Here is a 109,904-nt window from a genome sequence, read left to right as displayed (position 1 = left end):
GCCCTTAGCGGCCGGGCGGGCCGGTTCATTTCTTTTGCGTGGCCAAAAGAAACGAACCAAAGAAAAGGCCACCCGCGCTTTGCGCCCCTCCGGGGTGCCCTCAGTCGGTCGGGAGCCTAGGGTCTCCCTCCACTTCCTCGGCGCCTGCGTAACGGGGGGAAAAACTGTTGGGTGCAAAGAACGTGGATCAGCAAACGAGTTTGAGGTTTGCTCAGAGCAACCCCCTGCGGTGCTATTTGTCCGCAGGCACTGGCACGCGTCACTCTTCTCCTTCAAGGAGAGGGGCCGGGGGTGAGGATGGGCTACCGGGTCCCCTTCAGAAGCGCCGAGAGGAAGACAAGCGGGCGGGAATTCGGCGAGGACTGTCTGAGCGAGCGCAGCGAGCGAGTTCCGCAGCCACCGCTCGATTGTCTGGAGCGAGGGCACCCCGGCTTGCCGGGGTGCGGATGCAGGTGACCGCCAAAGCTTAGCGGCTTGCCGCTTAGCGACGCGCCATGCAGAGCGAAGCGTCGCTCGGCCTTTTCTTTGGTTCGTTTCTTTTGGCGAAGCAAAAGAAATGAACCGGCCCGCACGGCCGCTAAGGGCATCAATCAACCCGCGCCGCAAGGCGCTAACAATCGCCTTTGCAGTTGCGTTTGCAGTCGCAACCGCAGCAACCGCGGCCCCCAGCAACACTCCACGCGCACCAACGCCGGCCCTTTCGACAGGGCCGTCGCCAAACAGCGGTGCAGTGCGCATGGACAGATTCATGGTCTCTACCGTTCTCAAAAAAGGCCGCGCCCGAGCGCATAGGCGTTCATGCGGTTCAATGCTGCGGCAACGCAAAATGAAACAGATGGGCCTGGCCGCTATCGGCCAGGATGCCGCTCACCGCCAGCCGCCACGGATGCAGCGCGTCGTGCGGCACGGGCTCCACGTTCACCACCACATCGCTCAGACGCGGCTCGTACTCGGCAATCAATTGCGCCAGTCGCACGCCATAGCGCTCCAACTGGCTGCGGCTGTTCAACGCCAGATCGGCCACATGCTCGATGCCGAAATCCAGCAACCCCACCCGATCGCCCGTCACCCAGGCGCGGGTGGATACCAGCCGCCCGATCTGCGCCGCCACGGCGGCGGCGGGATCGAAGGGCTCGGTGTAGCCGCCGGGCAAAACCGGCTCGCCGACCAGACGCTCGAAAAGGAATCTCATGGCGGAACTCCGTTCCTGGTGAGGCGTGAGGAGTGAGGGGTAAAACCAACGGCGGAAAAGCAGGGGTTGCGTTGCCGTTACCCCTCCCCCCCTCACTCCTCACCAGCCTTTTTCGCTAGTCCGTGAACTGACCAATCGGGCGGTTGCGCGCGATACTCCAGCCGGCCGACAGATTGCCGGCGGTGGTGGTATCGGCCTTCTGCACCGTGTAGGTCCACAGAATCTCGGTGAACGACAGCTTGAACTGCTCGGTGGGCATGTCGTCCGGGTGCGACTGGAACTGGATCTCGCTGATGATCGCGTCACGCAATGCGATGGTCAGGATGTTCGCCGTCTTGTCGCCCGAGTTGCGCGCGATGTAGAGCTTGGTCGGCTGGTCCTTGCCCTTGCCCAGTGGCTGGGCGCGCAGGCAGTACTCGAAGAACTTCACCGAGGTCTTGTCCACGTATTTCACGCAGGTGAATTCGGTGATGATCGGCCGGCCGGAAGTCCGCGCGGAGTTGCTGACATCGGTGGTGATCTGCTGCTTCATGCCCTGGTGGATCGACACCAGTTCCAGGCACTTGCCCAGGTCCAGCACTTCGTCGCGCCACTCGTTGTCGATCAGGCTGCCGCCGTTGTCCCAACTGTTGTCGCCGCCGAAGATGTCGGAGTCGCCCGGTTGTAAAAGAATCAGGTCCATGTCGGTTCCTTCCCTGGATTACTTCGGCAGATTCGCCACCAGGCGAATCGACGTGGTCAGCTCTTCGAGCTGGAAATGGGGCTTGAGGAAGACCGTGGCGCGGTAGGCGCCCGGTTCGCCCGGCACCTCGGTCACGACAACGCTGGCCTGGCGCAGCGGGTAGCTGGCCTTCACCTCCTGCGTGGCGTTGTCGTCCAGCAGCACGTATTGCGCGATCCAGGTATTGAGGAACGACTCGACGTTGCCACGGGTGAGGAAGGTGCCGATCTTGTCGCGCATGATCACCTTGATGTAATGCGCGAACCGGCTGGCGGCGAGGATGTACGGCAGCATCGCCGAGATGCGCGCGTTGGCGTTGGCATCGTCGGTGATGTACTTCTTCGGCAGGTTGGTGGTCTGTCCGCCGAAGAACGCCGCCTTGCCCGCGCCCTTGCAATGGCACAGCGCGATGAAGCCCAGGTCGTTCAGCTCCTTTTCGCGGCGGTCGGTGATCGAGACCTCGGTCGGGCAGAACAGCTCGCGCGTGCCGGCGTCGGTGTCGAACACGTATTGCGGCAGCCCTTCCACCAGGCCGCCACCTTCCACGCCACGAATCGCCGCGGTCCAGCTATACAGCGCGAAGGCGTTGGTGATGCGCTCGGCCAGCACGTAGGCGGCGTTGCCCCACAGGAACTTGCGGTTGTCCTGCGCGGCCACGTCCTCGGCGAAGTTGATGCCTTCGGCCGGCAGCGTCTTTTCGCCATAGGGCAGGCGCAGCAGCACGTGCGGCAGCACCAGCGAGACATAGCGCGAATCTTCGAGCTGGCGGAATTCGCGCCATTCGCCCAGGTCGGCGCCTTCGAAGATCTTGGCCAGATCGCGCGGCTTGGCCAGCTTGTCGTAGCCATCCAGGCCGAACAGGCGCGGGTCGGCGGCGGCCAGGAACGGCGCGTGCGCGGCGGCGGCCACTTCGGTGATCTTGCGCAGGAAGCGGATATCCTCGCCCGCGCCGCCGAATTCGTAGCCCCCCAGCAGCAGGCTGTAGGGCGCGCCACCGTAGGTGCCGTATTCGGCTTCGTAGATCAGCTTGAAGATGGTGCTCTGGTCGAATTCGACCGCCTTTTCCATGTCCTTCAGCAGTTCCTGCCGCGTGGCGTTGAACACGCGCAGCTTGAGCATGGTGCCGGTTTCGGTGCGCGAGACCAGATAGAACATGCCGCGCCAGGTGGCTTCGATGGTCTGGAAATTCTCGGCATGCATGATTGCCGACAACTGGCGGGACAACGCGGCGTCGATCTCGCCCACGCGGGCATCGATCAGCGCGGTGGCGCCCCGGGTGACCTGGAAGTCCGGATCGGCCTTGAGCTTGTCGTTCAGTGGCGCCACCACTTCGGCGACGAAGCGGCCGACCAGGATCTGGGCGGCTTCCTTCTCTTCCGGCGTGGATTGATCGTTGACCCAGCGGCCCAGCAGCTTGGCATCCACTTCGGCGGTGGGGTCGAGCGACGGCGTCACCGCCGCGGCCTTCCACTTATCCGCGCCATCGGCCGGCACGTAGGTGGCCACCAGCTTGTCGCGCAGCGCGCCACCGGTGGCGGGCACGGTCACGGCATCCAGCAGCGCGGCCAGCACGTCGTCGGTTTCGGAGCGCGCCTGCACCATGCGGATTTCGGTGCGCGCCACGTAGCGCTCGTTCAGCAGCGGTACGGCGGTGACGATGTTCAGCGGCTCGAAATCGTCGAGCGTCTTGAACACGATGGCGCCGGACAACTTGCCGGGCGGATCGGACAGCACGTCGTCCACGCCCGACAGTTTGACGCGCGGCGCCGCCGTCTTGAGCACGTCGTTGAAGTTGTCACGGTCGATATCGACCATGGTGCGTTCCTTCAACGGCGGGAAGTTCTCCGGATCCTCGCGGTCGGCGGAGAGGTCGGCGAACACCCCCACGATGAAGGGCAGCTCACGTTTCTCGATCGCCCCCCCGGTCTCCACGTCGTAGGTGATGCGCACCCGCGGCGGCCGTATCCGCAGCAGGCGCTTCTGAATGCTTTCGGTCATCTTGAACCTCGCTGTATCAGCAAAAGAAGTTGCTTGGAGCCCCCCGCCCCGCGTGGCACGGGCCGGCTCCCCGTCGCGGCGATCTCGACGGTGCGCGCCCCCGGCCGCCGATCCGTGGATCGAACGGCCCGCACACCAGGGCCCCGCGCCGGCGACGACCGTGGCGCGGCCAGCGTTCAGCCACGTTTTGGTCCTCCCCGGCCCCTGGACTGGGCATCGCACCAGTCGAGCGCCGGGATCGTCCGCCCGGGGAGTGGTTAACAAGAGGCGTGCCAGGCTGGGTATTTTTTACAACTCATTGATTTTCAAGATTTTTCTCATAGAGAACCCCGCCAATGCGGGAGCATTTCCACCCATGGCGCCCCCATGCGACAGCGGCGTGCGGCCAGGCGCCGCGCGGCCCGTGGGCCAGCTGGGGCAATTTCCACCTACCGGGACAGAAAGCACCCGCCGGGGTGCGGCAAGGTGATGCATGCGAGGTGACGCCATGGCGTCGGTGGCGCCTTATCCGCCGCCAGTGCCGTGCGAGCAGCGAACCACCGCCCCGATCTGGTGCATGCCAGGTCGGGGTGGTCTTTTTTCCGGCCCACCGTTTTTGAAGAGTTATCCCATAGGCAACCGCCCGTCCCTGCGGAGAATTTCATTCAGATACCCGGCCATGCGCGCGCTGCCGGGGCATAGCGACCGGCTTGTCCGGTCTGGCATCCACCGGGCCATGGCCCATGTGGAGAGATCGAGATGAAAATCACCACCCTGTTGATTCCGCTGGCACTGGCTGGCGTGCTGGTGCATTGCGGTAGCGGCGTCAGCCGCACCCAGGCATCGGCGCCGGCATTGCCCACCATCCGCCCCATCGGCCAGGCGACCACGCCCATCACCCCTTTCCCCACGCCCCCCGCCGGCTGGCTGCTGCATGGCGGCGCGCAGGGCAGTGCGCTATTCGGCACCGTGGCCGGCGATTTCGTCAGCGAAGGCAGCGACGCCTGCCCGGTGTTGCCGGTGGCGCTGGATATCCGCCCCACCGACGGCGTGCTGCTGGGTATGAGCGCCGACCGCCGCCTGTTGGCCATCGCACCGGCGCAGGGCCGTTGCGAACCGCTACCGCTGGGTGAGGTGGGCGAGGCGCTGGCGCGGCTGGCATTGCCGGTGCGCGGCTTCGCGGTGAACGACGATGGCTTGTTCGCGGTGCTGCTGGCCGATGGACAGCAAGGTCGGCTGGTGACCTTCAAGCCGGGCGATCGGGCATTGCGCTCCGATCTGACGCTGTGGGCACAGACGCCGGGGCAGGCGGAGCGCCACGCCGTGGCGTTCGGCATCGATTTCAAGACCAGCGACAGCCGCCAGTTGGTGGTGCTGTCGCGCCGCGACGCGCGCGAGACCGCGCACGTGATCACTTATCGCGCCGACGGCAGCTTTGCCTATAGCGCGCCCGCAAGTGCGCTCAAGCATGGCGGCGGCGTGCACGACGGCGACATCGCCATTGTCGGCAACGCGCTGTACCTGCGTACCGGCCACCACGGCGCGGTACCCGGCACCATCGAGGAATACGACCTGGATAGCTTCACCTGGCGCGACTATCGCGGTGGCACCGGCGCACTGCCGCTGGCCGACCGCCATGTCACCGGCCCGGCGCTGGCGGTGCGATTTCCCTGAAGCCCATCCCCACCAAAGGTATGGCCACCGCGTTAAAGCCCTCCGAAATGGCCACTTTGTTGCCATGCATCAACCAGCACCCGGATGCCAGGGGAATGATGAAAGCAGATATCCCATCACGACATCCCGTCGCCGGTGTCCGTGCCGACCCAGCCTGATTCGATGGAGCGCCGACCTCTCATGAAACGCCACCACCGCTTTACTCCCACCCTGCTCAGCCTGGCGCTGTTTGCCGCGCTTGGCCTGGCCTCCTGCGGGGGCGACGGCGACAGCCCGCAACCGCCGCCGCCGACCACCACGCCAACCAGCGGCCCCACGACCACGCCGACGCAGGAACCGACGCCCACGTCGGCACCGACACCGACGCAGGAACCGACGCCCACCACAGCCCCAACGCCGACGCAGGAACCGACGCCCACCTCAGCCCCAACGCCGACGCAGGAACCGACACCCACCTCAGCCCCCACGCCGACGACGGTACCGACGCCCACGCCGACGCCTTCCCATCCCGCGCCCGCCAATGTCTGGGTCAGCTACAGCGCCGAGCCGGGCCGGGGCACGCAGATGTACAACGTCGAGACCGGCGTCTGGATGGGCGAGGGCCTGGACAATTGCCCCGACAAGCCGGTGGCCATGGATGTCCGCCCCGCCGACGGCATGCTGATGGGCATGAGCCTCAACCGCAGGCTGATGATCATCGACACCGTGAGCGGCCTGTGCCAGAACATCCCGCTGGGCCCGTTGGAAACGGCCATGAATAGTCAGGATGTGCGCGGCTTCGCGGTGAATGCCGCCGGCGTCCATGCGGTGCTGCTGGATGACGGCGGCTACGGCCGGCTGGTGACCTTCAAGCTGAGCAGTACCGGGCTGGAAACCGACCTCACGCTCTGGACCACGAGCGTCACCGCGGTGGATAACACATCCATCGCCTATGCCATCGACTTCAAGACCGGCGATGGCGCCAGCACCCCGCAGATCGAGAACAACAAGCTGATCATTCTCACGCGGGCGAGCACGGGGCAGCCGCTGGATCGCTCCCATGTGCTGATCTTCGATAGCGACGGCAGGAAGACCGCCGAGGAGCGCGGCTGGTACGTGTCCGGCGCGGGGGCGTTGCCGCACACCGGGGACATCGTGGTCCAGTACCTGCACGACCCGCAGTCTGGCACCAACGGCGATCAGATCTACACCCGTGGCGGCTGGACATCGAACGCCCCCGGACGCATCCAGCAGTACGCCTACACCCCGACGGGGGGCATGCTGTTCTACACCGGCAGCTACACGTATCCGGGTGGCCTGATCCATTTCGGCACCGATCTTTACCTGCAAGGCACCGAATCCCTGACCGGCGCGCTGGCACTGCGTCACCAGGCGCCATGAACCCGCATCCTCCGCGCGCCGCATCGGCCATCCGCGGCAACCCGCTTGCCGCATCGGCGCCAGCGCTAGTCCACCCGTCGCGGCCTTGCCGGCGGGTGGCGGGTGGCACGGCCCGCGCCGGCGGCTGGCCCCCCGTTTGGTTACGCCGCGCCCGAGGCCGGCTTTTGCGCAGCATCAAACACCCCACCCCGGCCGGATCTGACCATGACCTTGTCCTGAATCGCGCTTTCGTGCCGGTATCACAAATCCCCCAGATCGCATTCAAACCTGACTGAAGGAACTGCAAAATGAAACTCGACCCTCGCGTAAAACCCACCCTGATCGCACTGGCACTGGTGGGAGCGCTGGGCGTGGCCGCCTGCGGTGGCGGTGGCGGAGACGATTCGTCGAAGCCGACCCCCACGCCGACCACCGCGCCCACCCCAACCACCGCACCGACCCCGACGCCAACCACTGCGCCGACCCCGACGCCCACGCCCAATCCGGCACCGCGCAAGATGTGGATCGGCTACAGCGCCGAGCCCGGCAAGGGCACTCAGATGTATGACGTGCTGACCGGTGCCTGGACCAGCCAGGGCGCCGACAACTGCACCGACAAGCCGGTGACGATGGATGTCCGCCCTGGCGACAACGTGCTGCTGGGCATGAGCGCCGACCGCAAACTGATGCTGATCGACACCGTGACCGGCGCCTGCGACCAGATTCCGCTCGGCCCGCTGGAAACGGCCATGAACGGCCAGCCGGTGGTCGGTATGGCGGTGAATTCGTTCGGCGTATATGCGGTGCTGCTGGATGATGGCGCCCACGGCCGGATCGTGACCTTCAAGCTGGGCGACACGGCCCTGGCGTCCGACACCACGCTGTGGTCCGGGGTGACCGTGCCGCCGCTGGACCCCACGGCCACCGCCTACGGTATCGACTTCAAGATGCTGGACTACAACAGCACCGCCGATGTCGAGAACACCAAGCTGGTCATCGCCGCCCACACTGCCGGTCCCGAGATGTCGCACGTGCTGACCTACGACGACACCGGCGCTCTGACTGGCGGCATCGTGGGTACCATGCAGAGCGGCACGGCGATCAACCCGCATGCGGGCGACATCGTGGTCAACGCCCTGCCGGCCGGAGCGGGTGACCGCCTCTACGCCCGCACCGCCTGGACCGCCAGCACGCCGGGCACCATGGAAACCTTCAACTACGTGTCCAGCATGGTCAACTTCAAGCTCGATCCGTACTATTTCAACGGCGTAACCACCGGCGGCATCGATAAGTTTCTGCTGCTGCAAGGCAGCGAGAATCTCACCGCCGCGCTGGCCGCGCGTAGCTGAGTACCATCGCTGTAACGAAAAGGGCGCCTCGGGGCGCCCTTTTTGTTTGTGGCAAACCGGCGTGGCCAGGTGCGGCTACAGCCCCGCCTCCACCAGCATCTCGCGGGTGAGCAGGAACACGAAGCCGTCGCCGCCCGAGGTATCCAGCCATACGAACGGCAACTGCGGGTAGGCGGCTTCCAGCACGTCGCGGTTGTGGCCGATCTCCACCACCAGCACTCCCAGCGGATTCAGGAACTGGCTGGCCTGCGCCAGGATGCGCCGGGTGACGTCCAGGCCATCCTCGCCGCTGCCCAGCGCCAGTTCGGGCTCGTGCAGGTATTCCTGCGGCAGTTCCTCCACCGAGTGGGCATCCACATAGGGCGGGTTGGAGACGATCAGGTCGTAGGTCTCGCCGGCCAGCGGATCGAACAGATCGCCATCGATCAAGTCGATGCGTTCGCCCAGGTTGTAGTCGGCCACATTGATCTCGGCCACGTCGAGCGCATCGCTGCTGAGGTCCACCGCGTCGATCTCGGCGTCGGGGAAGGCATCGGCCAGCAGGATGGCGAGACAACCGGAGCCGGTGCACAGGTCCAGCGCGCGATGCACCAGCTCCGGCTCTTCGATCCACGGTTGCAGTGCCTCGTCGCGCAGCAGTTCGGCGATGAACGAGCGCGGTACGATCACCCGCTCGTCCACGTAGAAGCGGTAGTCGCCGAGGAAGGCCTCGCCGGTGATGTAGGCCACCGGCACGCGCTGCTCGGCCCTGCGCTGGATGGCGCCGACCACGCTATCGAGTTCGGGCGGCAGCAATACGGCGTCCAGGTACGGTTCGAGCTGGTCCAGCGGCAGGTGCAGCGTGGCCAGCACCAGGTAGGCGGCCTCGTCGAAGGCATTGTCGGTGCCGTGGCCGAAGGCAAGGTCGGCGGCATTGAAGCGGGATACGGCAAAGCGCAGGCAATCGCGCACGGTGGTCAGGCGGGTGCGGGCAAGATCGTACATGGTGGGGCCTCCGGTCGTGCGCGGCCCGGGTTGTCCGGCCGCAGTCACCCTGGGTGGGTGTAAAAATACGCGCAGTTTAGCCCAAGGCGTGCCGCCCGGTATGCAGCGCGCCCGCGTTGGTGTTACATTTCCTGCTTTTCTTCAAATACTTGGCGATTTCTTACGACGTTTGCGCCGTGAGCATCGTGGATAAGGGTCAATCAGGCATGACGTTTGCAACGCTGGGGCTGGCGCCCGAGGTACTCAAGGCGGTAGCGGAAGAGGGGTACGAGCATCCCACCCCCATCCAGGCACAGGCGATTCCGCATGTGCTCTCCGGGCGGGATCTGCTGGGTGCGGCGCAGACCGGCACCGGCAAGACGGCGGCGTTCGTGCTGCCCATCCTCACTCGCCTGGCGCCCCACGCCAATACCAGTGTTTCCCCCGCCCGCCATCCGCTGCGCGCGCTGATCCTCACCCCCACCCGCGAACTGGCCGACCAGGTATTCGAAAGCGCCAGGTCCTACGGCAAGCATCTGCCGCTGCGCAGCCACGTGGTGTTCGGCGGCGTGGACATCAACGGCCAGATTCCGCAATTGCGCGGCGGCGTCGAGGTGCTGGTGGCCACACCCGGCCGCCTGCTCGACCACGTGCAGCAGAAGACGGTGAATCTCTCGCAGGTGGAAATCCTGGTGCTGGACGAAGCCGACCGCATGCTGGACATGGGCTTCATCCTGGATATCAAGAAGATCATTTCGCTGCTGACCAACCGCAAGCAGACGCTGTTGTTCTCCGCTACCTTCTCGCCGGAGATCAAGAAGCTGTCCGGCGAATTCCTGAAAGACCCGGCGCTGGTGGAAGTGGCCCGGCAGAACGCCACCAACGATAACGTCGAGCAGATTCTGCATCCGTGCGAAACGTTCCGTAAGCGTGCGCTGCTGGCGCACCTGATCCGCACGCACGACATGGGCCAGGTGATCGTGTTCAACCGTACCAAGCAGGGTGCCGACCAGGTGGCGCGCGACCTGAAGCGCGACGGTTTCGACTGCGAGGCCATCCACGGCGACCGCGACCAGCGCTCGCGCCTGGAAGTGATGGCCCGTTTCAAGGAAGGCCAGTTGAAGATTCTGGTCGCCACCGATGTGGCGGCGCGTGGGCTGGACATCAGCGAACTGCCGTTCGTAGTGAACTTCGAGCTGCCCAACAGCGCCGAGGACTACGTGCACCGCATCGGCCGCACCGGCCGCGCCGGCGCCAAGGGCGTTGCGATCTCGCTGGTCGATCCGGGCGAGGACAAGGCGCTGGCCGGCATCCAGAAGCTGATCAAGAAAGAACTGCCGCTGACGCCGGTGCCGGGCTATTCGCCGGGCACCACCCGCGCGCCGGAGCCGCGCCGCGAAGAGGCGCCGCGCCGTAGCGGCGAACGCAACGGCGAACGTCGCTCGGGCGAACGCACCGAGCGTAACGAACGGGGCGGCGATACCTATCGCGGCCGCGAGCGCCCCGCCGCCCGCGCCACCCACGCCGCGCTGGAGCCGAATATCCCCAGCCTGCCGCCGTTGCGCGACAAGCCGCTGTCGCAGATTCCGGCACTGTTCCTGCCCCCGCGCGCGCCGCTCCAGGCCGCCCCCGCCGCCGAGCAGCCGCAGGAATAATCCGTTGTCCCCGGCAACACCCGAATTCGCCCCGCACTGGCAAGCCCGCCTGCGGGGCGGTTTTCCATTGCTGGACGCGATGCAGGTCGCCGTGGTGGGCAACGCGGCCCGGTGGGCGCTGCACGCGCCCTTCGCGCCCAATCGCAACGATCACGGCACGGCCTTCGGCGGGGCGATCTCCATGCTAGGGCGTGTCGTCACCTGTTTCGCGGCAGCGTTCGGTGCAGTCCGGGATGCCGCGCCAGGAGCTGGACGCGCGGCGGTATGGATACCGCAAGCGGCCTGCGACACCGCGCGGCGCCCGAAATGCGCCGAACCCGCAGGGCTGGGCCGAAAAAACACCATCCACTGCGTTGCGCTCCTTGCCAATAACCGGTTATTGGCTGCGTCGCGCGCCTGATGGCTGGTGTTTTTTCGACCCAGCGCTGCCGCGAAACATGTGACGACACGCCCTGGCCACCATCGCCGGCTGGATGGCGGTATTGCTGGCGGCCGGCGACGGCTGCGATGCGGTGATCCAGTCCGGCGAGACCGAGTTCCTGTTGCCGATCCACGACGATTTCCAGGCGCACGTGCTGCCGCCGCCACCGGACGAGCTGGCACGGCTGCAACGCGCGCTGGCGCGCGGCCGGCCCGGGCGGCTGGTGCTGCAAGTGGAGGTGCGGGATGGAGAGGATCGGCTGGCGGCGCGCTTCACCGGCCGGTACGTGGCGCAGCGCGATTGAAAACCCGCCAGTGGCCGATCGATCGACCGGCCACGGCGGGGGTGTCCATCAGGCGTTCAGCGATGCCATGTCGATCACGAAGCGGTACTTCACGTCGCTCTTGAGCATCCGTTCGTATGCCGCGTTGATCTCCTGCATCTTGATGATCTCGATATCCGAGGTGATGCCGTGCTGGCCGCAGAAATCCAGCATTTCCTGGGTTTCGGCGATCCCGCCGATCAAGGAGCCGGCGACGGACTTGCGCCCCATGATCAGCGGGACGGAGTTGACGAAGGGGTCCAGCGGGCCGAGGTAGCCCACCAGCACCAGCGTGCCGCTGATCGAGAGCGTGGGCAGGTAGGGATTCAGGTCATGGACATACGGTACGGTGTCGATGATCAGATCGAACTGCCCGGCCACGCTTTCCATCTGTACCGCGTCGGTGGACAGCACCACGTGATGCGCGCCCAGGCGGATGGCATCCGCTTCCTTGCCCGGCGAGCGGGTGAACAGCGTCACTTCGGCGCCCAGTGCATTGGCCAGTTTCAGCGCCATGTGCCCCAGCCCACCCAGGCCGACCACCGCCACCTTGCTGCCCTTGCCCGCCTTCCAGTGGCGCAGTGGCGACCAGGTGGTGATGCCGGCGCACAGCAGCGGCGCCGCGCCCGCCGGGTCCAGGCCGTCGGGCAGCTTCAGCACGAACTGTTCGGAGACGACGATCCGTTCGGAATAGCCGCCATAGGTGGGCCGGTGGTCGTGGCGGTCCCGCGCGTTGTAGGTCAGCGTGGGGAACTGGGCACAGTACTGCTCCAGGCCCTGCCGGCATGGATCGCATTGGCGGCATGAATCCACCATGCAGCCCACGCCGACGTGATCGCCGGCCTTGAAGCGGCTGACCTGGGCGCCAACGCTGGCCACGCGCCCGATGACCTCGTGGCCCGGTACCACCGGGTAGACGGAATCGCCCCAGTCGTTGCGGGCGGTATGCAGGTCGGAATGGCATACGCCGCAGTAGAGGATCTCGATCACCACATCGTCGGCGCGCGCATCGCGGCGCTCGAAGCGGAATGGCGCCAGGGCATCCTTGGCGGATTGGGCGGCATAGCCCCGTACATTCATGGTCATCGTCTGGCCTCGCATTGAGAAAAGTAGTGAACCCAATGTAGGTGGCAATTCGGCGGAGGTGGTCGCTATTTGGACGGTGCGGGCGGCAAACCCGGTGAATGCGCCGTTGCGTGGCCGGCGGTGCGCTCGGGGCCGGCGCGCGATACCGCAACCGGTGCAAAAAAAACGGGGGCCGAGGCCCCCGCAGGATGAAACCGCCGTCGCGCGGAAGGGAGAAGATCCCGCCGACCGCGATATGCGCCGGGCACGTTACGCACAACGCGCCCATCGACAGGCCGCGCCGGCGATCTCGCCACCGCCGGCACGGGTGCGATGCGTCAGTCTCTCCGCACATTCGGGCCCGGCTTTCCCGGGCCTCGACACGCCTGTCGCATCGCCCGCACAGCTTCCGATGCGCCGCGCGCCAAGACAATCGGCCCCGCACCGTCATTTCATGAATGGCGCCATAAAACTCTTTAAATACAAACCCCTAACCGCATCGTTCCCTGCCCGCTGTTTCACGAACAACGTCACCGCCGCGCCGGGGCAAATGCCGAATGGCGCCCACGGGCCGCCCGGCGTCGGTACACCGCAACCGTCAGGGTTTTTGACTGTGCTGTTCGGTGCGCCACTTCATTACAATGCCCCGATAAATCGGCATCGCACGATGCCCTTTGCCATGCCTTCGGGCGGCGGCGAAGCACACATAAAAGGGTCGGGATGGAGCGCATGGGATATCGGCGATGGCTGGCCATCGCGACTTTGGGCTGGCTGCTCGCCGGGCCGGCATTGGCAACGGCGCCGGTGGTGGCCGGCTATTTCGCCTCCTGGGCCACTTATCATCGGCCCGCGCCGTTCGAGCGCATCGCCTTCGGCCGGCTCACCCACCTGATCTATGCCCACGCGGCCCCCACCGCCGACGGCGGCGTGGTGGCCGCCGATTTCGTGGCCGACCTGAATCACGCCTATCCCGCCGAGAACGGTTTGCCGGCGGCGCGCGGCAACTACGCGCGGCTGCGCCAGGTGCGCGCTCAGTATCCGGGCCTGCACACGCTGATCTCGATCGGCGGCTGGGATCGCTCGAAGGATTTCCCCACCATCGCCGCCGATCCGGTGCTGCGCTTGCGCTTTGCCGAGCAGGTGCTGGCCTTCATGGCGCAGCATGGTTTCGACGGTGCGGTGATCGACTGGCGCTACCCGGTGGTCGGCGGCGCGCCGGACCTGCACGCGGGGCCGGAGGACGCCGCCCATCTGCTGGCGCTGCTGCAAACGCTGCGCGCCGCCTTCGACGCGCAACGGCCCGCGCGGCACTACACGCTGGCCTTCACGCTGGGCGGCAAGCAGGAGCAATCGCAGGCGCTGGACCTGCCGGCGCTGGCCGCGCTGGCCGATTTCGCCGTGGTGCTGGCCTACGACTACACCGGTACCTGGCACCGCACCACCGGGCACAATGCGCCGCTGCGCGGGCCGGATGGCGGCGTGGCGACCATCATCGCCGCGCTGGCGGCGCGGGGCGTGCCGGGCGACAGGCTGGTGCTGGGCATCGACAACCAGGGCAATGCGTGGACCGGCGTACCGCCGGCGAATCACGGGCTGGGCCAGCCTTCCAGCGGCGCGCTGCTCGGCAGTTGGGACGACGAGAACAGCGGCGCCACCGGCCTGCTCGATCACGATGAGGTGCAGACGCTGGCGCTCGATCCAGCCTACGCACGGCACTGGGACGATACGGCACGGGCCGACAGCCTGTATCACGCGGGCAAGCGCCTGTTCGTCACCTACGAAAGCCCGCGCGCGCTACGGGAAAAGCTGGCGCTGGCCGATGGCCACGGTTATCGCGGCGTGGCGCTGTGGGAGCTTTCCGGCGAGGTGGCCGGCGAGGCCAGCCTGCTGCGGCAGCTCCACCAGCACTACTACCCGGTGGCCGGGCGCTGGCAGAGCCTGCTCGACGCCTGGCGCGTGCGGCCCGCCTGGGCCGATCCGCTGGCCGGCGCGGTGGGTGCGCTGCTGCTGGCACTGTTGGTCACACTGGGCTGGCGCCACTGGCGCGAACATCGGCGACAGGCACTGGTGGTCCGGCGGCAAGCGGGGCAGGTCTGGTTGCTGCTGCCGCTGCTGCGCACCTTGCGCGATGCCGCCCTGGTGGAACAGGTGGACCCGCTGCGCTCGCCCGGCTGGGTGGCGTTGCGCGAGCAGAGCGCCCGCCTGGAAGCCCATCTGGCCGTCGTCGCCCCGTTGCTGCCCCGCGCGCCCGGCCCGGTGATCGATGTAACGCCGCAGTGCGATCCCCTCCCCGGGCAGGTCGCCTGTCCGGCCGACGAGCCGCCCTCGCCCGCCCCGGCCGTGACCGAAGCGCCCACGCTGGCCGGCCGGCTGGCCGAGCTGAATACGCTGCTGGCGGCGCTGGGCGAGCACAAGAGCGCGGAGCGCATGCTGGAGGTGATGATGCAGTTTCTCGCCGGACGGTCGGAAGTGGCCGGTGTGGCGCTGATGCAGGACGGCGCGCCGGTGCGACAGGCCGGCGACGCGCCGTGCGACGCCGAGGGCGTGCTGGCCCCGGGCGTGCACTTCAGCGATGACCGTCGCCGTGCCTGGCTGAATGCCGACGATGGTTCCGACTACCAGTTGACGCTGGCCTTCCATGCGCCGGCCGATGCCGAGGACGAAGCGCTGCTCTGTCATCTGGCGCAGCAGATCACCCTGGTGCGCCAGCACCTGACCGAACTGACCCGCCAGCCGCATGTGCTATCCGAGTTGTACGAGATCGCGTCGCGTCGCGACAAGCTGCTGTTCATCCGCGCCGACAAGGGCTACAGCGGCATCCACACCGCCGATGGCGGCATGCCGCTGTATGTGACGCTGCGCCTGCGCGCGATCCGGCTGTATTTCACCGAGGAGGTGCTGTTGCAGGTGCATCGCTCCTATCTGGTGAACCCGCGCCGCGTGGTACGCGCCAACCATGTCGGCAAAGGCCAGTACGAGTTGCTGGTGGGGCGCACCGCCGTACCGGTGCGCCGCCAGTACCTTGCGCGCCTGCGCGAGCTGTACCCGCAGTGGTTCGCGGCCGGCGGCAATTAGTCCGATGCTTGGCCCGATGCATGAAAATGCAATCTGTTCGTCATCTGCGCGCCACGCTGGCGTAAACCGTGCTCCCGATAATCGCTCCGCCCAAACAGACGGCCCGGCACCGCCCCCCGCGTTGCCCGGGCCGCGTCATGTCAACCCAGGAGCGAACCATGAGTGCATTCGACCACGACGATATCCCGTCGAACCTGTCCAGCAACGAACACTTCGACGACGTGGTGCAGCGCGTCGTGTCCCGCCGCAATATGCTCAAGGGTGGCCTCGGCCTGTCCGCGGCGATGTTCCTCGGCGGATCGCTTGCCGCCTGTAACAGCGACAGTGGCAGCAGCGCCACGCCGACCCCCACACCCACGCCGGGTGTCACTCCGACGCCCATGCCGACCACGCCCAAGCTGGGTTTCACCGCCGTCCCCGCCGGATCGGGCAACAGCATCGTGGTGCCGCAGGGTTATCGCTACCAGGTGATCGCGCCCTGGGGCAGCCCGCTGTTCGGCAATTCGCCGGCCTGGAAGGGCGATAGCTCCGAAACCGGCGCCGACCAGGCGCTGCAAGTGGGCGACAACCACGACGGCATGCATTTCTTCCCGCTGACCGGCGCCGACGGCAAGGAACTGAGCGACGAAGGCCTGCTGGTGATGAACCACGAGTACTGCAACTACGAGTACTTCTACAAGCCCGAGGCCGGTCAGACCTATCCCAATGCCTGGACGCTGGACAAGGTGCGCAAGGCACAGCACGCGCACGGCGTATCGGTGATCCATGTGAAGCGGGTCAGCGGTGAATGGCAGGTGCAGGTGGGTTCCGCCCACAACCGCCGCATCCACGGCAATACGCCGATGCTGCTGACCGGCCCCGCCGCCGGCCACGCCCTGCTCCAGACCAGCGCCGACCCCACCGGCACCGTCGCGCTGGGCACCCTGAACAACTGCGGCAACGGCTGGACGCTGTGGGGCACTTACCTCACCTGCGAAGAAAACTTCAACAGCTACTTCGGTACCACCAGCGCCACCGATACCCGCAGCGCGCTGATGAAGCGCTATGGCCTGTCGGCCAAAGGCACCAGCTATCGCTGGGAGGAACTGGACAAGCGCTTCGACTACGCGCAGGAAGCCAACGAATCGAACCGCTTCGGCTGGATCGTCGAGATCGATCCGTGGGATGTCAGCTCCACGCCGAAGAAGCGCACCGCGCTGGGCCGCGTCAAGCACGAGAACTGCGCGATGACGCTGTCCGCCGACCGCCATGTGGTGGTCTACATGGGCGATGACCAGGCCAACGATTACGTCTACAAGTTTGTCAGCGCCGGCCAGTACGACGCCGCCAATCCGCAGGCCAACCGCAACCTGCTCGACAGCGGCAAGCTGTACGTGGCGCGCTTCGATGCCGGCGCCGTCGCCGGCGACATGATGGGCGTGGGCCAGTGGCTCCTGCTGGACAAGACCGCCAATGCCACGCTGGCCGCCGACGCCAGCTTCGCCGACCAGGCCGAGGTGCTGATCAAGACCCGCCTCGCCGCCGACGCGGTGGGCGCCACCAAGATGGACCGCCCGGAATGGGTGACCGTGCACCCCACCACTGGCGAGGTCTACCTGACGCTGACCAACAACAGCAGCCGCACCGTGACCGACGATGCCAACCCGCGCGTCAGCAACGCCTTCGGCCAGATCATCCGCTGGCGCGAAACCGGCGGCGATGCCGCCGCGCTGGCCTTCGAGTGGGATTTGTTCGTGCTGGCCGGCAACCCGGTCGCCTACCCGGATCGCACCGACCTGCGCTCCGGCTCGGCCAACGTCACCGCCGACAACACCTTCAACAGCCCGGATGGCCTGGCGTTCGCACCCAATGGCCTGCTGTGGATCGAAACCGACGGCAGCAACAGCAACACCGGCATCAACCAGGGCCAGGGCAACAACCAGATGCTGGTGGCCGATCCGGTGAGCAAGGAAATCCGCCGCTTCCTGGTGGGCCCGGATGGCTGCGAGATCACCGGCATCACTTTCACGCCGGACGTGAAGACGGTGTTCATTAACGTGCAGCACCCTGGCGAAGTCAGCGGCCCGAACGCACCGGTGCCCCCGGCCGGCCAGACGGTCAACGATGTGCTGCTGGCCAACCCCACCGCCTTCAGCAAGTGGCCCGAAGCCGCGCCCGGCATCACCGGCCCGATGGGCCGCCCGCGCTCGGCCACGGTGGTGATCTGGAAGGAGGATGGCGGGGTGCTGGGGGTGTAAGCCCCGGTGCCGCTGTTCGTCCAGCCGCAATGAAAAAGCCGGGCTGCGCGCCCGGCTTTTTCCATTGGGTTGCTAGGGTGAATCGACCTTCAAACATGGGATGCGTTGGTCCGTGGGCCGGATGGCTGCGCGAAGCGCGGCGCCGCAGAAAGCCTTCCTCTCTGCAAGCCGTGCGACAAAGCAGACACCGGCCCACGGACCAACCCGCAGGGAAGGACGAAGGCCGGGCGCATGGCTGCGTTGTGCCTTGCCCTGCATCCGGCCTTCCTCCTTCGCACCCACGTTTGAAGGTCGATTCACCCTAGGGCGTGTCGTCACCTGTTTCACGACAGCGTTCGGTGCAGTTCGGGATGCCGCGCGAGGCGCTGGACGCGCGGCGGTATGGATACCGCAAGCGGTCTGCGACACCGCGCGGCGCCCGAAATGCGCCGAACCTGCGGGGCTGGGCCGAAAAAACACCCTCCACTGCGTTGCACTCCTTGCCAATAACCGGTTATTGGCTGCGTCGTGCGCCTGGTGGCTGGCGCTTTTTCGGCCCAGCGCTGCCGCGAAACAGGTGACGACACGCGCTATTTGCTTTCTTCCCACGGTGGCCGCAGGCCGCGCGCCACCCAGTGGGCTTCCAGCCGTTGCCACACGGCCTCTTTTTCTTCGTCGGTGAGAAACACCCAGTTGGCCACTTCGAAGAAAGTGCGGCCGCAGCCCATGCAGATTTCGTCGCCCAGGGCGGTGGAGCAGATGGCGACGCAAGGGGAATCGGGGCGGTTGGGATGGGGCATCTGGGCAGCGACCGATGACAAAAACGGCCAGCCACTATCGCGCCCCGCTCGCCTCACTGTCAACGCGGGTTTGGACGTGGCGAGCCGCCGCGCGCGGCGGCGGCTCGTTCGCTTGCGGGATCACGCGGGCATGCCCCGCTCCGGGCCGCCCTTCCCGGCACCGGCCTGGCCGGCATCGCGGGCCGCACGCTGGGCAGCGATAAGGCGCTTCACAAGAAATCGATTTTAAATCAATCACCTGAACTCGAACCCGGTGCGCCGTGGCGCGTTGCCGCACGCTTCATCCGCATGTCACACAAACGTCGCGCGAGCGTCATATTGCAACGGCATGATGCCGGGCATGAATCGTCGAGTACCCCATCATGTCCGATACGCCGCTTAGGTTCCGCAGTATCTGGATTTCCGACATCCACCTGGGTACCGCGGGGTGCCAGGCGGGTTACCTGCTCGATTTCCTCAAGCACGTCGAGGCCGATCACCTGTATCTGGTGGGCGACATCATCGACGGCTGGGCGCTGAAGCGCTCGTGGTTCTGGAACCAGAGCCACAACGATGTGATCCAGAAGGTGCTGCGCAAGGCGCGCAAGGGCACGCAGGTGACCTACATCCCCGGCAATCACGACGAGGGCGCGCGCCAGTTCCTGGGGCTGATGTTCGGCGATATCCGCATTGCCGACGAGGTGATCCACACCACGGCCGATGGCCGCCGCTTTCTGGTGCTGCACGGCGACAAGTTCGACGGCGTGGTGCAGTGCGCCCGCTGGCTGGCCATCGTCGGTGACCGGCTCTATGGCATCACGCTGCGGCTCAATCACTGGTTCAACCGCGCCCGCGCCCGTCTGGGTCTGGGCTACTGGTCGTTGTCGCAATACCTGAAGCACAAGGTGAAGACGGCGGTGAACTTCGTCAGCGATTTCGAAGAGGCCGTCGCCGCCGAGGCGCGCGAGCGCGGGCTGGACGGTGTGATCTGCGGCCATATCCACAAGGCGGAGATGCGCGAGATCGGCGGCATCGTCTACTGCAACGACGGCGACTGGGTGGAAAGCCTGACCGCGCTGGTGGAGCTGGCCAGCGGCGAGCTGAAGATCGTCACCTGGCAGAAGTACTACGCCGAGCAGGCCGCGCAGATCGCCGAGCTGGTGTCCCCTTCCCCCGATCTGCATGGAGTCACTCCCGCATGAATATCCTGATCGTCACCGACGCCTGGGAACCGCAAGTGAACGGCGTGGTGCGCACGCTGAAACAGACCCGGCACGAACTGACGCAACTGGGCCATCGCGTCGAGCTGGTCACGCCGCAGGATTTCCGCACCTTTCCCTGCCCCACCTATCCGGAAATCCGCCTGTCCTGGCGGCCCGGCGCCAAGGTGGCGCAACGGATCGAAACCTTTGCGCCCGACGCGATCCACATTGCCACCGAAGGCCCGCTGGGCATGGCCGCGCGGCGCTACTGCATCCGCAAGCGGATTCCGTTCACCACCGCCTATCACTCGCGCTTTCCCGAATACGTGAAGCTGCGCTTCGGGATTCCGCTGGGCTGGACCTATGCCTGGCTGGCGCGCTTTCACAATGCCGCCGTCGCCACCATGGCGCCGACCCAGGTGGTGGTGGACGATCTGTGCGCGCGCGGTTTCACCAAGGTGGTGACCTGGACGCGCGGCGTGGATCTGACGCTGTTCAAGCCCGGTACGCGCGAGCGCCTGAGCACGCGCCGGCCGATCTTCGTCTACGTGGGGCGCGTGGCGGTGGAAAAGAACGTGGAAGCCTTTCTGGAACTGGATCTGCCCGGCTCCAAGTGGGTATGCGGCGACGGCCCCGCCGCCGCCACGCTGCGCGGCAAGTATCCCGACGTGAACTGGCTGGGCGTGCTCGATCAGCGCGAACTGGCCGAGGTCTATAACGCCGCCGATGTGTTCGTCTTCCCGTCGCGCACCGATACCTTCGGCCTGGTACTGCTGGAAGCGATGGCCTGCGGCTGCCCGGTGGCGGCGTATCCGGTCACCGGCCCCATCGACGTGATCGGCACCGATGGCCCCGGGGCGCTGAACGACGACCTGCAACGCGCCTGCCTGGATGCGCTGAACATCGACCGCGTCGCCGTGCGCCAGTATGCCGAACGCTTCTCCTGGACCGCCGCCAGCAAGCAATTCCTGGGGCATCTGCACCCGTTCACCCCAGCGGCGCAGGCGGAATTGCGGCTGGCTGAGCAGGGGCAGCCGGGGTAAAGAACAACGTCTGTAGACACAGAGCGCACGGAGAACACGGAGTTCGTCGCCAACATGCCATGCTTAGGGCGAATCGACATTCAAACGTGGGTGCGAAGGAAGAAGGCCGGATGCAGGGCAAGGCGTGCCGAGCGAAGGAAGCGCTGCACCGTTGGAGGACCGCCCTCCGGAGCAGTCTTGAACCCGCAGGAGGTCATGGCAATGGCTCCCACGGATTGACGATGGTCACTCCCGTGGGCTTGAAATCGGCCACATTGCGCGTGACCACCTCCATGCCGTGTACCAGTGCAGTCGCTGCAATGAGCGCGTCGCGCTCACCGCGCTTGTCAGGTACATGCAGCCGAGCACAGCGCTGCGCCACAGCGGTATCGATAGGCAACGTGCGCCCGGAGAACTCGGGTAGTACGTGCTGCTCCAGCCACGCGCGCAGCATGGCCCCCTGGGCAGCGTCCTTGCGTTCAATCGACAGAACGCCGAGCTCCAACTCCATGATGGTGATGGCCGATACAAAGAGGTCGGCGGCATCGACGCTTTCCGTCCATGCCGTCACATTCCCATCGGCCTTGCCAAGCCGTACCTTGCGCAGCTCGGACAGCACGTTGGTATCGAGCACATACATCATGAGAGATCAGCCGGCCGGGCTCCAATGGTCACGCTCGGCGGCTCAAACTCGATGTCCGCAACACCCGGCATCGCCAGCGCGTCAGCAATGTTGCGCCGCTGCTTCGTCAACCGTTGATAGTCCTCAAAGCTCAACAGCACGTGCGCAGGCTTGCCGCGATCCGTGATGAACACGGGGCCGCTCTTGGTCGCCTTCTTTGCTCGGGTCACGTCCTGGTTCAGCTCCCGACTGGATAGCGTTGTGATGGTCACAGCACACCTCCCGCACCAATGAATGTAGGTACGATACTACATTTATACTCCATGCGCCAACCACACCCAATCAGGCGTTTAGCAGGTTGGTGAGAAACACCCCTTACCTGCCAGAGCGCAGACTCATGGCGTAACCCTTGCCGCGTGCAGTGCGACCATCCATGGCGTAGCCAGTGGCCTTGCGCGCGATGTGCACCTGCCTTCCGCCCCCCTTCTTGAATAAGCTTTCTTTGCGCCCATATCCTCGGAACAACAAGATGATGGCCCGCCCGGGCTGTCCCGGAGGATGGCCATGTTCGGATTCCTGCGCGCGCGTCGGCGCGATAAGCACCTTGCCGCGAATCCCATTCCCGATGCGCTGTGGCGCGAGGCCGAGCGGTTGCCGTTGTTCATCGGTCTGAACGACGATGAGCGCAAGCGCCTGCGCGAGCAGGCTGCGTGGTTTCTGCATGAAAAGACCATCACGCCGCTGCAAGGGCTGGAAATCGACGATCAGGCCAAGGTGATCCTGGCCGCGCAGGCGGCATTGCCGATCCTGAACCTGGGCTTCGACGCCTACGACGACTGGCATGAGGTGGTGTTGTATCCGGCCCAGTTCGTCAGCCGTGATCGCTATACCGATCCGATCGGCGTGGTGCACGAGGGCGAGCAGATCCTGGCCGGGCAGGCGCGGCCGGAAGGGCCGATCCTGCTGTCGTGGCTGGATGTGTCGGAATCGGCCTGGCTGGACGGCTGGAATGTGGTGATCCACGAACTGGCGCACAAGCTGGACATGCGCGATTCCGCCGGCCACGCCAATGGCCGCCCACCGTTGCACAAGGGCATGGACGCCTCCGCCTGGAAACGGGCATTCTCCGATGCCTTCGATCATCTGAACCGCCTGGCGAACAGTGGCCAGTACAGCCCCATCGATCTGTATGCCGCCGAAACGCCGGCCGAGTGCTTCGCCGTGCTGTCCGAGTATTTTTTCGAAACGCCGCACGCCGTTGCCGATCACTATCCCGCCGTGTACGAGCAATTGAAACAGTTCTATAAGCAGGACCCGTTGGCGCGGTTGCCGCGCGTGCGCTATCGCCCCGCCTACGAGCCGGTGGATTTCGGCCCGGTGTGGCCGACTCCCGCCCCGCTGGGCTTCGACGCGTGACCGGCTTGCTGCCCGCGCGTGACGGTGACGCGGCGCTGGCCGGGCGCTTTGGCCTGCCGCTGCTGCAAGCAATACCCGCCGCAGGCCACTATCTGACGGTGGAGGATGGCGCGCTGGCGCTGGCCGAGGTGGGCGAACGCGGTCGCGTGGTGGTGGATTTCGTCGGTGGCGCGCAAGGGCATCGTCGCAAGTTTGGCGGTGGGCGCGGCCAGCCGGTGGCGCGCGCGGTGGGGCTGAAGCCCGACTACCAGCCTTCCGTACTCGACGCGACGGCGGGGCTGGCCCGCGATGGCTTCGTGCTGGCCAGCCTGGGTTGCGCGCTGACGCTGCTGGAGCGCTCGCCGGTGGCCTGTGCGCTGGTGGCCGATGGCCTCGCCCGCGCACTGGCCGCGCCCGAGACCGCCGCCATCGCCGCGCGCATGCAATTGGTCCATGCCGATGCCCTGCACTGGTTGCAGCAGACGGCGGAACACTGGGACGTGGTCTACCTGGACCCGATGTTCCCGGAGCCGGGCAAGCGTGCCAAGTCGAAGAAGGACATGGCGGCATTCCAGACGCTGATCGGCGGCGACGCGGATGCCGACGCGCTGCTCGCCCCGGCCCGCCGCCTGGCGACGCGGCGCGTGGTGGTCAAGCGTCCGCGTCACGCGCCATGGCTGGCGGGCGAAAAGCCCGCTTTCGCCTATGAAGGCGACAGCACGCGGTTCGATGTCTATCTGCCCGTGGCCGTCAGCGCGTAAACCGCATCCATTGCCCACATCGCCCTTCCCCCGTTTTATTGCCGGTTGAACACGCACGTCCGTACCGCAATCGGCGGTATCGGAGGTATTCATGAACTGGATCGCGCTTTGGGTGGGGTTGCTGCTGCTGTTGGTGGCGTCGCCGCTGTGGTGAGCGGGGAGGTCGCCGCGCGCTGAGGTGGCCGTCAACGCCACCCGCCGCAGCCAGGCGGGCTTGTCAGTTTGCGGACTCGCCCCTACGCTACCGGCAAAAGAAAAGCCGCCATCTTGCGATGGCGGCTTTCTCTGATGCTTGGCTCCCCGACCTGGGCTCGAACCAGGGACACACGGATTAACAGTCCGTTGCTCTACCGACTGAGCTATCGGGGAAGCGATGAGGTGCGTATAATAGTTGCCCCTCAGGATCGTGTCAACACGATCCCTGAAGAAAAAACGATAAATTGCGGAGGAACGCATGGGTAAGTTGAAGATCGTCCTGTTTTTATTACTGATTTTGATTTTGCTGGCGCTGGCGCTGCCGTTTCTGGTGCCGGTCAATCTCTTTGCACAACCGGTGCTCGATCTGGGCAAACGCATCACTCATGGTCAATTCGATGTGCAGAATGTGCGCATCGAGTACTACCCGGCGCCGGCACTGGTGCTGGAGAACGTGACGCTGGCCAAGGAAGGCGCCAGCATCGAGCGGCTGCATGTGCCCGCCACCTTCAAGAACGTCATGGCCTGGGGCGAGTCGCTGCAAGGCCTGCGCATCGAGGGGGGCCGTTTCAGCCCGGAGTTCGCCAGCCATCTGCAAGAACGCCTCAAGCCGGAACCCGGCACCCCGCGCCTGGCCGGGCTGGTGCTGGAACGATGCAGTCTGGTGCGCGGCAAGGAGGAAATCGGGCCGGTCAACGGTGAGCTGCGTTTCGGTTCGGCCGGCGAACTCACCGAGCTCTTCATCACCGATAGCAGTGGCCAACTGGAATTGCAGGTGCAGCCGAGCGCGCCCGGTCAGTTCGCGGTGCAACTCAGCGCCACCGGCTGGACCCTGCCACTGGGCTATCCCGCCAAGTTCGATTTCCTGCGCCTGAAGGGTACGGCCAGCGAGCAGGGCATCGACATCGCCGAGCTTCGTGGCGATCTGTACGGCGGCGTGGTCACCGGCAGCGCCAAGCTGGCGTGGCAGCAAGGCTGGCAACTGAGCGGCGACGTGCGCGGCAGCGGCATCCAGGCCGAGCCGTTCACCAAGGTGTTCAATAACAATACCTACGCCACCGGACGCCTGGAATCGGAGGCGCGCTTCGTGTTCCAGGGCACCGATTACCACGATCTGTTCGATCATCCGGGGGTGGATGCCACGGTGCTGGTACGCGATGGCCTGCTGCACAATTTCGATCTGGTGACGCCGTTGAAATCGTCCACGCCGGTGACCTACTCGCGGGGCGGGCAGACCCGTTTCGACGCGGCATCGGCCAAGGTGGCGATCCGCGACAAGCTGGTGCAGTTCTCCGGGGTGAAGATCGACGGCGGCAAGTTCTCCGCCACCGGCTATCTCACGGTCCGCGAGGGCGCCAAGCTGGATGGCGCCGTGCAGGCGCGCCTGTCCAGCGGGCCGATTTCGGTGAGCAATCAGATTCGCGTGGCCGGCCAGCTCTCCACGCCGGAGTTCCGCACCGGCGCGGCCTATCGCCCGCGCCAGGAGGAAACCACCCCGACGCCCACGCCTGCCGAGCAATAAGCCCTCCGATCGCCCACGGCAACGCCGTTGCCTGGGCAATCGAGCATGCCCCGCTCACGCGGGGCATTGCATTTTTGGCCATTCAACGTCATCTATATCGCTCTGCGATTTTCCCCGGAGCCCAGCATGCCCCTGACCACCACCCTGACCGATGCCGGCGCGCGTTTCGACGATGCCGGCCGCGTGCTCGATTTCGGCGACGCGCCGGCCGAACTGGCCGCCCTGCAACAAGGCGCCGTGGTATCGCCGCTGACCCAGTTCGGCGTGATCCGCTTTGCCGGTGAGGACAGCACGCTCTTTCTGAATGGCCAGCTTTCCAGCGACGTGCGCGCGCTGGCGGTGACCCAGGCGCAGTATTCGAGCTATTCCACGCCCAAGGGGCGGATGCTCGCCAGCTTTCTGGTGCTGCGCGACGGCGACGATTACCTGCTGCAACTGGCTGCGGAGTTGTTGCCCGCCATCCAGAAGCGCCTGTCCATGTATGTGCTGCGCAGCAAGACGCGCGCCAGCGACGCCAGCGGCGAATGGCTGCGGCTGGGCGTGGCGGGGCCCGAGGCGCCGAGGTTGATCGAGCGCGTGGTGGGCAGCGTGCCCGCCGACGATCTGGCGGTACTGGTGGGCGAAGCGCTGAAGGTGATCCGCCTGCCGGATGCGCGCTTCGAAATCCTGGCCACGCCCGCCGCGGCCGGTGCGCTGTGGCAGAAGCTGGTGGACGCCGGTGCCCGCCCGGTCGGGGAGCCGGTGTGGCGCCTGACGGACATCCGCGCCGGCATCGCCTGGGTGACCAGCGCCACCCAGGAGGATTTCGTGCCGCAAATGGCCAATATGGAGCTGATCGGCGCGGTGAGCTTTACCAAGGGTTGCTACCCGGGCCAGGAAATCGTCGCGCGCACCCAGTACCTGGGCAAGCTCAAGCGGCGCGCGCTGCGGGTGGAGGCGGCGGTTGCGCCGAGCGCCGGCCAGGAGGTCTACAGCCCGGAAATGAATGGTCAGGCCTCGGGCAAGGTCGTGCAGGCCGCCCCCGCTCCCGGTGGCGGTTACGAGGCGCTGGTGGTGGCGCAGACCAGTTCGCTCGAGCATGGCCTGCACCTGGAAAGCCCCGACGGGCCGGCGCTGACGCTGCTGCCCTTGCCCTATTCGCTGGACGCCGCGACGACGTGATCGATGCGGGCTGCGCCCCACATGAAATGAAAATCCCGGCAATAGGCCGGGATTTTGTCGCGCGGTTCGTTATAATCGCGCGATTGTTCGATCAGCAAGGATGAAACATGGGCTTTCTAGCCGGCAAGAAGATCCTGATTTGTGGACTGTTGTCCGACCGCTCCATCGCCTATGGCATCGCCACGGCCTGTCGGCGCGAGGGCGCGGAGCTGGCCTTCACCTATGTGAACGAGGATACGAAGGATCGCGTCGCCAAGCTGGCCGCCGACTTCGACTCCACCCTGGTCCTGCCCTGCGATGTATCCAGCGATGCGCAAATCGATGCGCTGTTCGTATCGCTCAAGCAGCATTGGGACAGCCTGGATGGTCTGGTGCATTCGGTGGCGTTCGCGCCGCGCGAAGCGCTCAAGGGCGATTACCTGGATACCGTGACGCGTGAGGCATTCCATATCGCGCACGATATCAGTTCCTACAGCTTTGCCGCGCTGGCCAAGGCCGCGCGCCCGATGCTGAACGATGGCGCGGCGCTGGTCACGTTGTCTTACCTGGGCGCGGAACGCGCGATCCCGAACTACAACGTGATGGGCCTGGCCAAGGCCAGCCTGGAGGCCAATGTGCGTTACATGGCCGCCGCGCTGGGTCCGGACAAGGGTATCCGGGTGTTCGGCGTTTCCGCCGGCCCGATCAAGACGCTGGCCGCCGCCGGTATCGCCAACTTCGGCAAGTTGCTGAAGGCCGCCGCCGATGCCACGCCGCTCAAGCGCAACGTGAGCCAGGAGGAAGTCGGCAACGTGGCCGCGTTCCTGCTGTCGCCGCTGTCGTCCGGCATGACCGGCAACGTGGTGCACGTGGATGCAGGCTACAACATCGGCGCGGGGGCGCTGGAAGGCTGATTCTTCTGTCTCCCGACGAAACGCCCGGTCGCCACCGGGCGTTTTTGTTGTAAGGTGTCAACACGATGCATTCGCATCATCACCCCACTGGAGGCCTTCCGCGATGTGCCAGTTGCTGGGCATGAACTGCAATGTTCCCACCGACATCGTGTTCTCGTTCGAGGGCTTTCGCCGTCGCGGTGGCGAGACGGATGAGCATGCGGACGGCTGGGGCATCGCGTTCTTCGAGGACGGCGGCTGCCGGGTATTCCTCGATTACCTGCCTTCGAGCATTTCGCCGGTGGCGGACCTGGTGAAGAACTACCCGATCCAGAGCCGCAATGTCATCGCGCATATCCGCAAGGCCACGCAGGGGGCGGTATCGCTGGCCAATACCCATCCGTTCCAGCGTGAGCTGTGGGGACGCTACTGGCTGTTCGCCCACAACGGCAACCTGGCGGAGCGGCCTTCGCTGGACGATGGCCGCTTTACGCCGGTGGGCAGCACCGACAGCGAGCATGCGTTCTGCGCTCTGCTCAATCAGTTGAGCCGGCATTTCGGCGAGCCGCCTTCGCTGGCGGACCTGCATGGCGCGGTGGCAGATTACGCGGGCACGCTTTCCCGCTCCGGTACGTTCAACTTCCTGCTTTCGGACGGCCGCGCGCTGTTCGCGCATTGCAGCACCGACCTGTTCTACGTGGTGCGCGAATCGCCGTTCTCCACCGCGCATCTTTCCGATGCCGACGTCAGCATCGATTTCGCCCGCGTAACCACGCCGCGCGACCGGGTGGCGGTGATCGCGACGCGCCCGCTGACCGACAACGAGGACTGGACGCGGATGCGCAGCGGGGAGCTGCTGTGCTTTGTCGATGGGATGCCGCGCCCCAGCCCTATCTGACCGCCGCGCCAACGATCACTCTTCGGTGTCGTAGGTATGCAGACCCAGCAGGCGATACAGGGTGTCGTCGATGTATTCGCCGGCTTCGTCGAGCTGCCGCAACTGGAAGGCCAGTTTGTCGGGCTGCGTCACGCCGGCGACGAAGCGGTCGCGTACCCGCTTCATGGTGCCGACCTGGGTGGACAGGTACGCCTGGCGGGCTTCGATTTCCTTTTTTTCGCGGCGATGCGCGCCGATCGACATCGATAGCCAGATCACTAGGAAGCCCGCCGGAATCCACCATTCGGCGAACAGCGCGAGGAAGGTCAGCCCGCTGAGCATCAGGTACCACAACTGATCCGCCTGTTCGAAGCCGGGCAGCAGCACCGACAGGGTCGGCCAGCGACGACGCAGTAACTTGGCCAGCCGCGCGCGATCGGTAGAATCGCGCTTCTTGCGCGCGACGGCAGCATCCAGCGCCAGCGTGGCATACCACTGGGTGACGACCCTGGAATGCAGCCAGTCGGTTTGCAGATAGGTCTGGGCGCGGGTTTCGAAGTCGTTGCGGAAGGCGTCGCTGGTCAGGGGCGGCACGGCCTCGTTGAAGGGGTCCTTCAACGCGTGCTGCACCAGCAACGGGTAGCCGGCGATATCCATCAGGGCGCGGCGGCGGCCGTCCAGCAAGCCTTCGGGCAGTTGCAGTTCGGGATGATCGAGCTTGATGTAGTGCTGTACCAGTGCTTCCAGCCGGGTGAAATCGGGTCGGGTGGCGGGGTGCTCGGTCATCCATTCGCGCAGTTGCGCCACCTCGCCGCGTATCGCTTCGGCCAGGGGCTCCATCTCCGGTACCCAGGGCAGGCGCAGCAACGCCTCCACCTTGTACAGGCTTTCCTCGAAATGGCGGTAGTACGCTTCGCGGTAGCGCTTGGTTTCTTCGATGTCGCGCTGGGTATCGCCGGATACCAGCGGCGGCGTCGGCGGTGCGCGCTTGAGATCGACGATGGCGCGATTGGCCAGCGTTTCCTGTTCGTCCCCCAGGCCCGCGGCGGCGAACATCGGTTCCAGCTCCCGCTTTTTCGCCCGCCATTCCTCCAGCGCGCGCCATAGCGTCCAGTCGCTCTTGACGCCAGCCTTGCCCTTCCCGGTCATGTTTCTCCCCCACTGCGTGCCGGGTTTTCCTCAAGCAGCGGCGACGATATCGCCGATGCTGTCATGCTCGCCTGCTCGTCGGGTCATTCAATGCGGCATGCACGCTCGAAAGACAGGCGTGGGCCGCGCGGATGCAGGGCCGTGGCATCGCCATAGCCCAGGTTGACCAGGAAGTTGGAACGCCAGGATGTTCCGGCCAGGAAGGCCGCATCGACGGCGGCGTTGTCAAAACCGGACATCGGTCCGCAATCCAGCCCCAGTGCCCGCGCGGCCAGGATCAGGTAGGCACCTTGCAAGCTGCCGTTGCGGATCAGGTGCGTGGTGTTGTCCTTGCCGGCAAACCAGTTGCGCGCGTCCGGGTTGTGCGGAAACAGCTCCGGCATGTGCTCGTAGAACGCGGCGTCGTTGCAGACGATGGCCGTCACCGGCGCGGCCATCGTCTTGTCGACGTTGCCCCCGTCCAGGCAGGGCCGGAGCCTGGCCTTGGCCTCGGCGGATTTGACGAACACCAGCCGCATCGGCGTGCTGTTGGCGGCGGTCGGCCCGTTGCACAGCAAGGCGTACAAGGCTTGCAGCGTGCCGTCGTCCACGTCGCGCGGCAGCCAGCGGTTATGCGTGCGGGCCTGGCGGAACAGTTGGTCGAGCGCGGAATCGCCGAGCGGCTGGGGCATGGATCAATCCTCTTGTTTCAGTCGTTGCTCGATGGCGTCGCACAGCGCGTCCAGCACAGCAATACGCGCATGATACTTGTTGTTGGCGCCGATCTGATGCCAAGGCGCATAAGGTGTATTGGTTCTTTCGATCATGTCGCTGGCGGCATCCACGTAGTCGTCCCATTTCTCGCGATTGCGCCAGTCCTCGTCGGTGATCTTGAAGCGCTTGTAGCCGGTGGCTTCGCGCTCCTTGAAGCGCCTGAGTTGCTCGTCGCTGTCGATGGCCAGCCAGAATTTGATGACGATGGTGCCGGCATCGACCAACTGGGCTTCGAAATCGTTGATCTCGTTGTAGGCGCGCATCCATTCCGCATGCGAGGCGAAGCCTTCGATGCGCTCGACCAGCACGCGGCCATACCAGGAGCGGTCGAACACGGCCAGGCGGCCGTGCGGCGGCAGGTGGCGCCAGAATCGCCACAGATAGGGCTGGGCCTTTTCTTCGTCGGTGGGCGCGGCAATCGGCACCACGCGGTACTGCCGCGCATCGAGTGCCGCGGTGATCCGGCGGATGGCGCCGCCCTTGCCCGCCGCATCCATGCCTTCGAACACCGCCACCACCGCCAGCTTGCGCTGCGCGACCTCCCGCATCAGGCCATTGAGCCGGCCCTGCGCCAATTCCAGCCGATCCTTGAACCTGGCCTTGGTCATGCTGTGCTCGAGCTGCAAGGTGTCGAGCAGGCGCACCCCATCGATGGAATGGACCAATGGCGCCGCATCCACACGGTTCTGGCTCACCGTCTCGCGCCCGAGCTGATGCATGATCGCGTCGTGAATCTGGCCCGCCACCGACAGATTGCGGTAATTGGTATCCCACCCTTCAATCACCCGCCACGGTGCGTCGGCCAGGTTGGTGCGGGTCAGCAGCTCGCGGCATTGCTCGATGCGCTGGTCGTATTCCTTGAGGAAGCGTTTGTCCTCGCGCGTCACGCGCCAGGCCGTGCGCGTATCGCCTTCAAGGGCTTTCAGGCGCTGGCGCAGTTTGTCGCGCGACAGATGCAGCCAGAACTTGAACACCAGCGCGCCTTCGTCCGCCAGCATCTTTTCCAGCCGCACGATGCGTTCGATGCGCCGCGCCAGGCGCGGCTCGTCCCAGTCGTCCCAATGCCAGAGCGGATCGGCGTACCAGCCGCCGAACAGGATGCCGATCGTGCCTTTCTCCGGCAGCACTCGCCAGAAGCGCCAGAACGGCGGCCGGGCCGCCTCTTCGTCGGTGGGCGCGCCAAAGGCATGGGTGGCGATGTGGCGCGGGTCCATCCATTCGGTCAGCAGGTTGGCGGTTTCGCCTTTGCCTGCCGCCGGCACCCCGGCCAGGATGATCACCACCGGGAATTCGCCGCGCTGTTTCAGATCCAGTTGCGCGGTCAGCAACGCCTCGCGCAGGCGAAGTGCTTCTTCGCGATAGCTGGCTTTATCCACTTCGTGACCCAGTTCCGCCGATTCGAACATGCGCGCCGCTCCCTTTTTTGTCAGGCCTTCATTATCAGCAGACGCGGCGCAATAAAAAAGGAAGCCTGACAGGCTTCCTTTCTTTTTGATGCCGGCGCGGCGCGGTCGAGGATCAGACCGAGAACGACGAGCCGCAACCACAGGTGGAGACTGCGTTCGGGTTCTTGATGGTGAACTGCGAACCTTCCAGGCTTTCCACGTAATCGATCTCGGCGCCCACCAGATACTGGTAGCTCATCGGGTCGATCAACAGCGTCACGCCACCCTTGCTGACTTCGGTATCGTCGTCATTGACGATTTCGTCGAAGGTGAAGCCGTACTGGAAGCCGGAGCAGCCGCCGCCGGTGACGAACACGCGCAGCTTGAGTTCCGGATTGCCTTCCTCGTCGATCAGGTCCTTGACCTTGGTGGCGGCATTGTCGGTGAAGACAAAGGGGATGGGCATGTCGGCGGCCATATTCATCGAGGCACTCCAGCGGAATAGTTGACTAAATAACTAGGATTATCTCGCAGGCCAAAGGTTCCGGTCAATGTGGGTCAAGCTTCTTCGGTGGTGGGTTCCGGGGTGACCGTGACCATCCGCGCGCCGGCAAGCGGCACCAGACGGCCCTCGATCAGCGCGCCGGGGTGCATTTCCAGCACCTTGTAGGTGAGATCGCCCAGGACGCGCGCCTTGGGTTGCAGTTCCACATACTGCGTGACCTCGATGGGGCCGTTGACCTCGCCGTTGAGGATCAGGTGGCTGCAATTGACCCTGCCGCGCACCTGCGCTTTCTCGGAAACCACCAGCGTGCCGTTCTTTTCGTCCTGCGCCACCACATTGCCGATCACATTGCCATCCACCCGCAAGCCGCCGACAAACTGGATGTCGCCGGTCACCGTGGTGCCGTTGCCGATCAGGCTGTCGATACGCTGGCTACCCTTCTTGTTCTTGAACATCACACACCTCCCGTTTTTTTCTGACACTGCGCGATCGGCTTGGCCTCGCCAGCCACCAGCAGTCGCGCTTCCATTTGTGTTGGTTGGGCACCGGCGGGCAAGGCCACCTCCCCTTCGATGCGACGATAGTGCCGTACGCTGATCGCCTGGCGCGGGGCATCGATGCGCTGCGGTTGATGCACGGCGCCCTTCAGTTGCACCGAAATCTCGAGATTGCCTTCCAGGTCGGCCGTACGGTCCACCCCCTGTACCAGGAGGATGCGATACCGCCAGCGCTGGGGACCGGTGAAATCGAACTCACAGGCGGCAAAGCGTACCGGCCGCGCGCGATCGTTGCTGGTCAACAGGGAATCGAAAAAGGCCAGGGCTTCCCTGGCCTGGGCGGTTTCCGCCTGCGCGTCGGTCAGCGTTTCCTCCAGCGCGCCCCGGGCGGATTCGGCCACCCGCAGTTGCTGGTGCAGCATCGATTCGCGCTCGCGGCTGGCCGCCAGCGCGGCCTTGGTCCGCGCGATGTCGCCTTCCAGTTGCACCACGCCGCCAGTTGCGTCGCGCCGGCCATATTGATAGCCCCAGTACGCGGCGGCGACGCCGAACAGCGCCACCACCAGCAACAGGCACAACCAGCGCCCCGCCCGGCCCTTCCAGCCCAGCGCGGGTTGCAGCACCATGGGCGCGGCGGCCAGCCGTGCCCGGCGCAACCGGTAGAAACGAGCGAGCGGCATCTACCCGGCCTTAAGGCAGCAGCGGGACCACGTCCAGCCCCTGGCGTTCAGGCAGGCCGAACATGAGGTTCATCACCTGCACCGCCTGGCCCGACGCGCCCTTCACCAGGTTGTCCTCGACCACCAGGATGACGAGCAGGTCGCCATTGCCCGGGCGATGCACCGCGATCCGCACCATGTTGGAGCCGCGTACCGAGCGCGTTTCCGGGGTGGAACCCGCCGGCATCACGTCGACGAACGGCTCGCCGGCGTAGCGCTCCTCGAACAGCTTCTGGAAATCGGTCTCCCGCCCTTCCGGCCGGATACGCGCGTAAAGGGTGGAGTGGATGCCGCGAATCAGCGGCGTGAGGTGGGGCACGAACGTCAACGCGACGGGCGCGCCATGAATCGCGCTCAAACCCTGCATGATTTCCGGCAGGTGGCGATGCCCCTTGACGCCGTATGCCTTGAAGTTGTCGCCGGCCTCGGCGAACAGCGTGCCAACCTCGGCCTTGCGACCGGCCCCGGAAACCCCCGATTTGCAATCGGCGATCAGGGTCTGGGTTTCGATCAACGCCTTGCCGTTTTCCAGCAGCGGCAGCAAGCCGAGTTGAACGGAGGTCGGGTAGCAGCCGGCCATGCCGATCAGCCGTGCGCCGGCAATGGCATCGCGGTTGACCTCGGCCAGGCCATAGACCGCTTCGGCCAGCAGGTCCGGGCAGGTGTGTTCCATGGCGTACCACTTCTGGAACTCGGCCGGGTCCTTCAAACGGAAATCAGCAGCCAGGTCGATCACCTTGACCCCGGCGGCCAGCAATTCGGGGGCCTGGGCCATGGCCACCCCATGCGGCGTGGCAAAGAACACCACGTCGCAGGACTTCAGGTCGGCTTCTTCAGGCGTGGAGAACGCCACGTCGACAAAACCGCGCAAGCTGGGAAACATTTCGGAGACCTTCATGCCGGCCTCTTTTCGCGAGGTCACGGCCTGGATCGTCACATCATGATGACGCGACAACAGGCGCAACAGCTCTACGCCCGTGTAGCCGGTACCGCCGACGATGCCCACCTTGATCATTGCTGGTTCTCCACGTGTTCCAAGCCGAATAGCGCTCGATTCTAGCAGCTACTTCCTTACTGATGCGACCGCTTCGCCCGCCGTTTCCGCACGACATATGGCAAAGGGCAATAAAAAAAGCCGCACGAATGTGCGGCTTCTTTCTGCAAGGCAATCCAGCTTAGCGCTTGGAGAATTGCTTGCGGCGGCGGGCCTTGTGCAGACCGACCTTCTTACGTTCGACTTCACGCGCATCGCGGGTCACCAGGCCGGCGGCCTTCAGTGCGCCCTTCAGCTCGGCGTTGAAATCGATCAGGGCGCGGGTGATGCCGTGACGCACGGCACCGGCTTGACCGGTTTCACCACCGCCATTGACGTTCACCAGGATGTCGAACGACTCCAGGCTCTGGGTCAGTTCCAGCGGCTGGCGAACGACCATGCGGCCGGTTTCGCGAGCGAAGTATTGGTCCAGCGGCTTGCCGTTGACCACGATGTTGCCGGAACCCTTGGCCAGGAACACGCGAGCGACGGAGCTCTTGCGACGGCCGGTACCGTAATAGTATTTACCTACCATGGGGTGACTATCCTTAGATGTCGAGAGTTTTAGGCTGTTGCGCGGTATGCGGATGTTCGCTGCCGGCATACACCTTCATCTTCTTGATCATGGCGTAGCCGAGCGGACCCTTCGGCAGCATGCCCTTGACCGCGGTTTCGAGTACGCGACCGGGGAACTTGTTTTGCAACTCGGTGAAGGTGCGCTCGTAAATGCCGCCCGGGTGACCCGAGTGACGGTAGTACTTCTTCGAAGTGGCTTTGTTGCCGGTCACGCGCAGCTTGTCTGCGTTCACCACAACGATGTAGTCGCCAGTATCGACGTGCGGAGTGTATTCAGCTTTGTGTTTGCCACGCAGGCGCTTGGCGATCTCGGCAGCGAGACGACCCAGCACTTTGTCGGTGGCGTCCACAACGAGCCACTCGCGCTTCACCTCGTGGGGCTTGGCAGAAAAGGTTTTCATGACTGCTCGTTCCAATTATTCAGAATTCGAGAAAGTCGCGGATTTTAGACCCTCCGGGAATGGAGTGTCAAACTGTTTTCCGGACCCTGCTCTACCGCTCACGCGGAATACAGGCAAAAAAAACGCAACCCTGACGGATTGCGCTGAATTCCACCAAAGAAGGAGGATGGAGGAGGCAACATCGAGGCAAGCCCCGACGTTGCAACACCAGTCTATGTGAATGCGCTGTCATTAGCAAGCGCTACTTGTGCATTGCAGCATTGGAAGAAACCCTTATCCCTCCATGGTTTCAGCCTGATGACGATTGGAAAAAAGCGGCCGGAAAAGCAGCTTTTCACCGCCGGGGGCGGCGGTGCGTTTAGAATGCCCGCTTCTTATGAGTCATCACATCGGAGATGAAAGGTATGAAGGTACGCCTGAAGTGGGTGGAAGAAGTGAGCTTTCTGGCCCAATCGGAATCCGGTCACGCGGTGTTGATGGACGGCCCACCCGAAGGCGGGGGACGCAATCTGGGGCCGCGCCCGATGGAGATGGTGCTGATGGGCACGGCCGGCTGCGCCACCTATGACGTGATCCACATTCTCAGGAAGGGCCGCGCCGATGTGCGCGATTGCGTGGTGAACGTCGATGCCGAGCGTGCCGCCGAGGATCCGAAGGTGTTTACCCGCATCCATCTGCATTTCACCGTCACGGGCCGGGCCTTGAAGCCGGAACAGGTGGAACGCGCCATCAAGCTGTCGGCGGAAAAGTATTGCTCGGCGTCGATCATGCTGGGCAAGACGGCGGAAATCACCCACGGCTTCGAGATCGTCGAAGCCGCGTGATGCCGGCACGCCCGATGCAGCGGATCAGCCCAGGCTGCGCTTGAACAACAGGCCCGCGGCGATGATCAGCACCGCGCCGGCCACAGTGGCCACCACCGCCACCAGCGTGTAGCGCTGTCCCGATTGCAGCGATTGCTGAACGACCTGTTCCACCAGCCGTTCCTTGTAGCGGGCATGTTCCGACAAGGCCTGGGTCAGGCGCTCGCCGGCCGGCTTCCATTCGCTTTCCACCACCACGATGGCGGCCTCGCGATCCCTGGCGTTGGAGGCCGCGAGCACTTTGTCCAGCGCGGTGCGGTAGATGGCGAACAGGCGCCGGTCCTGCCGCAGCAGGTCGTTATCGCGAGGGTTGGCGGCCAGCCCCGATTCATATTCGCGAAACTGCCTTTCGATTTCGCTGATGTTGCGCAGGATCACCTGTTCGTGCGGCTTCTTGAGGTCGGCTTCGTCATACGACAGGTGATAGAGCGCGTTCACCCGGATCAGCAGGAAATTGCGCTCGATGCTGGAGAGCGTCGCCAGACTGTGGATCACGGCCTGATCGGTCTGCCGCAGGTCTTCCGACAGTTTCTGGGAGCCGAAGAAGGCAATCAGCCCGGCCCCCAGCAATGCGATCAATGCCCCGGCCATGATGGCGACCAGGCGCTGATTGACGGTGAGCTGCATGGTCATGAACTCATGCGGGACCACCGATGTCGGGGCGATCGATCCGCGCATAGCCGCCATCCTGGCGAGGCGCGGCCAGGTAATCGACCAGTTCCCCCTCCACCGCCATCTTTTGCAGCGTGGCGCGCCGCCCGAAGTAATGCATGCCCAGCGCCAGCATGACATGCGCGCCGCAGAACACGACGAAGAAGAAGCCCGCCATCGCATGCACTTCGCGCAAGGCGGTGAGTCCCTGCCCGTTCAGGAGCAGTGGCACCCGCCATCCCAGCACCACGTTCCCGGCCGCCTGCGATACCGCCAGCAGCGTCCCGCTGCACGCCAGGAAGCCCACCGTGCCATAAAGCACCGCGTGCAGGAACCGCGCCACATGAACCTGGTGCGGGTCCATGCCGTCCGGCACCGGGGTGCCGAACGCGCTGAACAGCAGCAATTGCAGCAGTTGCAGCAGGAACATCGCCTGGCCGCTGACCATATGGATGGTTCCCAGCGTTCCGCGCGCGGGGCCGGAAAGATCGAACTGGGTCAGCACCAGGATGCTGCCCACCGCCACCAGCGCGAACAACGCCGTGGCCCAGTGCATCAGCACTGAAAGCGGGTGATAGCGGGCGGGCGCGGCGCTCTGGCTCATGGCAGGTCGATATCCGTCGGGTTTTCCACCTTGCCATCGGTTTCGCTGTACAGCCACGCGTACGGCAAGCCCACCAGCAACGCGCCGCCCACCACATTACCGAGCGTGGCGGGGATCAGGTTCTGGAAGACGAATTCGGAAACGGAGACATCCAGGCCGGCCAGCATGGCGGCCGGCACGAAGAACAGGTTGGCGATGCTGTGTTCCATGCCCAGCGCGACGAAGGTCATCACCGGCACCCAGATGCCGACCATGCGGCCCAGCGTGTCCTTGGCCGAGTAACCCTGCCATGCCGCCAGGCAGACCAGCATGTTGGCCAGGATGCCCTTGAGGAAGACCACCATGAATGGCTGGTGGACCTTGTGTTCGGCCAGGTTCAGCAGGTAGGGCGTCCAGGGCTGGGCGGGATCGAGCATGCCCGTCATGTAGGCAAAGGCCCAGGCCGCGATCAGCGCGCCGATCAGGTTGCCCAGGTAGGACAGGCACCAGACCCGCACCACTTCGCCCATCCGGATCTGGCGGCGGAACCAGGGCACCATCTGCATGGCGCAGTTGGACGTGAACAGATCGGCGCCGGTCAGCACCACCGCGATGAAGCCCACCGGGAAGGCCGCCCCGAACAGCAACTTGTCCAGGCCGGGATTGGCGGACAGCAGACCGGTGGCGCCACCGGCCACCACCAGCGCCAAGAGGCCACCGAGCGCGATGTAGATGCCCCCCAGGCAGGACATCACCAGCAGTCGCGGCGGACGAAGCTCCGCTTTGTGGCGGGCCGCGTCGTTGATGTAGTTGACGAGGTACGAAGGCGTCAGTATCTGAGCCATGGATAGGTCCATATGTAAAGCGAATATGCCAAGCGTATACCGCCTTGTGAGCAGTAAAGTGCTTCATAAAACCCATCGGTACAAATGCCGTAGCGATGGGTTTGATCAAACACCTGCAACACAAAGGGAAAGGGCGCTTCGCCCCTTCCCTTCGAACCGGGTACCGCGACGATCAGGCGACGTCGCTCTCCACCGCCAGCGCCGGCTGCAAGGCGTGACGCCGGGCCAGTTCGCGCTGAATGAAGACCTTCATCGCGACCGACACCGTCAATGCCAGCAGGAAGATCACGGCAAACACCGTGGTCATCGCGGCGTAGCTGCCGGTGGCTTCGCGCAGGAACGAGGCGAAAGACGACCCCACCAGACCGGCCATCGCCCAGGCGGTGAGCACGTAGCCATGGATGGCGCTGACCTGCTTGGTGCCGAACAGATCACCGATATACGCGGGCAACGTGGAGAAGCCGCCGCCGTAGCACGTCATGATGAGATACAGCACCACCTGGAACATCACTACCTGGGTCAGCGAAGGCAGCAGATAGAAGGCGAGTACTTCGATCACGAAGAACGCGATATAGGTATTGGGGCGCCCCAGCACATCGGAGAACGATGCCCAGCCCAGCCGACCGCCACCGTTGAACAGGCCGATCATGCCGACCACCGCGCCGGCGGCCAGCGCACTCATGCCGGTCACTTCCTGCGCCATGGGCGATGCCACCGAGATCACCGCGATGCCGCAAGTGATGTTGATGAACATCATCAGCCACAGGCCATAGAACGGCTTGGTCTTGACCGCTTCGTTGGCCGTCATCGGCATCAGGTCCATCTGCGGCTTCTTGCGGCCTTCGGCCAGCGCCTCGGCAAAGCCGTCCGGATGCCAGCCGGCGGGCGGCGGCTCCAGATACAGCGCGGAGGCCAGCATCACTACGGCATAGATCGAGCCCAGGATGAAGAAGGTGCTGGCGATGCCCACGGTCTGGATCAGCTCGGCCATCAGCGGCGCGCCGAGGAAGGACGCAAAGCCGAAGCCCATGATCGCGAGGCCGGTGGCCAGGCCGCGACGGTCCGGGAACCATTTCATCAGGGTGGAAACCGGTGTGACGTAGCCCGTGCCCAGGCCGATGCCGCCGATCACGCCGTAACAGAGGTACAGCATCCAGAGATTGCCGATGGATACGGCGACCCCGGCGCCCAGCAGGCCCACCGACCAGAAGATGGCGGACAGGATGCCCGAGAAGCGCGGCCCCCGTTTTTCGACCACGTGCCCCATCACGGCGGCGGACATGCCCAGCATGAAAATGGCCAGACCGAAGGCAAAGCCGACTTCCTTCAGGCTCCAGCCCATCTGGGACATCAAGGGTTTGGAGAACACGCTCCATGCGTAGACCGAGCCGATCGAGATGTGGATACCCACTCCCGACGCGGCAATCAACCACCTGTTCTTGACCTTCATTACAACCTCCCCTCTCTTCTGGAATCGCTGCCACCTTGGGGACGAGCCGTCAGGGCGGGAAGGACGCGATCGCGCGGGGAGCTGGAACAGCAGGCGGGGCTCCGCTGGCGGTCTGGTCCGCCCACTGCTCGGAAATCCCAGGTGGCGAATAGCGGGAGCTTGCGCTTATAGGTCGGAGGGAGGATTGACAGGCATCAACGGCATGCGCCACTAGGGCGAATCGACCTTCAAACATGGGATGCGTTGGTTCGTGGGCCGGGTGGCTGCGCGAAGCGCGGCGCCGCAGAGAGCCTTCCTCTCTGCAAGCCGTGCGACAAAGCAGACATCGGCCCACGGACCAACCCGAAGGGAAGGACGAAGGCCGGCGCAGCGCTGCGTTGTGCCTCGCTCGTGGGGATCACCCCACTTCGCTCGACACGCCTTGCCCTGCATCCGGCCTTCGTCCTTCGCACCCACGTTTGAAGGTCGATTCGCCCTAGGCATGGTGGCCATCGTTGCGAGCAGGCAGATTCAGATGCGGTAGGCCAGCGTGGTCATGACGCTGGAAGTGGCGCGCATCAGGGCCTTCACCGGCGCCGGCAGGGGCGCCGCGCCCAGTTGGTCGGCCAGTTCCGCGTGGTGGGTTTCGTCGATGTGCATCTGTTCGACGACGGCGCGGCTCTTGGCATCCTGCGGCGGCAACTGCCGCAGGTGTCCGGCGAGGTGGGCCCCGACCTGACGTTCGGTTTCGGCCAGGAAGCCGAGATTCCATTTGTCGCCGATCAGGCCGGCGGTGACGCCGATCGCCAGGCTGCCGGCGTACCAGAGCGGGTTGAGCAGGCTTTTGCGCCCGCCCAGCGCTTCGATACGGCGCTCGGTCCAGGCCAGGTGTTCCACTTCTTCGTGCGCGGCGGCGCGCAGCGCCTCGCGCGCGGCCGGGTCGCGCGCGGTCAGCGACTGCCCCTGGTACAACGCCTGGGCGCATACCTCGCCACAATGATTCACCCGCATCAGCCCGGCTGCGTGGCGCTTCTGGATCGCGTCCATGTCCGTTTCCTCGACGTGCGCGTCGGGGTGGGGACGGGCGCTGACGGCAGGCGCGGCCAGCGTGCGCAGGACGGTGTCGAATTCGGCGATCACGGTGTCGAGAGCGGGCAGCTTGAGCATGGGGGTTCCCTGGGTGGAGCCGGGAATTCTACCTCGGCCCCGTGCTATGATTGCCACGATTTTTACCTATCGGTGACAGTTTATGAAATCCCTGCTTTGCGCCGCACTGCTGCTCTCGGCCAGTTTCGCCCTGGCCGCCGATCCCCAGGTCGAGCTGGTAACCAACAAGGGCAAGATCGTTCTCGAACTCTATCCGCAGAAAGCGCCCGCCACCGTGGCCAACTTCCTTCAGTACGTGAAGGACAAGCATTACGACGACACGGTGTTCCATCGCGTGGTGCGCGACTTCGTGGTGCAGGGCGGCGGCTATACCGCCAAGGGTGACCAGAAGCCCACCCGCGCGCCGATCAAGAACGAGGCCAAGGCCACGATGGAAGCCGGCCTGAAGAACGATCGCGGCACCGTGGCCATGGCCCGTACCGGCGATCCGCATTCGGCCACCAGCCAGTTCTACATCAATCTGAAGAACAATGATTCGCTGAACTATCCGTCGTTCGACGGCTGGGGCTATACCGTATTCGGCAAGGTGGTCTCCGGCATGAACGTGGTGGACGAGATCGCCAAGGTGCAGGTGATGCCGGGCGATGCGCCGGCCGAGCCGATCGTGATCCAGAGCGCCCGCGAACTGCCGGCCAAGGATGAGACCAAGGCGGCCAAGCCCGCCAAAGCCAAGTGACAAACCAAGGAGCGATGCGATGACGACCACTGTGAAACTGACCACCAGCATGGGCGAGATCGAGCTGGAGCTGGACGAGGCCAAGGCACCCAAGACCGTTGCCAACTTTGTCCAGTACGTGAACGACGGCCACTACGACGGTACCGTGTTCCACCGCGTGATCAACGGCTTCATGATCCAGGGCGGCGGTTTCGAATCGGGCATGAACCAGAAGCCCACCCGCGCCACCATCGAGAACGAAGCCGCCAATGGCCTGAAGAACGAGTCCTACACCGTGGCGATGGCGCGCACGCCCGATCCGCACTCGGCGTCGGCGCAGTTCTTCATCAACGTCGCCAACAACGATTTCCTCAACTTCCAGCTGCCCACGCCGCAGGGCTTCGGCTATGCCGTGTTCGGCAAGGTCAGCAAGGGCAAGGAAGTGGTCGATGCGATCAAGGGCGTGAAGACCGGCAGCCGTGGCTTCCACCAGGATGTGCCGGTGGAGGACGTGGTCCTGCAAAAGGCCGAGGTCGTGCAATAAGCCACGGCTTCGCCCGGGCAAAGAACGCGGCTCCGGTAGCCGCGTTTTTCTTTACCATGTCGCAACCCCCGACCCGAACCACCCGATGCCGCGCCCTACCCTGCTGATCTCGGACCTGCACCTGTCCCCCGCCGACCCCGCCACGACCGCCGCTTTCTCGGCGTTCCTGGCCGATACCGCACGGCAGGCCGAGGCGCTTTACATCCTGGGCGATCTGTTCGAGGTCTGGATCGGCGACGACCAGCTCGACGATCCGTTCTACGCCGATATCGCGCGCCAGCTCGCGCTGCTGGCCGACACCGGCGTGGCGGTGTTTTTCATGGCGGGCAATCGCGATTTCCTCTGCGGCCGGCGCTTTACCGACGAAGCGCGGCTGGGCTACCTGGCCGACCCCACGCTGATCGCACCGTTCGGCGAGCGACTGCTGCTGATGCATGGCGACAGCCTGTGCACCGACGACGCGGCGTACCAGCGATTCCGCCGCATCGTGCGCAACCCGCTGGTGCAGTGGCTGTGGCGCCGCTTGCCGTATGGCTGGCGCAACCGCGAAGCGGCGCAGATCCGCGCCCGGTCCAGCGCGAGCAATCGCGACAAGGCCGCGTACATCATGGACGTCAATCCCGGCGCGGTGGACGCTGCGTTATGCAATGCGAACGCCCATGTCCTGATCCATGGCCACACCCATCGCCCCGCCCGCCACACCGGGCAGGACCATACGCGCTGGGTGCTGCCCGACTGGCACGAAGGGCGCGGTGGCTATCTGAAGGTATCGGCCGATGGCCTGGCACTGCTGACGCTGGCGCATGAACCCTGGCCGGGAACCACGTCGCAGGGCGCCTCGCGGGAAAACCGGGCCTAGGGTGAATCGACCTTCAAACATGGGATGCGTTGGTCCGTGGGCCGGATGGCTGCGCGAAGCGCGGCGCCGCAGAGAGCCTTCCTCTCTGCAAGCCGTGCGACAAAGCAGACACCGGCCCACGGACCAACCCGCAGGGAAGGACGAAGGCCGGGCGCATGGCTGCGTTGTGCCTTGCCCTGCATCCGGCCTTCCTCCTTCGCACCCACGTTTGAAGGTCGATTCACCCTAGCGTCGCACCGCGGCCAGCGCCCGCGCCAGCACTTGCGACGCTGTGCCGGAGATCGCCACATGCAGCACATCCGGCTCGTCCGCGCCGGGGATTTCCAGTGCGTCGAACTGGCTGCGCAGCATGGTCTCTTTCTGGTAGTGCCCCTGCCGCGCATGCAAGCGGCTGGCGATGGTGTCGTAGTCGCCCTCCAGAAACACGAACGCCACCTGCGCATTGCCCAGGCGGATCCGGTCGCGATACCGCCGCTTCAGCGCCGAGCACACGATCACCCCGGCTTCGTGGCGGCGGCCCAGGCTGAATACCGCATCGTTGATCCGCTCCAGCCAGGGCGCGCGATCCTCGTCGTCCAGCGGAACCCCGGCACCCATCTTCAGCAGGTTGGCGCGCGGGTGCAGATCGTCGCCATCGATGAAGCGGGCGCCCAGCGCCTGGGCCAGCCCCAGGCCCACGCTCGTCTTGCCGCTGCCGGATACGCCCATCACCACCCAGACCGGCGGGCAACCCGTATCGGGCGGGCGAGTCATAGGAAGCGGTACATCACCAGCGCGGGCACCTTGCCCAATTGCGCATGGCGATAGGCGTCGGGCAGGCGGCCGACGATCTGGAAGCCGTGGCGTTCCCACAGCCGGATCGCCCCCTGGTTGGTCCCGACGACGAAATTGAACTGCATCGCTGTAAACCCCAGCGCCCGCGCGGTGTCGAGCGAATGGACGCACATCGCCGATGCCACGCCGTTCCCGCGTGCGGCCTGCGCGACCATATAGCCCGCATTGGCCACGTGATCGCCCAGGCCCACCTGGTTGGCCTTGAGGTAGTAGGTGCCGACCACCTGGCCCGCCAGTTCCGCGACAAAGGTTTTCAGCGGCAGGCTCATCCACAGCCGCTCGGCTTCGGCGCGCGGGGTATCGGGCGCATACGCGTAGGTATCGCCCGCCGCCACCACCTGGTGGAAGATCGGCCAGATGGCATCGAAGTCAGCCGGCGTGGCGGCGCGAATCACGAGGTCGGCTTTCATGGATACATGGCTGACTGGAAAATGCCGCCACTCTAGCATCGTCGAGGCCATCCTCCCATTGGCGGCGGCCACCGGTGCCAACGGCGCAACGCAGCCTCAGCAATCGTCCTCGCCGAGCCGCCATGCCAGCAGATGCGTGCGCGTCAGCGCGCGCAGTTGCCCGCCTTCGCGCTGGATGTCGCCATCCAGCAAACGCAGGTCGGCATCAGCCGGCAATGCGAGCACCGCCAGCGGTTCGAGGAACACATCGACGAACAACGCCGGCCACGGCAACGGCCCGACCACGCCATCGAGTTCGCCCGACACCACCCGCGCGCGAACGCCAGCTCCGCACGATACGGGGATCTGGCATTTGCAGCGCCGCGCCACCGGGCCGGTAAATCCCGGCAACCACAGGCCGTCACGCGGCACCGGCGCCGCGAGTTCGCGGCCAAGCAGCGCAACATCGCCAGGCTCCAGCCGCTCGCCCTGCCCCAGCGGGCACGCCGCAGCGGCGCTTTCAAGCAGATACAGCAAACCTCCCCGGGCGCGGTCCATGCGCGATGCTCCAAAAGACGATGCCCGGCGGTGGCCAGGCATCGGGTGACGGCTCAGCGGCGGATCACGCCGCTGGTATCCGGAAACAGTATCCAGGCGGCCGGCGAAGCCCGCCGGCCACGCGGTCTCAGCCGGTGACGACGGCGATGTCCTTCTCGGCCGCCGCCAGGGCCTCGGCCTTTTTCGCTTCGCCCAGGTTCACCCCTTCGGCACGCACGAAGCGTACGTCGGTGATGCCCATGAAGCCGAATACGGTCTTGAGGTAGGCCTCCTGGTGGTCCAGCGCGCGCAGTGCCTCGGTGGCCGAGTACACGCCGCCGCGCGAGGAGGCGACGATCACGGTCTTGCCACCCGCCAGGCCGACCGGGCCGGTCTCGGTGTACTTGAAGGTACGGCCGGCCTGCGCGATGCGGTCGATCCACGCCTTGAGCTGGCTGGGCACCGAGAAGTTGTACATCGGTGCGCCGACCACGATCACGTCGGCATCCAGGAACTGCGCCAGGTAGGCTTCGGTCCGCTCGGTCTCGGCCTTTTGCAGCGCGCTGTGCGCTTCCACCGGCGTGAAGCGGGCGCCGAGGATTTCGCCGGACAGGTGGGCGGGCGTATCGGTCGCCAGGTCGAGGTAGCTCACCTGCGCACCGGGATTCAGCGCTTGCCATTCGGCCGCGATGCGCGCGGTCAGCAGGCGGGAAACGGAATTGTCGGCAAGGACGCTGGAATCGATGTGCAGCAGTTTCATGATGGGTGCTCCGGGGCGTGTGGGCCGTTGGTTGGTGTGAGATGAATTCTGCCCATGGAGCGATTGGCTGATAAGATCGCCAGATTGCAATTGATTGTCCCACCAGCAGGACAATGGAGCCACGATGCAGGATCTGAACGACATGCTGTATTTCGCCGAAGTGGTCGAACGCGGCGGCTTTGCCGCCGCCGGGCGCGTGCTGGGCATTCCGAAATCGCGGCTCTCGCGGCGCGTGGCGGAGCTGGAAGGCCGGCTGGGCGTGCGCCTGCTCCAGCGCACCACCCGCAAACTGTCGCTCACCGAGGTCGGCGAGCTGTACTACCGCCATTGCGCCGCGATGCGCGACGAAGCCCGGGCCGCCGACGAAACGGTTGCCAAGGTGCACGCCGAACCGCGCGGCACCATCCGGCTGGCGTGCCCGGTCACGCTGGCGCAGACCACCATCGGCCACTTGCTGCCGCTGTTCCTGGCGCAGAACCCGCAGGTCAAGATCGACATGCGGGTCACCAACCGGGTGGTCGATCTGGTGGAGGAAGGCGTGGACATCGCCTTGCGCGTGCGCGCCACGCTGTCGGACAGCGGCAGCCTGGTGGTCAAGCAACTGGGGCTGACCCGCTCGGTGCTGGTGGTCAGCCCGGCCCAGTTGGCGCGGCAGGGCCAGCCCACCCGGCCAGAGGAGTTGTCGTGGATGGATACGCTGGCGATGTCGGTGCAGGACGGACGCGCCACGCTGCTGCTGCGCGGCCCGGGCGGCGTCGAGCATACCTTCGTGCACCACCCGCGCTACGTGGCGGACGATCTGCTGACGCTCAAGCTCGCCGCGCTGGCCGGCCTGGGTATTGCGTGGATGCCGGACTACATGTGCCGCGACGAGCTGCGCGACGGGCGCCTGCTGCCGCTGCTGCCCGACTGGGAACCGCCCCCCGGCGTGGTGCACGCGGTGTTTCCGTCGCGGCGCGGCCTGGTGCCGGCGGTGCGGCGCCTGCTCGACTTCCTGGGCGAAACCGTGACGGAATGCCCGGAAGTCGAACGGCTGGTGGGGCTATGAGCCGGATGGCCCGGCGGGCGGCAGTTCGATGGTGCGCGCGCCCACGTAGCGTTTGCGCCCCGCGCCCAGCCCGGCGATCAGCGCCGCCACGCTCAGGATCGTGAAAAACACGCCCAGGGGCGCCCAGCTACCGCTCAGGTCATGGATGACGCCGACCGCGAACGGCCCCAACGCCGCCAGCGTGTAGCCCACACCCTGCGACATTCCCGACAGGTGTGCCGCCACGTGCGGATCGCGCGCGCGCAGCACGATCAGCGTCAGCGCGATGCTGAAGGTGCCGCCCTGCCCCAGGCCCAGCACGATGGCCCACGGCCAGAGCTGCGACAACGGCGCGAACAGGCAGCCCAGCAAGCCGGCCCAGGTCAGCACCAGCATCACCGCGATCGCGCCGCGCTGATCGCGCGCCCGCGTCGCGGCCCAGGGTCCACCCAGCGCGGTGATCAGTTGCAGCAGCACCGAGACCGACATCACCCAGCCCGCCTGCACCGGGGTCAGCCCGCGATCGACCAGGATGCTGGGCAGCCAGCCGAACACGCAATACGCCAGCGACGACTGCAATCCCATGTAGATCGTCACCTGCCAGGCCAGCGGGTCGCGCCACAGCCCGGTCACGGTATAGCCCTGCCGATGGTGGCCATGGTCGGCGCGGCGCAGTTGCGGCAGCCAGGCCAGCGCGGCGATCACCGCCGGTATCGCCCAGAATGCCAGCGCCGGTTGCCAGCGGCTGTCGAACGCCAGCCGCAGCGGCTCGGTGGCGCCGGCCGCCATCGCCGCGCCCAGGCACAGCGCCATGGTGTATAGCCCGGTCATCGTTCCGGGGTGATGCGGAAAATCGCGTTTGACGATACCCGGCAACAGCACGCCGATGATGCCGATGCTGGCACCGGCGATGGCGGTGCCGACGAACAGGACCGATGGCCCGAGCACCGTGCGCAACAGCAGCCCCGCGGCCAGCAGCAGCAGGATGCCGAACGCGGTGCGCTCGGCGCCCCAGCGTCGCGCCATGCGTGGGGCCAGCGGCGCGGCCAGGCCCAGGCACAGCACCGGCAGCGTCGTCAGCAGCCCGGCCGCGGTGGCGCCCAGCCCGGTGTCGGCGCGCAGCGCGCCCAGTATCGGCGCCACGCTGGACAACGCGGGGCGCAGATTCAGGCCCACCAGGATCATGCCGGCCACCAGCAGCACCGGGTTGAAGGCGGGCGGATGCGGCGGGGGAACGTCGTCGATTTCGGCATCGACGATGGGCTGGGGTAAGTCGTGCAATGGTTGGGTCACTGCGGGAGGCTCCTGAAAACGGAAAATGGGTGGCCCGTGCCGCTCGGCACGGGGCCATCAAGGCGGATGACACGCCCTTGGGTGAATCGACCTTCAAACGTGGGTGCGAAGGAGGAAGGCTCTCTGCGGCGCCGCGCTTCGGGCAGCCATCCGGCCCACGGACCAACGCATCCCATGTTTGAAGGTCGATTCACCCTAGCGGCGGGCCAGATCGTCCAGCAACGGCTGGATCACCAGCCGCGCGGCGTCGGCGGCGGCTTCTCCGTCGCCGGCGGCAATGGCGTCGTAGACAGCAACATGGCTGGCCAGATCGGGGTCGCTGAGCGTTTCGTCCAGCACCGAATTGATCACGCCCTCGCGGATCGCATCGGAGAAGAAGTCGTACAGCGCGGTCAGTACGGCGTTGTGCGCGGCGGCGATGGTGGCGCGGTGGAAGACCAGGTCGTGGCGCGCGAATTCGGCGGGGTCGGCGTATTCGGCCAGCTCGCCGCGTTGTGCCAGCGCCGCGCGCAATGCGGCCAGGTCGGCATCGGTGCGACGCACCGCCGCCAGCCGCGCGGCGGTCATTTCCAGCAGTGCGCGTGCCTCCAGATGCTCGCGCGGCGAGGCACGCGACAGCGCGTTGATGGCCGCCACCGGATCGGTACGGCTGGCGACATAGGTGCCGTCGCCCTGCCGCACGTCGAGCACGCCGCAGAATGCCAGCACCCGCACCGCTTCGCGCACCGTATTGCGGCTGATGCCCAGCGAGGCGGCAAGATCGGGCTCCACGGGAATGCGGGTACCCAGCGGCCAGATGCCTTGGGTGATCCGCTCGCGCAGCGCGATGACGGCGAGATCGACCAACGAGGGCTTTTCCAGCATGGCAAGCATCCAATCATCCAATGATTGGATGAATTCTAACGCCATGCGCCCCACCTTGCATCCGGTTTTACCCTCACCCGGCGCGGGTGGCTGGCGGACCACAAAAAAAGCCCATCGCATGCGATGGGCTTTCTTGCCGGAAGACACCGTTCAGGGCTTTTCCACGTAGACCTTCATCCCCGGGCGCAATGGCCGGGGATTCCAGCGCTTCAGGTCAGCCAGCGCCACGTTGTAGCGCTGCGATATCTCGAACAGCGTATCGCCGCGCTTGACCACGTAGGTCTTGGCGCGGCCGTTGCCGCGATTGCCCTTGGCATTGCTTTCCGCGTGCGCCGGCGCCGCCTTGCCGTCCACCTTCAACTGCTGCCCGGCGCGAATCTGGTTGCTGCGCATGCCGTTGAGGGCCTTGAGTTCCTCCACCGTCATGTCGAAGCGCTGGGCGATGCTGAACAGCGTGTCGCCACGACCGACGCGGTAGCGGCCGGATTTCTTCGGCACTTCGCGCGGCTTGTCCTGCTCGCCGGTATCGACCGGATCGGACACCTTGTTCACCGCCAGCGCATGCAGCGCCACCCGCTCCTGCACATCGACGCCCGGCGCCAACGGCACCAGGATGGTCTGGCCGCGCGCCACCTGCTCACGGCTGGAGATATCGTTGATTTCGCGCAGTTCGGCCGGTGCGATGCCATAGGCGCGCGCCAGTTCGTCGAACCCCTCGCCCGAGCGCGTCACGTAGGGCTGCCAGTTGAGCAGCGGCTGCGAGTACGTGGCGAGATTGTGCTTGAAGACCTCCACCTTGTCGGCCGGCAGCACCAGGGTGCGGTCTTCCTTGTAGGCGATCACCGGGCGGATGAACCCGGGATTCAGCTTCAGCAACTCGTCCACCGGGACCTGCGCCAGTTCGGCGGCCACCTGCACATCCATGTGCTTGCCGGTGGTGATGGCGGTGAAATACGGATCGTTGGGCACGGTGCCCAGGTCGATGCCGAAGGCTTCGGGGTCGGCGATGATGTTGCGCACCGCCAGCAGCTTGGGAACGTAGTTCTCGGTTTCCGCGGGCTTGCGGATATCGGCGTACGTCAGCGGCAGCCCGGCCTCGCGGTTTTTGGCCAGTGCGCGTCCCACCGCGCCCTCGCCCCAGTTGTAGCTGGCCAGCGCCAGTTGCCAGTCGCCGAACATGCCGTACAGCATCTGTAGATAGTCGAGCGCGGCATTGGTGGAGGCCACCACGTCGCGGCGGCCGTCGTACCACCAGGTGCGCTCCAGGCCGTAGCGCTTGCCGGTATCGGGAATGAACTGCCACATGCCGCCCGCCAGCGCGTGCGATTCGGCCTTGGGGTTGTAGGCCGATTCGATCATCGGCAGCAGCGCGATCTCCATCGGCATGCCGCGTTTTTCCACCTCGGCGGCGACGTAATACAGATAGCGCCCACCGCGTTCGACGATGCGCTTCAGGTAATCGGGCCGGCTGGCGTAGTAGTTCTCCCATTTCTCGACCAGCGGGCTGTCCAGGTCGTTCAGGGCGAAACCGATCCGCATCCGGCTCCACAGGTCGTCGTACAACGCGCGGTTGTAATCGCCGAACAGCAGCTCGGCGACCATGGGATCGACCGGTTCGGTGAATTGGGCAACGCTGGGGGAAGTGGGGGCGGCCGGCTTGGGCGCGGCCTGCGCGGCGGTGGCGCACGCCAGCAAGGCGGCGATCAGGCAATACTTCATGGGATGCACTGCTTTGAAACAATTACCGAATGGTGCGGGGGCGGGTGGCCCACTGTCAACGCCGGCCGGCCATCGGGATGATGCGGGATGGACCGGGTGCCCGCCTGGGCTTGCACCCGCGAAAAACTCAACGAAAGCCGTTGCGCCGTCGCCGCAGTTCGGTGAACGCCGCCAGCGGCGTGTCGGTGCCGGTCAGCGCCAGCAGGGCCGGCTCGCCGGCGCGCAGGAAAGGGTTGGTCGCGCGTTCCAGCGCAATGGTCGAGGGCAGCGTCGGTTCGCCGCGTTCGCGGCGCGCGCCATCCACCCGCCAGCGCTCGGCCAGCGCCGGATGGTCGGGTTGCAGTTCGCGGGCGAAACGCAGGTTGGTCAGTGTGTATTCGTGCGTACAGCACACCAGCGTATCGTCCGGCAGGGCGGCCAGCCGGCCCAGCGAATCGAACATCTGCCCTGGCGCGCCCTCGAACAGCCGGCCACAGCCGGCGCCGAACAGGGTGTCGCCGCAGAACAGCCACGGCGCCGACCAGTACGCCACGTGATCCAGCGTATGGCCCGGCACGCCCAGCACCTCGAACGTCATGCCCAGCGCGGTGACCTGGCGACCGCCAGTGACCGGGTTCGTCACCCCGGACACCCGGGCGGGGCCATGAACGGTCAATCCTGGCCAATCGGCGGCGAGAACCGGCAGCCCGTCCACGTGGTCGGAGTGATGATGGGTGACCAGCACGGCCACCAGCGCAAGCTCGCGGCGGCGCAGCCAGGCCGCCAGGGGCGCCGCGTCGCCAGGATCCACCGCCAACGCCGCCCGGCCGTCGTGCAAAACCCAGATATAATTGTCTTCCAGTATCGGCAAGGCTTCGAGCGACAGCATGACTTCCTCCCCGGGCAACGCCTGCGATGACGCGCCCACTTCATTCCAGCATTTTGCAGCGTGGCTGGATACCCCGCTAGGCAGCTACGTCGCCGCCGAGGAGGCCGGCTGGTTCGAGCGTACCGCCGCCGATCTGTTCGGCTACAAGGCGCTGCAACTGGAACTGCCCGTCATCGACTGCCTCAAGTCCAACCGCATGCCGTGGCGCGCGCTGGCCGGACGATCCCCCGGCTGCCAGATTGCCTGCACTCCCGAGCAACTGCCCTTCGCCAACCAGACGCTGGACCTGATCGCCCTGCCCCATGTGCTGGATTTCTGCGCCGACCCGCACCAGGTGCTGCGCGAGGCCGAGCGCGTGCTGCTGCCGGAAGGTCGCCTGCTGATCACCGGCTTCAATCCGTGGAGCCTCTGGGGCCTGAAGCGCCTGCATCGCCGGACCGAGCTGCCGTGGCAAGGCCATTTTCTCGCACTGCCGCGCCTGAAGGATTGGCTGGCCCTGCTGGGCCTGGAAACGCGACGCGGCGAGTTCGTCTGCTACCGCCCGCCCATACAACGCAACGGCTGGCTGGAGAAAACCCGTTTTCTCGAAGACGCCGGCGACCGCTGGTGGCCAGCGGCGGGCGGTGTCTATTGCCTGGAAGTGGTGAAGCGGGTGGTGGGAATGCGCATCATCGAGCCGCAATGGCGCCGGGTGCCGGCCGCCACGCCGGCCTCCGCCGCCGTGGTCGAGAAAATGCGCCTGCAGGCGAGCAAGGATCGCTGCAAGGGCCTTTGAGCAATGCCGCCGGAAGCTGGCCGCGATGCGGCAATCCGCAGCGACCGACCCGCCGCTGCCCGGCCCCTCCGCCGTCGCAGGTGAAAGGATCAACGCCCCGCAAGCGGGGCGTTTCGTCGCGGGCGCTCAGTGCAGCGTGCCGTGTCGTTTCAGGTAGTCAGCGATCTCCTGCATGCCCAGTTGGGAAATATCCTTGGGGACTTCCTCCTGCACCATGCGCTGCGCCTCCTTGCTGAGCTGGCTGCGCATCAGGCCCAGAAAACGTGGCGGGGCGAACAGGCAGAGCCGTTCGTAGCGATGCTCCACCCGCGCCTGTTCCAGGTAGCCACCCAGGCTGCGCGAAAACCGTTCAGCCTCGTGCTGCGCGGCATCCAGCTTGGGCTGGCTGGAATGCCCCTGCGCCTGGCTGCCGCTGTTGTAGCGCCCTTCTGCATCGGTATTGATTTCGCGATTCTGCGCCCGGCCTTCCGGGTGGGCGAAGGATTCGATCTCGCGCAGACGGGTACGCCCGTCCACTTCGAAGATACGCGCGCGACTGGCGTCGGCCGCCAGGATCCAGGTTTTGGTCATCGATACGCTCCTTGAACGAAGGTACAGGTGCGACCCACCCACAGGTCGCGGAGTTCGAGCGCGACCGCCGACCGGCCCGCCAGGCGGTCCCGGCCAGCGGGGCGGCGGCAAGCCCGATATACTGCACGCCCGACAACGCGCCCGGCGCGGCTCGAACCTGCATCCAGTGTAGCGATGCCGGCATCGGGCGCGAAGCGCGGGCAAGCCATATGGCAGGCGGCCCTGCCGCGCCGCTCACTCGCAGGACATCGATGGCAACACTAGAGATTTATACGGACGGCGCCTGCAAGGGCAATCCCGGCCCTGGCGGCTGGGGCGCGCTGATGCGCTATGTTTCACCCGAGCAGGTGCAGGAAAAGGAGTTGTTCGGCGGCGAATCGCAGACCACCAACAACCGCATGGAGCTGATGGCGGTGATCGAATCGCTGGCCGCCCTCAAGCGGCCGTGCGCCCTGACGCTCTATACCGATTCGCAATACGTGAAGAACGGTATCGAGACCTGGATTCACAACTGGAAAAAGAACGGCTGGAAGACGGCCGACAAGAAACCGGTGAAGAATTCCGACCTGTGGCAGCGGCTGGATACCGAGGTTCACAAGCACCAGGTCACCTGGCGCTGGGTCAAGGGCCATGCCGGCCACGAGTTCAACGAGCGCGCCGATCAGTTGGCCAACCGCGGTGTGGAGCGCGTACTCGGCGCGTGACCGCGCCTGAGGTAGATTGACGCCCACCGCCGCCCCCGACCGCGCGGCGCCCGATCCATCGTCCTTCGGGGCGTTTCACCTTGCCGGAACCGCCGTAGCGCATGTGGTCCGCCGCGCTGATCCGCCCGCCGCCCCATGACCCCGCCCTTACCGGGCTTTCACAGGACCGCCGTGCCCATGACCGCCCGCCAGCCCGCCGTGCCCTTCATCCTCGTCACGGTGTTTCTCGATGTGATCGGCTTCGGCCTGATCATTCCGGTGCTGCCGGCGCTGATCGGTGATTTCACCGCGTCGCGCGACCAGCAGGCCTACTGGTTCGGCGCGCTGACCGCCGCCTATGGCCTGATGCAGTTCGGCTGCGCGCCGTTGCTGGGTGCGTTGAGCGACCGTTTCGGTCGCCGCCCGGTGCTGCTGCTGTCGATCTTCGGCCTGGGTTGCGATTTCCTGCTGATGGCGCTGGCGCCCAACCTGTGGGTGCTGCTGCTGGCGCGGCTGCTGGGGGGCGCCACCGGCGCCAATTTCTCGGTCGCCAATGCCTATATCGCCGACGTCACGCCGCCGGAACGGCGCGGTCGCGGCTTCGGTGCGCTGGGCGCGGCGTTCGGCCTGGGTTTCATCTTCGGCCCGATGCTGGGCGGCCTGCTCGGCGCCACCGACGTGCGCCTGCCGTTCTATGTGGCGGCCGGCCTGTCGCTGCTCAACGCCGCCTACGGCTTTTTCGTGCTGCCCGAATCGCACCCGCGCGAGCGGCGCGTGTCGTTCTCGTTCGCCCGGGCCAATCCTTTTTCGGCACTGGTATCGCTGGCACGGCTGCGCGGCGTGGGCAACCTCGTCAGCGTGTACACGCTGTTCATGCTCGCCCAGTTCGTGCTGCATGCCACCTGGGTGCTGTACACCACGTTCCGCTTCGACTGGACCCCGCGCGAAAACGGCTTTTCGCTGTTCATCGTCGGCCTGATGGGCGCGCTGGTACAGGGCGTGCTGCTCGGGCGCATGATGCGGCAATGGGGCGAGCGGCGGCTGGTGTACATCGGCTTCGCTTCCGGTGCCATCGCCTATGTCGCCTATGGCCTCGCCACCGAGGGCTGGATGATGTACTGCATCATCTTCGCCAACCTGCTGTCGTTCGCCGCCGCGCCCGCGTTGCAGGCGCAGATCTCCAAGGCGGTGTCGCCCGAGCATCAGGGCGTGGCCATGGGTTCGCTCAGCTCCATCGCCAGCCTGATGCTGGTGGTGGCGCCGCTGCTCGCCTCGCCATTGCTGGCGCGCGTCAGCCACCTGCCGTCCGGCGACTGGCGCATCGGCGCCACGTTCTTCCTCAGCGCCGGCCTGCAATCGCTGGCTCTGCTGATGGCGATCTTCCACTTCCGTCGCCATCCACGGCCTCCCGCCCTGCCCTGAGCCATCGCGGCAGGGTAAACTCGCCTCCGTTGTCCTGCACTACCGGAACCCAATCCATGCGCCAGATCATCCTCGATACCGAAACCACCGGCCTGCGGGTCGAAGACGGTAACCGCATCCTGGAAATCGCCGCGGTCGAAATGATCGACCGCAAGCTCTCTCCGCCGGAACGCCACCTGCACCGCTACATCAACCCGGAACGCGACAGCGAGGAAGGCGCGCTGAACGTCCACGGGCTGACCACTGACTTCCTGGCCGACAAGCCCCGCTTCGCCGCCATCGCCGAGGAGTTCCTGCGCTTCGTGGCGGGCGCCGAGCTGATCATCCACAACGCGCCATTCGACGTGGGCTTCCTCAACGAGGAGCTGGGTCGGCTGGGGTTGGGCAAGATCACCGACCACGTGGCCAGCGTGGTCGATACGCTGAAGATGGCCAAGGACAATTTCCCCGGCAAGCGCAACAGCCTGGATGCGCTGTGCGACCGCTACGAGATCGACCGCAGCGGCCGGACGCTGCACGGCGCGCTGATCGACTGCGAGTTGTTGTCCGAGGTCTACCTGGCGATGACGCGCGGCCAGGACAGCCTGCTGATCGACTTCCTGAGCGATGGCGGCAGTGGCGATGCCGCCGCCGACAAGGCCCGCCGCGATGCGCGCAAGCCGCGCCTGATCATCCAGCCCAGCGCGGCGGAAATCGCCGCCCATGGCGCCTACCTCGACGAGATGGACAAGATCATCAAGGGCGACTGCCTGTGGCGCGAGTACGAGCCCAAGCCGGTCACGGAAGCCGAGGCCGCATGAGCGCCATCGCCCTCGTTCCCGCCGCCGGCAACGGCAGCCGCATGGGCGGCGGCCAGCCCAAGCAGTACCTGCCGCTCGCCGACCGCCCGCTGATCTGGCATACCCTGCGTGCGCTGCACGCCGTGCCGGAGCTGGAGCGCATCGTGGTGGTGCTGTCGCCGGACGATACGCAGTGGGATCAGTACGATTGGTCCGGTTTCGACCGCCTGCGGGTGTTGCGCGTCGGCGGCGATACCCGCGCCCACAGCGTGCTCAACGGCCTGGAAGCGCTGCGCGCCGATTACCCCGCCAGCGGCGAACCGGCGCCCGCCCCGGCGCGCCGGCTGGATCGCATCTCGATCAGCATCACGCTCGACGCCGTACCCCGCGACCCCGCCCCGGTGGCCACGTTGTCGCAGGACGGCCCCTGGGTGCTGGTGCACGATGCCGCGCGCCCGTGCATCGATCCCGCGCTGGTGTCCGGCATGATCGCCCGGCTGGACAACGACCCGGTCGGCGGCATTCTCGCCGTGCCGGTGGCCGACACGCTCAAGGCCGCGCGGCCGGGCGAGCGGATCGCCCACACCCAGCCACGCGCCGGGCTGTGGCAGGCGCAGACGCCGCAGATGTTCCGCCTGCATGCCCTGGCCGATGCGCTGGCCGCCAGCACCGGCCCCGACATCACCGACGAGGCCAGCGCGCTGGAACGACTGGGCCATGCGCCCGCGCTGGTGATGGGCAGCCCGTGGAACATCAAGGTGACCTATCCGCAGGACCTGCGCCTGGCCAGCCTGATCCTGGCGGCGCATGCCGAGCGGCAGGACTGAGCGCCTGTTCAACGTCTTTCGCTGCGGCGCCAGGCCGGAAACGGCAAGGCCCCAGGCATGGATGCGCGCCGACCAAGGAGCACAAGGCAGTGGATGACCGTTTTCCCCCGTGGCACTGCCGCGAATGCTGTTCTGAAAAGACGTTGCCCCCGCGCTGATGGCCGAACACCTGGACATCGCCGACGGCGACAAGGGCGACCGCTACCGCGCGCTGTTGCCGCAACTGGACGCGTTGCTGGCCGGCGAGCCCGACCCGATCGCCCGCATGGCCAATACCGCCGCCGCGCTGGCCGCCACTTTCGGCTGGCTGTGGGTGGGCTTCTATCGCGTGGTCGATGACGAACTGGTGCTGGGCCCGTTCCAGGGCCCCATCGCCTGCACCCGCATCGCCCACGGCAAGGGCGTGTGCGGCGCCGCCTGGGCGCGCAACGAGACGCTGGTGGTGCCGGACGTGGATGCTTTTCCCGGGCACATCGCCTGTTCTTCGGCCGCGCGCGCCGAGATCGTGGTGCCCTTGCGCGACCGCGCCGGCCGCGTGGTCGGCGTGCTGGACGTGGATCACCACCTGCCCGCCGCGTTCGACACGGTGGATGCGGCGCAACTGGAAGCCGTGGCGACATTGCTGATGAGAGATATCGTATGAGAATCGGACAAGGCTGGGATGTGCACCGGTTGGTGGAAGGACGCCCGCTGATCCTGGGCGGCGTGACCATTCCCTTCGAGCGCGGCCTGCTCGGCCACTCGGACGCCGACGCGCTGCTGCACGCGGTGACCGATGCTGTCCTGGGCGGCGCGGGGCTGGGCGACATCGGCCGGCACTTCCCGGACACCGCGGTCGAGTTCAAGGGCGCCGACAGCCGCGTGCTGCTGCGTGAAGCGGTGCGCCGCGTGCACGAGGCCGGCTGGCGCGTCGGCAACGTCGATGCGTCGATCCTGATCCAGCAGCCCAAGATGGCGCCGCATATCCCGGCCATGGTCGCCAACCTGGCGGCCGACCTGGGCATCGCCCCCGGCTGTGTCAACGTCAAGGCCAAGACCTACGAGAAGCTGGGGCCGGTCGGCGCCTCCGAGGCGGTGGAAGCCCAGGCGGTGGCCCTGCTGCTGCCACGCTGACGCCGGTACGGGCCAAGCTGGGCGGCGGGGTGGCGGCGGACACGCCCCGGGAACTCCCGGCTGTTTCGCATGGCCCATCGGGCATATGCTGGAAGAACCAGCCCCAGCCGGAGCACTGTCATGAAACGTCTGCTCGCCTGTTGCCTGTTCGCCCTCGCCACCGGCTTCGCGCTGGCCGAGCGCCTGGACGTGGTTCCCCTCCAGCACCGCACCGCCGAGGACCTGGCGCCGGTATTGCGCGGTGCGATCCCCACCGCATCGTTCCAGCCGATGAACAGCCAGCTCATCGTGCGCAGCCCGGATACCGCCACCTACCAGCAGGTACTGGACCTGCTGGCCCGCATCGACCTGCCGGCGCGCAACCTGACCGTGACCGTGGAACAGCGCGAAGGCGAAAGCCGTAGCGGAAGCACGCTGGCACTGGACGGCGTGGGCATTTCCAACCGGGGCTTCGGCATCGGCATCCGCCTGTTCGGCGGCGGTAGCCGCAACGATACCGTCGCCACCCAGAGCGTGCGGGTGCTCGACGGCCAGCACGCTTTCGTGCGCCTCGGCAGCGAGCGCTTCTATCCTTCCATCGGCTTCGGCTACCGTCCCGGCTACAGCATTGTCCTGGCCGGCGGCACCTGGGTCGGCGCGGGCACCGGCTTCTGGGCCGAGCCGCGCGTGGTCGGCAACAACCAGGTGCTGTTGCGCCTGTATCCCGAAAGCAGCCGTTTCGAGCCGGACGGCAGCATCAGCGAGCACAGCGTCTACGGCGAGGTGCGCGGCCAACTGGGCGAGTGGCTGCCGGTGGGCCAATCGACCATCGCCCGCGCCGGCAGCAACCAGGGCACGACATCGGGCAGCGGCACCAGCAGCAGTGGCTATACCGTGTGGGTCAAGGTCGATCCGGCGCCGTGAGGGCTTGGTGGATGGTCGGGACAAAACAAAGCGGGGCGACCAAGGCCGACCCGCTTTCATCGAGGTGATCCGCAAATCGCAGCCGAAGTGGCTAACAAAACCCAGCGTAGCGGTTCTGGCAAGGAGCGCGAAACGCAGACAGTACAAGACGTACGGCAAGTGAGCGCGACGCAGCCAGAAGGGTTTTGCTAGCCACTCAGCCCAGCGCCTTGCCGTCGGCGATCCAGCGCGCGTGATGCTCGCGGATCAGGTGCACCGCATCCTCGACCGTATCCACCACGATGGGAATCTGCATGTCGATCGGGCTGGCAAGCGCCGAGCCGGATTCGACCATGGTGCGCTTGGCCCAGTCGAGCAGCTCGTGCCACATGTCGCCCACCAGGATCAGCGGCGTATCGTACAGCTTGCGCACTTGCAGCAACTGCCACACCAGCGACAGTTCCAACAGCGTGCCGATCCCGCCCGGGGTGACGATGAAGGCGTTGGAACGCTGCACGAAGTGGTGCAGGCGCGAGAAGAAGGTCTTGTGTTCGTAGGTGCGCCCCACGAAGTCGTTCACGCTCTGTTCGAAATCCAGATCGATCCGGATGCCGACCGACGCTTCCGGATTATCCGGCGCGGCCTGGGCGGCGCCTTCGTTGGCGGCCTGCATCAGCCCCGGGCCACCGCCGGTGACGATGCGGCATCCCATGGCGGCCAGCTCGGCGGCCAGGTATTTCACCGACTGATACGCCGGCGTGTGGTCCTGGATACGGGCCGAGCCAAAGATCGTGACGTGGTAATGCTCGGTATGCGCCGGGCGCAGACGCGATAGATCGTCGACCGTATCCCAAAGCTTGAGCACCGCATCCGAAACGATGCGCAGCGCTTCATCGTCGTCCACTACCCCGATGGGCTTGTTGTTGGGATTGATCAAGACAGGTCCTACGTTGAATGTACGGTCGCCAAGCGTAGCTTGGCTGGCGCGGACAATGCAAGCCGGCGACCGGTGGCAACGGGCGGACCGGCGCAAGCCACTGATCCGCAATGGCTTTTCATCGCAAAACCCAGGGCGCCATCATGGCGTCATCCGTGAAAAGCCCCCGCCGGCCCCGGCAAGCCATGTATTTGATTTAAAACGAATTTTGTTGTGTCACCGTGAAACGGGTGGCGTGCCCCCGTTGCGGGCGGGCCATCGCGCTGCCGATGATGGCCGCACCCGACCGGCGACGCGGCGCCCTCCCCCGTCCGCCCGCCGGTCGATACCAAGATCAGAGGATGAGGAGCATCACATGAACAAGCAGTCCACCCGGATGCGCGCCACACAGTTGTGCGCCGCGCTCCTGATCGGCCTCGGTGGCCTGGCCACCAGCCCCAGCGCCTGGTCCGCCCCGGCCTGGCAGGAAGGCAGCACCTATAGCGCGGGCGCCGTGGTCAGCTACAGCGGCCGCGACTATCGCGCACTGGTCACCCATACCGCCTATGCCGGCGCCAACTGGAATCCAGCCGCCACCCCGACGCTGTGGCAGGACATTGGCCCGGCCAGCGGAACGCCCACCCCGACGCCGACCGCCACCCCGGTTCCCACGCCGACCCAGGCCCCGACGCCGACCCGCGCGCCCACGCCAACCCCCAATGCCACGCCAACCCCCGCGCCCGCCACCTGCTATCAGGCATGGACCAGCGGCGGGGTCTATACCGGCGGCCAGCGCGTGACGCACAACGGCGTCAACTACGAGGCCAAATGGTGGACCCAGGGCGACAATCCGGCGCAATCGGGCGACTGGGGCGTGTGGAAGAGCCTGGGCAATTGCGGCGGCGCCACCCCGGTGCCGACCCCGACGCCAACGGCCAACCCCACGCCGACGCCCACACCGGTCGTCACGCCGACCCCGACCCCCAATCCGACGCCGACACCGGCCCCGAGCGGCACGCCGGTGGATCGCAACGGCCAGCTCAAGGTCTGCGCCAACAACCTGAACCTGTGCAACGAGCGCAATGAGGCGGTGCAGTTGCGCGGCATGAGCACGCACGGCATCCAGTGGTACGGCTGGGGCAGTTGCCTGACCGAAGGTTCGCTGGACGCGCTGGCCAACGACTGGAAGGCCGACGTGCTGCGCATCTCGCTCTACGTGCAGGAAGGCGGTTACGAGAGCAACCCGGCCGGCTTCACCGCGCAGGTGGACAAGCTGATCGACGAGGCCACCGAACGCGGCATGTACGCGCTGGTGGACTGGCACCAGCTCGATCCGGGCGATCCCAACTACAACCTGGCGCGCGCCAAGACTTTCTTCACCCATATCGCGCAGAAGTACGGCAACCAGAAGAACATCATCTACGACGTGGCCAACGAGCCGAACAACGTGAGCTGGACCCGCATCCGCGAATATGGCGAGCAGATCATCCCGGTGATCCGCGCCATCGACCCCGATTCGCTGATCCTGATCGGCACGCATGGCTGGGGTTCGTTCGGTGTTTCCGACGGCCGCTCGGTGGACGATATCGTCAACGATCCGGTGCGCTACGCCAACATCATGTACACCTTCCACTTCTACGCGGCGTCGCACGGCGACCAGTACCTGAACGAGCTGAAAAAGGGCGCGGAGAAACTACCGGTGTTCGTGACCGAGTGGGGCTCGCAGACCGCCAGCGGCGACGGCACCAACAACTTCACCATGACCCAGAAGTATCTGGACTTCCTGGCGCAGAAGAAGATCAGCTGGACCAACTGGAACTACTCGGACGACTTCCGTTCCGGGGCGGTGTGGAAGAGCAACACCTGCGCCAGCGGTAACTGGAGCGCCAGCAACCTGAAACCGGCGGGCGAATTCGTGCGCAACGCGATACGCAATCGCTGATCGGCCTTTCGGGCGACAAGAAAAAGGGCGCGATGGATCGCGCCCTTTTTTGCGCCTTGCCGCCCCGTGCGGCACGGTGGGCATGCCCACCGGCACAGCGATGCCGGCCAGGCGCGCGATGCAGCCAGGTTTTTTTAGCAGTGCTTAACCCCGATTCGCTCCTCGCGCCGTTTCATGATCAATCTTCACCCGGAGTCCGATCATGAAAACCCGCCTGATCTCCCTGGCCGTCGCCCTTGCACTGGCCGCATGCAGCAGCACCGAACCCGGCAACAGTGCCACGAGGCCCGCCCAGGTGCCCGAGCGCGACGAGGCGGTCGCCGCATCGCCCGCCCAGCCCGTCGTCGCGCTGGAGGCACCAACCACCACCGCCGACAGCATGGCCAAGGTACAGGGCAACCAGCAGACCGAAATGTCATTCCTGTATCGCCCGGCGACCGTGCCGGCGCCACAACCGTACCCCGTCGCCGAGGATCGCGAGCGCTATGCCGCCATCGACGAAGGCGCGGTGAAGGTGGTGGCCGAGGCGCCGGTATCGACCTTCTCCATCGATGTCGATACCGGCGCCTACGCCAACGTGCGGCGCATGCTGAACCAAGGCCAGTTGCCGCCAGCCGATGCGGTGCGGGTGGAGGAACTGATCAACTATTTCCCCTACGACTATCCGGATACCGCCAACGGTCGGCCGTTCACGGTGCGGACCGAGATCGCGCCGGCACCGTGGGGCACCGGCAAGCACCTGCTGCGCATCGGCATCAAGGCGCAGGAAGTGCAACGCCAGGCGCTGCCGCCGGCCAACCTGGTGTTCCTGGTGGATGTCTCCGGATCGATGGATTCGCGCGACAAGCTGCCGCTGTTGCAGGCCTCGCTCAAGTTGCTGGTCAAGCAGTTGCGCACGCAGGACAAAGTGGCGCTGGTGGTGTACGCCGGCAGCAGCGGCGTGGTGCTCCAGCCCACCAGCGATCACGCCGCGATCCTGGCCGCCATCGACCAGTTGCGCGCCGGGGGCAGCACGGCCGGCGAATCGGGCATCCGCCTCGCCTACGCGGTGGCACGCCAGGGTTATATCGAAGGCGGCATCAACCGCGTGCTGCTGGCCACCGATGGCGACTTCAACGTCGGCGTGGCCGATGTCCGCGCGCTGAAGCAACTGGTGGAACGCGAACGCACCGGCGGCGTATCGCTGACCACGCTGGGCTTCGGCACCGGCAACTACCACGAAGCGCTGATGGAGCAGATCGCCGATGTGGGCAACGGCAGCTACCACTACATCGACACGCTGAACGAGGGCCACAAGGTGCTGGTGGACGAAATGACCAGCACGCTGGCCACCGTCGCCAAGGATGTGAAGATCCAGGTGGAGTTCAATCCGGCCGAAGTCGCCGAATACCGTCTGATCGGCTACGAAAACCGCGCGCTGCGCCGCGAGGATTTCGCCAACGATAAAGTGGATGCCGGCGACGTGGGCGCGGGCCATACCGTCACCGCGCTGTATGAACTCACCTTCACCGGCAGCGCCGGCCGGGTTCAGCCGCTGCGCTACGCCAAGCCCGCCACCAGCGGCGCCCCGACCGGCGAACTGGCTCATCTGCGCCTGCGCTACAAGGCCCCTGCCGGCGGCGCCAGCCAGTTGCTGGAAATCCCGCTGCGCAAGCGCGACGCGCGCGCCAGCTTTGCCGCCGCCAGCGCCGATTTCCGCTTCGCCAGCGCCGTGGCCGGGTTTGGCCAGTTGCTGCGCGGCGGGCGCTATGTGGACGAGCTGGACTACGCCACGGTGCGCCGCATCGCCGCCGGCGCGCGAGGGGGGGACCGCTTTGGCTATCGCGCCCAGTTCGAACAACTGGTGACACTGGCCGAAACGTTGACGCCACGCGCACCGACGGCCGCCAATGAATGACGCGGGGCTCGCGGTCGGCGCCGCCACCCCATACAGTGGCGGCATGCCCACCGATATCGATCCGCACAGCGACGAAGGCCTGATGCTGGCCTGGCGCGATGGCGATACCGCCGCGTTCGACGCGCTCTATGCCCGTCATCGCCTGCGGCTGTATCGCTTCCTGGTCCGCGAGACCGGCAGCGACGCCGCGGGCGACGAGCTGTTTCAGGAAGTGTGGCTCACCGTGATCCGCCAGCGCGGCGCCTACCAGCCGTGGGCGCGCTTCAGCACCTGGCTGCTGGAAACCGCGCACCGCCGCCTGATCGACTGGCACCGCCGCGAAAAGCGCCACCGCTGGGACAGCGACCTGGGCGAGATCGAGGCAATGGCCGACCGTTGCCCGACGCCCGATCTGCTGGCGGCCGGCCGCCAGGCCGGCGCACGCCTGCTCGACTGCCTGGGCACGCTGCCGCCCGAACAGCGTGAAGCCTTTCTGCTCAAGGAGGAACACGCGCTCGGCCTGGCCGAGATCGCGCAACTGACCGGCGCCGCCGCCGAAACCGTCAAAAGCCGCGTGCGCTATGCGCTCGCCAAGCTGAAAGCCTGCATGGGAGACCTGCTGTGAGCGACCATGACCTGCCGCACGACGACGCACTCAGCCGCCACTACCGCGCGCTGCCGCCGCAGGCCGGGAACGCCAGCCTGGCGGCTTGGGCGGAAGGCTCGCTGATCGTGGACGACTGGCCGCTGGGCAAGGTGCTGGCCGAGTTGGGGCGTTATCGCAGCGGGCTGGTGCAATGCGATCCTGCGGTCGCTGGCTTGCGGGTCTCCGGCGCGTTTCCGCTGGCCGATACCGATCGGGCGCTGACCGCGCTGGCGCTATCGCTGCCGGTCCGCGTGCGTTATCTGAGCCGCTGGTGGGTGCGCGTCGAACCGGCGTGATCTCTTTTTTTTGCGCGGCTGTCCTTTTGCGTTTTTCGTTCGACTCCCTGGGTAGATCCCACGCATCAGCCCAGAGGAAACCTCCGATGTCCCGTTCTTTCCCTTCCGCCCTTCCGCACCGCCTGCGCGCCAGCATGCTGGCCGTGGCCCTGACGTTGGGCGGCGCCCACGCGGCCCCCGCCGACCCCGCCTCGCCGGCGGTGGCACAGCACCATGCGATCGATGCCGGACCGCTGGGCCCTGCGCTGGCCCGTTTCGCCGCAGCCGCCGGCATCGCGCTCTCGTTCGATGCCGCGCGAACCGAGGGGCTGACCAGCCCCGGTCTGCACGGTCGCTACGACGTCGAGGCCGGGCTGGCGCAGCTACTGGCTGGCAGCGGCCTGACCGCGCAGCGCACCGCGCCGGGCATTTATACATTGTTGCTACGCCAGGATGTCGCGCCCGTATCCCCCGCGCCGGCCACGGGCACCACGCTGGCGACGATCGCCGTGGTGGGCGACTGGCTGGCCGATGGCAGCCCGGCACATGTGTTCGAGCATCCCGGTGCGCGCGACGTGGCGCGCCGCGCCGATTTCGCCGAGGAAGGCGCCACCACGGTGCGCGAAGTGCTCAATCGCATGCCCGGCGTGGTGGCACCGGAAAACAACGGCACTGGCAGCCACGATCTGGCGCTCAATTTCGGTATTCGCGGGCTGAACCCACGGCTGGCATCGCGCTCGACGGTACTGATCGACGGCATTCCGTTGCCATTCGCGCCTTATGGCCAGCCGCAGTTGTCGTTCGCGCCCGTATCGCTGGGCAACCTGGACGCGGTGGATGTGGTACGCGGCGGCGGTTCGGTGCGCTACGGGCCGCAGAACGTTGGCGGCATCGTCAACTTCGTCACCCGTGCGATTCCCAAGGACGTCGGCGCGCAGATCGGCGTGCAGAGCGAAATCAGCCCCGCTGGCCATGGCGGCAGCCCCAAGACCAGCGCCAACCTGCTGCTGGGCGGCACCGACGAGCGTGGGCTGGGCGCAGCCTTGCTGTATTCCGGCGTGCGCGGAAGCGACTGGCGCGAACACAGCGATACCACCATCGACGATGTGATGCTGAAGGGCGCGTTCCAGATCGATCCGGCCCACAGTGTCACCGCGATGTTCCAGCATTACGAGGGCCACGCCGAGATGCCGGGCGGGCTGAACCGCGCGGACTATGATGCGGACCCGTTCCAGTCCACCCGGCCCGACGACAGTTTCTGGGGCCGCCGCACCCTGGCCAGCGTGGGCTATGCCTATCGGCCGGACAGCACGCGAGAGTTCACCGCTGGCGGCTTTTTCACCACCACGCTGCGCAGCGGCTATCTGGACCAGGGCAAGAACCTGACGCTGTCGCCGCGCGAATACTGGGTACGCGGAGCCCAGGCGCGCTATGCGCAGGTATTCGGCCTGGGTGACACGCGTCATGAGATCGGCATCGGCTATCGCTTCATCAGCGAAACCAGCCACGAGCAACGCCTGTGGAGCCCCGCCGCAAGCGGGGTACTGCCCGACGGCGGCAGCCCCATCGATCGCGACACCCGTGGCCACACCATGGCGCACGCGCTGTATCTGGACGACCGCATCGACGTCGGCCGCTGGACCATCACTCCCGGTATCCGCTACGAGCTGATCAGTTCGCGCCAGGACAATACGCTGAAGAACCGCCGCGATTCCGGCGACTACAACGTGCCGCTACCGGCGCTGAACGTGGTGTACCGGATGAGCGAGGCATGGAATCTCTACGGCAATACCGAAGGGTCGTTCGGCACGGTGCAGTACAGCCAGATGGGCAAGGCCGTGGCCAGCGGCAGCGTGAAGCCGGAAAAGGCGCGCACCTGGGAACTGGGCACACGTTACGACAACGGAACGGTGCAGGCGGAGCTGGGCGCCTTCCTGATCAACTTCGACAACCAGTACGAAAGCAACCAGGTGACCGACAGCGTTACCGCGCGCGGCGAGACGCGGCACCAGGGTATCGAGGCGGCCGGCCGTTACCACCTGATCGGGCTGGACGAGCGGCTGCGCGGGCTGAATGCGTTCTTCAACTATGCCTTCGTGGATGCACGCATCCGCGAAGCGGGCGCCAACCAGGGCAACTACGTGCCGTTCTCTCCCCGGCACAAGGGCTTGCTGGGCATGGATTACCGGATCGCCGCGTGGCAGTTTGCGCTCGACGGTCAGGCGCAGTCGGGCATGTATGCCGACAATGCCAATACCCGGGAGGAAAACGCGCGGGGCAATACCGGCTGGATTCCGGGCTATATGGTGTGGGGGCTGAACGGCAGTTACGACTTCGGCCCCACGCTGGCGAACCTGACCTTGCGTTTCGGCGTGAAAAACGTGTTCGACCGGCGCTATTTCACCCGGTCGTTCGACGATAACAACCGGGGCAAGTACGTGGGCGAGCCACGCACCTTCTACCTGAACGCCAGTGCGGCATTCTGAGCGGGGCATCGTAAAAACTCACGGCCACGGGTGCCGCAGGCTTGGTTAGAACCTGTTGGTAGTCTTTTCGCGATAGCGGCCGGTGGCAGCGCTGGTGTGCGGCAAGGTACGGGCCGCTTCAATATGAAACCCGAGCGGCTGGCCGCACCGTGCACCAGCAATACCCGGAGCCGAAGGACCGGGCCCCGCGCCGTTAAAGCGAGCGAATGCGCTCCAGCAACACGGTGAAGTAATCAAAAATATGCTGCGCCCCAATCAGGAATAACTCACGATTTTGATGGAACCCAACTGCGGCAAGACCGAGAAGCAGCCATTTCAATGGCACGAAAACCCGAATGCTGTAACCGCTTTGCACGTCGCCATACGCCCTGTACTGAGCATGCCCACGCCGCCCATTGACAAGCCGAGCCAGCAATCTCGTCATGACATCGGCAATGAGCAATGCCCCTCCCAGAGGCACGAGATATCCCAGCCAGAAGAGCCCTCCCGACTGGATGTCCGAGACAACGATCAAGACAGTTCCGGCCAATAGACAGGCGATGAGCGTGATCTCGGCAATTTGATCGATCGCCTTGTTGCGACGCAGTGCCCGATCGTCCCAGAAAAAGGCACCCGTAGCCGTATCCCTCGCCGGAAAGAACCGGCACAGCGCTTTGTTCAATAGCGCCGACAGCGCCGGCGTGAGCAACACGACAATAAGGGTGGAATTCATTGGTCATCGACGTTTACTGATCACGGCGACAGGGAGCATATCTCACGCAAAGCCACGCCTGGAAAACTCACGCGCACTTTCATCCCAGGCTTTGCTAGAACCGGGCTAACCAGCCGACCATTCGGAATCACATCATGTTCCTGCTTCGTTCTTCTTCGTCCAGTGCCTTGCTGGCACTTGTCAGCCTGCAATGCATTCCCAACGGCTATGCGGCCAGCCCCACCGCCTGGACCGATCATCAGCGCCAGGTCGTGCAGGCCTGCGTCAAGGCCAGCAATCTGAAGAACGCCCAGGCGGGCGGTAACGTGATCGAGTTCGACGATCGCGCGGGGGTGACGGCGGTGGTGATCGCCGGGCGCTACCCGCAACGGCATATGAAGAACCGCCCCGGCCGGGAGCTATGCGTGTACGACAAGGCCACGCATACGGCGTATGTGTCGGAGGCGGATTCGCTGATCACGGGACGTTGAACACCAACCACAACGCGCTTGCGTCATCGCCACGCCTTGCCCGGTCCGGCCAGGCCGGTGCCGGGCCGGATCTGCCATAGGCTGGTGTTCGGATCCAGATCGTCGGCGGGCGAGCCACCCGCGCGGCGTTGGGAAGCGGCCAGGCACAGCGCGGATCGCCACCGTGCCGGCCGCAGGGCGCTGGCATCGGTCAGGCTGGAATCTCGTTGCGTTCCCAGGCGGCACGTATGGCCGGTTTGCCTTGCACCGGGGTAGCGTTGTCCTTGGCCTGGAACACACCCAGCCCCGGCACGCCACTGCCGGGCGCAATGGGAAAGTCCGCCGCGGCCAGCAGTTGCGCGATCAGGGCGATGTGTTCGTTGGTCAGTTGTTGCAGGTAAGCGGTTTGATACCGGGGAATGGCGACATCGAGCGCGCGCTGGTCGTTGTCCAGGCGCAGCGACAGTTCCTGAAAGGCCGCCTGCGCCTCGAATTCCAGCAAGAGCGGCACCCCGGGCACGGTTTCCACGGTGTGGGTATTGTTCAGTTCGATCCACCAGTGATCGTCGATCACATCGTCGTCGCGATCGGCCCGCGCGATGATCCGGTAAGGGGTGGGGTCGGCGGATACGGTCAGGCCCGCCACCTGCAAGGCCAGGCGGAACACCCGCTTTCGCGCCTCCGCGCGCCGCCCTGCCCGATCACCATCGAGATAGGCCTGGATGGCATCCAGCGCCGCCTTGCGGGCGGCCTGCTGCTCGGCGGAACCACCGGCGAAGTACGGCCAGGCACTGCATCGCGCCCAGCACTCATTACGCGCGGCAAGCAATTGCTGGGGGTTGAACCCACTGCCGCGCCAATCGCTGACGTAGCCATAGAGATCACGTGGATTGGGGCCGTCGGCCCGTATCCCATAAAGCGCCCAGTTCCAGCAGGCCGGATCGTATACGGCATCGCCCGCGACAATGCGCGTGCGGTTGACGGCGGCAAGCGTTGCCAGTTGCGCGCCTGAAAGCGTGGTCGGCATGTGATGTTCCTTGTGGGGTGAAAGCAAGAGGACGTGGCGAAGCAGCGCTTCGCGTGCCGGCGGCGGCCTGAACGCGATGGTCAACGGTGCGCGAACAGATCGGCGACGTACACGGGCTATTTATGACAAATAAATAAACACCCACTGAAAATTCATGACTTGCGGCGGATCACCCACGCCATCAGGGGTGGTATGCGGTTTTAGCCTCACCACGGAGCAAGTCCGCATTCACGGGAGGTACTTCCCCTCGTGCTGGATGCGGCGGTCACGAGTGGCACTTCGAACCATCCGTCGTTTATCCAACGCTTGGCGCACACCGCCGATCGCCTCGTCCCGGCCTTCCACCCATCACGCTGACCGCGCGAAAGGCTTTTCTGCCCCCGGTTTGCGCTACTGAGCCAAATCGCTTTTTTGCCGGAAACAGCTGTCCAAGGCAGGATCGTTGCGGGATGCGGCTTGTAAGGCGAGTTGACGCTGCATCGCCGTCAAGTCCCCTGCAAACGAAATGATCGATCCAGACAAATATGCGTGTTCTTTCCCAACATTCAGTCAAGGTACGCATTGGATTAGCTTTTTGCCTGGACTGCGCAATCGGACAACTCATAGCGCGTCCATGTGGCGATGGCCCGGCCATCGCCCCGTCCTGTACCGACGCCGGCGTGGCGGCTCCTCGACCGCCCTCGGCACGATTGGAGGAATGGCATGAGCAAGCAATGCATCGGCGTGCTGGCAGCGCTACCGCTGGCAATGTTATTGATCGGTGGGCCCGTCGCCGCCAAGACCATCACCTGGTCCGGCCATCAGTGGGAGGTACGGGCTGGTGGCGGTGGCCCCGGCCCCAATGTCTGGGATGACCGCAACGCCTGGGTGGACGAGCAAGGCTATCTACACCTGAAGATCGCCAATCGCGATGGCGTCTGGTCGTCGGCGGAAATCCAGTTGGCCAACCTGGAACGGCTGGGTTTCGGCACCTACCAGTTCAAGATGCTGGGCCGGCCCGACCTGCTGGACAAGAACGCAGTGTTCGGCTTTTACACCTACCCGCCAGCCGATGTCGGGGGGGATTCCACCAACGAAATCGATATCGAGTTCTCGCGCTGGGGCAACGATTTCGCACTGCTGGGCAATTACACAGTGTGGCCAGCAGTGAACGGCGCCAACCGCAGCTGGCGCGGCTTCGACTTCACCCTGACCAGCGACCGCTCCACGCATCGCTTCAACTGGCAGTCGGACAAAGTGGTATGGCAGTCGATGCAGGGCTTCGTCGACGTGGGCCAGACGCATGACGAGTTCATGAACTGGACCTTCGATCCGCGCAACCCGCCCGCCAATACCGATACGCGCGATCTCCAGTTCTATTGCCGATCCGGCGACCCGCAGCAATGCATCGCGCAGAAACCGCAGTATTTCCTGATCAACCTGTGGCAGGTGGGCGGACGCGCACCGTCCAACAACCAGGAAATCGAACTGGTTCTCACCGAGTTCACCCACGTACCCGGCGGAACCTCGCCCACGCCGACACCCGGACCGACACCGACGCCACAGCCCACACCAACCCCCACCACCCCGCCGACCCCCACGCCCACCACCGTGCCCACGCCGACGCCAGCCCCCGGCACCTGCTACCAGGCGTGGTCCGCAGCCGCCATCTACACCAGCGGCCAGCGTGTGACCGTGGCGGGGGTGAACTACGAGGCCAAGTGGTGGACGCAGGGCGACAATCCCACGCTGTCCGATCAATACGGGGTGTGGAAGCGATTGGGCGACTGCACCGGTGCAACACCGACTCCCACCCCGGTCCCGACGCCGGTCACCCCGACCCCCACCCCGGTTCCTACACCCACGCCCGTTACACCGACCCCAACGCCAACGGCAGGCTGCTCCGCCTGGCGCGAAGGTGTGCCTTATGCGGTCGGCGATTGCGTCAGCTATCAGGGCCGGCAATACCGCGCCCTGATCGCCCACACGGCCCCTGTCGGCGGTGGCTGGACGCCCGTGGTGGTACCGGTGTTGTGGCAACCCGTCTAGGCGTGGCCCGCACGGTTGATGATTCAAGCTCCACCCTCTTCACGGCGCCCAAGGCGCCGTTTTTTTTTTGTGGGCGCCGTGAGCGGCATGCATCAATCAAAGCAGTGAACCACGCCACGGCAGAAGATAAGTGCTGGCATTTGCAGTGGCTTCACCATTCGAACCCGACTAGTGGCGAATATTGAACTGACGCTTGCTGTGGTTGATTGGTGAAATCATCTTTTAATTTCTGCCCCTTCATTTTTTACGGAATCGCATATTTCTCTTCCTTTTCCGTCATGGCAATGGATGTCAAGCTATCGGACTCAAAAAAAGTGAATGCGCGCATTCATTTAAGGAACATTGACCCCGTGGATTTTTGCCACTTTTCAATAGCATTTGAAATGGCGGATATGCCAAGATCTTTTCGTCGCATGATGGGCACCAACAAGCCCAGCGAAGCTGGCCCCGGCAAGCAGCGCGAAACGCCTGAAGAACAATAAATCGAACTTCCCCCAGCCGCAGACAGTATGTGTTGTACGGCCAAGTGAGGCTCGGCCCGCGCACCAGGCTACCAAGAGGTTTCTGCTCGCGGCTCAAAAACGCCACGCTTCCCAGCGTGGCGTTTTCGTTGCGGCGTGCACGCGCCATAAAGCCCATCAAAGCTTGAACTGCGCCACGCGCCTTTCCAGTTCGGTGGCCAGATCACGCAGTTGCTGTGCGGTATGGGCGGTTTCATCCACGGCCCGGCTGTTCTCTTCCGACATCTGCGCAATCTTCTCCACATTACGCGCCACGTCGTTGGATGCCGTGCTCTGCTCGGTCAGCGATGTGGTGATGTCGGCCACCACACTCACCACACGGTCGGCGCTGGTACGGATCTGGCCAATGGCTTCGCCAGCGCTGTTGGCGGTTTCGACGTTTTCTTCCACCTTCTTCACCCCGTCGCTCATGCTGTCCACCGCGGTACGGGTGCCAACCTGGATTTTCTCGATCATCGTGGCGATTTCGATGGTGGAGGTGGAGGTGCGTTCAGCCAGCTTGCGTACTTCGTCCGCCACCACCGCAAAGCCCCGGCCCTGCTCGCCGGCACGTGCCGCTTCGATGGCGGCGTTCAAGGCCAGCAAGTTGGTCTGGTCGGCGATTTCCTTGATGACGTTGACGATGCCAGTGATCTGCTTGGCGTGTTCGCCCAGATGATCGACCGTCTGCGAGGCACTGCGTACCGATTCGGAAATGCTGCGGATGCCCGCCACGGTCTGGCCGATGACTTCGCTGCCGGATGTGGAAACGCGGCCAGCCTCACGCGATTGCTCCTCCGCTTCACGCGCGGAACCCGCCACGTGGTTGATGCTGACGGTGAGCTGTTCCACCGCCGCCGCCATCGCCGCTGCTGCGCTGCTCTGTTCACGCGCCCCAACCGATACCTGGTCGGATGCCTGGCTGATGCGCTCGGCGCCGCCCAGCAGATCCTCGGCACTTTGCTTCACGTGGTGCAGCATCTCGCGCAATTTTTGCTGCATCTGGTTGAGCGCGCTGAGCAGCCGGCCGATTTCATCCTGGGCGCCGGCAGCCACGTCGCGGCTGAAATCGCCATGTGAGGCACGAGCCGCCATGTCACCGGCTTCTTTCAAGCGCCGGGCGAGACTGCTCGAAATACCGACAGCGATACCAACGCCGATCACCGCACACAAGATGCTGGCGATGATCATGGTGACGACATTGCTTTGCCGCGCGGCATTGGCCTCGGCCGCGCGGGCGCCGAGCAGCGAGGATTCGGCATCCGAAATCTCGGACAGCACCTGCCGCATCGCATCCATGCGGCTCTTGCCATTGGCCTGCCGTACCACCGCCACCACTTCATCCATGCTGCGTGTTCCAGCCGCTACATCCCGGCGCAGGGCGATTTCCGGTGTGACCACGTTACCAATCCAGTCTTCCATCAGGGTGGCCAGTTTTTTCAGGCGTTCCTGCTGGGTGGCATTGTCCTTGGTCAGCTCGGTGATCTTGGTCAGCGCCTCGTCGAATGCCTGATGGCCCGAGTTGTAGGGCCCCAGGAAGTCGTCCTGACCGGAGAGCAAAAAGCCCCGCTGGCCAGTCTCCATGTTGATCATCCCGGCGAGCATGTCATCAACTTGCATCAGGACCTTATACGTATGTTCGGTCCACCCGGTTGCGTCCTTCACGCGGCCGACATTGTTGGCGATGACCCCCATGGCAATGAGCACGATGACCAGAACGGTGCCAAAGCCCAGATAAAGCTTTTTCGCAATACTCAGCGCATTCATTTCATTCTCTCCTTGTGTCTCCGCCCTCACCCTGCGGATTTTCAAAGACAGATTAATCTGCTTATTTCTCTATTGCTTGGCATCGGCCCCGCGCGCCATGCGTTCATGACTGGCTATTGTCGCTTTCCCATATGACAACCGCTGGCTATATATAAAAAATGGGGGGAAAGTCATGAAATTCCATATTTTCAATTGGCCGAACGTTTCGCAGTTTCTGATGCCCCCCCCTACCCAATCGGCTAGCCCTCCATCAGCGGCCATGACCGCTCAACCACCACTCCAATAATTTCATTATTTTTCAATAACTTAAGTAAATACCTCGATGAGCCACCAGGCTACCCCATGCATTGCCGAAAACCACCCCACCCGATAAACCAATCCACGGCCCCACCCATTCAACGCATGAGCATATATTTAATACAAATTTGTTCGTATTTTTGGAAAGAATGCTGGATTGGTGCAAATATTTGGTGAGTCGGATGAAAACCTGATTTGATCACCATTGCGCTTACCCAAGTAATTCCTGAGCAGAAGGAGATGTAACCACGCCAATGGCAATCTCGGTGCGATTACCAGCCTGCATCAGATGCTGGAGCAAAAACTGCCTCCGAATCTCCGTTCAAGGATGTTTTGCGGGTTCAATCACCGAAGGGTGGCCATCCGATTGGAAGCCTGAAACGTTGCATGCGATACAAGTTGGTACGTGCACGCCTGTCAGCAAACGCTTTCCACCACTGCAAGATTTCAGGTCACACAAGGGTCTGGTTCTGGCAACACCTCGTATCTGTCATAGTATTTGCAAATAAGAATGTTTATCGTTTAATATCGTAAGTATTGATCCAGCGCATGGTGCATTGCGGTAGAACAGGCTAACCAGGCGGCAAGCCTGCAAGGCCCATTTGATGCCGGCACCGGCTGGGAAAACCGGCACAGCTCCGGTCGTGGCAAGCCATCGTTTACGGCGTTGCTCGCTTTAAAAACGATAATAATTATCAACCTCAAAATCATCTGGACGTCATTCCGAGGCCATCGTGTTCCTGTACCACTCCCCGTTCCAGCCCCCGTTCCGCCGCAAATCCTTATGCGGGCTGGGTTTGTTGTCACTGCTGCTGGCGTTGCCGCTGGCCTACGCCGACAGCACGCTCGACACCATCGTCGTGACCGCCACCCGTACCGAAAAGACCATCGAGGATGCGCCAATCCGCACCGAGGTCGTTACCAGCAAGGAAATCGAGCGCACCCACGCCCGCACTTTGAAAGAGGCGCTGGAAAACGTGCCCGGCCTGCAACTGCGCGAAGTGCATGGCAAGTCAGGCTATGAGCTTTCGCTACAAGGCCTGACCAGTGATCAGGTGCTGATCCTGATCGATGGCATGCCCATCAGCGCCAGCACCGGCTCCACGGTCAATCTCAGCCAGTACCTGCTGGCGGAAGTGGACCATATCGAGGTGATCAAGGGCGCCGCCTCCGCGCAGTACGGCAGTTCGGCCATGGGCGGCGTGATCAATGTCATCACGCGCAAGATCCAGCCGGGGTTCTCCGGCAGCGTGGCCGGCGACGTCGGTAGTTACGGCAAGCAGAACGTGTCGGGCAAATCGTTCGACAAGGGCAGCGCCCACGGCCAGGCGCGTGTCGAAGGTGGCGGCGAGCGCTGGCGGGTGCGCGTGGACGCGGACGTGGTCGACGATTCGGGCTTTTCGGTGAACCCGGACGCCTGGGCGCGCCAGGGCGACGCATCGCGTCGCGAACAGTACGGCGGACGGCTGGCCTGGCTGCCCACCCCGAACAGCGAGCTGTGGGTGGAAGGCAGTACCTACACCGAGGACGACGAACAGCGCTATCAGTACTACGCACCGCCCAACTACATCCCGCAGCGCAAGACCGAAAACATCGAGCGTGATCGCATCGCCGCCGGTGGCAACTGGCGCTTCGACAACGGCATGAACGTACAGCTCAAGGGCCTGGACGAGCGCTACGACAGCACCACCCGCGAATACTCCAACGATTTCGCCATTGCCAGGCGCGAATCCGAGCAGACCACGCAGCATGTCACGGCCCAGGTGGACCTGCCCGCCTGGAACCGCCAGCTATGGCAGTTCGGTGCGGACTGGCACGGCGAGAGCCTTACCCAGACCAGCAACGATGTCTCGGAACTGGTGGGCAACGGCAAGGTCACGCGCAGCAGCCGCGAGCTGTTCGCACAGAATGACATCATCTTCAACGACATCTGGGAACTGGTACTTGGCCTGCGCTGGCAGGACGACTCGGATTTCGGCAGCCACGCCGCCCCCAAGATCGCGCTGCGCGGCAACGTACTGCAAAGCGGCGACTGGAACGGCGTACTACGCGCCAGCTTCGGCCAGGGCTACCGCGTGCCCAACCTGAAAGAGCGCCACTACCTGTTCGATCACAGCTCGCTGGGCTACATGGTGCTGGGCAATCCCGACCTCAAGCCCGAGTCATCCAATAGCTGGCAACTGGGCGGCACGCTGTCGTTCCGCCAGAACGTCACGCTGGACGTGAACCTGTTCCTCAATGACGTGAAAGACCTGATCCAGACCGATCTGGACAACTACACCACGGTAAACGGCGTGGCGCTGTACAGCTACGAGAACATCGCCCGCGCCCGTACCCGGGGCGTGGAAACCGCGTTGCGCTGGCAACCGCTGGAAACACTGGATTTCAGCGCCGCCTACACCTTCACCGACGCACGCGACCTGGATACCGACCAATCGCTGACGCGCCGCCCCCGCAGCATTGCGCGCGTTGGCGCCGACTGGCAGGCCCTGGCCGACACCGGCATCTCCCTGCGCGGCCGCTATCAGAGCAGCGAACTGGTCGATGCCGCCACCAACGCCCGTTCGCCGGCCTGGACCACCTGGGATCTGAAGATCAACCAGACCATCAACCGCGACACCACCGTCTACTTCGGCGTGGACAACCTGTTCGACCGACAGCGCGACTTCGCCGATGCCAGCGACTTCGGCCCCATTGCGGGCCGGTTCATCTACCTGGGTGCCCGTTACACCTGGGGCAAGACCAACTACTGAGAGAGCAACAGCCATGCAATCCAAACACCATAAGTCGGGCGCCCTGCTGGCCATGACGTTGACCCTGGCCCTGGCCGCATGCGGTGGCGGCGGAGGTGGTGGCGATTCCACGCCCACCCCGGTGCCCACGCCGACACCCACGCCCGCCCCGTCCGCCGGGTTCAGCCAGAAAGCCACCTGGGCCGTCACCCTGCCGGCAACCAATGTCTCGGTATGCTACGACTTCGACACCCAGACCGAAGTGGCCGATTGCAGCGGCAACGCCTGGGATCTGAAGTTCAAGAGCGGCGGCCGCACCGCCTCGCTCTCCACCAATAGCGGCGTCAGCGGCAGCGGCCAGGGCGGCGCCTTCGGCGGCCCGTTCGAACACACCTGGGCAGACCTGCTCGCCTGGCAGAACGGCACCACCGACCCCACCAGCGGCCCGATCCCCGCCAACCTGTATTTCAAGGACAGCGCCAGCGGCGTGTTCACCGGCAGCAATTCGATCCAGGCCGCCGCATTCGAGTACGGCGTGGGCGGCGAGAACGACCACAAGCTGTACCCCAACTATCGCGTGTTCCTGATCACCACCGACAACACCAAGGCCAGCAACACGGGCGATGCCACCTCGCCGGTGTTCGCGCTTCAGGTGACCGGCTATTACGGCGGCCCGAGCGGCACCGCGTCCGGCTGGCCGTCGTTCCGCTGGGTGGATCGCTTCACCGGCACGCAGAAGACCGCGATCGTCGATGCCAGCACCGACTGGGTTTACTACGACCTGGTCGCGGGCGCGGTCAGCAGCGAAGCCGGCACGTGGCATATCGCCTTCAACCGCTACAACGTCAAGCTCAACGGCGGCGCATCCGGTAGCGGCAAGGTGGGTGGCTTTGTCGGCGGCACCCCGGCTGGCTTCTACGATGGCAGCGGCAAGCCGGTGGCGGCCAAGTTCACCGATGCGACCAACTTCGCCAGCACGCTGGCCGATCTGGCCAGCCCCACTGCCTTCCCGGCCACTGCCGCGCAATGGGTCAAGGACGGCACCACTTCGCCGCTCAGCCCCAACTACCAGGGCACCTACCCTGCCGCGCTCGACTACGGCTGGTTCAGCTACTACCCGACCACCGCAGCGGCCAGCGCCGCCGGCCTGCCCGCCGTCGCCCACCTGCTGAAGGCGAACGACACGCGCGGCACCCTGCTGCGCTCGGGCGAAGGCAACAGCTACGCCCGCTTCCGCCTGGTCGAGATCAAATACGCCGATCCGAACAATGCGTCCAGCGCGCAGACCTGGACGTTCGAATTCGACATCCAGCCGAAGCCGTAACCCCTGTCGATCGGCGAGCACTGGTGGGGCCCGGCCCCACCGGTTCACCGCCCGCGCCCCATCTCGCCACCGCGAGCAGGCGCGCACTCTGAAAGCCTGTCGATCAGCGCTTGCTGACGGCGTCACGCCTCGTCCGGCACACGGGTGCCGGACGATTTTCCTTCGTATCACCACCCCGTCTCATGGAACTGACATGAACACAGCTACCCTCACTTTCGACCGCACCAGCCGCGCCGAGCTGCAAGCCCGGCACGCCGAACTGGTTGCCGCCGAGCCGCGCCTGCGCATCCGCGACCGCGCGCAACGCCTGGGCGTGAGCGAGGCCGAACTGGTCGCCGCCGAATGCGGCCCCACCGCCATCGAACTGATCGCCACGGGCGAACGCCCGATGCAGACCCTGTTCAACGAACTGGGCACACTGGGCCGCGTGATGGCCCTGTCGCGCAACGACTGGTGCGTGCACGAGCGCCACGGAGCCTACGAGGACATCAAGGCAGAAGGTCCGGTCGGCCTGGTCCTCGGGCCGGATATCGATCTGCGCCTGTTTTTCACCTGCTGGCAGCATTGCTACGCGGTGACCGAGAACGATCGCCGCAGCATCCAGTTCTTCGACCGCGAAGGCGTCGCGGTCCACAAGGTTTTCCTCACCGAGCACAGCGATGCAGCCGCCTATGACGCGCTGGTCGCCAAATATGCCGCGCGCGGCAAGCGCCAACCGACGCCGGAAACGATCCCCGCCAGCAACGAACTGCCGGACGTGGCGGATGCCGCCGCGCTGCGCGATGCGTGGCTGGCGATGACCGACACCCACCAGTTCTTCCCTTTGCTGCGCAAGTTCAACGTCTCGCGCCTGGGCGCCCTGCGTGCCGCCGGCAGCGATCTCGCGCAGCCGGTCGCCATCGATGCGGTCGAGACCATGCTGCAATCGGCCGTGGCCAGCGGGCTGTCCATCATGTGCTTCGTCGGCAACCGGGGCATCGTGCAGATCCACTCCGGCGCCGTGCACAAACTGCTGCGCACCGGGCCGTGGTTCAACATTCTCGATCCCGATTTCAACCTGCACCTCAACACTGAAGCCATCGCCGAATGCTGGGTGGTCAACAAGCCGACCAGTGACGGCTGGGTCACCTCGCTGGAGGTCTACGCCGCCAACGGCGAACTCATCGTGCAATGGTTTGGCGAGCGCAAGCCGGGCAAGCCCGAACTGGCCGGCTGGCGCGAGCTGATGGTGAGCCTGTGCGCCACCCCGTTGGCGGAGTAAGCCCATGCGTATCCTGAAATCCTGGCTGGCCTTCGCCGCCCTGGCGGTGCCGCTGCTCGTCGGCGCCGCACCCGCGCCCAAGCGGGTGGTGGTGCTGGGCGGCGGGCTGACCGAGATCGCGTATGCGCTGGGCGGCGGCCCACAACTGGTGGGCGCCGACCAATCCAGCATCTACCCGCCCGAAGCGCGTCAACTGCCCAAGGTGGGCTACTACCGTACCTTTTCGGTGGAAGGCGTGGTCGGACTGACACCGGATCTGGTCCTGGCATCCGATCAGGCCGGCCCACCGGAAGCGATCGAACGCTTGCGCCAGTTAGGGCGGCGCGTGATCGTGCTGCCGTCCGAACCCACCTTGCCGGCGCTGGAGCAACGTATCCACGGCGTGGCCGCGGCACTGGGCCTGCGCGACGATGGTCGTGCCCTGGTGCTGCGTGTGAACGATGCCCTCAAGCCATTACGTGGCGGTAAGGCGCCGCGCACGCTGATGGTGATGAGTCGCGGCGGGAACACGCTGGAAGCGGCCGGTGGCGGAACCGCCGCCGACGCCATGCTCAAGCTGGCCGGCGCGCCCAACGTGCTGGCACGCCAGCGCGGCTACAAGGCGCTGGGCGGAGAAGGCATCGCGGCATTGGCGCCCGAGGTGATCGTCACCACGCGCATGAGCGTCGAATCGCTGGGCGGCGCCGATAAACTGCTGGCGATGCCCGGCCTCGCCGCCACGCCAGCCGCGCGCAACAAGCGGCTGGTGATCATGGACGACCTGCTGCTGCTAGGCTTCGGCCCACGGCTGCCGGAAGCATTGGTCGAACTGAAAGCGGGCCTGAGCACGACCGGCGCGAGCGGCAAGCAGAGCGGGAGATGATGCTACGATGCCTGCCGTGACCGCCCCCGCCCCTTCCCGGCCCATCCCGATGGATGCCGCCCCCGTCCAGGACACGACGCGCCCCCGCGCGTTGCAGGTGCTGCTGATCCTGATCGCGCTGCTGGCATGCGCCACGCTGGCGGCCGCCGCCAGCGGCGCGGTGGACATCCCGTGGTCGGCGCTGCCGCAGCTATTGCTCGGCAACGCCGCCACGCCCGATGAGACGCTCTGGCAAAGCGTGCTGTGGCAGGTCCGTCTGCCACGCGTGCTGTTCGCCATCGTCTGTGGCGGCGGGCTGGCCATTGCCGGCGTCAGCATGCAGGCGTTGTTCCGCAATCCGCTGGCGGAGCCTGGGCTGATCGGCATCTCGGCGGGCGGCTCGCTGGGCGCGGTCGCGGCCATCGTGCTCGGCTACCAGCAGTTCGCCGTGCTGGCGCCCGCCGCATTCTGCGGCAGCCTGGGGGCCACGTTGCTGGCCTACCGGCTGGGACGCATGCAGCACGGCATGGCCGGGTTGCTGCTGGCCGGCGTGGCGATCAATGCCATTTGCTGGGCCTTGATCGGGCTGTTCACCTATCTGGCGGACGATACCCAGCTACGCAGCCTCACTTTCTGGAACCTGGGCAGCCTGGCCGGCGCAAGCTGGCCGCTGCTGGCGTTCCTGGCGCCGTGGACGGTGGCGATTTCCATCATGCTGCTACGGCACTGGCGCGCGATGAACGCGCTGCTGCTGGGCGAGCGCGAAGCGCAACACCTGGGGTTCTCGCTCAAGCCGCTGCGCCGGCGCATGGTGATCCTCACCGCGTTGCTGGTCGGCCCGCTGGTGGCCGCCACCGGCACCATCGGCTTCATCGGTCTGGTGGTGCCACACCTGGTGCGGCTGTCATTGGGCGCCGACCACCGCTGGTTGCTGCCCAACGCCCTGGTTGCGGGCGCGCTGGCACTGACGCTGGCCGACTGGCTGGCGCGCATCGTGGTGATTCCGTCGGAGCTGCCGATCGGCATCGTCACCGCGCTGGTGGGCGGGCCGTTCTTCCTCTGGCTGCTGACCCGCGGAGGCCCGCGATGATCGCCGCCGAACGACTCCATTGCAAACGCGGCGGCCGCGCTGTGCTGCACGATGTATCGCTGACGCTGGCCAATGGCGAAGTCCTGGGTGTGCTCGGTGCCAATGGCGCCGGCAAATCGTCGCTACTGGCATTGCTGGCGGGCGAACTGGCGCCGGACGCCGGCCGGGTGTTGCTGGACGGCACACCGCTCGCCGGCCTGCCCACCGCCACCCTGGCTCGTCGGCGCGCAGTATTGCCGCAATCGCCGACACTGGCATTCGACCTGTCGGTGGCCGAAGTGGTCGCGATGGGTGCCTACCCGTTTCCCGAACTGACGCCGGGAACGGTGGACGAACTGGTCGCCCGCGCACTGGCGCTGGCCGATGTCGCCCACTTCATCGACCGCCGCTATCCGCGCCTGTCCGGCGGCGAGCAGCAGCGGGTGCAGTTCGCACGGGTGCTGGTGCAGGTGCTGGCCGCGCAACAACCCGGCGAGGGCCGCGCGTTGCTGCTGGATGAGCCGACCGCCAGCCTCGATCCACGCCACCAGCAGGCGCTGCTTCAGGCCGCGCACGAACTGGCCCGCAATCAGGGGCTGGCCGTGCTGACGGTGTTGCACGACGTGAATCTGGCGGCACGGTGGTGCGACCGGCTGCTATTGCTGGCAAACGGCACCACCGTGGCCTGCGGCGCGCCGGCCGACGTGCTGACGCCAGACATTCTGCAAACGGTGTACCAGATTCCAGCCGCCGTAGTGCCGCATCCGCATGCACCGGCCCGGCCGCTGGTGCTGTTCGACTGAGCGCCGCTCGCTCATTCGGCGCCAACCGGACACGTGTGGCCAATGCGATTGAGCCCGGTCGTGCGACGTGTTCGCGGAACCGGACGCCGGACGGCATCGGCGTCCTGGCACAAAAAAAGGAAGCTGCACGCTTCCTTTTTTTCATTCGCCTGGCCGTGGCCGCCAACGCAGCCAGATGCGCAGATGACGCAGCGGCTCGGCGGGCGCCGAATCCGGCCACAGCACCAGCGATCTCGCGCCGCCGGCCTGGCGATAGCGCAGCACGATCAGCAGAGTCGTGACCAGGGTGCCCGGCAATGGCTGGATCAATGCCTCGCCCCCGCCGTGCTCCAGCCACAAGGTTCCGTCGCCGGGTGCGCGCAATTGGCCGTGGCCATGCAGCCCCCGCCAGCCCAGGTACGCCGACGCCGCCACCAGCGCCCATGCCGGTGCGATCCACCAGACCGGCAAGGTAACGGCCAGTGCGCCAGCCAGCAGGTGGATGCCCGATGTCCAGATACGACCAAGCCGCGAGGGGCCGAACCGGCAGTCCACTCGCGGCTTGCTGTGCACGGCGGCTTACTCGACCTGGATGCTGCCGGAGACGGTGACCGTCACCTTGCTGTCGCCCCCTTCCAGCGGCGCGGGCGCCGCATCAGCCGACTCGGCACGCATCATCATTGCCTTGGCCACCGGTTGCGGCGGGATGAACGACTGCGTGTTGACATTCAGGTTGACCGGCCGCCAGCCCTTGCTGGCCATACCACGGCTGACCAGATCGGCGCGCTGGCGGAACGCCTTGAGGCTTTCCTCGATCAGTTCGTTTTCCAGCTTGTCTCGGGTTTCCTCGGCCACGCCGTAGCTGACCTGCGCCAGTTGCAGCGACAGGCCGCCCTCGAGCGGTTGCTGCAACTGGCCCAGCAGCCTGGACAACGTTTCGAAATCACGGCTGGACAGGCGCAACTCGCCACGTCCGCGCCAGCCATCGGCACGGTTGGTCTTGGCGTTGTAGACCGGGAAGGTGCTGTACCCCGTGCCCGCCACCTTGATCGATGCCTGCTGCTTCACCATCTTGAGCGCGGCCGCCAGTGTGCGGTTCACCTTGCCGGAAAGGCGGGTCGGATCGGCGTCGTTCACTTCCACGAACAAAGTGGCAATGGCCAGGTCGTTGGTCACCGAGCGCTGCGCGCTGGCTTCGAGGTTAACGACGTTGTAGTTGAGCGGCTCCGCCTGGGCGGCGCCCAGTACGGTCAGGCCAGTCAATGCTGCCAATGCGATACGACGACGAAACATGTTTTCTCCTTGCCCGGCCATGCCGGTGATCAGTGTGATGAACCGGTGAATCATCCCGCGCGAAGCGCGGCTCCGCCTACCCATCCACAAGATTGCATTGCTTGCGGAGCTTCGGGTGGCAGCAACGGGCGGAATCGATCAAACCCCACCCGCCTGCATCCGGCGTTGCCGGATGCCGATGCCCGCTTCCCGCGCTTTCAGTGATAGCCGTGGTCCGACGGCGTGTTATGGATATCTTCGGATACGCTATCCATCACGCCCAGGTGGATTTCCACGTCGAACCATTCCCAGAACAGCTTGAGGTTGCGCTTCTGCGGCCAAAGCGCTTCGTCCTCCACCCACGACGCAAGTTCCATTTCGAACAATTTGTCGGCGATATCGTCGATGTAGGAAATGCCATCCTCGGGCTCGCCAGCCTCCGGCACCAGGATCACGGTGCAGTCGCTGCGGATATCGTCGAGCGTCAGCTGGATGTCGTTGCCAGGCAGCGCGTTGAGCCACTCCAGGAACGGCTGCTTCGGCCGGATAAGCGCTGCGGACCGATCAACGATGAACATTGGCTTTTTCTCCCCTGTTAGAATGCGGCCGGTACCCAATGTAGGGCCGCCTGTAATCTCCACCCGAACTTTTAGCGCAAGCGCGCAACAAGCTTATCACGGCATTGCGTTAAGCCTTCGGTAACACCCATCCCATGAACGATACTGCCTCATCTTCCTCACAACTCCAGCGCAAACTGGTGAGCTGGCGCGCCGCCGTGCTGCGTCCCGGCGAGACCCAGCCCATCTACGGCCACGCGGTCGAGATCGCAATGCAAAGCGCGGTGGTGGTGATCGACCAGCCCCTGCGCGATGGTTCGCAGATCAAGGTGTTCCTGGAACTGCCCGATGCCGAGGGACAGAATCGCATCTATGCGGAGTTCGCCGCCAAGGTGCTGGCATGCACCTTGATGGGTGGCAGCAGCCGCTTCCGCCTGCAATGCAAGATCACCGAGATCGAGGAATCCCATCGCAAGGCGCTGGATCGCGCCGTAAACCGGCTGGCCTGAACAAGCGCACCCGCATCATGAAAAACGGCCCGCAACGGGCCGTTGTTCATGGGCATGCAATCACACCTCACATCGCCGCCAGCGCCGCCTTGGCCTCCGTCATCACGCTGGCCACGGCCGGCCGCGACTCCGCGCGCGCCGCCCATGCCAACAGCCGTGGATAGCGTGTTTCGGCATCGAGCGGCTGGTTCAGCATGGCGGACAACCCCTGCGCATGCATCCAGCTCAATACCCAGGTGCAATCGGCCAGTGAGAACGCCGGCCCGGCAAGCCAGGCATCGTCGGTCTGCGCTTCGAGCAGATCGAGCGCCTGCAATACGGCCTGCCAGTCATCGGCAAATGCGTCCGGCGCCTGGCCTTTGACCAGCCCGAAAAAGATGCGAAAGATCTGCGGGGCGCAATAGTTGTCGTGCAGGCTGCACAGCCAGCGCACGCGCGCCCGCCCCGCCGCGTCCGACGGCATCAGCGATGGCTGCGGATAGCGATCCTCCAGGTATTCGTTGATGACCTGCGATTCACCCAGGCGGATATCGCCATCCACCAGGAACGGAACACGCCCCAGCGGATTCACCACCCGGTATTCGACGCTGTCCATCCAGCCACCCGGCACCGGCAGGCAGCGATGCGGTAACCCCTTTTCATTGAGTGCAATGCGAACCTTCGCGCAAAAGTGCGAAAACGGCACTTGTATCAATTCGATCATGCTGAGCCTTCTGGTTTTTTTCGTTGACGCGAGCGCCGCGTGGCCTGTCCCTGCGCAGGTGCGGCAGGCGTGGGTTCGGGTTTGCCAGCCGGTGCGGGCGCGGGCGGTGCCAGCAAGGCCGCCACCTGCTTTGCTGCCGGTTGCCGCGCGGGCTTGGCGGCTGGCGGCGGAGAGGCAACACCAGCGGTCACCACAGGCGTCGCCGTGCCGGTGGCAGGCTTGTTACGCCGGGGGGCGGGCTTGGTCGCCGGTGCAGGAGCGGCCTTGGCGGATTCGGCGGTGCTTGCCGGAGCCTGGGCCTGCCGTGGCTTTCTTGCCACGGGCTTTTTCTCCGGTGCGGCGGGCTTGGCCACAGCCGGCGCCGTGCTCGTCGAACCCGGTGCCAATGTGGTGGGCGCGGCTTGTGGTTTCGCCGGCGCCGGGGTCTTTCCTGGTTGCGCCTTGCCCTGCCCCGCATTGGTCGGCGCGGTCGCAGCAGGCGCCGGTTTCGGCGTCGGTTGTGGCTGCTTCGCAGCCGGCTGCGGTTTCGCCGATGCCTGCGGTGGTTTCGGTGCGACCGGCGCCGGGGTGGTTGCCGGCGCACTGGCCGGTTGCGACGGCTTTGCCTCGCCGGGTCGGGCCGGGCGCTTGCTGGAACGGCGCCGTTCAGGGTTGGGAGCAACCGTGGCAGGTGCCGGCGCGGGCACGCTGGTCACGCTAGGTATCGCCGCCGTCACCGGCTTGGCGTTCGCCTGCTGCTTTTGCCGCGAGCGGCGGTTGCGCGAGGAACGCGTCGATTTCGGTGCGGCCTCCGCAGTGGGTGCTTCGCTGCGTGGCGCGGCAGGTGCCGGGGTCTTGCCAACGGCCACCGGCGCGCTTTGCGCGGGTGAGGCCGTTTCGCGCACCTTGCCATCCCCCTGCTTGCCACGACGGCGCGATCCGCCGCGTGCGGCGTCGCGCTCGGCCGGTGGCGGCACGAACAGTCGATCGACCGGCGCCAGCGTGAAATCGATCTTGCTGGTTTCCAGATCGACACGGACCACCTTCACCTTCAACCGGTCGGTGAGCTTGTAGACCTTGCCGCTGCGTTCGCCGCGCAGTTCGCGCCGACGCTCGTCGTAATGGAAGTAATCGCTGCCCAGCTCGGATACGTGCACCAACCCTTCCACATACAGATCGTCCAGCAGGACGAACATGCCAAAGCTGGTCACCGCCGCGACACTGCCTTCGAACTCCTCGCCCACCTTATCCTGCATGTAGTAGCACTTGAGGAAGTTGAGCACGTCGCGGCTGGCGTCGTCGGCGCGGCGTTCGGTCATGGAGCACTGGATGCCGAGGGCGTCCCACTTCTGCGAAGGCTTGTACTTCTTGCCGGCGAGAATGGCCTTGATCGAGCGATGCACCAGCAGGTCGGGATAGCGGCGGATCGGCGAAGTGAAATGCGCATAGGCCGGATAACCCAGGCCGAAGTGACCCTTGTTGTCCGGCGTATAGACCGCCTGCGACAGGCTGCGCAGCAGCATGGTCTGCAACAGCTCGGCATCGGGGCGGGCCTTGATCGCCTGCAACAGCCTGGCGTAGTCCTCGGCGGTGGGATCGTCGTCGCCCCCCAGCGTCAACCCGCAGGTACGCAGGTATTCGCGCAGCACGTCCAGCTTCTCCGGCTTGGGGCCTTCGTGAACGCGGTACAGCCCCGGGTGCTTGTGCTTGATCAGAATGTCGGCTGCGCAGACGTTGGCGGCCAGCATGCATTCCTCGATCAGCTTGTGGGCATCGTTGCGATGCACCGGCACGATCTCGCGGATCTTGCCGTGATCGTCGAAGCGGATCTCGGTTTCCACCGTTTCGAAATCGATGGCACCGCGCTTGGCGCGCGCCTTGGAGAATGCCTGAAACAGCGCGTACAGCTCCTGGATATGCGGCAGCACTTTCTTGTACTGCCTGGCGGTCGGGCCCTTGGGATGCTCGATCATGTCCCACACCTTGGTGTAGGTCAGCCGCGCCTGGGAGTGCATCACGGCCGGATAGAAGCGGTACTTCTTGATCGCACCCTTGGCGCCCACTTCCATGTCGCACACCATGCACAGCCGCGCCACGTCCGGGTTCAGCGAGCAGATGCCGTTGGAAAGCTGCTCCGGCAGCATAGGGATCACCCGCCGCGGGAAATACACCGAATTGCCGCGCTCGCGCGAGGTGACGTCCAGCGCGTCGTCCGGCTGCACATAGTGGCTGACATCGGCGATGGCCACCACCAGGCGCCAGCCCTTGCCTTTCTTCTCGGCGTAGACGGCATCGTCGAAATCCTTGGCGGTCTCGCCATCGATGGTCACCAGCGGCAGGTCGCGCAGGTCCTCGCGCTTCACGCCCTGGATGGCCTTGAGATCGGCCTTGCGCACCTTGGCCGGCACTTCGGCCGCCTGGGCCTGCGCCGCATCCGAGAACACGTGCGGCAGGTTGTGCTTGCGCAGGGCGATCTCGATTTCCATACCGGGATCGTCGTAGTTGCCCAGTATCTCGACCACGCGGCCTACCGGCTGCACATGGCGTTCCGGCTGCTGGATCAACTCCACCACCACGATCTGCCCGGCCTTCGCCCGGCCGGTTTCCTTGGGCGGCACCAGGATTTCCTGGCTGATGCGCTTGTCCTCGGCGGTAACGATGGAGACACCGTGTTCCAGCCGGAAGCGCCCCACCAGGGTGGTATTGGCGCGCTCGAGGATCTCGGCAATCTTGCCTTCGCGCCGGCCACGCCGATCGAACCCGATCTGCTGCCCCAGCACGCGGTCGCCATGCAGGACCTTGTCCATTTCCTTGGGGCCAAGGTAGAGATCGTCGCTGCCGTCGTCGGGAATGAGGAAGCCGAAACCATCGGGATGCCCCTGCACCCGCCCCGCGATCAGATCGACCTTTTGCGGCAGGCACAGCGCACCCTTGCGGTTGATCATCAGATCGCCTTCGCGCGCCATCGCGGCCAGGCGGCGTTCGAAGAAGGGGCGCTCGTCGGCGGTGATCGAAAGCCGCATGACGAGATCGTCCACGGGCAGTGGTACGTTCTCGGCCTCGACCAGTTGGAAAATGAATTCCCGCGAGGGTAGCGGGCTATCGTAACGCTCGGTTTCACGAGCAAGGAAGGGATCCTGGGCGCGCAAATTCGTGGATTGGTGCGGGTTCGCAGCGGTTTTAATTTCTTTCTCGGTCTTTCTTGACATTGTTTTTGGGTTTCCTGATAATCCTGCTTCTTCGTGCAGTGCACGCCGGATTGATTCTAGCGTAAGCGCGTGGCCCAGGTGGCGGAATTGGTAGACGCACTAGGTTCAGGTCCTAGCGCCTTCACGGGCGTGGAAGTTCGAGTCTTCTCTTGGGCACCAGACATCACAGCCCCGATCGCAAGATCGGGGCTGTTTCGTTTTGGCACCACATAACGCAAATCCAAGCAAAAAACCGCCCGCGCAGCGATAGTAGGGGTGAAATACTTCATCTATCAGGCGCGCATATGGCGGTAGCACTCACCCAGGCCAGCGTGTTGGTTGCGGACGACGCCCAGACGGTGCGTCAGTCGATACGACTCACGCTGGGACATCTCGGCATCACCCGGGTCGATCTCACCAGCAGCATCGGGGAAACCCGGCGCCGGCTGAAGAATGGCCAGTACGACATCGTGCTGTGCGATTATCACTTCGGCGAAGGCATGAATGGGCAGGAGCTGCTGGAGGAACTTCGCCGTACCGGCGAACTGCCGCTGACCACAGTCTGGTTCATGATCACCGCCGAGGCCAGCTACGAAAAAGTGGTGGCAGTGGCCGAAGTCGGCCCGGACGACTACCTGATCAAGCCCTTCACCGGCGCACGCCTTTCGGATCGCCTGGCCCTGGCCTGGGAAAAAAAGCAGTTCCTGCGCCCGCTGTACGAACGCATCACCCATGGCGATACCAGCGGGGCGCTGCAAATGGCGCGCGATCTGCTGACCACCACCACCGATATCCCCTACCGCAACGATTTGCAGCGCCTGCTTTCGACCTTGCTGCTGGAAGACGGACAACTGGACGCCGCGCGCAAGGTATTCGAGGAAATCCTGCAACGGCGCGTGGTGCCCTGGGCCAGGCTGGGGCTGGCGCGCGTCTACAACCGCCAAAGCCGCAAGGACGAAGCGGAAGCCATGCTCAAGAGCGCCATCGACGAGCATGCGCAATATGTGGATGCCTACGAAGAACTGGCGGCGCTGTACATGGCCGATGGCCGGCTCGACGAAGCCATGGCTGTCTACGACCAGAGCCTGTCGATTGCGCCCAACAATGTGTCGCGCCTGCAAAAGGCGGGCAATCTCGCCAGCATGCTCGGCCAGCCGGCCAAGGCGCGGGCGATGCTGGAGCGTGCGGTCACCTACGGCGGCAATTCCTCGGCGCTGGCGCCGGAGACCGTGCTGCAACTGGCACTGGCCGCCAAACGCGACAACGCGCACGGCGACGCGGATCGCTATCTGCGGATGTTGAGCGAGATCGGCCGGCGCAAGGAATCGTTCGCCGGCCAGGTGGTGGGCATGCTGGCCAACGCGCTGTTTTCCGGACGCGCGCTGGATCTGGACCCGCTGGCGGACTTTGTCGCCGCCAACGAGTTCACGCTGGAGCTGGCCGTGAGCGCCATCATGACCGCGGACTTCATCTGCGCCCCGACCGTGCCGGGTGAAAGGGCCAATCCCGGCAACGCGCCCTACCGCTGGCTCCGGCCCATGGCCGAACGCTTCATTACCAGCAAATACATTTCCGGCCTGCTGGAAGGCGCCTGCGGCCAGCGAGCAGCCTGGGCGGAATACGTCCGCCGCCTGGGCACGGATATCGCCGAACTGAACAAGCAGAGCGTGCAACTGATGCTGGCCGGCCGTTTTGCCGAGGCCGTGGAACGCGCGGTGGACGCGGCGCGACGCACGCACAACAACCGGCTGATGCTCTCCGCCACCCACGCTATCGTGCGTTATCTGAAATCGCAGGATGTCTCGCTACGCGAGCGCAATCTGCTGCTCCAGACTGCCGACGACTTTCTGGGCCGGCTGCACGGGGTGATCGAAGAAGGCGTGCTGTACAGCCTGTCCGACGACATCGACCGCCTCGCCTATGCGAATTGATCCGGCATCGGCAGCCACCTGACTGGCGCGGCGGCAGTCCAATCGATACAATCGATATAATTTCATTTGAAACATTATCGATATGTCCTTCGAACAACGCATCGAGCAAGTGCTTGGCATTTATCCGAATGCCCCAGGCCCCGCCTTGCGGGCATCCCGCCTGTTGTTTCGCGTGGGCCACCTGCTGGAAGCACGCATCAATGCCGCACTGGTCCCCCATGGACTGGACATGCGGGGCTATCTGGCGCTGGTCGTACTGGATACCGAAGGACCGTCGCTCAACCCTTCGGAGCTGGGCGTCACGCTGGATGCCAGCCGCGTCCAGGTCACCCGCCTGCTCGACCGGCTGGAAAACGCCGGCCTGCTGCAACGCCAGCATTCCAGCCGAGATCGCCGCAGCCTGGACCTGGAACTGACCGACACCGGCCGTGCTCGCTATCGCCACGCCATGGCCGATGTCCATGCCGCCTATGCCGCCTGCTGGTCAGCATTGCAACCGGAACGCATCGACGCGCTGGTCACCGACCTGGCCGCCATGAACGATGCCCTGGAGCCGCAACAGCCGTGACGCGTCGCCTGCATGCCTGGATAAGGCTTCAGAAAAAGCGCCTGGCCATGGCACTGCTCGGGCTGATCACCGGCGTGGAATTCATGGAAAACGCGATGTTCGTCTTCGCGGCCAGCCACGTCATGGGCGGCATCGGCGCGTCGCCCCGCGACTTTGCCCTGGTGCTGGCGTCGTACGCTGTCGGCAGCATGCTGATGATCGTCAAGCAGCAGTGGCTGGCGCATCGCTTCGGCTATCGGCGCTATCTCACCGTCGCGCTGTCGCTGTTCGCACTGGGCGCCATGGGCAGCGCGGCGGCGAATGGCCTGCACGAACTGGTTCTGGCGCGCTTCATCCAGGGGGTGGGCGGCGGCGCGCTGTTCACCAGCAGCCGCATCCTGGTGAACCTGATGTTCAAGGGGGCGGAGCGAGGGCGGGCGATCCGCTATTTCATGATCGGCGTCTTCAGCGCATCGGTGCTGGGGCCGGTGCTGGCGGGCGCGCTGATCGAATGGGCGGGCTGGCAGAGCATTTTCCTCGGCATCGTGCCACCAACGCTGGTGGCCGTGGTCGGCGCCTACCTGCTGCTGCCGGACGCGGAGCCGCGCAGCGAAGCCACGGCGCTGGCCTTGCAACCGCTGTTGCTGTTCGCCGGCGCCATCATCGCGTTGCAGTTGGCGCTGAGCGAAATGCGCTACGACATCTTTGCGCATCCGTTGCGGCTGGCCTTGCTGGCACTGGTTGGCGCGACGCTGCTGCTGGGGTTTCTCTACCAGCAGTGGCATCACCAGACGCCGATGCTGCATTTACGCCCGCTGCATAATCCGGTCTACCTCACCGGGCTCGGGCTTTATTTCATGTACTACGTGCTGTCCAACTTCAGCAGCTACCTGTTCCCGATCCTGGCCGAACAGGCACTGGCAATGCCGACGCTGACCGCGGGCCAACTCAACAGCTTTGCCGCGCTGATCAGCCTGCTGGGCATCATGGTCTACCTGCGCCTTGGCGCGAAGCTGCCGCGCAAAAAACCGATGATGGTGGGGGGTGCGGTCGCAATCGGACTTTCGGCGTGGTGGTTCGCGCATCTGCCGCCCAATGCCTCGCTCGAATGGCTGCTGCCCGGGCTGGTGGCGAAAGGATTATTCGGTGTGTTGCTGGTGATCCCGGTGGCCGGGCTCACCTTTCGGGGCCTGGACGACGCCCATTTCGCGCATGGCTATCAAAGCAAGAACCTGATGCGGCAACTGGCTTTCTCGATGTCGTCCGGCCTGGCCGCGGTATTGATGCAGAACCGGCAGTTCGCCACGCACGCCCAGCTTTCCGCCGCCGTGCAACTGGATAATCCGGTGATGGGTGACTGGATGGCGCGTGTGCAAGGCTGGCTGCTCACGCAAGGCTACGACGCGGCGCATGCACATCTGGCCGCCCAGGCACTGCTGGAACGGCAGTTGGCCCAGCAGGCGCAACTGCTCGCCTGCGATGATCTGTACCTGTTGCTGCTGGGGATGGCCGCGCTGACAGCGGTGATGATCGCCGCCCAGCGCAAACTGGCATAACAAAAGAGTTGCTCAGGCAGGCGTGGCAGCCAGCTTGCGCAGTACCCGCGACACCGCGGCGAAACCGAAACTACCGGTGACCACCAGGCTGGCGCCGAAGCCGCCCTGGCAATCGAGTCGCGCCCCGCCCTCGCCTTCCGGCTTGCGCGCGCACACCGAACCGTCGGCCTGGGGATAGACCAGTTGTTCGGTGGAAAATACACAGTCCACACCGAACTTCTTGTCGCCCTTCGGGAAGCCGTATTCGCGGCGCAGCAGGCTGCGTACCTTGCTGGCCAGCGGATCCTGGGTGGTACGGGTCAGGTCGTCGATGCGAATCTGGGTCGGATCGGTCTGCCCGCCAGCGCCACCGGTGGTAATCAGGCGCACCTTGTGTCGGCGACACCACGCAATGATCTGCGCCTTGATCCGCACCGAGTCGATCGCATCGATCACATAGTCGTAGCCACGCCCGAGGTGCTCGTCCAGGCTATCCTCGACGACGAAATCCTCCACCGCGTGCACGATGCAATCGGGGTTGATCAGGCGCAGCCGCTCGGCCAGCGCCACCACCTTGGCCCGACCGAAATTGCCGTCGTGCGCGGGTAACTGGCGATTGGTGTTGGAAACGCAGATATCGTCCAGATCGATGAGCGTGATGCCCCCGATACCGGAGCGCGCCAGGGCCTCCGCCGCCCAGGACCCGACGCCGCCGACGCCGATCACGCACACGTGCGCAGCCCGGAAGCGCTCCAGCGCGGCGCTGCCATACAGCCGCGCGATCCCGCCGAAACGCCGTGCGTAACTGGTGTCCATCAACCCGCCCTACCCTGGATCAAAGTTGTTCCGCCCACAGATCGTGCTCGTCCGCGTCAGTGATGCGTACCTTCACGAAATCGCCCGGCTGCACGCCGGGAGCCGGGTCGAAGTAGACCAGGCCGTCGATCTCCGGCGCATCCGCCCAGGTACGCGCCACGGCGCCTTCATCGTCCACCTCATCCACCAGCACGGTAAGCTCGCGACCGATCCTGGCCTGCAAGCGCGCGGCGCTGATCGCGGCCTGCTTGTCCATGAAGCGACGCTTGCGATCCTCGGCCACCTCGGCCGGCACGTGGTCGGGCAAATCGTTGGCGGTGGCGCCATCGACTGGCGAATAGGTAAAACAGCCGACGCGATCCAGTTGTGCTTCGTCGAGGAAGGCCAGCAGTTCGTCAAAGTCCGCCTCGGTCTCACCAGGGAAGCCGACGATGAACGTGGAACGGATGGTCAGGTCCGGGCAGATCGCCCGCCAGGCCTTGATGCGCTCCAGCACGTTGGCGCTGTTGGCCGGGCGCTTCATCAACTTGAGCACGCGTTGCGACGCATGCTGGAACGGAATATCCAGATACGGCAGGATTTTTCCTTCCGCCATCAGCGGAATCACCTCGTCCACGTGCGGATACGGATAAACGTAGTGCAGCCGCGCCCAGATGCCCAGCTTGCCCAGTTCCTCGCACAGCTCTGTCATGCGCGTGCGCACCGGGCGACCGTTGTGGAAGCCGGTCTTGTATTTCACATCCACGCCATAGGCGCTGGTGTCCTGCGAAATGATCAGCAGTTCCTTCACCCCGGCACGTGCCAGGTTCTCCGCTTCGCGCAGCACATCATGGATAGGGCGGCTGACCAGGTCACCGCGCATCGACGGAATGATGCAGAAGGTACAGCGATGGTTACAGCCTTCGGAAATCTTCAGGTAGGCATAATGCTTCGGCGTGAGCTTGACCCCGGCCGGCGGCACCAGATCCACAAAGGGATCATGTGGCTTGGGCAAGGCCGCATGCACGTGGAGCATCACCTCATCCTTGGCATGCGCGCCGGTAACCGCCAGTACCTTGGGGTGCGCCTCGCGGATGAAGTCACCTTCACCCTTGGCGCCCAGACAGCCGGTGACGATCACCTTGCCGTTCTCGGCCAGCGCCTCACCGATGGCGTCCAGGCTTTCCTGCACTGCGGAATCGATGAAGCCACAGGTGTTCACCACCACCAGGTCCGCATCGTCGTACGACGGCGAGATCACATAACCTTCGGCCCGCAACTGCGTGATGATCTGCTCGGAATCGACCAAAGCCTTGGGACACCCCAGGCTGACGAATCCAACTTTCGGCGTAGCGTTGCTCATCGAATTCCCCATATCCCCACATGCCCTGCGCCGCCCAAGTGGTTTGGCGACACCCTATCCATACTCGCAAACCGGCGCACGGGACTACTCCAGAAAAAGCAAAACGCGCGAGTATACAGGGATTTAGGGCGCTCCGATCCCAAACGAACGGCCGGTTCATCGGTTGCTCCACAGGTCGAATATGCCCAGCGCTGGGCAACTGAACGCCCAGGGCCTGACACCATTCAATAGCAAGCCGATTCCACCCTTCAGCCTGTACCGCATCCGGCATGGCCCTGCGTTGATTGGCATGGAGGCTACCTTCGGCAACCAGCGCAGCGAACCGCAATGCCTGAAGTTCCAACTGACCAGCGCCAATCGGACCATCACTCCGGCCCTTGCATCGTTGTGGGCCGCATTTGTGGAGGGGCCTCGAAAACCTCGACGACGACACCAGGCTACAAACGCGGCAAATGGCGACCGACACCTTTGAACGGATCGTGGTGGATCACCGGGGCATGCCGCCCGATGAGGGCGATGGCAAGCACATCGATCTGGTGCTGGTGCCCAAGGGCCGGCAACCACGCATGCTGCGCATCAATCGCAAGACGGGAACATGGCGCGCTGGGGAAGAGTCATTCCCAAAGCATTCCGCTCCGGCCAGAATTTCTAATTTATTTCTCTGTTGACAACAGAGAAGAATTCATCAATTTAAATCGCCATTAATTCAAAAGATCTCGGAAAAATTTGGCTATTTCTAATAAAAATAGACACTACCTCATCGAAAGAGAAAAATCCAAAAAAAACATTAAAAACAATGAAATAAAAAGAACAAAACCACAACCAAGCAACCACCTCAGCCATAATGGAGAGTAAATCTCCTCCCCCGCATCACCAAGTGCCGCCCTCTTCCCCACAGCCCACAGCGAAATATGCCACTGCGTACAGTTCCTTAATGATCTTATTTTAAAGCGAAAATACAAAACACACGCTGTATAAAAAAAAGCAAGAATAAAGGCAACAATGAACACGACAGGAAATATCTTAGCAATCATTTAGTTCAAGCTCCCAGTTGCACTGGTTGAAACACCTTTCTGCCCACCACACTTAAGGGAGGGGGGCGTCATACTCCATTGCCATCAGCAAACAATCATCCAACAGCAGCGATCAATCCCCCAACGATACTAACCCATACAAAAAAACAAAATCCACCCCGTTATCAACATCTTTTTCAACCAAAGGGGCGCCTCTATTTCCTCCCCTGCATCTCCCGTGAACTTTGTCTTCCTTAACACCCAGAGGATTTGTGTCCATGGCGATGCACTACGAAACTGCTTATATTTGCAAACAAAGTACAGACAACAGACCGTATATATAGTAGCCACAATAAAAGCAACAGCCATTGTAACCTTAATGAAAAGTGCCAAAATTTCAGTTTGAAAGTCCATATTTTTCAGCTTCGATTTAATAGAGATATCATCTGAAGTCCAAGCTCCCCCCGAAACCCTTGTTTTTATAACGTCCATTCATCCAAAAGGACTCAGCGACCGCAATACAGAGGCGCCACTACGACTGCAAATTGCAGCGCTAAGACGCGGGATCTGGAAGCCGCCCTCAGCACCAGCGTGGCGAATTACAACGCCTGGAGTTCCAACTGACCAGCGCCAATCAGACTACGAACCCGGGCCTTGCATCGTCGTGGGCGGCACTCGAAGGCGTCGAAAACCTCGATTACGATACCACGCTACAACTGGTGGCCGACACATTCGACGGGATCGTGATGTATTACCGCGACATGCTGTCCGACGAAGACGACGGCAAACACATTGATCTGGTGCTGGTACCTACGGACCGAAGCCCCGCATGCTGCGCATCAATCGAAAGGCGAGCGCAGGGCGGCCGGCAAGGAACCGCTGTTATTTAGATTTTTCATTCCGGCCACAGCATCTAAAACAACTGAAAGCCCCCAACGAGCCTCTTATGTATATGGATTAACTCCAATAACTATCAATATTTTCGCGATTATCCACCTCCAGAAATAATGCGAAAAAAAGCCCAACCCTCCAAAAACAAGGCAACCAAACAACTTCAAATATTCAGAAAAAACGCCTCTACTTAAATTTTCCTCAGAAATTACCACGTAATCAGTTGCAAATTTAAATAAAGAAACCGAGACAACTAAACAAAAACAAATACTCAGACCAATAACAAATTGGTTGTATACCTCTTCTTCCCACTTCATTTCTTCGCCCCTGAAGACCTATTGTCAGTATTTGTAATGGTTTTGGTGACTTGCCCTACTGTCGTCCCCACGTTATAAGAACCCCCGCTGGAACTTCCTTCGCCGCTTTATTCAACTCTTCCGTAGCGCCACTTGGAATACCGCTAAGCCTCTGAGTTTTCCCCACCAAGCGATCAGCCACGGTATTAGATAATGCTTGACCAGGGTAATTGCCCTTGAAACCCCAACATAAAAATTACTGCTATAAAATTCCCAGCACCATTTAAAACACTCGCCCCATTAAAAAAAAGCGCCAACGAGAATACCCACCCAATTAGTGAAACAGCAGCAACCATCACTATTTTTTTGAACATCACTTGCTCCTTTCTTGAGTGCTTTTGTTTTCACCCCCACCTTTATTATCGCCACCAGGGGAAGAACTAGAATCATTTTTCTTTTTCTCACTTTCTTTAGAATCCTCTTTCCCAGATCCAAAATAGTTCAGAATAGTACGAAGAATACTACCACCTTGAATCAATACGAACGCTAAGCCGCTTACATTTAGCAAGCGGTCGATGAAGCAGCAGTCCATTTACCACCCATCCCGCGCACACTCGCCCCTCCATGCGACGATCGAGCCTCACGTTTAGCCTCTCCCGCCGCTCAATCAGGCAGTGGGTTGGTGCCAAGCTTCTGCATCATTGGCAGCCCCAATTTTTGCGTATCGGCGGCGAGCGAAAATCCTGAGCACGTCTCCCGATCTGGAAGATGAAGAGCGCGCGACCTGCGAGCGAGATCGACGCAGCCAGCGAGGCGCAGTGCGCGCAAGGGAGAGATGGCACGTATCAAAACCAGTGAGCAGGTCGGCCCCAGCACTGGATTGGGCGGTAGCAAATGTGCGGATGCGGGCGGATGGATTCTGTGGCTAGAAAATCGGCCGCACATGGTTCGGTTTTCGAATGCGGGAATTGGGTGCCGCGCCACCCAACGACTGGAGCCAAGGGTGGCCCCCATCATCGACCGCAAGGGCATGACGCTTATGTGCCCAAGGTGGATGCTGTTCACATTGCTTGGTACAGACGGAGCTGTCATCCAGCAATACGGCGCAACCGTCGTCACGTAACAGGCACGGAGCGGCTACACTCTCCAGCTTTTACCCACTTGCCATAAATTCATGACCGCGTTGCTTCTCACCGGATCACCGATCCCGCCGCTATCTGGCGCCCCCCCTTGACCCTGCATCGCTCAAGATTCGCTAAACCCCATGACTCCCATTCTTTTCATCTTCCTGATACTTTGCGCTGCGGTCTTCTCGTTGATCTATGCAGCGCTCGTCAAAACCGCTGCGGAGCAATTCAAGGTATTGGTGTTATGGAAACATGTCATTGCCTATGCATTTGTTTCATCGTGGACCTTCAGTTTGTTCGCGCTACCTTTGGCAAAAACCGCCCCCATCTCGTTGCTTGTCTTGCTGCTGGGGCATTTGGGGCTCGGGGCAATGTTTTTCCGAACCGTAGCCAACACGCCCATCAGAAAAGGCATTGCCATTACCCTCCTGGCCAATGTGTTGCCGGCGCTGCTACTGGGGGTAATCCTGATTTTTCTGGCATTCCTCTTGGGACTGCAAGGTGTCCGCCTCTCCGACCTTATTTAGCCGAATCAATGCAGCAGCAAGCTTGTATTGAGGCCGTACTCGATGCGATCCAGCCCGGTATCCATGTCAATGGCCTCGCAATACGCCCGATGAGGGTCGGCAGGAGCGCCAGCCCGGTCGGACCCCAGGCTTGAACAGGCATCGCCTCATCACTTTGGCTTACATGATCGCCAGCAGAAATCTCCATTCCAGCAGTCGATCTTCATGTCGCTTTGGGTGAGGGTTGAGCTGCAATGGTCGCAGCGTCTGCCATCCAATCACTGCGGGGTTGCCAGGGGTGGATGGACTCGCTAGAACGAATATTCCGACGGCATATTGCTCGGACCTTTCACCTGGAGCCAACATGATCAGACATGCATTGATTGCGATCTTCGCCTGCAGCGCCGGCCTCGCCCACGCCACCATCGTCTTCAAGGAAGGCTGGAACAGCGCGGAGAACAGTGATGTCCAGCAATACAGCAAGGAGGAAGCCACGACCTACCTGCGTGGCCATAGCGAATCGCTCAAAGCGATCATCGACGGGCCTGCCGCCTGCGTGCTGGAAGTGACCAAGGGATGTCACCAGGCCAACGACTCGCATTTCACGGTGAACGGTGCCAAGTCGACCAACAAATGCAAGGTGGACAGCGTTTACGTGGGCAGCAAGAGCGATCACGTCTCCTGCCCCTGAAGCGACGGTTCATTCCTCCTTTCATCTTCGGATGACGCATGTGCCGGCGCTGGCTGGTACATGCGTACAACCCGCCGCTCAATCGCTCACGCGCCCTGCTGGCACCTGTCATCGCTCCGCTGGTCACTCAACATCCGCTTGCATGCCCCAACCCGCACCATACTCATGGCGGCAAGCAGGATGACCTGCCGTACTTCAATCACGGAGAATCACGATGGCCAGCAAGAATACGATTTGCCTCTGGTATGACGGCACGGCACTGGAGGCCGCGACGTTCTACGCCGAAACCTTTCCGGACAGCGCGGTGGGCGCGATCCTTCGCGCGCCGGGCGATTATCCCGCCGGCAGGCAGGGCGATGTGCTGACGGTCGAATTCACGGTCATGGGGATTCCCTGCCTTGGCCTGAACGGCGGGCCGGAGTTCAAACATGATGAGGCTTTCTCGTTCCAGGTCGCGACCGACGATCAGGCCGAAACGGACCGCCTGTGGAACGCAATCGTCGGCAATGGCGGCCAGGAAAGCGCCTGCGGCTGGTGCAAGGACAAGTGGGGGTTATCGTGGCAGATCACGCCACGCGCCTTGACCGCCGCGATCACGGACCCTGATCCGGCCGCCGCCAAACGGGCGTTCGACGCCATGATGGAGATGGGCAAGATCGATATCGCGACCATCGAAGCGGCCCGGCGCGGCTGAGATGGTCAATCCCGGTTCCGCCGTGGCGGCGTTCTGGTGAACTCGCCCTGCCGGCATCGCAACAAGGGGCCTTGATCCGCGAAACCGGCTGGCAGTGAGAATGGTCCACTACGGCACGCGGCCTTCCGAAGCGGAGCGCGGCAGGCCACGCCAGTCGGGCATGAAACAAAAAACGCCGGTCAGCCGGCGTTTTTTGCGTAACCCAGGCCGCAACACAGCCTTGGCTGGAGGTGAATCAGGTGGGCTTTTTCGGTGCGCGGCGGCGGGTGGCAGGCGCAGGGGCCGCTTCCGGCGCGGCCGTGGTGGGCGGATCGGAAGGTTGCAGTTCGTCGGGCGCCCCTTCCCCCTTGCCATAGCCCGGCATGCCGAAGCCGGTGAAAAGGTGTTTGGCGCGATCCTGCAACTGCTGCTGCATGTCGACGAACAGGTTGGTGCTGCTTTCCAGGTAGTTGCCCATCATGTTTTGCAGCGCAGGCCCCTGGAACTTCATGAAGTCGCCCCAGAGATTGGCGTTGGAGAGCATCGGGTTGTCACCGGTCATGACCGACTTGGCCTGGTCCTGCAACCGCCCCTGCATCTCGGAGAACAACTGGAGATTCTTTTCCAGGTAGTTGCCCATCAGGCCCTGCATCGCGTGACCATAGAAGCGGATGATCTGGGTAAGCACGTCATAGGAGAACATCGGCATGCCGCCTGCCTCTTCCTCCATGATGATCTGCAACAGCACGCTGCGGGTGATGTCGTCGCCGCTCTTGGCATCCAGAACCTGTATGTCGGTGACATCGAGTACAAGCTGTTTCACGTCGGCCAGCGTGATGTAACAGCTGGTGGCGGTATCGTATAGCCGGCGGTTTGGGTACTTCTTGATGACCCGTTTTTCGACGCTCATGCGTACTCCCTTATTTGTAGTCGCGTTCTTCCCAAGTACGGGAAGATAGCGCGCGCCCGTCGGCTTTTGCAACCGCTCATGCTGCGTTGCACAATTTCCGTTTGACAAGCGCGGTGGTCATGCTGAAAATGAAGTGGCTATTGTGCAGAGCAACATGCGATTGACATTATCGTGTTCCGCACATTCCTCGGACCCAGTCATAAAGGAAGTCAGTCATGAGTCAACAGCAACAAGCCCAGCAGCAGTTCGCCGATTTTGCCACTGATCAAGTGGAAACCGCCCTGCGTTTTGCCCGCGTCACCATCGATTCGCTGGAACGCGTAACCAAGCTGAACCTGGATGCAGCCAAGAACGCTCTGGAAGAAAACGCCAAGAACGCCAAGATCCTGGCTTCGGTCAAGGATGCACAAGAGGCCCTCAGCGTGCGCCAGCACCTGGCCGAAACCAGCGTCGAGCAGTTCTCCGCCTATACCAAGAGCCTATACGACATCACTTCCCAAGCCCAGGCCGAACTGGCCAAGCTGGTGGAAGAACGTACCACCAATTTCAACAAGGATGTGGTTTCCGGCCTGGATCGCTTCGTGAAGTCCGCTCCGGCAGGTACCGACGTGGCCGTTGCCGCCGTCAAATCCACCGTCCAGGCCACCGCCGCGGCCGTCGACAGCCTGACCAAGGCTGCCAAGCAAGTGGCCGACTTCGCCGATGCTTCGGTCAAGGCTGCCACCACTGCCACCACCGATGCGGTGAAGGCTGCGGCCAAGAAGGGTGCCAACGCTGCTGCTGCCTGATCGACAGCGCGTTCACCGATAAACGGGAGCTTCGGCTCCCGTTTTTTTGTTCTTTTGTCCGCCCTTCTACCCAGGTGGCACCGAGCACCCTGCTATGCCGCAATAGCGCGCGGCAGCAGATCCCGTACCAGATCGCGCCGCAGTCCGTCGTGTGCCCACTCGTGGTAATAGTGGTAAAGCTTGTGGTGCTCGAATGCCTCCGCCACGTTGCCCATGGTTTCGCAAAGCTGCGACTGGGCATGATGGATATCCATCAGGGTGTGCGCCAACCCCAGGCTTTCGCCGATTTCCTGCGCCTGCCCCAGCGATTTTCGCGCACCGACAAAATCGCGGGTGCGAACCTGGAGCTTGCCCAACTGCAACGACGCGAACGCCCTGATCCAGTGATTGTTGGCTCCGTCGGCCAACGCTACGGCGCGCCGCAGATGGGGTCGGGCCGTCGAAAGATCACCCAATCCGCAACACGCCATGCCGCAGTAGGCATGCCACTCCGCCAGGAACGGCAGCCCGGGGGTGCTGGCAATCAGTTGTTCCACCAGCCGCAGGCGCTGCGCCATTTCGTTGAAACGCCCCAGGGCATGCAGATTGGACACCACGTTCAACAGGATCATTGCCTGTACCCGCGTATCCAGATTGGGCATCCGCAGTGCCTGTTCGTTGTATGACAGCGCGGCGTCTGCTCGGCCCAGCGCGAGGCAGATCCGACCCAGCCCCAGCAATGCCTCGCCGGTTGCCAGGTCGTGCCCAGCAAGCCGCGCCATCCGCAGCGCCCACTGCCAGTCCTGCAAGGCTTGTGCGTAATCGGCATGGGCATAGTGAATTGCCGCACTGCCCAGCCTGGCGCGGCACCGAACGGCGATGGCGTCTTCTTCATCGCGCGGCGCAATGACCTGCTCGGCCTGCTGATAGGCCTCCAGTGCATCCTGCGGCTGCCACAGGGACTCCAGGCAGCGGCCGCGCTCGACCAGACAGGCAGCCATGTCGATCGAGGCGCCGTCTTCCCTGGCGCGATGCAGGGCGGTGTCCAGCTGGAGAAGCTGCTTTTCGGGGCTGAGATACCAACCTGGGTCATTCTGATTCAATGCATGTTTCACGATGCGCTCCATAAGGTATCCCCGACTATAACCGGGAGCCCGATGCATCGCGGAGGATGTGACGCTACGATCATCCGGCAGAAACGACCGTTGAGAGTCCTCCCAAACCAGGACAAAAAAAACCGCCCCGACCGGGGCGGCTTTTACGTCGGGCGCCGATCCGGTCAGGGCCAGACCTGAAGGCCGTCGATCAGGGTGATCAGCTTGGCGGAGATCGCGCGGTGGTCGTTGACGGAGGGATGCCAGCCGCAGGCCATGCTGTCCAGCCCGTCATAGTAGAAGTACACCACGCGGGCATCGCCTTGCGCCTGGGCCTCATTCACGACGGCCTGTGCGGTATCGACCAACGCAGTGGTCTGCCACAACGCGGTCGCACTCACCACCAGATAGGCATCGCTGCCATATTGACGTCGCAATTTGGCCAGGAACTCCAGGTATGCGGCTTTGTAGGTGGCCTTGAGGGTCTCGGCGGTGTAGGGCTCGCCAGGATTCACCGGTGTCGAGAAATCATTGATCCCCAACCCGACCACGATCACCTGTGGCTTCCAGTCACCCTGTACCCATTGATTGCCGGCGGAGTTCAGCAACGCGCGATCGTAATAGGTGCGGTAATCGGTGCCGCGATCCGCTCCGTTGTAATTGCGCACCAACCCCACGCCGGAATACCCGTTGAGCTGATAGGCCGCCCCGTAGTGCCGGGCAGTCAGCGCACCGAAGCTGGCATCGCTGTTGGACGCATTCACCAGCAGCACATCACTGCAATCCCGCGTTCCCGATTCCGCCCCGAGGCCCGACGTGTACGAATCGCCGATGAATTCGATCTGGCGGGTGGGTGCCGGTGGCGGCGCGAGAACCTGTCCGCCTTCGGCGGCGACCAGCCCGCCGAAGCGACCGACCACCCCCGGGGATTCGGTACGCTTCGATACGCGAATGGTATGCGTGCCGGCGCCCAGGCCCTTTACCCAATAGGTGGTATTGCCGGGGCGTGCCAACTTGGCAAACGGTTGGCCGTCGATCTCCACGTTGTAGTGGTTGTAGCCGTCATCCAGACGCACGCCAACACCGGTGCCACTGAAACGCCCTTCGAAGTACACACCCGGCCAGCTGTAGGCCACACGATCCGCCGATTCCACCTGTAGTCGGCCACCGGAAGCGATCTGGGCCAGCACCCCTGCGGGAGTGGGTGTCGGTGTCGGCGTGGGAACGGGGGTCGGCGTCGGTTGCTCGCAAGTTCCGACTCTGGCCCAGACGCCCCAGCTTCCCGACTGCAAGGGGTCATCGCCCTGGGCCCACCATTTGGCCTGGTAGATCGATCCGTTGCGCACCGCGCGCTGACCGCCCACATAGACGGTGGCCTGCTGCCAGGCTTCGCCGCATTCCGATGTCGCCGGCGTCGGGACAGCCGGGGTCGGCACCGCAGTGACCGTCGGGGTCGGCGCCGGGGTCGGCACGGCGCAGTCGCCACCTTGCCGCCACAGCGTGGCCGCCGCCGCAGGATTCCAACCGGCTCCCGCGTGTGCGGTATGGGCGACCACGGCGGTATAGGCCTGGTCCTGATAACTCACCGCGCTACCGACGCTGTAGTGCTCACCTTCCTGCCAAGCGGGGCACGTTGCAGCAGCGCCACCCGACAAAACCAGGCAGACCAGCCCGGACACCTTCATGCGCTTCATATGGACTCCTCCTGATTGGTGGGATCGCGATAGTTCACCCATCAATCAATTTGTTTTCTTGGATTGTTTATCTCTATCAAAAGACCGAGCGAGGGCCTCGGGTATGGTAAATAGCGTGAATCCGCCTTACCTTCCTCTATGCGACCGTTGGGGTCACGCACCAAATTATAGTTTTAAACTATCAATGTCAATTGTTTAGTTGTTAAAATCTTTGCAAAGGTCAAAAAAAACGCCACGCGGTCAGCGTGGCGTTTCGACTGAGGCCGGGCAGCTTATTCCGCTGCCGGGGCCACCGGTGCGGCAGGTGCCGCGGCAGCGGCTTCGTCATTGAGTACTGCCTTGATGCTCAGGCGTACACGGCCTTTCTCGTCCTGCTCCAGCGCCTTCACGCGCACGACCTGCCCTTCCTTCAGGTAGTCGCTCACGTTCTTGATGCGCTCGTTGGCGATCTGGCTGATGTGCACCAGACCATCGCGGCCCGGCATGATCGAGACGATGGCACCAACGTTGTTGTCGAGGATCTTCACCACCGGGCCTTCGTAGATCTTGCCGATCTCGACTTCCGCGGTGATTTCGCCGATACGGCGCTTGGCTTCGTCCGCACCCTCGGCCGAGATCGACGCGATGGTGATGGTGCCGTCTTCCTGGATATCGATCTGCGTACCGGTTTCCTCGGTCAACGCGCGGATCACCGAACCGCCCTTGCCGATCACGTCGCGGATCTTCTCCGGGTTGATCTTCATGGTGTACAGACGCGGCGCATGGGCGCTGACTTCTTCGCGCGCACCACCGACGGCACCCTTCATGATGTCCAGGATATGCAGGCGGCCGGCCTTGGCCTGATCCAGCGCCACCTTCATGATTTCCTTGGTGATGCCGTTGATCTTGATGTCCATCTGCAAAGCGGTCACGCCCGAATCGGTACCCGCCACCTTGAAGTCCATGTCGCCGAGGTGATCCTCGTCGCCCAGGATGTCGGTCAGCACGGCAAACCGGTTGCCTTCCTTGATCAGGCCCATGGCGATACCGGCCACGTGCTTCTTCAGCGGCACGCCGGCATCCATCAGCGACAGGCAGCCGCCGCAAACCGAAGCCATCGACGAGGAGCCGTTCGATTCGGTGATTTCGGACACCACGCGCATCGAATAGCCAAACTCCTCGCTCGTCGGCAGCACGGCGATCAGCGCGCGCTTGGCCAGGCGACCGTGGCCGATTTCACGGCGCTTCGGGCTGCCGACGCGGCCGGTTTCACCGGTGGAGTACGGCGGGAAATTGTAGTGCAGCATGAAGCGGTCGGTGTATTCGCCGGCCAGTGCGTCGATGCGTTGTTCGTCCAGCTTGGTACCCAGCGTGGCGACGACCAGCGCCTGGGTTTCGCCACGGGTGAACAGGGCCGAGCCGTGGGTGCGCGGCAGCACGCTGGTGCTGATCGTGATCGGACGCACGGTGCGGGTGTCGCGGCCATCGATACGCGGATAGCCATCCAGGATCTGGTTGCGGACGATCTTGGCTTCCATGTCATGGAAGATGCCACGGATCTTGTTGGCTTGCAGGGTATCGGTGGCTTCCGTCACCAGGGCGGTCTTCACCTTGTCCCAGGCTTCGTTCAGCTTGACGGTACGCGCCTGCTTCTGCGGAATACGGAACGCCTGGGCGATGTCGTCACCGGCCACGGTGGCGATCTGCGCTTCCAGCGCTTCGTCACGGGTGGGTTCGGCCCAGTCGAACAGCTCCGGGTTCACCTCGTCGGCCAGTTCGTTGATGACATTGATCGCGGCCTGCATCTGGTCGTGACCGAACACCACGGCGCCCAGCATCACTTCTTCCGACAGTTCCTTCGCTTCCGATTCCACCATCAGCACGGCTTGTTCAGTACCTGCCACCACCAGGTCGAGTTGGCTGGCCGCGAGTTCGTCCTTGCTCGGGTTCAGTACGTACTGGCCATTCAGGTAACCGACGCGCGCGGCGCCGATCGGGCCCTGGAACGGCACGCCGGAAATCGCCAGCGCGGCCGAAGCGCCGATCATGGCGGGGATGTCGGAATCGATCTGCGGATCGACCGACAGCACGGTGGCGACGATCTGCACTTCGTGGAAGAAGCCTTCGGGGAACAGCGGGCGGATCGGACGATCGATCAGGCGGCTGGTGAGAATTTCTTTTTCGGAGGGGCGGCCTTCGCGTTTGAAGAAGCCACCGGGGATCTTGCCCGCAGCGTAGGTACGCTCCTGGTAATCGACGGTCAGGGGGAAGAAGTCCTGGCCCGGCTTCACGCCCTTGGCGGCCACGACGGTTACCAGCACCACGGTGTCGTCCATGGAGACGACCACGGCGCCGGATGCCTGGCGAGCGACCTCGCCGGTTTCCAGCTTGACGGTATGACGGCCGTACTGGAACGATTTCACGATTTTATTGAACACGGATTTTCCTTTTCTTCAGCGGTGCATCCTCGGCCCTGGACGTAACGGCAGTCCGCTGCAATCGGGCCGATGCGCCGAGGGTCCACAGCGTTGCGCTGCTGTTCCAACGGCACGACGATTGCCGGTTCCGACACAACCACTTCGCCCCACTCGCCGCCGGAACCGCTATTTGACGAATGAGGAACACAAAACAAAAAAGTCGCAGTCTGATGACTGCGACTTTTTTGCCGGGATTACTTGCGCAGACCCAGCTTGGCGATCAGGTCGCGGTAGCTGTCGGCGTTGGTGCGCTTGAGGTAGTCCAGCAGGCGACGACGACGCGACACCATCTTCAGCAGACCACGGCGGGAGTGGTGATCCTTGGCGTTGGCCTTGAAGTGGGGGGTCAGATCGTTGATGCGGGCGGTCAGCAGGGCCACCTGCACTTCGGGCGAACCAGTGTCGCCTTCGGCGCGCTGGTAGGTCTTGACGATGTCGGCCTTCTTGTCGACGGTAACAGCCATTGTCTATTGCTCCATATAATTGAGGGATCGAGTCCCGACAAGCCAAGGCGAGCAGCGGTTCAACCGGCAACCCATCCTTGCTTCCCCATGCTCACGCGGTGGAGAGCAGTCGTTTGGACCGTAGCACGCCATCGGCGCCCACCTCGCCCAAACCGAGGAACCGCGCATTATCCGTGCTTTGCTCCGAGCCGTAAAGACGGAAGGTGCCTGGCGCGACATCCGGTCGGCGCGCCGTCATGCCGTGCAGCATGCGATGCGTATCGGCATCGTCGCACCGCAGTTCGGGCAGATCCAGCACCAGCGTTTCCGCCGGCAGCAACAGCGCTTCGCGCTGCGGCAGGTCGAGCTGGCCGAACGCATCCAGCCCGATGGCGTCATCCAGCGAGAACCCGGCGGTACGGGTCCGCACCAGCCCGGTCAGATAGGCCCCGCAACCCAGTTCCCGACCGATGTCGTCGGCCAGGGTGCGGATATAGGTTCCCTTGGAACAGCGAACATCCAGGGTGAGCACACCGCTGGCTGCGTCATAGCCCAGCACGTCCAGCGCGTAGATGGTCACCCGCCGCACCGCGCGTTCGATTTCCACGCCCTGGCGCGCATATTCATACAGGGCCTTGCCTTCGAACTTGAGCGCGGAATGCATCGGCGGCACCTGTTCGATCTCGCCACGGAAACGCGCCAGCACGGCTTCGACGGGCGCCAGATCGGCCGGCGCCATGCCGCTGTCGGTGATTACGCCCTCACCATCCAGCGTGCTCGACACCTGGCCCAGCCGCACCATGGCACGGTAGCCCTTGTCGGCATCCAGCATGCGCTGGGCAAACTTGGTTGCCTCGCCGAAGCACAGCGGCAACAGGCCGGTGGCGAAGGGATCGAGCACGCCGGTATGACCGGCCTTCTCCGCGCTCAGCAACCAGCGCGCCTTTTGCAGCGCGTTATTGCTGGAGATGCCAAATGGCTTGTCCAGCAACAGCACGCCGTCGATTTTTCGTTTTGCCATGGGACGTCAGAGAGGGGGTGATGAGGTCAGGCCTTCGCCCGCCACGCAGCAGGAATGGATACCCATGCCTGCCCTGGCGAGCGATCAGGCTTCTTCGTCCGGCGCCTTGGGCAAGCGGCCGGCTTCGGCGATCAGGCTGTCCAGATGCATGCCCTGCTCGACCGAGTGGTCGTAGTGGAAATGCAGCTCGGGCATTTTGAACAACTTGAAGCCACGCGCCAGTTCGCTGCGCAGATAACCCTTGGCGGCCTCCAGCTTGGCGGCGATGGCCTCGGCCTCTTCGGCCGTGCCGAGGAAGGTGTAGAACACCTTGGCATGCGAATAATCGCGAGTGACTTCCACGTCGGTGATGGTGATCAGCGACGCCTTGGGATGATCCAGCTCTGCGCGGATCAGCTCGGCCAGATCGCGCTGCAATTGCTGCGCGATACGATCGGAACGGGTGAAATTCTTGGGCATGTCTCAAACCTCGAGAAGGCAGAAAGGGAAGAGGAAAGGGTGTTCGACCCTTCGCCCTTCCCCTCCGGCTTTCCTGCTAGATGATTACAGCGAACGCGCCACTTCGATGATCTCGAAGACTTCGAGCTGGTCGCCTTCCTGGATGTCGTTGTAGTTCTTCAGTTGCAGACCGCACTCGTAGCCGGACTTCACTTCCTTCACGTCATCCTTGAAGCGCTTGAGGGTATCGAGTTCGCCCTGATGCACCACGACGTTGTTGCGCAGCAGGCGAACGCCCGCACCACGCTTGACCACGCCATCGAGCACGTAACAACCGGCAACCGAACCCACCTTCGAAATCACGAACACCTGGCGGATTTCGACCAGACCGATGATCTGCTCGCGCTTCTCCGGAGCCAGCATGCCGGACAGCGCCGCCTTCACGTCATCCACCACGTCGTAGATGATGTTGTAGTAGCGGATGTCCACGCCTTCGCTCTCGGCCAGCTTGCGCGCAGCCGAATCGGCACGCACGTTGAAGCCGACCACCACAGCCTTGGACGCCAGCGCCAGGTTGATGTCCGACTCGCTGATACCGCCCACGCCCGAGTGCAGGATCTGAACGCGTACTTCGTCGGTGGACAGCTTTTGCAGGCTGCTCGACAACGCTTCCAACGAACCCTGTACATCGCTCTTGATGACGATGGGCAGGTTCTGGACCTCGCCTTCGGCCATCTGCGCGAACATGTTTTCCAACTTGGCCGCCTGTTGCTTGGCGAACTTCACATCGCGGAACTTGCCCTGGCGGAACAGTGCGATTTCGCGGGCCTTCTTCTCGTCGCCCAGCACCATCGCATCTTCGCCGGCGCCCGGCACTTCGGACAGGCCCAGGATTTCCACCGGGATCGACGGGCCGGCTGCGGTGATCTGCTTGCCGTTTTCGTCGAGCATGGCCCGTACGCGACCATAGACCTGGCCTGCCAGCAGCACGTCGCCCTTACGCAGCGTGCCCGATTGCACCAGCATGGTGGCAACCGCGCCACGGCCCTTGTCCAGGCGGGCTTCGATGATGATGCCCTTGGCCGGCGCATCCACCGCGGCGGTCAGTTCCAGCACTTCCGCCTGCAACAGGATCGCATCGAGCAGCGCATCGATGTTCAGGCCCTGCTTGGCCGACACTTCGACGAACTGCGTATCGCCGCCCCAGTCCTCGGGAACCACTTCCTGCGCCACCAGTTCCTGGCGGATACGCTCCGGGTTGGCGCCCTGCTTGTCGATCTTGTTCACCGCCACGACGATGGGCACGCCCGCCGCCTTGGCATGGTGGATCGCCTCGATGGTCTGCGGCATCACGCCGTCGTCGGCCGCCACCACCAGCACCACGATGTCGGTGGCGCTGGCACCACGGGCACGCATGGCGGTAAACGCCTCGTGGCCCGGGGTATCCAGGAAGGTGATGATGCCCTTGTCGGTTTCGACGTGGTACGCACCGATGTGCTGGGTAATGCCGCCGGCTTCGCCCGCCGCCACCTTGGCGCGACGGATGTAGTCCAGCAGCGAGGTCTTGCCGTGGTCGACGTGGCCCATCACGGTCACGACCGGTGCGCGCGGCAGCAGTTCGTGCTCGCCCTTGTCGTCGTCGCCCAGGTAGGTTTCGGGATCGTCCAGCTTGGCCGCCACCGGGGTGTGGCCCATTTCCTCGACGACGATCATCGCCGTTTCCTGGTCCAGCACCTGGTTGATGGTCACCATCATGCCCATCTTCATCAGCGCCTTGACCACCTCGACGCCCTTCACGGCCATCTTGTGCGCCAGGTCGGCGACGCTGATGGTCTCGGGCACGTCCACGGTGTGGACGATGGGTTCGGTCGGCGCCTGGAAGGCGTGCGCGTTGTCGCTATCGTTCTGCTTGCGGCCGCCCTTCTTGGACTTCCAGCCACCGCCGGTATCGCCACCGCGGGTACGCAGACCACCGCCCTTCTTGCCGCGGCTGTCGCGATCGTCGCGGTCGTCCTTCTTGCCGACCGGCTTCTTGTCGGCAGGCTTGGCGGCGGCCGGGGCCGGCGCGGGTTCGGCCTTGACCGGTTCCGGCGCGCGCAGCGGGGTGTCCTTCGGCTTGCGCAGTTCCACGCGCATCCCGATCCGGGGAGTTCAACCTGCAACGCCGTGTCGGCACCTGCTCCTGCCCAACAGCGCGGAAAGCCCGCCAAAGGGGCTGGCCG

The 109,904-nt window shown here is 64.4% G+C and carries 103 protein-coding genes, 2 tRNA genes and 1 pseudogene; 53 read left to right on the top strand and 53 right to left on the bottom strand.

Features of this window, described 5'->3' with window-relative positions; genetic code table 11:
- Positions 1 to 805: 805 nt before the first annotated feature.
- The 3 genes from FAZ21_RS10945 to tssC form a co-directional block, all read right to left on the bottom strand.
- Complete coding sequence (locus tag FAZ21_RS10945) at positions 806 to 1,192, bottom strand: GPW/gp25 family protein (RefSeq protein ID WP_136773483.1); 387 nt, start codon at positions 1,190 to 1,192, stop codon at positions 806 to 808.
- Between the two features lie 115 nt (positions 1,193 to 1,307).
- Positions 1,308 to 1,874, bottom strand: coding sequence for an Hcp family type VI secretion system effector (locus FAZ21_RS10940; RefSeq protein WP_136773482.1), 567 nt, complete (start codon positions 1,872 to 1,874; stop codon positions 1,308 to 1,310).
- Between the two features lie 18 nt (positions 1,875 to 1,892).
- Positions 1,893 to 3,911 (bottom strand): type VI secretion system contractile sheath large subunit, encoded by a 2,019-nt coding sequence (gene tssC, locus FAZ21_RS10935; protein ID WP_136773481.1) that lies wholly within the window; start codon positions 3,909 to 3,911, stop codon positions 1,893 to 1,895.
- A 738-nt stretch (positions 3,912 to 4,649) separates the two neighbouring features.
- Between tssC and FAZ21_RS10930 the strand changes: the two genes are divergently transcribed.
- The 3 genes from FAZ21_RS10930 (at position 4,650) to FAZ21_RS10920 (ending at position 8,272) form a co-directional block, all read left to right on the top strand.
- Positions 4,650 to 5,564 (top strand): hypothetical protein, encoded by a 915-nt coding sequence (locus tag FAZ21_RS10930; protein WP_136773480.1) that lies wholly within the window; start codon positions 4,650 to 4,652, stop codon positions 5,562 to 5,564.
- Positions 5,565 to 5,744: 180 nt separating this feature from the next.
- Entirely contained in the window at positions 5,745 to 6,944 is a 1,200-nt protein-coding gene (locus FAZ21_RS20575; RefSeq protein ID WP_211243436.1) for a hypothetical protein, read from the top strand.
- 287 nt (positions 6,945 to 7,231) lie between these two features.
- A complete protein-coding gene (locus FAZ21_RS10920; RefSeq protein ID WP_136773479.1) occupies positions 7,232 to 8,272 on the top strand; it encodes a hypothetical protein in 1,041 nt (346 codons plus the stop codon).
- Between the two features lie 75 nt (positions 8,273 to 8,347).
- Here FAZ21_RS10920 and prmB read toward each other — a convergent pair whose 3' ends face one another.
- On the bottom strand, positions 8,348 to 9,256 hold the full coding sequence (gene prmB / locus FAZ21_RS10915) for a 50S ribosomal protein L3 N(5)-glutamine methyltransferase (RefSeq protein ID WP_136773478.1): 909 nt from the start codon (positions 9,254 to 9,256) through the stop codon (positions 8,348 to 8,350).
- A 206-nt stretch (positions 9,257 to 9,462) separates the two neighbouring features.
- Between prmB and FAZ21_RS10910 the strand changes: the two genes are divergently transcribed.
- The 3 genes from FAZ21_RS10910 to FAZ21_RS10900 are packed head-to-tail and all read left to right on the top strand — an operon-like array spanning position 9,463 to position 11,615.
- The gene (locus FAZ21_RS10910) at positions 9,463 to 10,890 is read left to right on the top strand and encodes a DEAD/DEAH box helicase (protein ID WP_136773477.1); all 1,428 of its coding nucleotides are present in this window, start codon (positions 9,463 to 9,465) and stop codon (positions 10,888 to 10,890) included.
- A gap of 4 nt (positions 10,891 to 10,894) precedes the next feature.
- Positions 10,895 to 11,290: a hotdog family protein gene (locus FAZ21_RS10905; protein ID WP_136773476.1), complete on the top strand. Its 396-nt coding sequence runs from the start codon at positions 10,895 to 10,897 to the stop codon at positions 11,288 to 11,290.
- 52 nt (positions 11,291 to 11,342) lie between these two features.
- Complete coding sequence (locus tag FAZ21_RS10900) at positions 11,343 to 11,615, top strand: YiiD C-terminal domain-containing protein (protein WP_308418436.1); 273 nt, start codon at positions 11,343 to 11,345, stop codon at positions 11,613 to 11,615.
- 48 nt (positions 11,616 to 11,663) lie between these two features.
- On the opposite strand, the gene FAZ21_RS10895 is transcribed toward FAZ21_RS10900, so the two are convergent.
- Positions 11,664 to 12,719, bottom strand: coding sequence for an NAD(P)-dependent alcohol dehydrogenase (locus FAZ21_RS10895; protein WP_136773474.1), 1,056 nt, complete (start codon positions 12,717 to 12,719; stop codon positions 11,664 to 11,666).
- Positions 12,720 to 13,427: 708 nt separating this feature from the next.
- Between FAZ21_RS10895 and FAZ21_RS10890 the strand changes: the two genes are divergently transcribed.
- Together FAZ21_RS10890 and FAZ21_RS10885 are read left to right on the top strand one after the other, a co-directional pair.
- Positions 13,428 to 15,773, top strand: a complete 2,346-nt coding sequence (locus tag FAZ21_RS10890) for a glycosyl hydrolase family 18 protein (RefSeq protein WP_169307357.1) — start codon at positions 13,428 to 13,430, stop codon at positions 15,771 to 15,773.
- A gap of 158 nt (positions 15,774 to 15,931) precedes the next feature.
- Positions 15,932 to 18,010, top strand: coding sequence for a PhoX family protein (locus FAZ21_RS10885; protein WP_136773472.1), 2,079 nt, complete (start codon positions 15,932 to 15,934; stop codon positions 18,008 to 18,010).
- A gap of 569 nt (positions 18,011 to 18,579) precedes the next feature.
- On the opposite strand, the gene FAZ21_RS10880 is transcribed toward FAZ21_RS10885, so the two are convergent.
- The gene (locus tag FAZ21_RS10880) at positions 18,580 to 18,789 is read right to left on the bottom strand and encodes a DUF1289 domain-containing protein (protein ID WP_136773471.1); all 210 of its coding nucleotides are present in this window, start codon (positions 18,787 to 18,789) and stop codon (positions 18,580 to 18,582) included.
- Between the two features lie 362 nt (positions 18,790 to 19,151).
- On the opposite strand from FAZ21_RS10880, the gene FAZ21_RS10875 reads away from it, so the two are divergent.
- Together FAZ21_RS10875 and FAZ21_RS10870 are read left to right on the top strand one after the other, a co-directional pair.
- Complete coding sequence (locus FAZ21_RS10875; RefSeq protein WP_136773470.1) at positions 19,152 to 19,970, top strand: UDP-2,3-diacylglucosamine diphosphatase; 819 nt, start codon at positions 19,152 to 19,154, stop codon at positions 19,968 to 19,970.
- Positions 19,967 to 21,013: a glycosyltransferase family 4 protein gene (locus FAZ21_RS10870; protein WP_136773469.1), complete on the top strand. Its 1,047-nt coding sequence runs from the start codon at positions 19,967 to 19,969 to the stop codon at positions 21,011 to 21,013. The genes FAZ21_RS10875 and FAZ21_RS10870 overlap by 4 nt, the downstream gene beginning before the upstream one ends.
- A gap of 193 nt (positions 21,014 to 21,206) precedes the next feature.
- Here the strand turns inward: FAZ21_RS10870 and FAZ21_RS10865 are convergent, their stop codons facing one another.
- Positions 21,207 to 21,635 carry a type II toxin-antitoxin system VapC family toxin gene (locus FAZ21_RS10865; protein WP_246038605.1) on the bottom strand — a complete coding sequence of 143 codons (429 nt, stop codon included), beginning with the start codon at positions 21,633 to 21,635 and terminating at the stop codon, positions 21,207 to 21,209.
- Positions 21,632 to 21,886, bottom strand: coding sequence for a type II toxin-antitoxin system Phd/YefM family antitoxin (locus FAZ21_RS10860; protein WP_136773468.1), 255 nt, complete (start codon positions 21,884 to 21,886; stop codon positions 21,632 to 21,634). Before FAZ21_RS10860 ends, FAZ21_RS10865 begins: the two co-directional genes overlap by 4 nt.
- Positions 21,887 to 22,178: 292 nt before the next feature.
- Between FAZ21_RS10860 and FAZ21_RS10855 the strand changes: the two genes are divergently transcribed.
- Positions 22,179 to 23,030, top strand: a complete 852-nt coding sequence (locus FAZ21_RS10855; protein WP_136773467.1) for a M90 family metallopeptidase — start codon at positions 22,179 to 22,181, stop codon at positions 23,028 to 23,030.
- Positions 23,027 to 23,770, top strand: coding sequence for a class I SAM-dependent methyltransferase (locus tag FAZ21_RS10850; protein WP_136773466.1), 744 nt, complete (start codon positions 23,027 to 23,029; stop codon positions 23,768 to 23,770). Before FAZ21_RS10855 ends, FAZ21_RS10850 begins: the two co-directional genes overlap by 4 nt.
- A 293-nt stretch (positions 23,771 to 24,063) precedes the next feature.
- Here the strand turns inward: FAZ21_RS10850 and FAZ21_RS10845 are convergent.
- Positions 24,064 to 24,139: transfer RNA gene (locus FAZ21_RS10845), tRNA-Asn, on the bottom strand.
- A gap of 85 nt (positions 24,140 to 24,224) precedes the next feature.
- Between FAZ21_RS10845 and FAZ21_RS10840 the strand changes: the two genes are divergently transcribed.
- The 4 genes from FAZ21_RS10840 to FAZ21_RS10825 all read left to right on the top strand — a co-directional run bounded on the left by FAZ21_RS10840 (position 24,225) and on the right by FAZ21_RS10825 (position 28,418).
- On the top strand, positions 24,225 to 25,487 hold the full coding sequence (locus FAZ21_RS10840) for an AsmA family protein (RefSeq protein ID WP_136773465.1): 1,263 nt from the start codon (positions 24,225 to 24,227) through the stop codon (positions 25,485 to 25,487).
- 126 nt (positions 25,488 to 25,613) lie between these two features.
- The gene (gene ygfZ, locus FAZ21_RS10835) at positions 25,614 to 26,648 is read left to right on the top strand and encodes a CAF17-like 4Fe-4S cluster assembly/insertion protein YgfZ (RefSeq protein ID WP_136773464.1); all 1,035 of its coding nucleotides are present in this window, start codon (positions 25,614 to 25,616) and stop codon (positions 26,646 to 26,648) included.
- 107 nt (positions 26,649 to 26,755) lie between these two features.
- Positions 26,756 to 27,541 carry an enoyl-ACP reductase FabI gene (locus tag FAZ21_RS10830; RefSeq protein ID WP_136773463.1) on the top strand — a complete coding sequence of 262 codons (786 nt, stop codon included), beginning with the start codon at positions 26,756 to 26,758 and terminating at the stop codon, positions 27,539 to 27,541.
- 103 nt (positions 27,542 to 27,644) lie between these two features.
- A complete protein-coding gene (locus tag FAZ21_RS10825) occupies positions 27,645 to 28,418 on the top strand; it encodes a class II glutamine amidotransferase (RefSeq protein WP_136773462.1) in 774 nt (257 codons plus the stop codon).
- A gap of 15 nt (positions 28,419 to 28,433) precedes the next feature.
- Here FAZ21_RS10825 and FAZ21_RS10820 read toward each other — a convergent pair whose 3' ends face one another.
- The 9 genes from FAZ21_RS10820 to rplM all read right to left on the bottom strand — a co-directional run bounded on the left by FAZ21_RS10820 (position 28,434) and on the right by rplM (position 35,415).
- A complete protein-coding gene (locus tag FAZ21_RS10820) occupies positions 28,434 to 29,546 on the bottom strand; it encodes a hypothetical protein (RefSeq protein ID WP_136773461.1) in 1,113 nt (370 codons plus the stop codon).
- Between the two features lie 83 nt (positions 29,547 to 29,629).
- A complete protein-coding gene (locus FAZ21_RS10815; RefSeq protein ID WP_136773460.1) occupies positions 29,630 to 30,217 on the bottom strand; it encodes a malonic semialdehyde reductase in 588 nt (195 codons plus the stop codon).
- Positions 30,218 to 30,220: 3 nt separating this feature from the next.
- Positions 30,221 to 31,705 carry a polyphosphate:AMP phosphotransferase gene (gene pap, locus FAZ21_RS10810; RefSeq protein ID WP_136773459.1) on the bottom strand — a complete coding sequence of 495 codons (1,485 nt, stop codon included), beginning with the start codon at positions 31,703 to 31,705 and terminating at the stop codon, positions 30,221 to 30,223.
- Between the two features lie 112 nt (positions 31,706 to 31,817).
- Positions 31,818 to 32,150, bottom strand: a complete 333-nt coding sequence (gene erpA / locus FAZ21_RS10805; protein ID WP_373279534.1) for an iron-sulfur cluster insertion protein ErpA — start codon at positions 32,148 to 32,150, stop codon at positions 31,818 to 31,820.
- Between the two features lie 92 nt (positions 32,151 to 32,242).
- Positions 32,243 to 32,644 (bottom strand): bactofilin family protein, encoded by a 402-nt coding sequence (locus FAZ21_RS10800; RefSeq protein WP_136773457.1) that lies wholly within the window; start codon positions 32,642 to 32,644, stop codon positions 32,243 to 32,245.
- The gene (locus FAZ21_RS10795) at positions 32,644 to 33,366 is read right to left on the bottom strand and encodes a DUF6776 family protein (protein ID WP_136773456.1); all 723 of its coding nucleotides are present in this window, start codon (positions 33,364 to 33,366) and stop codon (positions 32,644 to 32,646) included. The genes FAZ21_RS10800 and FAZ21_RS10795 overlap by 1 nt, the downstream gene beginning before the upstream one ends.
- Before the next feature lie 10 nt (positions 33,367 to 33,376).
- Positions 33,377 to 34,420 carry an N-acetyl-gamma-glutamyl-phosphate reductase gene (gene argC, locus FAZ21_RS10790; RefSeq protein WP_136773455.1) on the bottom strand — a complete coding sequence of 348 codons (1,044 nt, stop codon included), beginning with the start codon at positions 34,418 to 34,420 and terminating at the stop codon, positions 33,377 to 33,379.
- A gap of 160 nt (positions 34,421 to 34,580) precedes the next feature.
- Positions 34,581 to 34,973, bottom strand: a complete 393-nt coding sequence (gene rpsI / locus FAZ21_RS10785; protein ID WP_026263146.1) for a 30S ribosomal protein S9 — start codon at positions 34,971 to 34,973, stop codon at positions 34,581 to 34,583.
- 13 nt (positions 34,974 to 34,986) lie between these two features.
- Positions 34,987 to 35,415 carry a 50S ribosomal protein L13 gene (gene rplM, locus FAZ21_RS10780; RefSeq protein WP_136773454.1) on the bottom strand — a complete coding sequence of 143 codons (429 nt, stop codon included), beginning with the start codon at positions 35,413 to 35,415 and terminating at the stop codon, positions 34,987 to 34,989.
- Positions 35,416 to 35,819: 404 nt separating this feature from the next.
- Between rplM and FAZ21_RS10775 the strand changes: the two genes are divergently transcribed.
- Positions 35,820 to 36,239 (top strand): OsmC family protein, encoded by a 420-nt coding sequence (locus FAZ21_RS10775; protein ID WP_136773453.1) that lies wholly within the window; start codon positions 35,820 to 35,822, stop codon positions 36,237 to 36,239.
- Positions 36,240 to 36,263: 24 nt separating this feature from the next.
- Here the strand turns inward: FAZ21_RS10775 and FAZ21_RS10770 are convergent, their stop codons facing one another.
- The 5 genes from FAZ21_RS10770 to coq7 all read right to left on the bottom strand — a co-directional run bounded on the left by FAZ21_RS10770 (position 36,264) and on the right by coq7 (position 40,953).
- Positions 36,264 to 36,956 carry an MCP four helix bundle domain-containing protein gene (locus FAZ21_RS10770; protein WP_169307356.1) on the bottom strand — a complete coding sequence of 231 codons (693 nt, stop codon included), beginning with the start codon at positions 36,954 to 36,956 and terminating at the stop codon, positions 36,264 to 36,266.
- Entirely contained in the window at positions 36,916 to 37,533 is a 618-nt protein-coding gene (locus tag FAZ21_RS10765) for a cytochrome b (protein ID WP_136773451.1), read from the bottom strand. Before FAZ21_RS10765 ends, FAZ21_RS10770 begins: the two co-directional genes overlap by 41 nt.
- On the bottom strand, positions 37,530 to 38,357 hold the full coding sequence (locus FAZ21_RS10760; RefSeq protein ID WP_169307355.1) for a formate/nitrite transporter family protein: 828 nt from the start codon (positions 38,355 to 38,357) through the stop codon (positions 37,530 to 37,532). Before FAZ21_RS10760 ends, FAZ21_RS10765 begins: the two co-directional genes overlap by 4 nt.
- 172 nt (positions 38,358 to 38,529) lie before the next feature.
- Positions 38,530 to 39,807, bottom strand: a complete 1,278-nt coding sequence (locus FAZ21_RS10755) for an L-lactate MFS transporter (RefSeq protein WP_136773449.1) — start codon at positions 39,805 to 39,807, stop codon at positions 38,530 to 38,532.
- A 510-nt stretch (positions 39,808 to 40,317) separates the two neighbouring features.
- Positions 40,318 to 40,953 carry a 2-polyprenyl-3-methyl-6-methoxy-1,4-benzoquinone monooxygenase gene (coq7, locus tag FAZ21_RS10750; protein WP_136773448.1) on the bottom strand — a complete coding sequence of 212 codons (636 nt, stop codon included), beginning with the start codon at positions 40,951 to 40,953 and terminating at the stop codon, positions 40,318 to 40,320.
- Between the two features lie 82 nt (positions 40,954 to 41,035).
- On the opposite strand from coq7, the gene FAZ21_RS10745 reads away from it, so the two are divergent.
- The 3 genes from FAZ21_RS10745 to FAZ21_RS10735 all read left to right on the top strand — a co-directional run bounded on the left by FAZ21_RS10745 (position 41,036) and on the right by FAZ21_RS10735 (position 43,011).
- Positions 41,036 to 41,629, top strand: a complete 594-nt coding sequence (locus FAZ21_RS10745) for a peptidylprolyl isomerase (RefSeq protein WP_136773447.1) — start codon at positions 41,036 to 41,038, stop codon at positions 41,627 to 41,629.
- A 19-nt stretch (positions 41,630 to 41,648) separates the two neighbouring features.
- Positions 41,649 to 42,152, top strand: a complete 504-nt coding sequence (locus FAZ21_RS10740) for a peptidylprolyl isomerase (RefSeq protein WP_136773446.1) — start codon at positions 41,649 to 41,651, stop codon at positions 42,150 to 42,152.
- A gap of 85 nt (positions 42,153 to 42,237) precedes the next feature.
- Positions 42,238 to 43,011 (top strand): UDP-2,3-diacylglucosamine diphosphatase, encoded by a 774-nt coding sequence (locus tag FAZ21_RS10735; protein WP_136773445.1) that lies wholly within the window; start codon positions 42,238 to 42,240, stop codon positions 43,009 to 43,011.
- 225 nt (positions 43,012 to 43,236) lie between these two features.
- On the opposite strand, the gene FAZ21_RS10730 is transcribed toward FAZ21_RS10735, so the two are convergent.
- The 4 genes from FAZ21_RS10730 to FAZ21_RS10715 all read right to left on the bottom strand — a co-directional run bounded on the left by FAZ21_RS10730 (position 43,237) and on the right by FAZ21_RS10715 (position 45,531).
- Entirely contained in the window at positions 43,237 to 43,764 is a 528-nt protein-coding gene (locus FAZ21_RS10730) for a gluconokinase (protein ID WP_136773444.1), read from the bottom strand.
- Positions 43,761 to 44,255, bottom strand: a complete 495-nt coding sequence (locus FAZ21_RS10725; RefSeq protein WP_136773443.1) for a GNAT family N-acetyltransferase — start codon at positions 44,253 to 44,255, stop codon at positions 43,761 to 43,763. Before FAZ21_RS10725 ends, FAZ21_RS10730 begins: the two co-directional genes overlap by 4 nt.
- A 96-nt stretch (positions 44,256 to 44,351) precedes the next feature.
- Positions 44,352 to 44,792: a pirin family protein gene (locus FAZ21_RS10720; protein WP_136773442.1), complete on the bottom strand. Its 441-nt coding sequence runs from the start codon at positions 44,790 to 44,792 to the stop codon at positions 44,352 to 44,354.
- A 127-nt stretch (positions 44,793 to 44,919) separates the two neighbouring features.
- Positions 44,920 to 45,531 carry an FMN-dependent NADH-azoreductase gene (locus tag FAZ21_RS10715; RefSeq protein WP_136773441.1) on the bottom strand — a complete coding sequence of 204 codons (612 nt, stop codon included), beginning with the start codon at positions 45,529 to 45,531 and terminating at the stop codon, positions 44,920 to 44,922.
- Positions 45,532 to 45,655: 124 nt separating this feature from the next.
- Here FAZ21_RS10715 and FAZ21_RS10710 point away from each other — a divergent pair, with 124 nt between their 5' ends.
- Positions 45,656 to 46,579, top strand: a complete 924-nt coding sequence (locus FAZ21_RS10710; RefSeq protein WP_136773440.1) for a LysR substrate-binding domain-containing protein — start codon at positions 45,656 to 45,658, stop codon at positions 46,577 to 46,579.
- On the opposite strand, the gene FAZ21_RS10705 is transcribed toward FAZ21_RS10710, so the two are convergent.
- The 4 genes from FAZ21_RS10705 to gloB all read right to left on the bottom strand — a co-directional run bounded on the left by FAZ21_RS10705 (position 46,574) and on the right by gloB (position 51,302).
- Positions 46,574 to 47,851: a CynX/NimT family MFS transporter gene (locus FAZ21_RS10705; RefSeq protein ID WP_136773439.1), complete on the bottom strand. Its 1,278-nt coding sequence runs from the start codon at positions 47,849 to 47,851 to the stop codon at positions 46,574 to 46,576. The two genes, FAZ21_RS10710 and FAZ21_RS10705, sit on opposite strands and share 6 nt — an antisense overlap.
- A gap of 195 nt (positions 47,852 to 48,046) precedes the next feature.
- Positions 48,047 to 48,724 (bottom strand): FadR/GntR family transcriptional regulator, encoded by a 678-nt coding sequence (locus FAZ21_RS10700; protein ID WP_136773438.1) that lies wholly within the window; start codon positions 48,722 to 48,724, stop codon positions 48,047 to 48,049.
- A 141-nt stretch (positions 48,725 to 48,865) separates the two neighbouring features.
- Positions 48,866 to 50,434, bottom strand: coding sequence for a lytic transglycosylase (locus tag FAZ21_RS10695; protein ID WP_136773437.1), 1,569 nt, complete (start codon positions 50,432 to 50,434; stop codon positions 48,866 to 48,868).
- A gap of 127 nt (positions 50,435 to 50,561) precedes the next feature.
- Positions 50,562 to 51,302 carry a hydroxyacylglutathione hydrolase gene (gene gloB / locus FAZ21_RS10690; protein WP_136773436.1) on the bottom strand — a complete coding sequence of 247 codons (741 nt, stop codon included), beginning with the start codon at positions 51,300 to 51,302 and terminating at the stop codon, positions 50,562 to 50,564.
- On the opposite strand from gloB, the gene FAZ21_RS10685 reads away from it, so the two are divergent.
- Positions 51,301 to 52,077, top strand: coding sequence for a class I SAM-dependent methyltransferase (locus tag FAZ21_RS10685; RefSeq protein WP_136773435.1), 777 nt, complete (start codon positions 51,301 to 51,303; stop codon positions 52,075 to 52,077). The genes gloB and FAZ21_RS10685 overlap by 2 nt on opposite strands.
- A 126-nt stretch (positions 52,078 to 52,203) precedes the next feature.
- Here FAZ21_RS10685 and FAZ21_RS10680 read toward each other — a convergent pair whose 3' ends face one another.
- The gene (locus tag FAZ21_RS10680; protein WP_136773434.1) at positions 52,204 to 52,647 is read right to left on the bottom strand and encodes a host attachment protein; all 444 of its coding nucleotides are present in this window, start codon (positions 52,645 to 52,647) and stop codon (positions 52,204 to 52,206) included.
- A gap of 251 nt (positions 52,648 to 52,898) precedes the next feature.
- On the opposite strand from FAZ21_RS10680, the gene rnhA reads away from it, so the two are divergent.
- The 7 genes from rnhA to FAZ21_RS10645 all read left to right on the top strand — a co-directional run bounded on the left by rnhA (position 52,899) and on the right by FAZ21_RS10645 (position 58,374).
- Positions 52,899 to 53,351 (top strand): ribonuclease HI, encoded by a 453-nt coding sequence (gene rnhA / locus FAZ21_RS10675; protein WP_136773433.1) that lies wholly within the window; start codon positions 52,899 to 52,901, stop codon positions 53,349 to 53,351.
- A gap of 177 nt (positions 53,352 to 53,528) precedes the next feature.
- Entirely contained in the window at positions 53,529 to 54,752 is a 1,224-nt protein-coding gene (locus FAZ21_RS10670; RefSeq protein ID WP_136773432.1) for a TCR/Tet family MFS transporter, read from the top strand.
- A 56-nt stretch (positions 54,753 to 54,808) separates the two neighbouring features.
- A complete protein-coding gene (gene dnaQ / locus FAZ21_RS10665; RefSeq protein WP_136773431.1) occupies positions 54,809 to 55,552 on the top strand; it encodes a DNA polymerase III subunit epsilon in 744 nt (247 codons plus the stop codon).
- Positions 55,549 to 56,358 carry an IspD/TarI family cytidylyltransferase gene (locus FAZ21_RS10660; RefSeq protein ID WP_136773430.1) on the top strand — a complete coding sequence of 270 codons (810 nt, stop codon included), beginning with the start codon at positions 55,549 to 55,551 and terminating at the stop codon, positions 56,356 to 56,358. Before dnaQ ends, FAZ21_RS10660 begins: the two co-directional genes overlap by 4 nt.
- Positions 56,359 to 56,515: 157 nt before the next feature.
- On the top strand, positions 56,516 to 57,001 hold the full coding sequence (gene msrC, locus FAZ21_RS10655; protein ID WP_136773429.1) for a free L-methionine (R)-S-oxide reductase MsrC: 486 nt from the start codon (positions 56,516 to 56,518) through the stop codon (positions 56,999 to 57,001).
- The gene (gene ispF / locus FAZ21_RS10650; protein WP_136773428.1) at positions 56,998 to 57,471 is read left to right on the top strand and encodes a 2-C-methyl-D-erythritol 2,4-cyclodiphosphate synthase; all 474 of its coding nucleotides are present in this window, start codon (positions 56,998 to 57,000) and stop codon (positions 57,469 to 57,471) included. The genes msrC and ispF overlap by 4 nt, the downstream gene beginning before the upstream one ends.
- A gap of 120 nt (positions 57,472 to 57,591) precedes the next feature.
- Entirely contained in the window at positions 57,592 to 58,374 is a 783-nt protein-coding gene (locus FAZ21_RS10645) for a hypothetical protein (protein ID WP_136773427.1), read from the top strand.
- Between the two features lie 196 nt (positions 58,375 to 58,570).
- Here FAZ21_RS10645 and FAZ21_RS10640 read toward each other — a convergent pair whose 3' ends face one another.
- Positions 58,571 to 59,290 carry an LOG family protein gene (locus FAZ21_RS10640; RefSeq protein WP_136773426.1) on the bottom strand — a complete coding sequence of 240 codons (720 nt, stop codon included), beginning with the start codon at positions 59,288 to 59,290 and terminating at the stop codon, positions 58,571 to 58,573.
- 355 nt (positions 59,291 to 59,645) lie between these two features.
- Here FAZ21_RS10640 and FAZ21_RS10635 point away from each other — a divergent pair, with 355 nt between their 5' ends.
- From FAZ21_RS10635 to fecA, 5 genes are all read left to right on the top strand, one after another.
- Positions 59,646 to 61,211, top strand: a complete 1,566-nt coding sequence (locus tag FAZ21_RS10635) for a cellulase family glycosylhydrolase (RefSeq protein WP_169307354.1) — start codon at positions 59,646 to 59,648, stop codon at positions 61,209 to 61,211.
- A gap of 202 nt (positions 61,212 to 61,413) precedes the next feature.
- Positions 61,414 to 63,108, top strand: a complete 1,695-nt coding sequence (locus tag FAZ21_RS10630) for a vWA domain-containing protein (protein WP_136773425.1) — start codon at positions 61,414 to 61,416, stop codon at positions 63,106 to 63,108.
- Positions 63,101 to 63,712, top strand: a complete 612-nt coding sequence (locus FAZ21_RS10625; RefSeq protein ID WP_211243435.1) for a sigma-70 family RNA polymerase sigma factor — start codon at positions 63,101 to 63,103, stop codon at positions 63,710 to 63,712. The genes FAZ21_RS10630 and FAZ21_RS10625 overlap by 8 nt, the downstream gene beginning before the upstream one ends.
- Positions 63,709 to 64,029 carry a FecR family protein gene (locus tag FAZ21_RS10620; RefSeq protein WP_136773424.1) on the top strand — a complete coding sequence of 107 codons (321 nt, stop codon included), beginning with the start codon at positions 63,709 to 63,711 and terminating at the stop codon, positions 64,027 to 64,029. Before FAZ21_RS10625 ends, FAZ21_RS10620 begins: the two co-directional genes overlap by 4 nt.
- Before the next feature lie 86 nt (positions 64,030 to 64,115).
- A complete protein-coding gene (gene fecA, locus FAZ21_RS10615) occupies positions 64,116 to 66,494 on the top strand; it encodes a TonB-dependent Fe(3+) dicitrate receptor FecA (protein WP_136773423.1) in 2,379 nt (792 codons plus the stop codon).
- Positions 66,495 to 66,687: 193 nt separating this feature from the next.
- Here the strand turns inward: fecA and FAZ21_RS10610 are convergent, their stop codons facing one another.
- Positions 66,688 to 67,206, bottom strand: a complete 519-nt coding sequence (locus tag FAZ21_RS10610; RefSeq protein ID WP_136773422.1) for a hypothetical protein — start codon at positions 67,204 to 67,206, stop codon at positions 66,688 to 66,690.
- 134 nt (positions 67,207 to 67,340) lie between these two features.
- Here FAZ21_RS10610 and FAZ21_RS10605 point away from each other — a divergent pair, with 134 nt between their 5' ends.
- Complete coding sequence (locus tag FAZ21_RS10605; RefSeq protein ID WP_136773421.1) at positions 67,341 to 67,676, top strand: hypothetical protein; 336 nt, start codon at positions 67,341 to 67,343, stop codon at positions 67,674 to 67,676.
- Positions 67,677 to 67,866: 190 nt separating this feature from the next.
- Here FAZ21_RS10605 and FAZ21_RS10600 read toward each other — a convergent pair whose 3' ends face one another.
- Positions 67,867 to 68,682: a hypothetical protein gene (locus tag FAZ21_RS10600; RefSeq protein WP_136773420.1), complete on the bottom strand. Its 816-nt coding sequence runs from the start codon at positions 68,680 to 68,682 to the stop codon at positions 67,867 to 67,869.
- Positions 68,683 to 69,384: 702 nt separating this feature from the next.
- Here FAZ21_RS10600 and FAZ21_RS21075 point away from each other — a divergent pair.
- The gene (locus FAZ21_RS21075) at positions 69,385 to 70,710 is read left to right on the top strand and encodes a carbohydrate-binding protein (RefSeq protein ID WP_136773419.1); all 1,326 of its coding nucleotides are present in this window, start codon (positions 69,385 to 69,387) and stop codon (positions 70,708 to 70,710) included.
- Between the two features lie 209 nt (positions 70,711 to 70,919).
- Positions 70,920 to 71,192, top strand: coding sequence for a hypothetical protein (locus tag FAZ21_RS10590; RefSeq protein ID WP_136773418.1), 273 nt, complete (start codon positions 70,920 to 70,922; stop codon positions 71,190 to 71,192).
- A gap of 156 nt (positions 71,193 to 71,348) precedes the next feature.
- On the opposite strand, the gene FAZ21_RS10585 is transcribed toward FAZ21_RS10590, so the two are convergent.
- Complete coding sequence (locus FAZ21_RS10585; protein ID WP_246038603.1) at positions 71,349 to 72,977, bottom strand: methyl-accepting chemotaxis protein; 1,629 nt, start codon at positions 72,975 to 72,977, stop codon at positions 71,349 to 71,351.
- Between the two features lie 1,031 nt (positions 72,978 to 74,008).
- On the opposite strand from FAZ21_RS10585, the gene FAZ21_RS10580 reads away from it, so the two are divergent.
- From FAZ21_RS10580 to FAZ21_RS10555, 6 genes are all read left to right on the top strand, one after another.
- On the top strand, positions 74,009 to 76,027 hold the full coding sequence (locus FAZ21_RS10580; protein ID WP_136773417.1) for a TonB-dependent receptor plug domain-containing protein: 2,019 nt from the start codon (positions 74,009 to 74,011) through the stop codon (positions 76,025 to 76,027).
- Positions 76,028 to 76,040: 13 nt separating this feature from the next.
- Positions 76,041 to 77,330, top strand: coding sequence for an HmuY family protein (locus FAZ21_RS10575; RefSeq protein ID WP_136773416.1), 1,290 nt, complete (start codon positions 76,041 to 76,043; stop codon positions 77,328 to 77,330).
- 193 nt (positions 77,331 to 77,523) lie between these two features.
- The gene (locus tag FAZ21_RS10570; protein ID WP_136773415.1) at positions 77,524 to 78,591 is read left to right on the top strand and encodes a hemin-degrading factor; all 1,068 of its coding nucleotides are present in this window, start codon (positions 77,524 to 77,526) and stop codon (positions 78,589 to 78,591) included.
- A gap of 4 nt (positions 78,592 to 78,595) precedes the next feature.
- A complete protein-coding gene (locus tag FAZ21_RS10565; protein ID WP_136773414.1) occupies positions 78,596 to 79,453 on the top strand; it encodes a heme/hemin ABC transporter substrate-binding protein in 858 nt (285 codons plus the stop codon).
- Positions 79,454 to 79,460: 7 nt separating this feature from the next.
- Complete coding sequence (locus FAZ21_RS10560; protein ID WP_136773413.1) at positions 79,461 to 80,522, top strand: FecCD family ABC transporter permease; 1,062 nt, start codon at positions 79,461 to 79,463, stop codon at positions 80,520 to 80,522.
- On the top strand, positions 80,519 to 81,304 hold the full coding sequence (locus FAZ21_RS10555; RefSeq protein WP_136773412.1) for a heme ABC transporter ATP-binding protein: 786 nt from the start codon (positions 80,519 to 80,521) through the stop codon (positions 81,302 to 81,304). Before FAZ21_RS10560 ends, FAZ21_RS10555 begins: the two co-directional genes overlap by 4 nt.
- Positions 81,305 to 81,445: 141 nt before the next feature.
- Here FAZ21_RS10555 and FAZ21_RS10550 read toward each other — a convergent pair whose 3' ends face one another.
- The 3 genes from FAZ21_RS10550 to FAZ21_RS10540 form a co-directional block, all read right to left on the bottom strand.
- Positions 81,446 to 81,838 (bottom strand): protein YgfX, encoded by a 393-nt coding sequence (locus FAZ21_RS10550; RefSeq protein WP_136773411.1) that lies wholly within the window; start codon positions 81,836 to 81,838, stop codon positions 81,446 to 81,448.
- A 24-nt stretch (positions 81,839 to 81,862) separates the two neighbouring features.
- The gene (locus FAZ21_RS10545; RefSeq protein WP_169307353.1) at positions 81,863 to 82,576 is read right to left on the bottom strand and encodes an SIMPL domain-containing protein; all 714 of its coding nucleotides are present in this window, start codon (positions 82,574 to 82,576) and stop codon (positions 81,863 to 81,865) included.
- 197 nt (positions 82,577 to 82,773) lie between these two features.
- Complete coding sequence (locus FAZ21_RS10540; RefSeq protein WP_136773409.1) at positions 82,774 to 83,133, bottom strand: hypothetical protein; 360 nt, start codon at positions 83,131 to 83,133, stop codon at positions 82,774 to 82,776.
- 134 nt (positions 83,134 to 83,267) lie between these two features.
- Here FAZ21_RS10540 and FAZ21_RS10535 point away from each other — a divergent pair, with 134 nt between their 5' ends.
- On the top strand, positions 83,268 to 83,621 hold the full coding sequence (locus FAZ21_RS10535) for a hypothetical protein (protein WP_136773408.1): 354 nt from the start codon (positions 83,268 to 83,270) through the stop codon (positions 83,619 to 83,621).
- 67 nt (positions 83,622 to 83,688) lie between these two features.
- Here the strand turns inward: FAZ21_RS10535 and FAZ21_RS10530 are convergent, their stop codons facing one another.
- Together FAZ21_RS10530 and rnr are read right to left on the bottom strand one after the other, a co-directional pair.
- Positions 83,689 to 84,324 carry a glutathione S-transferase family protein gene (locus tag FAZ21_RS10530; protein WP_136773407.1) on the bottom strand — a complete coding sequence of 212 codons (636 nt, stop codon included), beginning with the start codon at positions 84,322 to 84,324 and terminating at the stop codon, positions 83,689 to 83,691.
- On the bottom strand, positions 84,321 to 87,512 hold the full coding sequence (rnr, locus tag FAZ21_RS10525; protein ID WP_136773406.1) for a ribonuclease R: 3,192 nt from the start codon (positions 87,510 to 87,512) through the stop codon (positions 84,321 to 84,323). Before rnr ends, FAZ21_RS10530 begins: the two co-directional genes overlap by 4 nt.
- 72 nt (positions 87,513 to 87,584) lie before the next feature.
- On the opposite strand from rnr, the gene FAZ21_RS10520 reads away from it, so the two are divergent.
- The 4 genes from FAZ21_RS10520 to FAZ21_RS10505 all read left to right on the top strand — a co-directional run bounded on the left by FAZ21_RS10520 (position 87,585) and on the right by FAZ21_RS10505 (position 91,525).
- Positions 87,585 to 87,671: transfer RNA gene (locus FAZ21_RS10520), tRNA-Leu, on the top strand.
- A 125-nt stretch (positions 87,672 to 87,796) separates the two neighbouring features.
- Positions 87,797 to 89,422, top strand: a complete 1,626-nt coding sequence (locus tag FAZ21_RS10515; protein WP_136773405.1) for a response regulator — start codon at positions 87,797 to 87,799, stop codon at positions 89,420 to 89,422.
- 82 nt (positions 89,423 to 89,504) lie between these two features.
- Positions 89,505 to 89,990 (top strand): MarR family winged helix-turn-helix transcriptional regulator, encoded by a 486-nt coding sequence (locus FAZ21_RS10510; RefSeq protein WP_136773404.1) that lies wholly within the window; start codon positions 89,505 to 89,507, stop codon positions 89,988 to 89,990.
- On the top strand, positions 89,987 to 91,525 hold the full coding sequence (locus tag FAZ21_RS10505) for an MFS transporter (RefSeq protein ID WP_211243434.1): 1,539 nt from the start codon (positions 89,987 to 89,989) through the stop codon (positions 91,523 to 91,525). Before FAZ21_RS10510 ends, FAZ21_RS10505 begins: the two co-directional genes overlap by 4 nt.
- Before the next feature lie 12 nt (positions 91,526 to 91,537).
- Here the strand turns inward: FAZ21_RS10505 and tcdA are convergent, their stop codons facing one another.
- Positions 91,538 to 92,320: a tRNA cyclic N6-threonylcarbamoyladenosine(37) synthase TcdA gene (gene tcdA, locus FAZ21_RS10500; protein ID WP_136773403.1), complete on the bottom strand. Its 783-nt coding sequence runs from the start codon at positions 92,318 to 92,320 to the stop codon at positions 91,538 to 91,540.
- A 19-nt stretch (positions 92,321 to 92,339) separates the two neighbouring features.
- The gene (gene rimO / locus FAZ21_RS10495) at positions 92,340 to 93,662 is read right to left on the bottom strand and encodes a 30S ribosomal protein S12 methylthiotransferase RimO (protein WP_136773402.1); all 1,323 of its coding nucleotides are present in this window, start codon (positions 93,660 to 93,662) and stop codon (positions 92,340 to 92,342) included.
- Between the two features lie 452 nt (positions 93,663 to 94,114).
- Between rimO and FAZ21_RS10490 the strand changes: the two genes are divergently transcribed.
- Complete coding sequence (locus FAZ21_RS10490) at positions 94,115 to 94,330, top strand: hypothetical protein (RefSeq protein WP_136773401.1); 216 nt, start codon at positions 94,115 to 94,117, stop codon at positions 94,328 to 94,330.
- Positions 94,331 to 96,068: 1,738 nt separating this feature from the next.
- Here FAZ21_RS10490 and FAZ21_RS20290 read toward each other — a convergent pair.
- The gene (locus FAZ21_RS20290) at positions 96,069 to 96,236 is read right to left on the bottom strand and encodes a hypothetical protein (protein WP_169307351.1); all 168 of its coding nucleotides are present in this window, start codon (positions 96,234 to 96,236) and stop codon (positions 96,069 to 96,071) included.
- Entirely contained in the window at positions 96,236 to 96,454 is a 219-nt protein-coding gene (locus FAZ21_RS10485; protein WP_136773400.1) for a hypothetical protein, read from the bottom strand. The genes FAZ21_RS20290 and FAZ21_RS10485 overlap by 1 nt, the downstream gene beginning before the upstream one ends.
- 672 nt (positions 96,455 to 97,126) lie before the next feature.
- On the opposite strand from FAZ21_RS10485, the gene FAZ21_RS10480 reads away from it, so the two are divergent.
- From FAZ21_RS10480 to FAZ21_RS10470, 3 genes are all read left to right on the top strand, one after another.
- Positions 97,127 to 97,516 (top strand): hypothetical protein, encoded by a 390-nt coding sequence (locus FAZ21_RS10480; RefSeq protein WP_136773399.1) that lies wholly within the window; start codon positions 97,127 to 97,129, stop codon positions 97,514 to 97,516.
- Positions 97,517 to 97,859: 343 nt separating this feature from the next.
- On the top strand, positions 97,860 to 98,186 hold the full coding sequence (locus FAZ21_RS10475) for a hypothetical protein (protein ID WP_136773398.1): 327 nt from the start codon (positions 97,860 to 97,862) through the stop codon (positions 98,184 to 98,186).
- 214 nt (positions 98,187 to 98,400) lie between these two features.
- Positions 98,401 to 98,880, top strand: a complete 480-nt coding sequence (locus FAZ21_RS10470) for a VOC family protein (protein WP_136773397.1) — start codon at positions 98,401 to 98,403, stop codon at positions 98,878 to 98,880.
- 235 nt (positions 98,881 to 99,115) lie between these two features.
- Here the strand turns inward: FAZ21_RS10470 and phaR are convergent, their stop codons facing one another.
- Positions 99,116 to 99,769, bottom strand: a complete 654-nt coding sequence (gene phaR, locus FAZ21_RS10465; RefSeq protein ID WP_136773396.1) for a polyhydroxyalkanoate synthesis repressor PhaR — start codon at positions 99,767 to 99,769, stop codon at positions 99,116 to 99,118.
- Between the two features lie 215 nt (positions 99,770 to 99,984).
- Between phaR and FAZ21_RS10460 the strand changes: the two genes are divergently transcribed.
- Positions 99,985 to 100,557, top strand: coding sequence for a phasin family protein (locus FAZ21_RS10460; protein WP_136773395.1), 573 nt, complete (start codon positions 99,985 to 99,987; stop codon positions 100,555 to 100,557).
- A 92-nt stretch (positions 100,558 to 100,649) separates the two neighbouring features.
- Here FAZ21_RS10460 and FAZ21_RS10455 read toward each other — a convergent pair whose 3' ends face one another.
- From FAZ21_RS10455 to infB, 7 genes and pseudogenes are all read right to left on the bottom strand, one after another.
- Positions 100,650 to 101,651: a tetratricopeptide repeat protein gene (locus tag FAZ21_RS10455; protein ID WP_169307350.1), complete on the bottom strand. Its 1,002-nt coding sequence runs from the start codon at positions 101,649 to 101,651 to the stop codon at positions 100,650 to 100,652.
- 164 nt (positions 101,652 to 101,815) lie between these two features.
- Positions 101,816 to 103,324, bottom strand: coding sequence for a carbohydrate-binding protein (locus FAZ21_RS20285; RefSeq protein ID WP_169307349.1), 1,509 nt, complete (start codon positions 103,322 to 103,324; stop codon positions 101,816 to 101,818).
- A gap of 272 nt (positions 103,325 to 103,596) precedes the next feature.
- Entirely contained in the window at positions 103,597 to 105,741 is a 2,145-nt protein-coding gene (pnp, locus tag FAZ21_RS10445) for a polyribonucleotide nucleotidyltransferase (protein ID WP_136773393.1), read from the bottom strand.
- Positions 105,742 to 105,974: 233 nt separating this feature from the next.
- Positions 105,975 to 106,244, bottom strand: a complete 270-nt coding sequence (gene rpsO / locus FAZ21_RS10440; RefSeq protein WP_136773392.1) for a 30S ribosomal protein S15 — start codon at positions 106,242 to 106,244, stop codon at positions 105,975 to 105,977.
- A 91-nt stretch (positions 106,245 to 106,335) separates the two neighbouring features.
- Positions 106,336 to 107,244 (bottom strand): tRNA pseudouridine(55) synthase TruB, encoded by a 909-nt coding sequence (gene truB / locus FAZ21_RS10435; RefSeq protein ID WP_136773391.1) that lies wholly within the window; start codon positions 107,242 to 107,244, stop codon positions 106,336 to 106,338.
- An 84-nt stretch (positions 107,245 to 107,328) separates the two neighbouring features.
- Positions 107,329 to 107,703 (bottom strand): 30S ribosome-binding factor RbfA, encoded by a 375-nt coding sequence (gene rbfA / locus FAZ21_RS10430; protein WP_136773390.1) that lies wholly within the window; start codon positions 107,701 to 107,703, stop codon positions 107,329 to 107,331.
- Between the two features lie 84 nt (positions 107,704 to 107,787).
- A pseudogene (gene infB, locus FAZ21_RS10425) lies at positions 107,788 to 109,575 on the bottom strand (translation initiation factor IF-2); the annotation flags it as partial.
- Between the last annotated feature and the right edge of the window lie 329 nt (positions 109,576 to 109,904).

The sequence above is a fragment of the Chitiniphilus eburneus genome, from assembly GCF_005048205.1.
Classification (GTDB): domain Bacteria; phylum Pseudomonadota; class Gammaproteobacteria; order Burkholderiales; family Chitinibacteraceae; genus Chitiniphilus; species Chitiniphilus eburneus.
The sequence above is the reverse complement of the archived record's forward strand: the minus strand, read 5'-3'. Positions and strand labels throughout refer to the sequence as shown.

Excerpts from the sequence above, each read along its gene's own strand:
- FAZ21_RS10945 (WP_136773483.1), bottom strand. The coding sequence starts at position 1,192 with ATGAGATTCCTTTTCGAGCGTCTGGTCGGCGAGCCGGTTTTGCCCGGC.
- FAZ21_RS10940 (WP_136773482.1), bottom strand. The coding sequence starts at position 1,874 with ATGGACCTGATTCTTTTACAACCGGGCGACTCCGACATCTTCGGCGGC.
- tssC (WP_136773481.1), bottom strand. The coding sequence starts at position 3,911 with ATGACCGAAAGCATTCAGAAGCGCCTGCTGCGGATACGGCCGCCGCGG.
- FAZ21_RS10930 (WP_136773480.1), top strand. The coding sequence starts at position 4,650 with ATGAAAATCACCACCCTGTTGATTCCGCTGGCACTGGCTGGCGTGCTG.
- FAZ21_RS20575 (WP_211243436.1), top strand. The coding sequence starts at position 5,745 with ATGAAACGCCACCACCGCTTTACTCCCACCCTGCTCAGCCTGGCGCTG.
- FAZ21_RS10920 (WP_136773479.1), top strand. The coding sequence starts at position 7,232 with ATGAAACTCGACCCTCGCGTAAAACCCACCCTGATCGCACTGGCACTG.
- prmB (WP_136773478.1), bottom strand. The coding sequence starts at position 9,256 with ATGTACGATCTTGCCCGCACCCGCCTGACCACCGTGCGCGATTGCCTG.
- FAZ21_RS10910 (WP_136773477.1), top strand. The coding sequence starts at position 9,463 with ATGACGTTTGCAACGCTGGGGCTGGCGCCCGAGGTACTCAAGGCGGTA.
- FAZ21_RS10895 (WP_136773474.1), bottom strand. The coding sequence starts at position 12,719 with ATGACCATGAATGTACGGGGCTATGCCGCCCAATCCGCCAAGGATGCC.
- FAZ21_RS10890 (WP_169307357.1), top strand. The coding sequence starts at position 13,428 with ATGGGATATCGGCGATGGCTGGCCATCGCGACTTTGGGCTGGCTGCTC.
- FAZ21_RS10885 (WP_136773472.1), top strand. The coding sequence starts at position 15,932 with ATGAGTGCATTCGACCACGACGATATCCCGTCGAACCTGTCCAGCAAC.
- FAZ21_RS10880 (WP_136773471.1), bottom strand. The coding sequence starts at position 18,789 with ATGCCCCATCCCAACCGCCCCGATTCCCCTTGCGTCGCCATCTGCTCC.
- FAZ21_RS10875 (WP_136773470.1), top strand. The coding sequence starts at position 19,152 with ATGTCCGATACGCCGCTTAGGTTCCGCAGTATCTGGATTTCCGACATC.
- FAZ21_RS10870 (WP_136773469.1), top strand. The coding sequence starts at position 19,967 with ATGAATATCCTGATCGTCACCGACGCCTGGGAACCGCAAGTGAACGGC.
- FAZ21_RS10865 (WP_246038605.1), bottom strand. The coding sequence starts at position 21,635 with ATGATGTATGTGCTCGATACCAACGTGCTGTCCGAGCTGCGCAAGGTA.
- FAZ21_RS10855 (WP_136773467.1), top strand. The coding sequence starts at position 22,179 with ATGTTCGGATTCCTGCGCGCGCGTCGGCGCGATAAGCACCTTGCCGCG.
- FAZ21_RS10840 (WP_136773465.1), top strand. The coding sequence starts at position 24,225 with ATGGGTAAGTTGAAGATCGTCCTGTTTTTATTACTGATTTTGATTTTG.
- ygfZ (WP_136773464.1), top strand. The coding sequence starts at position 25,614 with ATGCCCCTGACCACCACCCTGACCGATGCCGGCGCGCGTTTCGACGAT.
- FAZ21_RS10830 (WP_136773463.1), top strand. The coding sequence starts at position 26,756 with ATGGGCTTTCTAGCCGGCAAGAAGATCCTGATTTGTGGACTGTTGTCC.
- FAZ21_RS10825 (WP_136773462.1), top strand. The coding sequence starts at position 27,645 with ATGTGCCAGTTGCTGGGCATGAACTGCAATGTTCCCACCGACATCGTG.
- FAZ21_RS10820 (WP_136773461.1), bottom strand. The coding sequence starts at position 29,546 with ATGACCGGGAAGGGCAAGGCTGGCGTCAAGAGCGACTGGACGCTATGG.
- FAZ21_RS10815 (WP_136773460.1), bottom strand. The coding sequence starts at position 30,217 with ATGCCCCAGCCGCTCGGCGATTCCGCGCTCGACCAACTGTTCCGCCAG.
- pap (WP_136773459.1), bottom strand. The coding sequence starts at position 31,705 with ATGTTCGAATCGGCGGAACTGGGTCACGAAGTGGATAAAGCCAGCTAT.
- erpA (WP_373279534.1), bottom strand. The coding sequence starts at position 32,150 with ATGCCCATCCCCTTTGTCTTCACCGACAATGCCGCCACCAAGGTCAAG.
- FAZ21_RS10800 (WP_136773457.1), bottom strand. The coding sequence starts at position 32,644 with ATGTTCAAGAACAAGAAGGGTAGCCAGCGTATCGACAGCCTGATCGGC.
- FAZ21_RS10795 (WP_136773456.1), bottom strand. The coding sequence starts at position 33,366 with ATGCCGCTCGCTCGTTTCTACCGGTTGCGCCGGGCACGGCTGGCCGCC.
- argC (WP_136773455.1), bottom strand. The coding sequence starts at position 34,420 with ATGATCAAGGTGGGCATCGTCGGCGGTACCGGCTACACGGGCGTAGAG.
- rpsI (WP_026263146.1), bottom strand. The coding sequence starts at position 34,973 with ATGGTAGGTAAATACTATTACGGTACCGGCCGTCGCAAGAGCTCCGTC.
- rplM (WP_136773454.1), bottom strand. The coding sequence starts at position 35,415 with ATGAAAACCTTTTCTGCCAAGCCCCACGAGGTGAAGCGCGAGTGGCTC.
- FAZ21_RS10775 (WP_136773453.1), top strand. The coding sequence starts at position 35,820 with ATGAAGGTACGCCTGAAGTGGGTGGAAGAAGTGAGCTTTCTGGCCCAA.
- FAZ21_RS10770 (WP_169307356.1), bottom strand. The coding sequence starts at position 36,956 with ATGCGCGGATCGATCGCCCCGACATCGGTGGTCCCGCATGAGTTCATG.
- FAZ21_RS10765 (WP_136773451.1), bottom strand. The coding sequence starts at position 37,533 with ATGAGCCAGAGCGCCGCGCCCGCCCGCTATCACCCGCTTTCAGTGCTG.
- FAZ21_RS10760 (WP_169307355.1), bottom strand. The coding sequence starts at position 38,357 with ATGGCTCAGATACTGACGCCTTCGTACCTCGTCAACTACATCAACGAC.
- FAZ21_RS10755 (WP_136773449.1), bottom strand. The coding sequence starts at position 39,807 with ATGAAGGTCAAGAACAGGTGGTTGATTGCCGCGTCGGGAGTGGGTATC.
- coq7 (WP_136773448.1), bottom strand. The coding sequence starts at position 40,953 with ATGCTCAAGCTGCCCGCTCTCGACACCGTGATCGCCGAATTCGACACC.
- FAZ21_RS10745 (WP_136773447.1), top strand. The coding sequence starts at position 41,036 with ATGAAATCCCTGCTTTGCGCCGCACTGCTGCTCTCGGCCAGTTTCGCC.
- FAZ21_RS10740 (WP_136773446.1), top strand. The coding sequence starts at position 41,649 with ATGACGACCACTGTGAAACTGACCACCAGCATGGGCGAGATCGAGCTG.
- FAZ21_RS10735 (WP_136773445.1), top strand. The coding sequence starts at position 42,238 with ATGCCGCGCCCTACCCTGCTGATCTCGGACCTGCACCTGTCCCCCGCC.
- FAZ21_RS10730 (WP_136773444.1), bottom strand. The coding sequence starts at position 43,764 with ATGACTCGCCCGCCCGATACGGGTTGCCCGCCGGTCTGGGTGGTGATG.
- FAZ21_RS10725 (WP_136773443.1), bottom strand. The coding sequence starts at position 44,255 with ATGAAAGCCGACCTCGTGATTCGCGCCGCCACGCCGGCTGACTTCGAT.
- FAZ21_RS10720 (WP_136773442.1), bottom strand. The coding sequence starts at position 44,792 with ATGGACCGCGCCCGGGGAGGTTTGCTGTATCTGCTTGAAAGCGCCGCT.
- FAZ21_RS10715 (WP_136773441.1), bottom strand. The coding sequence starts at position 45,531 with ATGAAACTGCTGCACATCGATTCCAGCGTCCTTGCCGACAATTCCGTT.
- FAZ21_RS10710 (WP_136773440.1), top strand. The coding sequence starts at position 45,656 with ATGCAGGATCTGAACGACATGCTGTATTTCGCCGAAGTGGTCGAACGC.
- FAZ21_RS10700 (WP_136773438.1), bottom strand. The coding sequence starts at position 48,724 with ATGCTTGCCATGCTGGAAAAGCCCTCGTTGGTCGATCTCGCCGTCATC.
- FAZ21_RS10695 (WP_136773437.1), bottom strand. The coding sequence starts at position 50,434 with ATGAAGTATTGCCTGATCGCCGCCTTGCTGGCGTGCGCCACCGCCGCG.
- FAZ21_RS10685 (WP_136773435.1), top strand. The coding sequence starts at position 51,301 with ATGACTTCCTCCCCGGGCAACGCCTGCGATGACGCGCCCACTTCATTC.
- gloB (WP_136773436.1), bottom strand. The coding sequence starts at position 51,302 with ATGCTGTCGCTCGAAGCCTTGCCGATACTGGAAGACAATTATATCTGG.
- FAZ21_RS10680 (WP_136773434.1), bottom strand. The coding sequence starts at position 52,647 with ATGACCAAAACCTGGATCCTGGCGGCCGACGCCAGTCGCGCGCGTATC.
- rnhA (WP_136773433.1), top strand. The coding sequence starts at position 52,899 with ATGGCAACACTAGAGATTTATACGGACGGCGCCTGCAAGGGCAATCCC.
- FAZ21_RS10670 (WP_136773432.1), top strand. The coding sequence starts at position 53,529 with ATGACCGCCCGCCAGCCCGCCGTGCCCTTCATCCTCGTCACGGTGTTT.
- dnaQ (WP_136773431.1), top strand. The coding sequence starts at position 54,809 with ATGCGCCAGATCATCCTCGATACCGAAACCACCGGCCTGCGGGTCGAA.
- FAZ21_RS10660 (WP_136773430.1), top strand. The coding sequence starts at position 55,549 with ATGAGCGCCATCGCCCTCGTTCCCGCCGCCGGCAACGGCAGCCGCATG.
- msrC (WP_136773429.1), top strand. The coding sequence starts at position 56,516 with ATGGCCGAACACCTGGACATCGCCGACGGCGACAAGGGCGACCGCTAC.
- ispF (WP_136773428.1), top strand. The coding sequence starts at position 56,998 with ATGAGAATCGGACAAGGCTGGGATGTGCACCGGTTGGTGGAAGGACGC.
- FAZ21_RS10645 (WP_136773427.1), top strand. The coding sequence starts at position 57,592 with ATGAAACGTCTGCTCGCCTGTTGCCTGTTCGCCCTCGCCACCGGCTTC.
- FAZ21_RS10635 (WP_169307354.1), top strand. The coding sequence starts at position 59,646 with ATGAACAAGCAGTCCACCCGGATGCGCGCCACACAGTTGTGCGCCGCG.
- FAZ21_RS10630 (WP_136773425.1), top strand. The coding sequence starts at position 61,414 with ATGAAAACCCGCCTGATCTCCCTGGCCGTCGCCCTTGCACTGGCCGCA.
- FAZ21_RS10625 (WP_211243435.1), top strand. The coding sequence starts at position 63,101 with ATGAATGACGCGGGGCTCGCGGTCGGCGCCGCCACCCCATACAGTGGC.
- fecA (WP_136773423.1), top strand. The coding sequence starts at position 64,116 with ATGTCCCGTTCTTTCCCTTCCGCCCTTCCGCACCGCCTGCGCGCCAGC.
- FAZ21_RS10610 (WP_136773422.1), bottom strand. The coding sequence starts at position 67,206 with ATGAATTCCACCCTTATTGTCGTGTTGCTCACGCCGGCGCTGTCGGCG.
- FAZ21_RS10605 (WP_136773421.1), top strand. The coding sequence starts at position 67,341 with ATGTTCCTGCTTCGTTCTTCTTCGTCCAGTGCCTTGCTGGCACTTGTC.
- FAZ21_RS10600 (WP_136773420.1), bottom strand. The coding sequence starts at position 68,682 with ATGCCGACCACGCTTTCAGGCGCGCAACTGGCAACGCTTGCCGCCGTC.
- FAZ21_RS21075 (WP_136773419.1), top strand. The coding sequence starts at position 69,385 with ATGAGCAAGCAATGCATCGGCGTGCTGGCAGCGCTACCGCTGGCAATG.
- FAZ21_RS10585 (WP_246038603.1), bottom strand. The coding sequence starts at position 72,977 with ATGAATGCGCTGAGTATTGCGAAAAAGCTTTATCTGGGCTTTGGCACC.
- FAZ21_RS10575 (WP_136773416.1), top strand. The coding sequence starts at position 76,041 with ATGCAATCCAAACACCATAAGTCGGGCGCCCTGCTGGCCATGACGTTG.
- FAZ21_RS10570 (WP_136773415.1), top strand. The coding sequence starts at position 77,524 with ATGAACACAGCTACCCTCACTTTCGACCGCACCAGCCGCGCCGAGCTG.
- FAZ21_RS10565 (WP_136773414.1), top strand. The coding sequence starts at position 78,596 with ATGCGTATCCTGAAATCCTGGCTGGCCTTCGCCGCCCTGGCGGTGCCG.
- FAZ21_RS10560 (WP_136773413.1), top strand. The coding sequence starts at position 79,461 with ATGCCTGCCGTGACCGCCCCCGCCCCTTCCCGGCCCATCCCGATGGAT.
- FAZ21_RS10555 (WP_136773412.1), top strand. The coding sequence starts at position 80,519 with ATGATCGCCGCCGAACGACTCCATTGCAAACGCGGCGGCCGCGCTGTG.
- FAZ21_RS10545 (WP_169307353.1), bottom strand. The coding sequence starts at position 82,576 with ATGTTTCGTCGTCGTATCGCATTGGCAGCATTGACTGGCCTGACCGTA.
- FAZ21_RS10540 (WP_136773409.1), bottom strand. The coding sequence starts at position 83,133 with ATGTTCATCGTTGATCGGTCCGCAGCGCTTATCCGGCCGAAGCAGCCG.
- FAZ21_RS10535 (WP_136773408.1), top strand. The coding sequence starts at position 83,268 with ATGAACGATACTGCCTCATCTTCCTCACAACTCCAGCGCAAACTGGTG.
- FAZ21_RS10530 (WP_136773407.1), bottom strand. The coding sequence starts at position 84,324 with ATGATCGAATTGATACAAGTGCCGTTTTCGCACTTTTGCGCGAAGGTT.
- rnr (WP_136773406.1), bottom strand. The coding sequence starts at position 87,512 with ATGTCAAGAAAGACCGAGAAAGAAATTAAAACCGCTGCGAACCCGCAC.
- FAZ21_RS10515 (WP_136773405.1), top strand. The coding sequence starts at position 87,797 with ATGGCGGTAGCACTCACCCAGGCCAGCGTGTTGGTTGCGGACGACGCC.
- FAZ21_RS10510 (WP_136773404.1), top strand. The coding sequence starts at position 89,505 with ATGTCCTTCGAACAACGCATCGAGCAAGTGCTTGGCATTTATCCGAAT.
- tcdA (WP_136773403.1), bottom strand. The coding sequence starts at position 92,320 with ATGGACACCAGTTACGCACGGCGTTTCGGCGGGATCGCGCGGCTGTAT.
- rimO (WP_136773402.1), bottom strand. The coding sequence starts at position 93,662 with ATGAGCAACGCTACGCCGAAAGTTGGATTCGTCAGCCTGGGGTGTCCC.
- FAZ21_RS10490 (WP_136773401.1), top strand. The coding sequence starts at position 94,115 with ATGGCGACCGACACCTTTGAACGGATCGTGGTGGATCACCGGGGCATG.
- FAZ21_RS20290 (WP_169307351.1), bottom strand. The coding sequence starts at position 96,236 with ATGTTCAAAAAAATAGTGATGGTTGCTGCTGTTTCACTAATTGGGTGG.
- FAZ21_RS10485 (WP_136773400.1), bottom strand. The coding sequence starts at position 96,454 with ATGGACTGCTGCTTCATCGACCGCTTGCTAAATGTAAGCGGCTTAGCG.
- FAZ21_RS10480 (WP_136773399.1), top strand. The coding sequence starts at position 97,127 with ATGACTCCCATTCTTTTCATCTTCCTGATACTTTGCGCTGCGGTCTTC.
- FAZ21_RS10475 (WP_136773398.1), top strand. The coding sequence starts at position 97,860 with ATGATCAGACATGCATTGATTGCGATCTTCGCCTGCAGCGCCGGCCTC.
- FAZ21_RS10470 (WP_136773397.1), top strand. The coding sequence starts at position 98,401 with ATGGCCAGCAAGAATACGATTTGCCTCTGGTATGACGGCACGGCACTG.
- phaR (WP_136773396.1), bottom strand. The coding sequence starts at position 99,769 with ATGAGCGTCGAAAAACGGGTCATCAAGAAGTACCCAAACCGCCGGCTA.
- FAZ21_RS10460 (WP_136773395.1), top strand. The coding sequence starts at position 99,985 with ATGAGTCAACAGCAACAAGCCCAGCAGCAGTTCGCCGATTTTGCCACT.
- FAZ21_RS20285 (WP_169307349.1), bottom strand. The coding sequence starts at position 103,324 with ATGAAGCGCATGAAGGTGTCCGGGCTGGTCTGCCTGGTTTTGTCGGGT.
- rpsO (WP_136773392.1), bottom strand. The coding sequence starts at position 106,244 with ATGGCTGTTACCGTCGACAAGAAGGCCGACATCGTCAAGACCTACCAG.
- truB (WP_136773391.1), bottom strand. The coding sequence starts at position 107,244 with ATGGCAAAACGAAAAATCGACGGCGTGCTGTTGCTGGACAAGCCATTT.
- rbfA (WP_136773390.1), bottom strand. The coding sequence starts at position 107,703 with ATGCCCAAGAATTTCACCCGTTCCGATCGTATCGCGCAGCAATTGCAG.